Annotated in this window: 106 protein-coding genes and 3 pseudogenes (2 of these 109 cut by a window edge); 35 read left to right on the top strand and 74 right to left on the bottom strand. The window is 54.8% G+C overall.

The window, feature by feature from the left end:
- On the bottom strand, positions 1-2,272 hold the 5' portion of the coding sequence (gene hrpA, locus ABLV78_RS11265) for an ATP-dependent RNA helicase HrpA (protein WP_242436982.1). It extends 1,574 nt beyond the left edge of the window; the window shows 2,272 of its 3,846 coding nt (coding positions 1-2,272); its start codon is at positions 2,270-2,272; the stop codon falls past the left edge of the window.
- Between the two features lie 259 nt (positions 2,273-2,531).
- Here hrpA and azoR point away from each other — a divergent pair, with 259 nt between their 5' ends.
- Complete coding sequence (gene azoR, locus ABLV78_RS11260) at positions 2,532-3,137, top strand: FMN-dependent NADH-azoreductase (RefSeq protein ID WP_045393899.1); 606 nt, start codon at positions 2,532-2,534, stop codon at positions 3,135-3,137.
- Between the two features lie 47 nt (positions 3,138-3,184).
- Here azoR and ABLV78_RS11255 read toward each other — a convergent pair whose 3' ends face one another.
- The 6 genes from ABLV78_RS11255 to ABLV78_RS11230 are packed head-to-tail and all read right to left on the bottom strand — an operon-like array spanning position 3,185 to position 7,714.
- Positions 3,185-3,760 (bottom strand): TerD family protein, encoded by a 576-nt coding sequence (locus ABLV78_RS11255; RefSeq protein WP_047048861.1) that lies wholly within the window; start codon positions 3,758-3,760, stop codon positions 3,185-3,187.
- A 59-nt stretch (positions 3,761-3,819) separates the two neighbouring features.
- Positions 3,820-4,398, bottom strand: coding sequence for a TerD family protein (locus tag ABLV78_RS11250; protein ID WP_045393893.1), 579 nt, complete (start codon positions 4,396-4,398; stop codon positions 3,820-3,822).
- Between the two features lie 46 nt (positions 4,399-4,444).
- Positions 4,445-5,485 carry a TerC/Alx family metal homeostasis membrane protein gene (locus tag ABLV78_RS11245; protein ID WP_088389860.1) on the bottom strand — a complete coding sequence of 347 codons (1,041 nt, stop codon included), beginning with the start codon at positions 5,483-5,485 and terminating at the stop codon, positions 4,445-4,447.
- A 22-nt stretch (positions 5,486-5,507) separates the two neighbouring features.
- Positions 5,508-5,963 carry a tellurite resistance TerB family protein gene (locus tag ABLV78_RS11240; RefSeq protein ID WP_045393888.1) on the bottom strand — a complete coding sequence of 152 codons (456 nt, stop codon included), beginning with the start codon at positions 5,961-5,963 and terminating at the stop codon, positions 5,508-5,510.
- 21 nt (positions 5,964-5,984) lie between these two features.
- Positions 5,985-7,124 carry a TerD family protein gene (locus ABLV78_RS11235; protein ID WP_047048868.1) on the bottom strand — a complete coding sequence of 380 codons (1,140 nt, stop codon included), beginning with the start codon at positions 7,122-7,124 and terminating at the stop codon, positions 5,985-5,987.
- Positions 7,124-7,714 (bottom strand): TerD family protein, encoded by a 591-nt coding sequence (locus tag ABLV78_RS11230; protein ID WP_047048871.1) that lies wholly within the window; start codon positions 7,712-7,714, stop codon positions 7,124-7,126. The genes ABLV78_RS11235 and ABLV78_RS11230 overlap by 1 nt, the downstream gene beginning before the upstream one ends.
- A gap of 283 nt (positions 7,715-7,997) precedes the next feature.
- Between ABLV78_RS11230 and ABLV78_RS11225 the strand changes: the two genes are divergently transcribed.
- The 6 genes from ABLV78_RS11225 to ABLV78_RS11200 are packed head-to-tail and all read left to right on the top strand — an operon-like array spanning position 7,998 to position 13,503.
- Entirely contained in the window at positions 7,998-9,083 is a 1,086-nt protein-coding gene (locus tag ABLV78_RS11225; protein ID WP_165430648.1) for an ATP-grasp domain-containing protein, read from the top strand.
- Complete coding sequence (locus ABLV78_RS11220; protein ID WP_226473728.1) at positions 9,080-10,210, top strand: phosphoribosyltransferase domain-containing protein; 1,131 nt, start codon at positions 9,080-9,082, stop codon at positions 10,208-10,210. Before ABLV78_RS11225 ends, ABLV78_RS11220 begins: the two co-directional genes overlap by 4 nt.
- On the top strand, positions 10,203-10,976 hold the full coding sequence (locus ABLV78_RS11215; RefSeq protein ID WP_045393878.1) for an HAD family hydrolase: 774 nt from the start codon (positions 10,203-10,205) through the stop codon (positions 10,974-10,976). Before ABLV78_RS11220 ends, ABLV78_RS11215 begins: the two co-directional genes overlap by 8 nt.
- Before the next feature lies 1 nt (position 10,977).
- Positions 10,978-12,051 carry a cysteine protease StiP family protein gene (locus ABLV78_RS11210; protein ID WP_348865380.1) on the top strand — a complete coding sequence of 358 codons (1,074 nt, stop codon included), beginning with the start codon at positions 10,978-10,980 and terminating at the stop codon, positions 12,049-12,051.
- Positions 12,051-12,989: an HpcH/HpaI aldolase/citrate lyase family protein gene (locus ABLV78_RS11205; RefSeq protein WP_047048879.1), complete on the top strand. Its 939-nt coding sequence runs from the start codon at positions 12,051-12,053 to the stop codon at positions 12,987-12,989. Before ABLV78_RS11210 ends, ABLV78_RS11205 begins: the two co-directional genes overlap by 1 nt.
- Before the next feature lie 46 nt (positions 12,990-13,035).
- The gene (locus ABLV78_RS11200; protein WP_047048882.1) at positions 13,036-13,503 is read left to right on the top strand and encodes an HTH domain-containing protein; all 468 of its coding nucleotides are present in this window, start codon (positions 13,036-13,038) and stop codon (positions 13,501-13,503) included.
- A gap of 82 nt (positions 13,504-13,585) precedes the next feature.
- Here ABLV78_RS11200 and paaY read toward each other — a convergent pair whose 3' ends face one another.
- The 13 genes from paaY to paaA form a co-directional block, all read right to left on the bottom strand.
- Complete coding sequence (gene paaY / locus ABLV78_RS11195; protein WP_047048885.1) at positions 13,586-14,182, bottom strand: phenylacetic acid degradation protein PaaY; 597 nt, start codon at positions 14,180-14,182, stop codon at positions 13,586-13,588.
- Positions 14,183-14,191: 9 nt separating this feature from the next.
- Positions 14,192-15,118 carry a phenylacetic acid degradation operon negative regulatory protein PaaX gene (gene paaX, locus ABLV78_RS11190; RefSeq protein ID WP_026612287.1) on the bottom strand — a complete coding sequence of 309 codons (927 nt, stop codon included), beginning with the start codon at positions 15,116-15,118 and terminating at the stop codon, positions 14,192-14,194.
- Positions 15,119-15,216: 98 nt separating this feature from the next.
- On the bottom strand, positions 15,217-16,533 hold the full coding sequence (paaK, locus tag ABLV78_RS11185) for a phenylacetate--CoA ligase PaaK (protein WP_004224503.1): 1,317 nt from the start codon (positions 16,531-16,533) through the stop codon (positions 15,217-15,219).
- Positions 16,534-16,559: 26 nt separating this feature from the next.
- A complete protein-coding gene (pcaF, locus tag ABLV78_RS11180; RefSeq protein ID WP_025713681.1) occupies positions 16,560-17,765 on the bottom strand; it encodes a 3-oxoadipyl-CoA thiolase in 1,206 nt (401 codons plus the stop codon).
- Positions 17,765-18,187, bottom strand: a complete 423-nt coding sequence (gene paaI / locus ABLV78_RS11175) for a hydroxyphenylacetyl-CoA thioesterase PaaI (protein WP_023279988.1) — start codon at positions 18,185-18,187, stop codon at positions 17,765-17,767. The genes pcaF and paaI overlap by 1 nt, the downstream gene beginning before the upstream one ends.
- A complete protein-coding gene (paaH, locus tag ABLV78_RS11170) occupies positions 18,177-19,598 on the bottom strand; it encodes a 3-hydroxyacyl-CoA dehydrogenase PaaH (protein ID WP_047048892.1) in 1,422 nt (473 codons plus the stop codon). The genes paaI and paaH overlap by 11 nt, the downstream gene beginning before the upstream one ends.
- A 3-nt stretch (positions 19,599-19,601) precedes the next feature.
- Positions 19,602-20,390, bottom strand: coding sequence for a 2-(1,2-epoxy-1,2-dihydrophenyl)acetyl-CoA isomerase PaaG (gene paaG / locus ABLV78_RS11165; protein WP_047048894.1), 789 nt, complete (start codon positions 20,388-20,390; stop codon positions 19,602-19,604).
- Positions 20,391-20,392: 2 nt separating this feature from the next.
- The gene (paaF, locus tag ABLV78_RS11160) at positions 20,393-21,160 is read right to left on the bottom strand and encodes a 2,3-dehydroadipyl-CoA hydratase PaaF (protein ID WP_038422444.1); all 768 of its coding nucleotides are present in this window, start codon (positions 21,158-21,160) and stop codon (positions 20,393-20,395) included.
- Positions 21,157-22,227 carry a 1,2-phenylacetyl-CoA epoxidase subunit PaaE gene (gene paaE, locus ABLV78_RS11155; RefSeq protein WP_047048900.1) on the bottom strand — a complete coding sequence of 357 codons (1,071 nt, stop codon included), beginning with the start codon at positions 22,225-22,227 and terminating at the stop codon, positions 21,157-21,159. Before paaE ends, paaF begins: the two co-directional genes overlap by 4 nt.
- Before the next feature lie 7 nt (positions 22,228-22,234).
- On the bottom strand, positions 22,235-22,732 hold the full coding sequence (gene paaD, locus ABLV78_RS11150; RefSeq protein WP_047048903.1) for a 1,2-phenylacetyl-CoA epoxidase subunit PaaD: 498 nt from the start codon (positions 22,730-22,732) through the stop codon (positions 22,235-22,237).
- 11 nt (positions 22,733-22,743) lie between these two features.
- A complete protein-coding gene (paaC, locus tag ABLV78_RS11145; protein ID WP_047048906.1) occupies positions 22,744-23,499 on the bottom strand; it encodes a 1,2-phenylacetyl-CoA epoxidase subunit PaaC in 756 nt (251 codons plus the stop codon).
- Positions 23,500-23,506: 7 nt separating this feature from the next.
- Entirely contained in the window at positions 23,507-23,794 is a 288-nt protein-coding gene (paaB, locus tag ABLV78_RS11140; RefSeq protein WP_004224492.1) for a 1,2-phenylacetyl-CoA epoxidase subunit PaaB, read from the bottom strand.
- Positions 23,795-23,805: 11 nt separating this feature from the next.
- Entirely contained in the window at positions 23,806-24,735 is a 930-nt protein-coding gene (gene paaA, locus ABLV78_RS11135) for a 1,2-phenylacetyl-CoA epoxidase subunit PaaA (RefSeq protein WP_025713674.1), read from the bottom strand.
- A gap of 286 nt (positions 24,736-25,021) precedes the next feature.
- On the opposite strand from paaA, the gene paaZ reads away from it, so the two are divergent.
- Both paaZ and tynA read left to right on the top strand, forming a co-directional pair.
- Complete coding sequence (gene paaZ, locus ABLV78_RS11130) at positions 25,022-27,067, top strand: phenylacetic acid degradation bifunctional protein PaaZ (RefSeq protein ID WP_047048913.1); 2,046 nt, start codon at positions 25,022-25,024, stop codon at positions 27,065-27,067.
- A gap of 278 nt (positions 27,068-27,345) precedes the next feature.
- A complete protein-coding gene (gene tynA, locus ABLV78_RS11125) occupies positions 27,346-29,613 on the top strand; it encodes a primary-amine oxidase (protein WP_047038140.1) in 2,268 nt (755 codons plus the stop codon).
- A gap of 2 nt (positions 29,614-29,615) precedes the next feature.
- Here tynA and ABLV78_RS11120 read toward each other — a convergent pair whose 3' ends face one another.
- Complete coding sequence (locus ABLV78_RS11120; protein ID WP_047048915.1) at positions 29,616-30,566, bottom strand: zinc-dependent alcohol dehydrogenase family protein; 951 nt, start codon at positions 30,564-30,566, stop codon at positions 29,616-29,618.
- A 275-nt stretch (positions 30,567-30,841) separates the two neighbouring features.
- Complete coding sequence (locus ABLV78_RS11115; RefSeq protein WP_047048918.1) at positions 30,842-32,341, bottom strand: aldehyde dehydrogenase family protein; 1,500 nt, start codon at positions 32,339-32,341, stop codon at positions 30,842-30,844.
- A gap of 235 nt (positions 32,342-32,576) precedes the next feature.
- On the opposite strand from ABLV78_RS11115, the gene feaR reads away from it, so the two are divergent.
- A complete protein-coding gene (gene feaR, locus ABLV78_RS11110; protein ID WP_047048921.1) occupies positions 32,577-33,485 on the top strand; it encodes a transcriptional regulator FeaR in 909 nt (302 codons plus the stop codon).
- Here the strand turns inward: feaR and ABLV78_RS11105 are convergent, their stop codons facing one another.
- From ABLV78_RS11105 to ABLV78_RS11095, 3 genes are read right to left on the bottom strand one after another with little or no spacing between them, the layout of a single operon-like run.
- Positions 33,486-33,809 carry a YdbL family probable chaperone protein gene (locus ABLV78_RS11105; RefSeq protein ID WP_047048925.1) on the bottom strand — a complete coding sequence of 108 codons (324 nt, stop codon included), beginning with the start codon at positions 33,807-33,809 and terminating at the stop codon, positions 33,486-33,488.
- Between the two features lie 7 nt (positions 33,810-33,816).
- Positions 33,817-34,002, bottom strand: coding sequence for a YnbE family lipoprotein (locus ABLV78_RS11100; protein ID WP_015366326.1), 186 nt, complete (start codon positions 34,000-34,002; stop codon positions 33,817-33,819).
- Positions 33,999-36,632 (bottom strand): YdbH family protein, encoded by a 2,634-nt coding sequence (locus ABLV78_RS11095; RefSeq protein WP_348865381.1) that lies wholly within the window; start codon positions 36,630-36,632, stop codon positions 33,999-34,001. Before ABLV78_RS11095 ends, ABLV78_RS11100 begins: the two co-directional genes overlap by 4 nt.
- Before the next feature lie 186 nt (positions 36,633-36,818).
- Here ABLV78_RS11095 and ABLV78_RS11090 point away from each other — a divergent pair, with 186 nt between their 5' ends.
- From ABLV78_RS11090 to hslJ, 3 genes are all read left to right on the top strand, one after another.
- A complete protein-coding gene (locus ABLV78_RS11090; protein ID WP_032708230.1) occupies positions 36,819-37,319 on the top strand; it encodes a DedA family protein in 501 nt (166 codons plus the stop codon).
- 146 nt (positions 37,320-37,465) lie between these two features.
- Positions 37,466-38,455 (top strand): 2-hydroxyacid dehydrogenase, encoded by a 990-nt coding sequence (locus ABLV78_RS11085; protein WP_032711778.1) that lies wholly within the window; start codon positions 37,466-37,468, stop codon positions 38,453-38,455.
- A 125-nt stretch (positions 38,456-38,580) separates the two neighbouring features.
- The gene (gene hslJ / locus ABLV78_RS11080) at positions 38,581-39,003 is read left to right on the top strand and encodes a heat shock protein HslJ (RefSeq protein ID WP_047048931.1); all 423 of its coding nucleotides are present in this window, start codon (positions 38,581-38,583) and stop codon (positions 39,001-39,003) included.
- A gap of 16 nt (positions 39,004-39,019) precedes the next feature.
- On the opposite strand, the gene ABLV78_RS11075 is transcribed toward hslJ, so the two are convergent.
- A complete protein-coding gene (locus ABLV78_RS11075; protein WP_032711780.1) occupies positions 39,020-39,286 on the bottom strand; it encodes a putative hemolysin in 267 nt (88 codons plus the stop codon).
- A gap of 655 nt (positions 39,287-39,941) precedes the next feature.
- Between ABLV78_RS11075 and nifJ the strand changes: the two genes are divergently transcribed.
- The 4 genes from nifJ to ttcA all read left to right on the top strand — a co-directional run bounded on the left by nifJ (position 39,942) and on the right by ttcA (position 46,714).
- Positions 39,942-43,469, top strand: a complete 3,528-nt coding sequence (gene nifJ, locus ABLV78_RS11070) for a pyruvate:ferredoxin (flavodoxin) oxidoreductase (RefSeq protein ID WP_047048934.1) — start codon at positions 39,942-39,944, stop codon at positions 43,467-43,469.
- A 361-nt stretch (positions 43,470-43,830) separates the two neighbouring features.
- Positions 43,831-44,985, top strand: a complete 1,155-nt coding sequence (gene ompC, locus ABLV78_RS11065) for a porin OmpC (protein ID WP_047048936.1) — start codon at positions 43,831-43,833, stop codon at positions 44,983-44,985.
- A 144-nt stretch (positions 44,986-45,129) separates the two neighbouring features.
- On the top strand, positions 45,130-45,564 hold the full coding sequence (gene uspF, locus ABLV78_RS11060; protein WP_047048939.1) for a universal stress protein UspF: 435 nt from the start codon (positions 45,130-45,132) through the stop codon (positions 45,562-45,564).
- 214 nt (positions 45,565-45,778) lie between these two features.
- Positions 45,779-46,714: a tRNA 2-thiocytidine(32) synthetase TtcA gene (gene ttcA, locus ABLV78_RS11055; protein WP_015366315.1), complete on the top strand. Its 936-nt coding sequence runs from the start codon at positions 45,779-45,781 to the stop codon at positions 46,712-46,714.
- Between the two features lie 48 nt (positions 46,715-46,762).
- Here the strand turns inward: ttcA and dbpA are convergent, their stop codons facing one another.
- From dbpA to zntB, 3 genes are all read right to left on the bottom strand, one after another.
- Positions 46,763-48,136 (bottom strand): ATP-dependent RNA helicase DbpA, encoded by a 1,374-nt coding sequence (gene dbpA / locus ABLV78_RS11050; RefSeq protein ID WP_047049019.1) that lies wholly within the window; start codon positions 48,134-48,136, stop codon positions 46,763-46,765.
- A gap of 14 nt (positions 48,137-48,150) precedes the next feature.
- Positions 48,151-48,333 carry a proline-rich small protein YnaL gene (gene ynaL, locus ABLV78_RS11045; protein WP_071596126.1) on the bottom strand — a complete coding sequence of 61 codons (183 nt, stop codon included), beginning with the start codon at positions 48,331-48,333 and terminating at the stop codon, positions 48,151-48,153.
- A 287-nt stretch (positions 48,334-48,620) separates the two neighbouring features.
- Positions 48,621-49,604, bottom strand: coding sequence for a zinc transporter ZntB (gene zntB, locus ABLV78_RS11040; protein WP_045397470.1), 984 nt, complete (start codon positions 49,602-49,604; stop codon positions 48,621-48,623).
- A gap of 180 nt (positions 49,605-49,784) precedes the next feature.
- Between zntB and ABLV78_RS11035 the strand changes: the two genes are divergently transcribed.
- Positions 49,785-50,228 carry a GNAT family N-acetyltransferase gene (locus tag ABLV78_RS11035; protein ID WP_045397472.1) on the top strand — a complete coding sequence of 148 codons (444 nt, stop codon included), beginning with the start codon at positions 49,785-49,787 and terminating at the stop codon, positions 50,226-50,228.
- Between the two features lie 403 nt (positions 50,229-50,631).
- Here ABLV78_RS11035 and ABLV78_RS11030 read toward each other — a convergent pair whose 3' ends face one another.
- The 4 genes from ABLV78_RS11030 to ABLV78_RS11015 are packed head-to-tail and all read right to left on the bottom strand — an operon-like array spanning position 50,632 to position 54,885.
- Complete coding sequence (locus ABLV78_RS11030; RefSeq protein WP_047048944.1) at positions 50,632-51,549, bottom strand: ROK family protein; 918 nt, start codon at positions 51,547-51,549, stop codon at positions 50,632-50,634.
- Positions 51,546-52,406 (bottom strand): ABC transporter permease, encoded by an 861-nt coding sequence (locus tag ABLV78_RS11025; RefSeq protein WP_047048947.1) that lies wholly within the window; start codon positions 52,404-52,406, stop codon positions 51,546-51,548. The genes ABLV78_RS11030 and ABLV78_RS11025 overlap by 4 nt, the downstream gene beginning before the upstream one ends.
- 1 nt (position 52,407) lies before the next feature.
- The gene (locus tag ABLV78_RS11020) at positions 52,408-53,328 is read right to left on the bottom strand and encodes an ABC transporter permease (protein WP_045397480.1); all 921 of its coding nucleotides are present in this window, start codon (positions 53,326-53,328) and stop codon (positions 52,408-52,410) included.
- 24 nt (positions 53,329-53,352) lie between these two features.
- Entirely contained in the window at positions 53,353-54,885 is a 1,533-nt protein-coding gene (locus tag ABLV78_RS11015; RefSeq protein WP_047048950.1) for an ABC transporter substrate-binding protein, read from the bottom strand.
- Between the two features lie 232 nt (positions 54,886-55,117).
- Between ABLV78_RS11015 and ABLV78_RS11010 the strand changes: the two genes are divergently transcribed.
- From ABLV78_RS11010 to ABLV78_RS10990, 5 genes are all read left to right on the top strand, one after another.
- Positions 55,118-56,251: an ROK family transcriptional regulator gene (locus ABLV78_RS11010; RefSeq protein ID WP_047048953.1), complete on the top strand. Its 1,134-nt coding sequence runs from the start codon at positions 55,118-55,120 to the stop codon at positions 56,249-56,251.
- 13 nt (positions 56,252-56,264) lie between these two features.
- Positions 56,265-57,716: a M81 family metallopeptidase gene (locus tag ABLV78_RS11005; protein WP_348865382.1), complete on the top strand. Its 1,452-nt coding sequence runs from the start codon at positions 56,265-56,267 to the stop codon at positions 57,714-57,716.
- Between the two features lie 3 nt (positions 57,717-57,719).
- Positions 57,720-59,537 (top strand): ABC transporter ATP-binding protein, encoded by a 1,818-nt coding sequence (locus ABLV78_RS11000; RefSeq protein ID WP_047048959.1) that lies wholly within the window; start codon positions 57,720-57,722, stop codon positions 59,535-59,537.
- A gap of 188 nt (positions 59,538-59,725) precedes the next feature.
- A complete protein-coding gene (locus tag ABLV78_RS10995) occupies positions 59,726-60,472 on the top strand; it encodes a DeoR/GlpR family DNA-binding transcription regulator (protein ID WP_045397495.1) in 747 nt (248 codons plus the stop codon).
- Positions 60,473-60,485: 13 nt separating this feature from the next.
- Positions 60,486-61,568: an oxidoreductase gene (locus tag ABLV78_RS10990; protein WP_047048962.1), complete on the top strand. Its 1,083-nt coding sequence runs from the start codon at positions 60,486-60,488 to the stop codon at positions 61,566-61,568.
- Positions 61,569-61,611: 43 nt separating this feature from the next.
- Here ABLV78_RS10990 and ABLV78_RS10985 read toward each other — a convergent pair whose 3' ends face one another.
- Positions 61,612-62,238, bottom strand: a complete 627-nt coding sequence (locus tag ABLV78_RS10985; protein WP_047048965.1) for a helix-turn-helix transcriptional regulator — start codon at positions 62,236-62,238, stop codon at positions 61,612-61,614.
- The gene (locus tag ABLV78_RS10980; RefSeq protein WP_047048967.1) at positions 62,235-63,212 is read right to left on the bottom strand and encodes a threo-3-hydroxy-L-aspartate ammonia-lyase; all 978 of its coding nucleotides are present in this window, start codon (positions 63,210-63,212) and stop codon (positions 62,235-62,237) included. Before ABLV78_RS10980 ends, ABLV78_RS10985 begins: the two co-directional genes overlap by 4 nt.
- 249 nt (positions 63,213-63,461) lie before the next feature.
- Between ABLV78_RS10980 and ABLV78_RS10975 the strand changes: the two genes are divergently transcribed.
- Positions 63,462-63,656, top strand: a complete 195-nt coding sequence (locus ABLV78_RS10975) for a hypothetical protein (protein WP_045397506.1) — start codon at positions 63,462-63,464, stop codon at positions 63,654-63,656.
- A 79-nt stretch (positions 63,657-63,735) separates the two neighbouring features.
- Here ABLV78_RS10975 and ABLV78_RS10970 read toward each other — a convergent pair whose 3' ends face one another.
- Positions 63,736-64,494, bottom strand: a complete 759-nt coding sequence (locus ABLV78_RS10970; protein WP_047048970.1) for a hypothetical protein — start codon at positions 64,492-64,494, stop codon at positions 63,736-63,738.
- Between the two features lie 460 nt (positions 64,495-64,954).
- Here ABLV78_RS10970 and ABLV78_RS10965 point away from each other — a divergent pair, with 460 nt between their 5' ends.
- Positions 64,955-65,521 (top strand): DJ-1/PfpI family protein, encoded by a 567-nt coding sequence (locus ABLV78_RS10965; protein ID WP_047079055.1) that lies wholly within the window; start codon positions 64,955-64,957, stop codon positions 65,519-65,521.
- 67 nt (positions 65,522-65,588) lie between these two features.
- On the opposite strand, the gene ABLV78_RS10960 is transcribed toward ABLV78_RS10965, so the two are convergent.
- From ABLV78_RS10960 to ABLV78_RS10875, 18 genes and pseudogenes are all read right to left on the bottom strand, one after another.
- Complete coding sequence (locus ABLV78_RS10960; protein ID WP_047047466.1) at positions 65,589-66,929, bottom strand: VasL domain-containing protein; 1,341 nt, start codon at positions 66,927-66,929, stop codon at positions 65,589-65,591.
- 20 nt (positions 66,930-66,949) lie between these two features.
- Positions 66,950-67,393: a type VI secretion system baseplate subunit TssE gene (gene tssE, locus ABLV78_RS10955; RefSeq protein ID WP_032708247.1), complete on the bottom strand. Its 444-nt coding sequence runs from the start codon at positions 67,391-67,393 to the stop codon at positions 66,950-66,952.
- 1 nt (position 67,394) lies between these two features.
- The gene (gene tssJ / locus ABLV78_RS10950) at positions 67,395-67,931 is read right to left on the bottom strand and encodes a type VI secretion system lipoprotein TssJ (protein ID WP_072251522.1); all 537 of its coding nucleotides are present in this window, start codon (positions 67,929-67,931) and stop codon (positions 67,395-67,397) included.
- A pseudogene (locus tag ABLV78_RS10945) lies at positions 67,912-68,153 on the bottom strand (type VI secretion system baseplate subunit TssG); the annotation flags it as partial. The gene tssJ and the pseudogene ABLV78_RS10945, both read right to left, overlap by 20 nt.
- A 6-nt stretch (positions 68,154-68,159) precedes the next feature.
- Positions 68,160-68,726, bottom strand: a complete 567-nt coding sequence (tli1a, locus tag ABLV78_RS10940; protein WP_047047469.1) for a Tli1a family immunity protein — start codon at positions 68,724-68,726, stop codon at positions 68,160-68,162.
- A gap of 108 nt (positions 68,727-68,834) precedes the next feature.
- The gene (locus tag ABLV78_RS10935; RefSeq protein WP_088389863.1) at positions 68,835-71,279 is read right to left on the bottom strand and encodes a Tle1 family T6SS lipase effector; all 2,445 of its coding nucleotides are present in this window, start codon (positions 71,277-71,279) and stop codon (positions 68,835-68,837) included.
- Positions 71,252-71,824 carry a Tli1a family immunity protein gene (gene tli1a / locus ABLV78_RS10930; protein WP_047047410.1) on the bottom strand — a complete coding sequence of 191 codons (573 nt, stop codon included), beginning with the start codon at positions 71,822-71,824 and terminating at the stop codon, positions 71,252-71,254. The genes ABLV78_RS10935 and tli1a (ABLV78_RS10930) overlap by 28 nt, the downstream gene beginning before the upstream one ends.
- Before the next feature lie 179 nt (positions 71,825-72,003).
- Entirely contained in the window at positions 72,004-72,345 is a 342-nt protein-coding gene (locus tag ABLV78_RS10925) for a hypothetical protein (protein ID WP_226473829.1), read from the bottom strand.
- Positions 72,318-72,890, bottom strand: coding sequence for a Tli1a family immunity protein (tli1a, locus tag ABLV78_RS10920; RefSeq protein WP_047047413.1), 573 nt, complete (start codon positions 72,888-72,890; stop codon positions 72,318-72,320). Before tli1a (ABLV78_RS10920) ends, ABLV78_RS10925 begins: the two co-directional genes overlap by 28 nt.
- 182 nt (positions 72,891-73,072) lie before the next feature.
- On the bottom strand, positions 73,073-73,258 hold the full coding sequence (locus ABLV78_RS10915) for a hypothetical protein (protein WP_015705642.1): 186 nt from the start codon (positions 73,256-73,258) through the stop codon (positions 73,073-73,075).
- A gap of 19 nt (positions 73,259-73,277) precedes the next feature.
- Positions 73,278-73,574 (bottom strand): annotated as a pseudogene (locus tag ABLV78_RS10910) (type VI secretion system baseplate subunit TssF); the annotation flags it as partial.
- Positions 73,575-73,628: 54 nt separating this feature from the next.
- Complete coding sequence (gene tssA, locus ABLV78_RS10905) at positions 73,629-75,203, bottom strand: type VI secretion system protein TssA (protein ID WP_045398046.1); 1,575 nt, start codon at positions 75,201-75,203, stop codon at positions 73,629-73,631.
- A 32-nt stretch (positions 75,204-75,235) separates the two neighbouring features.
- Positions 75,236-75,520 (bottom strand): annotated as a pseudogene (locus tag ABLV78_RS10900) (contractile injection system protein, VgrG/Pvc8 family); the annotation flags it as partial.
- 145 nt (positions 75,521-75,665) lie between these two features.
- The gene (tssH, locus tag ABLV78_RS10895; RefSeq protein ID WP_047047424.1) at positions 75,666-78,296 is read right to left on the bottom strand and encodes a type VI secretion system ATPase TssH; all 2,631 of its coding nucleotides are present in this window, start codon (positions 78,294-78,296) and stop codon (positions 75,666-75,668) included.
- Positions 78,297-78,461: 165 nt separating this feature from the next.
- Positions 78,462-78,953, bottom strand: coding sequence for a type VI secretion system effector Hcp (gene hcp, locus ABLV78_RS10890; RefSeq protein WP_015366299.1), 492 nt, complete (start codon positions 78,951-78,953; stop codon positions 78,462-78,464).
- A gap of 119 nt (positions 78,954-79,072) precedes the next feature.
- Positions 79,073-80,608, bottom strand: coding sequence for a type VI secretion system contractile sheath large subunit (tssC, locus tag ABLV78_RS10885; protein ID WP_047047433.1), 1,536 nt, complete (start codon positions 80,606-80,608; stop codon positions 79,073-79,075).
- Positions 80,609-80,650: 42 nt separating this feature from the next.
- Complete coding sequence (gene tssB, locus ABLV78_RS10880) at positions 80,651-81,142, bottom strand: type VI secretion system contractile sheath small subunit (RefSeq protein WP_015366297.1); 492 nt, start codon at positions 81,140-81,142, stop codon at positions 80,651-80,653.
- Positions 81,143-81,543: 401 nt separating this feature from the next.
- Positions 81,544-82,926 (bottom strand): carbohydrate porin, encoded by a 1,383-nt coding sequence (locus ABLV78_RS10875; protein ID WP_165430699.1) that lies wholly within the window; start codon positions 82,924-82,926, stop codon positions 81,544-81,546.
- 594 nt (positions 82,927-83,520) lie between these two features.
- Here ABLV78_RS10875 and ABLV78_RS10870 point away from each other — a divergent pair.
- Positions 83,521-84,960 (top strand): MFS transporter, encoded by a 1,440-nt coding sequence (locus tag ABLV78_RS10870; protein ID WP_165430700.1) that lies wholly within the window; start codon positions 83,521-83,523, stop codon positions 84,958-84,960.
- Between the two features lie 43 nt (positions 84,961-85,003).
- Positions 85,004-86,683 carry a glycoside hydrolase family 43 protein gene (locus tag ABLV78_RS10865; RefSeq protein WP_047047283.1) on the top strand — a complete coding sequence of 560 codons (1,680 nt, stop codon included), beginning with the start codon at positions 85,004-85,006 and terminating at the stop codon, positions 86,681-86,683.
- Positions 86,684-86,808: 125 nt separating this feature from the next.
- Here ABLV78_RS10865 and ABLV78_RS10860 read toward each other — a convergent pair whose 3' ends face one another.
- From ABLV78_RS10860 to ABLV78_RS10825, 8 genes are all read right to left on the bottom strand, one after another.
- Positions 86,809-87,675, bottom strand: coding sequence for an aldo/keto reductase (locus tag ABLV78_RS10860; protein ID WP_047047287.1), 867 nt, complete (start codon positions 87,673-87,675; stop codon positions 86,809-86,811).
- Between the two features lie 442 nt (positions 87,676-88,117).
- Positions 88,118-89,224 (bottom strand): PTS fructose transporter subunit IIC, encoded by a 1,107-nt coding sequence (locus tag ABLV78_RS10855; protein ID WP_015366291.1) that lies wholly within the window; start codon positions 89,222-89,224, stop codon positions 88,118-88,120.
- Between the two features lie 43 nt (positions 89,225-89,267).
- Positions 89,268-89,579: a PTS fructose transporter subunit IIB gene (locus tag ABLV78_RS10850; RefSeq protein ID WP_001028229.1), complete on the bottom strand. Its 312-nt coding sequence runs from the start codon at positions 89,577-89,579 to the stop codon at positions 89,268-89,270.
- A gap of 52 nt (positions 89,580-89,631) precedes the next feature.
- On the bottom strand, positions 89,632-90,096 hold the full coding sequence (locus ABLV78_RS10845; RefSeq protein ID WP_047047290.1) for a PTS sugar transporter subunit IIA: 465 nt from the start codon (positions 90,094-90,096) through the stop codon (positions 89,632-89,634).
- Positions 90,097-90,375: 279 nt separating this feature from the next.
- Positions 90,376-91,053: a D-allulose 6-phosphate 3-epimerase gene (gene alsE / locus ABLV78_RS10840; RefSeq protein ID WP_032711805.1), complete on the bottom strand. Its 678-nt coding sequence runs from the start codon at positions 91,051-91,053 to the stop codon at positions 90,376-90,378.
- A gap of 21 nt (positions 91,054-91,074) precedes the next feature.
- On the bottom strand, positions 91,075-92,337 hold the full coding sequence (ulaA, locus tag ABLV78_RS10835) for a PTS ascorbate transporter subunit IIC (protein ID WP_015366288.1): 1,263 nt from the start codon (positions 92,335-92,337) through the stop codon (positions 91,075-91,077).
- Between the two features lie 31 nt (positions 92,338-92,368).
- Positions 92,369-92,635 (bottom strand): PTS sugar transporter subunit IIB, encoded by a 267-nt coding sequence (locus ABLV78_RS10830; protein WP_045393078.1) that lies wholly within the window; start codon positions 92,633-92,635, stop codon positions 92,369-92,371.
- A 10-nt stretch (positions 92,636-92,645) separates the two neighbouring features.
- A complete protein-coding gene (locus tag ABLV78_RS10825; RefSeq protein ID WP_045393081.1) occupies positions 92,646-93,086 on the bottom strand; it encodes a PTS sugar transporter subunit IIA in 441 nt (146 codons plus the stop codon).
- A gap of 222 nt (positions 93,087-93,308) precedes the next feature.
- Here ABLV78_RS10825 and ABLV78_RS10820 point away from each other — a divergent pair, with 222 nt between their 5' ends.
- The gene (locus ABLV78_RS10820) at positions 93,309-94,361 is read left to right on the top strand and encodes a LacI family DNA-binding transcriptional regulator (protein WP_072251429.1); all 1,053 of its coding nucleotides are present in this window, start codon (positions 93,309-93,311) and stop codon (positions 94,359-94,361) included.
- Positions 94,362-94,540: 179 nt separating this feature from the next.
- Here ABLV78_RS10820 and ABLV78_RS10815 read toward each other — a convergent pair whose 3' ends face one another.
- A complete protein-coding gene (locus ABLV78_RS10815) occupies positions 94,541-96,157 on the bottom strand; it encodes a peptide ABC transporter substrate-binding protein (RefSeq protein ID WP_047047294.1) in 1,617 nt (538 codons plus the stop codon).
- Positions 96,158-96,345: 188 nt separating this feature from the next.
- Here ABLV78_RS10815 and mpaA point away from each other — a divergent pair, with 188 nt between their 5' ends.
- Complete coding sequence (gene mpaA, locus ABLV78_RS10810) at positions 96,346-97,059, top strand: murein tripeptide amidase MpaA (protein WP_015366282.1); 714 nt, start codon at positions 96,346-96,348, stop codon at positions 97,057-97,059.
- On the opposite strand, the gene ycjG is transcribed toward mpaA, so the two are convergent.
- Positions 97,050-98,015 (bottom strand): L-Ala-D/L-Glu epimerase, encoded by a 966-nt coding sequence (gene ycjG / locus ABLV78_RS10805; RefSeq protein ID WP_045393093.1) that lies wholly within the window; start codon positions 98,013-98,015, stop codon positions 97,050-97,052. The two genes, mpaA and ycjG, sit on opposite strands and share 10 nt — an antisense overlap.
- Before the next feature lie 102 nt (positions 98,016-98,117).
- Between ycjG and tpx the strand changes: the two genes are divergently transcribed.
- Positions 98,118-98,624, top strand: coding sequence for a thiol peroxidase (tpx, locus tag ABLV78_RS10800; protein WP_015366280.1), 507 nt, complete (start codon positions 98,118-98,120; stop codon positions 98,622-98,624).
- 28 nt (positions 98,625-98,652) lie between these two features.
- Here the strand turns inward: tpx and ABLV78_RS10795 are convergent, their stop codons facing one another.
- The 8 genes from ABLV78_RS10795 to pspA all read right to left on the bottom strand — a co-directional run bounded on the left by ABLV78_RS10795 (position 98,653) and on the right by pspA (position 106,500).
- Entirely contained in the window at positions 98,653-99,690 is a 1,038-nt protein-coding gene (locus tag ABLV78_RS10795) for an AbrB family protein (RefSeq protein ID WP_047047297.1), read from the bottom strand.
- 135 nt (positions 99,691-99,825) lie between these two features.
- Complete coding sequence (tyrR, locus tag ABLV78_RS10790) at positions 99,826-101,367, bottom strand: transcriptional regulator TyrR (protein WP_045393099.1); 1,542 nt, start codon at positions 101,365-101,367, stop codon at positions 99,826-99,828.
- Between the two features lie 1,014 nt (positions 101,368-102,381).
- On the bottom strand, positions 102,382-103,443 hold the full coding sequence (locus ABLV78_RS10785; RefSeq protein ID WP_047047300.1) for a TIGR01620 family protein: 1,062 nt from the start codon (positions 103,441-103,443) through the stop codon (positions 102,382-102,384).
- Positions 103,440-104,837 (bottom strand): YcjX family GTP-binding protein, encoded by a 1,398-nt coding sequence (locus ABLV78_RS10780; protein WP_015705662.1) that lies wholly within the window; start codon positions 104,835-104,837, stop codon positions 103,440-103,442. Before ABLV78_RS10780 ends, ABLV78_RS10785 begins: the two co-directional genes overlap by 4 nt.
- 105 nt (positions 104,838-104,942) lie before the next feature.
- Positions 104,943-105,161: a phage shock protein PspD gene (gene pspD / locus ABLV78_RS10775; RefSeq protein ID WP_015366275.1), complete on the bottom strand. Its 219-nt coding sequence runs from the start codon at positions 105,159-105,161 to the stop codon at positions 104,943-104,945.
- A gap of 31 nt (positions 105,162-105,192) precedes the next feature.
- A complete protein-coding gene (gene pspC / locus ABLV78_RS10770; protein ID WP_015366274.1) occupies positions 105,193-105,552 on the bottom strand; it encodes an envelope stress response membrane protein PspC in 360 nt (119 codons plus the stop codon).
- Positions 105,552-105,776: an envelope stress response membrane protein PspB gene (gene pspB / locus ABLV78_RS10765; RefSeq protein ID WP_045393114.1), complete on the bottom strand. Its 225-nt coding sequence runs from the start codon at positions 105,774-105,776 to the stop codon at positions 105,552-105,554. Before pspB ends, pspC begins: the two co-directional genes overlap by 1 nt.
- A gap of 55 nt (positions 105,777-105,831) precedes the next feature.
- Complete coding sequence (gene pspA, locus ABLV78_RS10760; RefSeq protein WP_015366272.1) at positions 105,832-106,500, bottom strand: phage shock protein PspA; 669 nt, start codon at positions 106,498-106,500, stop codon at positions 105,832-105,834.
- Positions 106,501-106,652: 152 nt separating this feature from the next.
- Between pspA and pspF the strand changes: the two genes are divergently transcribed.
- Complete coding sequence (gene pspF, locus ABLV78_RS10755) at positions 106,653-107,639, top strand: phage shock protein operon transcriptional activator (RefSeq protein WP_165430651.1); 987 nt, start codon at positions 106,653-106,655, stop codon at positions 107,637-107,639.
- On the opposite strand, the gene ABLV78_RS10750 is transcribed toward pspF, so the two are convergent.
- Positions 107,630-109,021, bottom strand: a complete 1,392-nt coding sequence (locus ABLV78_RS10750; RefSeq protein ID WP_047047306.1) for an MFS transporter — start codon at positions 109,019-109,021, stop codon at positions 107,630-107,632. The genes pspF and ABLV78_RS10750 overlap by 10 nt on opposite strands.
- A 25-nt stretch (positions 109,022-109,046) precedes the next feature.
- The gene (locus ABLV78_RS10745) at positions 109,047-110,216 is read right to left on the bottom strand and encodes a M20 aminoacylase family protein (RefSeq protein ID WP_059342103.1); all 1,170 of its coding nucleotides are present in this window, start codon (positions 110,214-110,216) and stop codon (positions 109,047-109,049) included.
- A gap of 171 nt (positions 110,217-110,387) precedes the next feature.
- Here ABLV78_RS10745 and ABLV78_RS10740 point away from each other — a divergent pair, with 171 nt between their 5' ends.
- The 4 genes from ABLV78_RS10740 to sapB form a co-directional block, all read left to right on the top strand.
- Entirely contained in the window at positions 110,388-112,685 is a 2,298-nt protein-coding gene (locus tag ABLV78_RS10740; protein ID WP_047046405.1) for a helix-turn-helix domain-containing protein, read from the top strand.
- Between the two features lie 124 nt (positions 112,686-112,809).
- Entirely contained in the window at positions 112,810-113,094 is a 285-nt protein-coding gene (locus ABLV78_RS10735) for a hypothetical protein (protein ID WP_047046407.1), read from the top strand.
- Between the two features lie 238 nt (positions 113,095-113,332).
- Positions 113,333-114,985 (top strand): ABC transporter substrate-binding protein SapA, encoded by a 1,653-nt coding sequence (gene sapA, locus ABLV78_RS10730; protein WP_045393130.1) that lies wholly within the window; start codon positions 113,333-113,335, stop codon positions 114,983-114,985.
- Positions 114,982-115,343: the start of a putrescine export ABC transporter permease SapB gene (gene sapB, locus ABLV78_RS10725; protein WP_020078599.1), read on the top strand. It continues 604 nt past the right edge of the window; only the first 362 of its 966 coding nucleotides appear in the window; it begins with the start codon at positions 114,982-114,984; its stop codon lies off the right edge, out of view. The genes sapA and sapB overlap by 4 nt, the downstream gene beginning before the upstream one ends.

The following is a 115,343-nucleotide window of genomic DNA, read 5'->3' as shown; positions in this document are numbered from 1 at the left end:
CGATTTCAGCGCGCAGCTTCAGGTTATCGCGGAAGAAAACATGCCGCGTCTGCCAGTCGCCCTCTACCAGCGCGTGGCGGATAAAGAGCTCACGGCACAGCGCCGGGTCAATCTGGCTATAGTTGACCTTACGCGCGGCGACGATCGGCAGGCCGTAAACGGTAACCTTTTCTGTCGCCATGACCGCGCCCTGCGACCGCTCCCAGTGCGGTTCGCTATAGGAGCGTTTGATCAGATGCTGCGCAACCGGCTCAACCCACTCAGGCTCAATGCGGGCGGCAATACGCCCCCACAGGCGGCTGGTCTCGACCAGTTCCGCAACCATCGTCCACTTCGGCGGTTTCTTGAATAGACCGGAACCTGGGAAGATAGAGAACCGGGCATTACGGGCGCCGGTGTACTCCTGTTTATCGGAGTCTTTCATCCCGATATGCGACAATAAACCTGTCAGCAGCGCGGTATGAATCTCCCGGTACTCCGCCGGCTCGCTGTTGATAGGCAGGCCGAGTTCTTTCACGACCTGGCGCAGCTGGGTGTAAATATCCTGCCATTCACGCACGCGTAAATAGTTGAGGAAATCCACCCGGCACTGGCGGCGGAACTGATTCGACGAGAGCGCCTTTTGTTGTTCGCCGAGATAGTTCCACAAATTAACAAACGCAAGGAAATCAGACTCTTTATCGTGGAAACGGCGATGTTTCTCATCAGACGCCTGCTGCTTGTCCATGGGACGCTCGCGCGGATCCTGAATCGACAGCGCGGAAGTGATGATCATCGCTTCACGCACGCAGCCATGTTTCTGCGCTTCCAGCACCATCCGAGCCAGACGCGGATCCACCGGTAGCTGGCTGAGCTGACGGCCCAGTGGGGTTAGCCTATAAGCCGTTGCCTGCGCATCGGTGGTGATGGCGCCGAGCTCTTCCAACAGGCGTACGCCATCCTGGATGTTGCGCTTATCCGGCGCTTCGACAAACGGAAACGCGGCGATATCGCCCAGCCCCAGAGCGGTCATTTGCAGAATGACCGAGGCCAGGTTGGTACGCAGAATTTCCGGGTCGGTAAATTCCGGCCGCGACAGGAAATCGTCTTCCGAATAAAGACGAATACAGATACCTTCCGATACGCGCCCGCAGCGACCTTTACGCTGATTAGCGGAGGCCTGTGATACCGGCTCGATTGGCAGACGCTGCACTTTGGTGCGATAGCTATAGCGACTGATACGCGCGGTACCCGGATCGATAACGTATTTAATGCCCGGTACCGTCAGCGACGTTTCGGCAACGTTGGTCGCCAGGACAATACGCCGCCCGCTATGCGACTGGAAAACCCGGTTTTGCTCGCTGTTAGATAAACGCGCATATAGCGGCAGCACTTCGGTATGACGCAAATTGAGCTTATTCAATGCATCAGCGGTATCGCGGATTTCCCGCTCGCCGCTCATAAAGATCAGGATATCGCCGGGGCCTTCGCGCCCCAGTTCATCGACGGCATCAAAAATCGCCTGCAGCTGATCGCGTTCGGTATCGTCTGCCTCTTCAACAATGGGACGATAACGCACTTCAACCGGATAAGTCCGCCCGGAGACTTCGATAATCGGCGCATGATTAAAATGGCGCGAAAATCGTTCCGGATCGATGGTGGCGGAAGTGATGATAATTTTCAGGTCCGGGCGCCGTGGCAACAGCTCTTTGAGATAGCCCAGCAGAAAATCAATGTTCAGGCTGCGCTCATGCGCTTCATCGATAATGATAGTGTCATACTGCATCAGCAGGCGATCCTGCTGGATTTCCGCCAGCAGGATACCGTCGGTCATCAACTTAACCATGGTGTTTTCGCTGACGTGGTCGCTGAAGCGGACTTTATATCCGATACAACCGCCCGGCTCGCTCTGCAGCTCTTCAGCAATGCGGTTAGCGACGGTTCGCGCCGCCAGTCTACGCGGCTGGGTGTGGCCAATCAGGCCTTTCAGGCCGCGCCCCAGCTCCATGCAGATTTTAGGTAACTGAGTGGTTTTACCTGAACCGGTCTCACCGGCGACGATCACCACCTGGTGATCGCGCACCGCTTCGAGAATCTCTTGTTTTTTCTGGCTAACCGGCAGGTTTTCCGGATAGGTAATCGTCGGACGCGCGGCTTCTCGCAGCAGGACTTTCCCTGCTGCTTGTTCTATCTCCTGCGTCATCTCCTGCAGAATGGCCTGCTGAGCATCAGGATTTTTAACCTTCTTTACGCCATGCAGGCGACGGCTATAGCGCGATTTATCGCGCAGCATCAGGTCATCAAGCCGTGCATAGAGCTGCGAGAAAGTAATTTTTTGTTGTTCTGTCATAGCGTTATCGGGCAGTGCTCTGCCGGAAAAATCTCTTATGAAGTATTGCTGTAGATTACCACATCTGTTGAACTCATGCCTTGTTCAAAAAAACTGAACATAGGATTCGATATATTGCGCTATCTCTACGGCATGATTGTGAATACAGTGTCACCAGGCACCAGGGCATTGTCCCGTCAATCACATTAAAAAGGAAACACCCATGAGCAAAGTATTAGTTCTGAAGTCCAGTATTCTTGCAGGGTACTCACAATCTGGCCAGCTGTCCGACTATTTTGTTGAACAATGGCGCGAAAAACACCCGGGCGACGTGGTCACCGTGCGCGATCTGGCGGCAAATCCGATTCCGGTACTGGATGGTGAACTGGTTGGCGCGCTGCGTCCGAGCGATGCTCAGCTGACTGCGCGTCAGCAGGAAGCGTTGGCGCTCTCCGATGAGCTGATTGCTGAACTGAAAGCTAACGATGTGATTGTTATCGCTGCGCCGATGTACAACTTCAACATCCCGACTCAGCTGAAAAACTATTTTGACCTGGTTGCCCGTGCAGGCGTCACCTTCCGTTACACCGAGAAAGGCCCTGAAGGTCTGGTTACCGGCAAACGTGCAGTGGTTCTGACCAGCCGCGGCGGTATCCATAAAGATACGCCAACCGATCTGGTCACGCCGTATCTCTCTACCTTCCTTGGCTTCATCGGTATCACCGACGTGAACTTCGTGTTTGCAGAAGGCATTGCCTATGGTCCAGAAGTTGCGGCCAAAGCACAGTCCGATGCCAAAGCGGCAATCGACAGCGTGGTTGCAGCCTGATAAAACCAACCTCCCGCACCAGCGGGAGGTTTTATTCTTGCCAATAATTAAACGCTAACGCCATGTGCTGAAGCCAGCGCAGCAAGACCGCCAGCAAATCCCTGACCAACCGCTTTAAATTTCCATTCCGCACCGTGACGATAAAGCTCGCCAAAAATCATCGCCGTTTCCGTTGATGCATCTTCGGATAGATCAAAGCGCGCAATTTCCTGGCCATTATCGTGGTTATACACCCGCATATAGCTGTTCTGCACCATGCCAAAGTTTTGTTTCCGCGTTTCTGCGTCGTAGATGGTGACGGAGAAAACCAGCTTCTTGACCTCAGCGGCCACCTGGGAAAGCGTGATTTTGACCTGCTCATCATCGCCATCACCTTCACCGGTGCGGTTGTCGCCCTGATGTTCTACGCCGCCGCAAGGACTCTTCTTATTATTGAAGAAGATAAAATTCGCATCCGATAGCACCTTGCCATCTTCGCCAACCATAAAGACCGATGCATCGAGATCGAAATCTTGCCCATCCGTTACTCGCGCATCCCAACCCAATCCCACCATCGCAATATTCATCGACGGCGCTTCTTTAGTGAGTGATACGTTACCGCCTTTAACGAGGGAAACAGCCATTTTAAACCTCCTGTTATAAACTACTGTATGGCCCGACGGACGGTCGGGCTGCTCGGTTTTTAAGATGCATTAATGCCATACTGGGCGCAGACGCTGGATAATCCACCAGCGTATCCCTGCCCAACGGCGCGGAATTTCCACTCGCCGTTATGGCGATAAAGTTCACCAAATAGCATTGCCGTCTCGCTGGAAGCGTCTTCCGTCAAATCGTAACGGGCCACTTCAAGTTGTGAATCGTTGTTGACCAGGCGAATAAAAGCGCCTGACACCTGACCAAAACTCTGACGACGCATTTGTGCATCGTGAATGGTGACCACGAAAACGATTTTGGCGACGTTGGCCGGGATCATATCCAGTTTGATGATTAGCGATTCATCATCGCCATCGCCTTCCCCGGTGCGGTTGTCGCCGGTGTGGGTGACCGAACCGTCTGCCGATTTTAAGTTGTTGTAGAAGATGAAATCGCTATCGCTGCGCACCTTTCCCGTCTCTGATAACAGGAAGGCAGATGCATCGAGGTCAAAATCCTGGCCGTCGGTAGTGCGGACATCCCACCCTAATCCAACCAGCACGTTTTTCATTGACGGATCGCTTTTGCTAAGAGAAACGTTACCGCCTTTTGACAGTGATACGCTCATATTAAATCCTTTTTAAAGTGAACATGAATAAGGACAGCGCGAGGAATTAATGCTCCCCTGGCTGTTCCTCGTTTTTATCCTGAAAGACAAAACTGGCGACAATACCAACAATAAGCACCAGTAGAACGACATACAGACTGGCGGTCGCCGAAATACTATAGCCATGGTGCCAAAGATGATCGGTGGCGTTCAGACCAAGCTTAATGGCAATAAAGAAAAGTAATACGATGACCGCTTTTTCAAGATGCACTAAATAATGTTTGAGTGCCTCCAATACAAAATAAAGCGTACGTAGGCCAAGGATGGCAAACATCATCGCGCTATAGACAATCAGCGGCTCCTGGCTTATTGCAATAATGGCCGGCACGGAATCAAAAGCAAACATCACATCAGAGAGTTCTACTACTGCCACGCATAGCATCAGCGGCGTTGCATATAACGCGACGCGCTTTCCGGTGCTGATAATGAGATCTTTATTTTCCGGCTTCGCCCGTTCACGCTCGACCTCTTTCGCGGTCAGTAAAAAAGCATGCCCCACTAATTTTGGCCAGATAGGGAATACACGTTTTACCAGACGGTAAGCGAGATGCTGCGAGTAATCTTCAATTTCATCGCTCTCCTCCCCGCTTTTTAACATCATGACGGCCGTCCAAAGCACAATTAAGGCAAAGACTATTTCAACATACGGGCCCAGCGCTAATAGTCCTGTGCCAATGGCGACAAAAATAGCGCGGAAAATAATCGCGCCGATCACTCCCCAGTAAAGGACGCGATGGCGAGAGCGTTCCGGGATGCCAAACCAGGAGAAGATCGCCATCATCACGAAAAGATTATCGACCGAAAGCACTTTTTCCAAGGCGTAACCAGTAACAAATAAACTAGCCACTTCCGCGCCGTGGTGCACCAGTAGAAACCCGGCAAAAACCATCGCCACCGCAACCCAAAATAGTGACCATAACGCCGCGCTTTTCAGCGATATGACACTATCGTTACGATGCATTACGAGGTCAATAACGATCGCCCCAATGGCGAGAATAATAAAAACGCTCACCGTTTCAACGGGAAAACCTAAATGAGTGGAGACCATGAAATACCTTTAAGTGCTGTGGTTAAAGACCAAACTCTTCAGCGTTAAAACCGAGCGCAGCGATTATTTCTCGGGTTGCCGCCTGTTCATCCGGGTCGAAATTACCATCGCTTTTACCCACCGCAATTCCTACCCGTACAGCCAATTGCGCAGCTTCTGGCTGATCCTTTAAGGCCAGAATATATTTCATGGTTTCACCTTTGCCGATTTCCATATCGAAATCGAAGCTGGATACCAATTTATTAAAAAAGTCGATTACTTCGTTGGTATCAAAAACTTTCATTTCTTCCGACGAGCGCAGAAAACCCATCATTTTCTGTTTTTCTTCGGCGCTAACACCATCACTGGAGACGGCAATACGAGCACATACCGCAACAGTTCCTTGCATGAATTTCTTATTTTTAAATCGCCCAACCTGTTTGACCAGTTCTACGCGGCTGGCGCTCAATGTCGATTTTACTTTATTGAATAATCCCATCGTTCCCTCACTTTGTTTTCTTTATTTTGAACCGGCTCGCCAGCGGAATCCCCAGCCGAATGCGCGATCCATCTCTTTATGGCCGGTGAAATATTGATTGATACGCTCTACTTTTATGGCGCCGTTATCATTGACTAAGCGAGCAATAGCGCACATTGTTCGACGATTATTGCCTTCGGTCAGTCGGGTTTCGATTGGCGGCTGCCCGGGAACATGTAGCGTGACGACACCATCTGTTTTATCCCAACTGGCGACCCCCTCATAAATAAAGGCATAGATTAATATCTGGTTAATTTTTTGCCATTCGCTACCATTGATCCAGATCCATTCTCCATCGTTAACCGCCCCCGTGCGATCGTCACCCTGAAGCTGAATAAAAGGCGGTTGTTGATATCGCCCAAATGCATTACCCAGTGCTTGTACTACGCTTAAATCGCCATTTTTTAATTCGACAAAAGCGCCCAGATCCAGATCAACGCTGCTGGCGCCTGCCCCTAATAATGAACCAAATAAACCTGTAGCCGAGCTTTGGCGATGCCAATTCAGATTTACGCGTATCTCGCCATAATCGTCACGTTTAGCGAGGCTGATTGCCGGTTTCTCTTTAGTCAAAGTGACCTTACTGAGGTTCACTTTCACGGGTTCATCTGCAGGGGGCAAGGCTTCATCGGCAATATCAACGCCATAGTATTCAGCGAGCGGTTTTAGGCCGCCAGTAAATCCCTGTGCGACAAAGCGAAACTTCCACTCGCCATTACGCCGATAAAGTTCGCCCAGTATCAGCGCGGCTTCATTTCGACCGTGAACATCGACCTGACACTCAATCAGCGTAGTACCGTTATGCTCCACCGCGATCGTCAAATGGCCTAATTCACCGATAGTCCTGTTATTATCGCAGGTTGCGGTAAAGGCCACTTTCTGGACATCCGCCTGCAGCAGCCCTAATGCTACCAGAAATACAGTAGCGGTATTATTAGTACTCAGCTCAATGGTATTATCATCATTTCGCGGCTGGCCGTAAAAACACATATCCGCATCGCCTCTTACCTTATTATTGGCATAGAGACGAAATGACGACACATCAATACTACTGCCCGCGCTTATTTTGATACTAAGGTTAGCAACAGGAACCGCGCTATTTCCTCCGGGTAATAGTTTCATTAGCGCACCACAATGCGTAATACGTCACTTTTCATATCGTCGATGGTGCGCCCCTGAGCTGCTTGACCATGGGCGGTAAAATCCCAACTGCCGTTCTGGCGGCTTAATGAAGCAATAATAATGCCGGTATGAGAACCTTGCTCGGTTAGCTGATAGCGGGCCAATTCCTGATTATTTTGATCGAGCACGCGGCAATGGGCATTCTCAACTTCGTTAAACGTTTGGCCGCGAAAACTATTGACGGTAAAGGCCAGATATTCCACGTTAGCGGAAAGTTTCTCCATATTAACGCGAATGACTTCATCATCACCGTCACCTTCTCCCGTTAAGTTATCGCCGCTATGCACGACAGCGCCACAGCGAGATTTCAGCTGGCCAAACCAAATGGTATCCAGCACGTTGCCATTCTTGTTCAATAGAATGCAGCTTGCATCAAGGTCGATAGAACCTGCGCCACCGGAGAACAACCCGCCGAATAGCCCTTTTTTCTTCGCCCGCAGAGGATCCCAGCCCAGACCAAAAGTCAGCTGCGATAATGCCGGAGATACTTTGCTTAATGATATTGTCTGATTTTTAGTAAGTGAGACCATTTATTCTTCCCTATTAAATACATTTAGCAAATCAATATGCGTTAAAGACTCAAAAAAATCATATCATGATAAAGAACTGACACAAGGCAATTTAGAAAATTAAGAAAAAGAAAAACTCGCCGATGATAAATTATTTTAAAAATCATTACGGAGATATGAACACATTCATTTCATAAATAATCATTCCGAAAACAAAAAAGCGCCTCATATTATGATTGACATGCCAACATAGCGCTTTTAGACTCCAGTTAAATTTAACGCTGGACGCGTGGAAATAATATCAATGGAAAGAAAAATATGGATTATGGAGGGACTATCCTCCCAACGCGATATCATTTTCGGCATTAATGGTTTCACAATCAATAATAACGAACATCCTATAACCACCTACGCCTCACACAGTCAACCCCGACATGAAATATTATCAACGGCACATTTTTCATTAAGTGAACCCACCGACATCAATTCACGGATGCCATTTATTTCATCAATAGTAAAAGAGTATGGCATTGCCGCAATTCAGGTTGGCAAAGCGTGCCGCTGGTACGAACAGCACCGACGGCAGATTGAAGCGCTGGGCGTGACTCTCACCACGGGCGCCCGCCAGGTGTCCACATTTGATATTGCCGATGACAAAGTCAACTTTGCAAAAGCCATGCAAGCATGTGGGCTTCCCGTGGTGCCATCCATACGAGCCAATGATGCCAACACGCTGGAATATCTACTCAAAGCTTCGCCTTTCCCCGGCAGCCGCCTATGTGTGAAACCCGTTACCGGCATTTATGGCGCGGGGTTTTGGCTATTTGATGAGCACGCGCTTTCTACAGGTATTATTAATCATCCGGAACAGCGACGTATCCGCCCGGAACAATATATTGAAGCCGTTAAGACCAGTGAGACGTTTACTCCACTGGTACTCATGCCCTGGCTTCCAGGTCCAGAATACTCTGTCGACATGCTGCTTAGTCATGGCAAAGTACTGACAGCCATTGGCAGGCGAAAAGAAGGTGCATTGCAGTATCTGGAAAATAAAGGAGCGGCGCTCGAACTTGCCTGCGCCTGCGCCGAATCACTGCATGCTGATGGTATGGTAAACGTACAGACTCGTCACAATACAGAGGGCAAACCGCTTTTACTGGAGATTAATCTACGCCCCTCCGGTGGTATTGGGTATACCCGCCACAGCGGCGTGAATTTGCCCGGGTTGTTCGCCGCGCAGCGGCTGGGTTTACTGACGGCGGATGACATTGTGCAGCGCGTAGCGCATCAATTCACCCCTGCAACCATCAGAGTCATGACAGAGAGCTGTCTATATCCTCAGCAACTCAATAATGCGCTTGCGCCTTCGCATAATGCGGAGGTGAAATGATGAAAAACGAAAACTGCTACCTCCGTCAGCTCTCAAGTGGCGAATTACGCGTGTTTCACCACGGCGAGGAAAACGAACTTCATGCACTGTTCGACATCGCTGAACGGCGCAACCCTAAAAGGGCGTTTCTCTTTGTCAGCCATGTTTTAGGTCGGCATATTCCTGTTTCGCCCGCAACCATGCGCGCAGTTTACCAGCGGCTTGCCGTAAGTTTCCCCGCCGACCTCGCCGGTCCGGTGTTGTTCGTCGGGATGGCTGAGACTGCCGTTGGTCTCGGCGCTGGCGTGTTTGACGAACTCCGCAAACGCGTTGACCGGGCAATCTATCTCACCTCTACGCGTCATCCGCAAGAGGCGGAACTACTGTGCGAATTTAAAGAAGCGCACAGCCATGCCACGGACCATTTGATTTATCTCCCCCACGATCGAGAGATGCGCCGACGGGTGCTGGAAGCTAAAACTCTGGTGCTCATCGACGATGAAGCCACGACCGGCAATACCTTCATCAATCTCGTGTCCGCGTTACACCCGCACCTGACACATTTGCAAAGTGCTGTCTCCGTGACGCTTACCGACTGGAGCGGCGATGCCTTCGCCAGGCGTTGTAACCTGCCGGTGAGCCAGATCGCGTTAGTTAAAGGACGTTGGGAATGGCATCCGCTGTCCAACGCTACACCTCCCGACATGCCTGCCGTCAATATCACCTCGCGTGGGGAGTATGCTCTTTCCCGGCGCCAGACGTGGGGGCGTCTGGGAATGATACGTCCCGCGGCAGACCTTGGCATCGAGATCAACGCAACCACAGGAGAGACTATCCTGGTACTGGGCAGCGGTGAGTTTGTCTGGGAACCATTTTTGCTGGCCGAACGCCTTGAGCAACAAGGCGCCACTGTTAAGTTCAGCGCGACCAGTCGCTCGCCGATTGCGCCTGGCATGGCGATCCAATCGCTGTTGTCATTTAACGATAATTACGGGCTGGGCATCCCAAACTTTGTCTACAACGTCGCCCACCAGCGTTTCGATCGCATTATTTTATGTATAGAGACCCCTACGAAAAGCGTTGATCCCCACCTGGTCCACGCGCTGGAGTCGCTTTGTTCGCGACTGGAGATTTTATCTTATGAATAAGCCAGTAGTATTTTCCGATCTCGACGATACGCTATTTCAGACCAGACGAAAAATGGTCAATGAACTTTCTGCGGCCCCCTTTCGTTGCGCCGCGCTGGACAGGGAAATGCGTCCGCGCAGCTATATGAACGAAGCTCAGGCCATGTTCGTCGATTGGTTGCTTGAACACGCCGAACTGATCCCCGTCACCGCCAGAGGGAGCGAAGAGTTGACGCGGGTGCAAATCCCATTTCGCTCATGGGCTATAACCACCCACGGCGCAGTCATCATGACGCCTGAAGGGCTACCGGATACCGAGTGGCAACATCATATGGTAGCTATCCTGGCGCCCTATGCTGACAGACTTAAAGCCATGCAACACGACATAACTACCCAGATGGCTATTCAAGGTATCGACGGCTGGGCGCGCATCAACGAAGAGTATGACGACGTGCCCGTTTACCTGGTGATGAAACATCGCGACAGCACCAGAATCGCCGAGCTCTACGCTTTTGCCGACTGGCTGACGCAGCGTTTCACGCTGCAGGGGTTTTATCTTCACCGCAACGGCAATAACGTTGCCTGGATACCGGAGCCTGTCGATAAAGGGCTGGCCGTCGGTTGGCTAATAAATAAATTGCAGGCCCAGCGCGGTACGTTCCCGGTGCTCGGGTTTGGCGACAGTCTTAGCGACCATCGCTTTTTGCAACTTTGCCATTGGTTTGCCGTCCCCCAGCAGAGCCAGTTTGCCACAGCTATCAATCACCACATTTTCGCAGGTTCTTAATATGCACAAGCTCCATTACTTTTCCGGCGCTTTTGCGCAAAATGACGTCCGCTTTTTGCTCAATCCTGTGAATATCGCCATGACGTCGGTTGATGAAAAAGAGGCTTTGATTCAATCGGGTAAAGCGCATTATTCCGACTTGCTAAGCCAGGAGCCCGCGCCAAGTCAGTGGCATCTTAATCTTTTTGCCAAAGCCCTACAGCGCGAAACGCCACGTATGGCTAACGAAGTGCAGCAGCTCAGTCACACGCTCATCGCGCAGTTCAACAATACGCCTATCATCCTGGTGAGTTTGGTGCGTGCGGGTGTCCCGCTGGGGGTGATGCTACAGCGGGCGCTGCGCGACGCGGGTAAAACGTCCTTCCACTACGGTATCAGCATTATTCGCGATCGCGGTATTGATAGCGCCGCACTTGAATGGATTGAAAATCGTCACGGTACGCAAGGTATCGTATTTGTCGACGGATGGACCGGTAAAGGCGCCATTCGCTCGCAGCTGCAACGTTCGCTTCACGGCCGAAAAGGCTACCCTGCCGAACCAAAGCTGGTGGTGTTAGCCGACCCCTGCGGCTGCGCATGGTTGTCCGCGTCTGACGATGACTGGTTAATCCCCTTCGGCATCATGGGGGCGCCGGTATCGGGTCTGATTTCTCGCTCACTATGGTCACCGGTCGGCTTTCACGGTTGTGTGCAATGCGATCATTTAGCTGATTTTGAATGCGGCCAACTACTAGTTGATACCGTTGATAATTATCGACAGACGCTAGTTTCTGCCGCGCAGATTAAACCCGATTTAGCGCAGAAAGCCAGACTTCGACGCAAAAGCGAAGCGGTAGTGCTTCATCTCGCTGAACGATATGCCGTAGACAATCTTAACCGCATCAAACCAGGCATCGCAGAAGCAACGCGCGCGGTGCTTCGCAGGGTACCCGATCATGTTCTGGTGCGCGCCATTAACGATCCGGATGTTGCGCTACTGATGGCGTTAGCCCGCGATAAAGGTATTCATATAAGCGAAGTTGGCGATGAAATTGGCCAATACCGCGCCGTCACTATTATTAAGAAGGTATTTTAATGAAAACACGTCTCTCGGCATGGAATCTGGGAGCGACCCTATACATGCCCGCCACTCGCCACGATATTGCCTCCACTATTATTGACGGCAAAATTAAAGGGCTACGCTCATTAGTGATCTGTCTTGAAGATTCGGTCAACGAAAGCGATATCAAACATGCTCTGGTAAACCTCAAAAACCTCTGTATACAGCTAGCCCGTGCCAAAGCAACGCAAGAGCATCATTACTGGCCGCTGGTATTTATTCGCCCACGACATCTATCCATGGCGAAACTGCTAATTGAGAACTTTGATTTAACGGCCATTGACGGTCTGGTCATTCCCAAATTTACGCATCATTCATTGGCTTGCTGGTGGCGCGCGATCGGCAGCACGCCTTTGAGCATAATGCCAACGCTGGAAACCGAAGAGGTGTTTGATTGCGAGAAAATGCGCCAGCTTGCCGGAGAGCTCAGCGCCCATCCATGTCGGGCCAGGATAATTGCCTTACGTATCGGTGGTAACGATCTCATGAATGTTATCTCGCTGCGTCGTTCGCGTAATCTGACGCTGTATGACGGGCCAATGGGATACGTTATCAAAATGCTGGTATCCGTTTTCTCTCCCTATCATTTTGCCCTGACAGCACCGGTCTGCGAACATATCGACAGCCAGGAGATCATGGAGCGGGAATTGCAACTGGATATGGCCCACGGCCTGGTCGGAAAAACAGCCATCCATCCCAATCAGTTACTGACTATTGAGCGTGCGCTAATGGTCACGCCCGGCGAACACGCTGATGCGCTACGGATCCTTAACTCCAGCCAGGCAGTGTTTAAATCTCAGGGAACAATGTGCGAACCGGCCACCCATCGCAACTGGGCAGCGGCAATTCTGGCCAGAGCAGCCTATTACGGCATTGTTAGTGATTTCGCCCCTGATGCTTTAGCCCAGGGTTAGATAAATTAATCAACACACCCACTATGGATAATGCGATGGTCTCAGGATGAGATTAAATAGTAAACAAGAGCGTATTTTTAAACTGGCGCTAATTCTCGGCAACGGGCAACCGGTATCCTCAGCGGAACTGCTGGAAAAGCTGGATTGTTCGGATCCAACGTTATCAAGAACGTTGAAAACGTTGCGGGACACCTATGAGGCGGAAATAAAATATAGTAAAGCCGCCCATACCTATCAACTTGTCGCCAGTGGCTCCTTGACTAAGGATATGATGGAGCGAATGGCAGAAGCGATCCGTGTCAATAGCGGCCTGAAAATGCCGATGCCATCAGGTAAAGTGGTATTGAATAAGGATCAAAAAAAGGCTATTTCGCTGTCGGTTAAACGCTCAGTGCTACGTAAACTGGACCGCCTGGCCTGCCTGGCGATGCTTACCCGTAGCGGCGCTGTAGAGATGCTGGCGCAGAAGTTTATTGATGAATTAATTGATTCCTTTTACAAGCAGAAGCGCTGATTATGACGTTCGCCGCCCCGTGTCCGGGCGGCAACAAACCTGTACCGGAGCGGTCACGCTATAATAAAAACAATAGTCACATTCAGCTCGCCGATTTTGGCCGCAGGTTTTCATCAAATTCCAGACGCTTACGCCCGGCCTCTATCTCTTTTAATGGCTCCACCTGATGCAGCGACTGCTTACAGCGTTCCACCAGCACCTGGTATTCACGGGTACCGTGTTTTTTCCACTCCAGTTCCTGCTCGCTCAGCGTACGAATCGCTTTCGCCGGACTGCCGATAATTAAATGATTGGCGGGCATTTCCGCTTTCGCTTTTACGAAGGCCGATGCGCCGACAATACTGTTTTCGCCAATTACCGCCCCGTCGATAATTACCGCGCTCATCCCCACCAGCGCGTTGCGACCAATCACGCAGCCGTGCAGAATTGCGCCGTGGCCGATGTGACCGTCCTCTTCCACCACCGTATCCTGGCCGGGGAAGCCGTGCATGACGCAGTTATCCTGAATATTGGCTCCGTCTTTTACTACAATACGGCCAAAATCGCCGCGCAGGCTGGCATTTGGCCCAACATAGACCCCTTTTCCCAGGATCACATCGCCAATCAGCACCGCCGTCGGATGAACATAGCTCTCGTCCGGCACCACTGGCGTCAGCCCATCAATCTGATAAATCGGCATGCAACCTCCTTAGACGCCCGGCAAACCGCCAAAGCGTTGAAAATAAAGCGGCCCCGGCGCGGGAAGCTCGCCAACCGAGCTTTCGCCTTTTTCGCCGACAAAGGCCAGCGCGCCGGGCGTCACGCGCTGATAAATATTGATACACAGCTGCCGCGCGGTTTGCCCGGCCCAGTGCGCAGGCAGGAGCTCTTCCGGCAGCAGCGGGTCTTTTAATACCACCCGGCGATAGAAATGGATAAGCAGCAGTTGGATCTGGAAACAGCGCTCCGGCGTCAGCTCTGACGGTTCGCTGTCGCGCAGCAGCGGCAGTAACGGTCGGAACAATGCGATAAACGCCTCGTACATCTCATTTTGTTCGGTGAGATGCCAGCACTCTTCTACGCGGTCGCGCAGCGCCGCCCTTGAGAGCGCCAGCGGCGAATGGGCTTCAAAACAGATGACGTTTTCAGCGACGCCCGCTTCATGTAGCAGCGATTGGACATCGGCCAGCTTTTGCGACGGCGAGGCCAGCAGGCTCGGCGCCAGCGCGCCAAATCCCTGCCATAGCAGTTGCTTTTTGACTTCCGCCAGAACCGTTTTTTCTAATCCTTCCGACAGTAGCAGCAGCCAGGTTCCGTCCCATTCCGGGGCGTTCGCCCGGTAGATTTTATGTTCCGCGCGCCGGGTCAGACGTAGTCCTTTATCGCTCAGGCGATAAAAGCTGCGCCGGCCGATACGGACGACGTCGAGCCACTCTTCTTTATTGAGGCGAAATAGCGCGGTGCGTACAAAGCGCTCGCCGAAACCTAATCCTTCCAGCAGCGCCGCGACGCTACCCAACCACACTTCCCCACCGCGTTGTAATAAGGCGTCGCCATACAGCGAGGCAATCAAGGAGGTACCGCTAATCGGCATCGCCGTTACAGCTTGTTGAATAAAGGCGTCGAGTTTACTCATCTGATTCATTCTGTTGTTATATTTTTCCTTTATGAATCATAGCACAGGAAATTCCCGGCTTACGGCGTAAAGGCCTCAGCCGGGTTACCGGGAGAGATTTAACCGCTAACCACCGCTTTACGCAGATCGAATACCCGGCAAGCTTTTCCTTCAGAGCGAGGAATGCTGCCGCAGTTGACGATAGTAATATCGGTAGAAATCCCGACCATTGACTTAATACGGTGACGCAACTGATGGCAAATCTGGCAGCGTTGTTCATGACTCAGCGCCAGCCCACTCTCTTTCAGCTCAACGCGTACCGCCAGCGAATCAAGATGACCGCGGCGATTCACCTCTAACTGATAGTGCGGCGCCAGGTGTTCAAACTTGAGGATCTCCTCTTCCAGCTGCGAGGGGAAGACGTTAACTCCGCGGATAATCAACATATCGTCGCTGCGTCCACTGATGCGATCCATGCGGCGCATGGTCCGCGCGGTTCCCGGCAGCAGGCGCGTCAGGTCGCGGGTACGATAGCGGATCACCGGCAGCGCTTCTTTGGTCAAGGTGGTAAACAGCAGTTCGCCATGCTCGCCATCTTCCAGCGGCGTACCGTCGTCCGGGTTGACGATTTCCGGGAAGAAGTGGTCTTCCCAGATGGTCGGGCCGTCAACGGTTTCCAGACACTCCATCGCTACGCCCGGACCCATGACTTCCGACAAACCGTAAATATCCAGCGCGGTGATCCCCAGGCGGCGCTCGATTTCCGCGCGCATCGCCAGCGTCCACGGCTCGGCGCCAAACACGCCGACCCGCAATGAACAACCGCGGGCATCGCCGCCCATCTGGCGTTCCAGCTCTTCAATCAGATTCAGGCAGTAGGACGGCGTCACCATGATCATATCCGGCTGAAAATCGCGGATTAACTGCGCCTGTTTCTCGGTCTGACCGCCGGACATCGGGATCACCGTCGCGCCTAAACGTTCCGCGCCGTAGTGCGCGCCAAGGCCGCCGGTAAACAGGCCGTAGCCGTAGGCGACGTGAATTTTGTCTTTCGCTGAACCACCGGCCGCACGCAGCGAACGGGCGACAATATTGGCCCAGTTATCAATATCGTTTTGCGTATAACCCACCACCGTCGGTTTGCCGGTGGTGCCGGATGAGGCGTGAATGCGCACCACCTGCTCCATCGGCACCGCGAAGGTATCGAACGGATAGTTGTCGCGCAGATCTTGTTTGGTAGTACAGGGGAATTTTTTCAGATCGTTTAATTCCCGGAAGTCGTCAGGGTGCACGCCTGCTGCGTCGAATTTGCGGCGATACATCGGCACATTTTCATACGCATGCTTCAGCGTCCATTTCAGGCGCTGGGTTTGCAGGGCCTGCAGTTCGTCACGCGATGCGGTTTCAATCGGATCTAATTTTGTAGTAGTTATCATTGTAGGGTACTCGCAGGTAAATTAGCTCACACTCGCTCAAGGATCATGGCAATGCCCTGACCCACGCCAATACACATCGTACACAGCGCATAGCGCCCGCCCCGGCGTTGCAGCTCAAGGCTGGCGCTCAGCGCCAGCCGCGCGCCGCTCATGCCCAGCGGATGACCTAACGCGATGGCGCCGCCGTTGGGATTCACGTGCGCCGCATCATCCGGCACGCCGAGTTGTCTGAGCACCCCCAGCGCCTGCGCGGCGAAGGCCTCATTCAGCTCTATCAGATCCATATCGTTAATATTGAGTCCGGCGCGCTCCAGCACTTTACGCACCGCCGGTACCGGCCCCAAACCCATCAGGCGCGGCTCAACACCCGCCGTCGCCATCGCCACGATACGCGCGCGCGGCGTGAGTCCCTGTACGCTGGCCTGCTGTTCACTGGCGATAATCAGCGCCGCTGCGCCATCGTTAACGCCGGAAGCATTCCCGGCCGTAATGACTCCGCCTTTACGGAACGGCGCTTTTAATAGCGCGAGTTGCTCAAGCGTAGTTTCCGGGCGGGGATGCTCATCATCGCGTACCGCGCTGACCGCGCCTTTCTTGCCGATGATCTGCACCGGCACGATTTCCTGCGCCAGAATGCCATCGCGCTGGGCCTGCGCCGTGCGCTGCTGGCTGCGCCAGGCGAAAGCGTCCTGGTCGGCCCGGCTAATATTTAACAATTCTGCTACATTCTCTGCCGTTTCCGGCATGCTGTCAGTTCCGAATTGTTGCGCCATGAGCGGGTTCACAAAACGCCAGCCAATCGTGGTATCGAAGAGTTCCGCCTGACGCTGATAAGGCGCGCTGGCTTTTCCCATCACGAACGGCGCGCGCGACATCGATTCCACGCCGCCGGCAATCAACAGATCGGCATCGCCGGCTTTGATCGCCCTGGCGGCAAAACCGATTGCATCCAGACCCGATCCGCACAAGCGGTTAATCGTGGTGCCCGGCACGGTATGCGGATAACCGGCCAACAACGTCGCCATATGCGCTACGTTGCGGTTATCTTCACCGGCCTGGTTAGCACAGCCGAAAATCACATCATCAATCGCTGCCGGGTCGAGCCCGGGATTGCGGCTCAGCAGCTCACGCAGCGGGATCGCCGCCAGATCGTCGGCGCGGACGCCGGCCAGCGCTCCGCCGTAGCGGCCAATCGGCGTGCGGATCCCGTCACAAATAAAGGCGTCGCGCATTACACTTCTCCCGTGATTGTGCCGCCGATGCGGTGCGATTTGCCGCGAAACAGGGCCACAATCTTTTGCTGTTGATTAACAATTTCGATGTCGTAGACGCCGGTCAGCTTGCCCTGCTGTTTGACCCTGGCGGTAGCGACCAGCCTGTCCCCGGCAAACGCCGGACGAAGAAAATCAATGCTCGCCGCCGAGGCCACCGCCGCCAGCCCCTGGCTGTTACAGGCGTAAGCGAAAGCGGTATCGGCAAGCGTAAATAGCTGACCGCCGTGGCAGGTTTGATGGCCGTTAAGCATGTCCGCCGAGACGGTCATGCTCATCTGCGCAAAGCCGTCGTCCATTTCGATAAGTTCGATCCCCATCTTTCTGGCGCAGGTATCTTTTTCGTACATCACGCGCGCGTTGCGCCACGGATCATTGCTCATGGTGCTTCTCCATCAGCGCCTTCTGGCGCAACAGGGAACAGGGGCGATAGCGCTCCTCGCCATAATGGTGTTGCAGGTTCTCCAGCAGTTGCAGCACCCGTCGCCAGCCAAGGCTTTCTCCCCACGCCAGCGGGCCTTGCGGATAGTTGACGCCAAGGCGCATGGCGGTATCGATATCCTGCGGGCTGGCGACCCCTTTTTGCACCGCATCCAACGCTTCGTTAATCAGCATCGCCACCGTGCGCCACACCAGCAGTCCGGGATAATCGGCGATACGTAGCACTTTCTTGCCCTGCTGTTGGAAATAATGCACGGCCTTATCAGTGGCCGCTGGCGCGTTGGTCGCCGCTGCGGCCAGCACCACCGTATCGTTGGCGCAAAGGTCATACACCACCACCGGGCGGTGGTGCTTCACACTCAGCGCCAGCGCCGTCTCGCCTTCGGTCTCCAGCAACAAGAGATCATCTAATTCAGTGACGTTGTCACTTACATCCGTAATGGATTGAGCGCCAGTAGATACCGACGGCAGCGCCGCGTCCGGCTGCTTCTCAGCGGGCCAGCGATAGACGCCGTGACCGCTCTTTTTTCCCAGCCGCCCGGCCAGCGCCAGCTCTTGCTGGAGGAGCGACGGTAAGTAACGGCGGTCCTGCCAGAAGGCGTTAAACACCGAACAGGTCACGGCGAAATTGACGTCCTGGCCAATCAGGTCAGTCAACGCCAGCGGTCCCATCGGAAAACCGCCGCCGTCACGCAAAGCGGCATCGATAACCTCAGGGGCGGCAACCTGCTCTTCCAGCGCGCGCCAGGCCTCGGCGTAGAACGGACGCGCTACGCGGTTAACGATAAAACCGGGCGTTGAGCGGCAGTGCACCGGCTGTTTCCCCCAGCCGCTTACGCACTGGCACAGCTGCTCTACCACCTCCGCAGAAGTCTCCAGGCCACTCACCACCTCGACCAGCTTCATCACCGGCGCCGGATTAAAAAAGTGCAGCCCGGCCACCCGCTCCGGGTTTTTGACCCCGGCGGCGATGGCGGTAATCGAAATAGACGAGGTATTACTGGTCAACAACGTTGACGGCGCGCAGATCTCCGCCAGCTGCGCGAACAGCGCCTTTTTTACTTCCAGACGTTCAGAGGCCGCTTCGATCACTAAATCTGCATCGGCAAGCGCGGCTAAATCGTGGGCCGGATGCAGGCGCGCCAGCAGCGCGTCGGCCTGCTCAGGGGCCAGTTTGCCCCGCGCAACGCGCGACGCCAGACTCCCGGCGATACCCTCTATCGCCTGGCCTACGGCCTTAGGGTTAATATCAAAAATACGCACCGGATGTCCGGCTGCGGCGGCCACTTCAGCAATACCAGCTCCCATGGTGCCGCTGCCGATCACTGCCACCGTGGATAAGGATGTTGTCATGGCCTATTTCCCGCTGAACTGTGGTGGTCGTTTGGCCAGAAACGCGCTGACCCCTTCGCGGTAATCATCGCTGCGCCCGGCCAGACGCTGATAATCGCGCTCCAGGTCCAGCTGCGCGTCGAGACTGTTGGTTTCAGAAGCCAGCAGCGCCTTTTTAATCAGCCCAAGACCAAACGTCGGTTGCGCCGCCAGATGGCGCGCCAGCTGCAGACTGGTATCCGCCAGTTCTGAATCGTCCACTAGCTGCCAGATCATTCCCCACTGCGCGGCTTGTTCCGCGCTTAGGCTATCGCCCAGCAGCGCCAGCCCCATTGCGCGAGCGCGACCGGCCACCCGCGGCAGGAACCAGCTGCCGCCGCAGTCCGGCACCAGGCCGAGCTTACTGAACGCCATCACAAATTTGGCCGAACGCGCGGCCAGCACGATATCGCAGCCCAGCGCCAGGGTAGCGCCTGCGCCAGCGGCCACGCCGTTGACCGCGCAGATGACCGGCTTCGGCAGCGCCGCCAGACGGCGCACTAACGGGTTGTAAAAGCGTTCTACCGACATGCCGAGATCCGGCGGCGGGCCGCTGGGGTCGACATTGCGGTCGTTCAAATCCTGGCCGGCGCAAAAGCCGCGACCGGCGCCGGTGATCAGCAAGCAACGTATGCCGTCATCGCGCTCGGCCTGCTTCAGACATTCCGCCAGCTGTTGATGCATCAGATCGTTAAAACTGTTGAGGCGGTCCGGGCGATTGAGGGTAATGGTCATGACGCCCTGTTCCACTGCGCTGAGAATGAAAGCTTCCACGATTAGCGTCCTTTAAATTCCGGTGTACGTTTTTGTAAGAAGGCGTCGATGCCTTCGCGGCGGTCCTCGGTGGCGCTCAGCAGGCTAAACAGCTGGCGCTCCTGTTGCAGACCGGCCTGCAGGCTGACTTCCTGCGACAGGCGCAGCGACTGTTTTGCCGCCCGTAGCGCCAGCGGCGAATGGCGGGCGATGGTGGCAGCCAGTTTCAGGGCGTACTCATCGGTTAACGCCGCCGGATGGATATCGCTGACCAACCCGGCCTGCTGGGCCTGGCGGGCGTCAATACTTTCGCCGCTCAGCACCATCCGGCTGGCCAGCGCCTTACCTACGCTGCGGATCAGCCGCTGGGTGCCGCCAGCGCCCGGCATAATGCCGAGGGTAATTTCCGGCAGGCCAAAACGGGCGTTGTCACCGGCGACAATCAGGTCGCACAGCAGGGCCAGCTCGCAGCCGGCGCCGAGCGCGTAGCCGTTGACCGAAGCGATGAGCGGTTTAGTAAAGGCATCGATTCGCCCCCACAACCGTGGGCGAATATCATCAAGGGTGGCAGGCAGATCTTTTTCAGCCATTTCGTTGAGGTCAGCCCCGGCGGCGAAAAAACGCGCGTTACCGCTGATAACGCAGACGCCAACGCTGTCATCAATTGACGCTGCCTCCAGCACCTCGGCAATCTGGGTTAAGAGGGCATTGTTCAGCGCGTTGCGGGCCTGCGGGCGGTTCAGCGTCAGCTGTAGCACCCGGCCATGACGGTGGATCAGCAGGTCACTCATGCCATCCCCCGCGCGTCAAAGTCGACTACCACATCGCCGCTGGTCGGTAACGACTGGCAGCTCAGTACGTAACCCGCCGCCAGCTCATCCGCTTCCAGACTGTAATTGGCGGCCATCGCCACTTCGCCACGCAGCACTTTGCATTTACAGGTGGCACAAACCCCGCCCTTACAGGCAAATGGCAGATCCGCACCCTGACGCAATGCGGCATCCAGGATGCTGTCGTCTTCCGCGCTGAGGGCGATCAGCCGATCGCGCCCGTCCTGGCGGATGGTTACCGTGCGCCCTTCCGCCTGCACGCCGGCGGCGCGCTTCACATTGCCGCCAGGTGTATTAAAGCGTTCGAGATGAATCGATTTCTCCGCTACGCCAAGTTCACGTAACGTTGCTTCCGCGTCGTCCATCATCGCCGCCGGTCCACAGATAAAGGCGTCATCGAAACGGCTGAAATCCAGTAAATGCGCGGAGAGCTGGCGCAGTTTGTCGCCGTCAATGCGCCCCTGTAAAAGATCGCTGTCCATCGACTCCTGGCTAAACAGGTGTATCACCTGCAGGCGCTGCGGATAGCGGTCTTTTAAATCGGCCAGCGCCTGGCGGAACATCATGCTATGGCTGCTGCGGTTGCCGTAGATCAGCGTGAAGCGGCTTTGCGGCTCGGTCGCCAACGTCGCGCTAATGATCGCCATCATCGGCGTGATCCCGGAACCGGCGGCAATCGCCAGATATTCACCCTGCCGTTCAGCCTGCGGTTGATAACCGAAATGCCCCTGCGGCACCATCACTTCCAGCTCCATACCCTGCTGGATATCGTGCTGGGCGTAGCGCGAAAAGCGCCCGCCGTCGATAGCTTTGACCGCGACGCTAATTTCGCCGGGCGTGCGGCTGCGACAAATGGAATAACAGCGGCGCAGTTCTTCGCCGCCCAGACGGGCTTTTAGCGTCAGATGCTGGCCCGGACGAAAGCAGTACTCCGCCTGCAGGGCTTGCGGAATCGCAAAAGTGATGGTCACCGCATCGCGGGTTTCCGGCTCGACTCTCGCCACCTTAAGCGAATGGAACGTCGTCATGGCAACCTCAAATACATTTAAAGTAATCAAAAGGTTCGCGGCAGCTGTCGCAGCGATAGAGCGCTTTACAGGCCGTGGAACCGAATTCGCTAATCAGCGAGGTATGGATGCTGCCGCAGCGCGGGCAGCTCACCTCGGTGGGCATGTCCGCATGGCAGGCGTGCCCCTGGGGCGGGCTGATGCCGTACTGGCGCAGGCGCTCGCGAGCATCCTGGCTCATCCAGTCGGTGGTCCACGGCGGATCCAGCTGCAGGACGATATGTACCGGCACAAAGCCATGCTCGCTCATGACCGCGCGGATCTCGCCCAGCAGATGCTCCGTCGCCGGACAGCCCGAATAGGTCGGGGTAAAGCCAATCACCCAACCGTCGCCGTGGCGCGCGACGCTGCGCACCATACCGAGGTCGGTGATAGTGAGTACCGGCACTTCCGGATCCGGGATCGCGCTTAATAATCCCCAGATGGTACGAACCTCTGCTGGAGCGATGTCGGCAAGACGTTGCATAGTCACCTCACTTACCACTGCAGTCCGGGATGCGAACGCTGCAGATACTGCATCTCCGCCAGCAGCGGGCCGAGATGTTCACTGTGCAGCCCCTGTTTGCCGCCGCTGCGGAAAGCCTCTTCCTGCGGGATCTGTAAGCCGGAGTCGAGCAGCGCCGTGTGTACCGCGCTTTGCCATTCGGCCTGAAGCTCGCGCGGATCAACCGCAATGCCCTGCTCAACCAGGAGGAGATCCACTTCATCGGCAAGGAACAGTTCGCCGGTGAAGCGCCACAGATTGTCGACCGCCTGCTGCATTTTGCGATTTGATACCTCGGTGCCGTTACCGAGACGCTCCAGCCAGCCGCGGCTAAAACGCTGGTGGTAACGCACCTCTTTCAGCCCTTTAGCGGCAATGGCCGCCAGCTGCGCGTCGCGGCTGTTCACCAGGCGGCTGAACAGGGCGACGTGCCAGACGTCGATAAAGAACTGACGGGCGATAGTGTCGGCAAAATTGCCGTTTGGCTGTTCCACCAGCAGCAGGTTGCTGAACTGGCGTTCTTCGCGGCCAAAGGCCAGCGTATCTTCGTCGCCGCAGCCGTTAAGTTCGGCGGCATAGCTTAAAAAGTTGCGCGCCTGGCCGAGCAGGTCGAGGCCGATGTTGGCCAGCGCAAGATCGATCTCGAGCTCGGGAGCATGGCCGCACCAGGCGCCTAAACGCTGGGCCAGAACCAGACCATTGTCGCCAAGACGCAGGGCGTAGGTGGCTACGGGGTTAGGGGTATTCATCGCCGCCTCACATATGTTCCATGCCGTCCGGCACGGTATAGAAAGTCGGATGACGGTAGACTTTGCTTTCCGCCGGGTCGAAGAATTCGCCGCGCTCTTCCGGCTGCGAAGCAACGATTTCGCTGGCCTTCACCACCCAAATCGAGCAGCCTTCGCTGCGGCGGGTATAGGCATCGCGGGCGTTCTCCAGCGCCATTTGATCGTCGGCGGCGTGCAGACTGCCAACGTGGCGATGGGATAATCCCTGTTTGCTACGAACGAACACTTCATATAACGGCCAGTAAACTTTGCTCATGTTCTCTCTCCTCATGCCGCGCTGCGGGCCTGCTGTTTTTGCGCATGGGCCAGCGCGGCCTCGCGCACCCACTCGCCCTCTTCCCAGGCCTTACGCTTGGCGGCCAGTCGTTCGTGATTGCAAATCCCACGGCCGCTAATTACCTCGTTAAATTCCTGCCAGTCGATTTCGCCGAAGCGGTAGTGGCCGCTGGCTTCATCAAAGCGCAAATCCGGGTCCGGTACGGTCATGCCGAGGATCTCTACCTGCGGCACGGTGTTATCGACGAAGCGCTGACGCAACTCGTCGTTGGAGTGCAGTTTGATTTTCCACGCCATGCTGCGGGCGCTGTTCGGCGAGTTGTCATCGTTGGGGCCAAACATCATCAGCGCCGGCCACCAGAAGCGGTTAATAGCGTCCTGCAGCATCTGCCGCTGCGCGTCATTGCCCTGCGCCAGCGCCATGCAGGCTTCAAATCCCTGACGCTGGTGAAAGCTCTCTTCTTTGCAGATTTTGACCATCGCCCTGGCATAGGGGCCGTAAGAGGTCCGGCACAGCGCCACCTGGTTGACGATGGCCGCGCCATCGACCAGCCAGCCGATCACGCCGATATCCGCCCAGCTGAGGGTCGGATAGTTAAAAATGGAGGAGTATTTCATCTGCCCGTCGAGCATTTTCTGATACAGGTCTTCCCGCGCGCAGCCCAGCGTTTCCGCGGCGCTATAGAGATAAAGCCCATGCCCGGCCTCATCCTGTACCTTAGCCAGCAGGATCGCTTTGCGGCGCAGCGTCGGCGCGCGGGTGATCCAGTTGCCTTCCGGTAGCATGCCGACAATTTCCGAGTGCGCGTGCTGGCCTATCTGCCGAATCAAGGTCTTACGATAGGCATCCGGCATCCAGTCCTGCGGTTCGATGGCCGTTTCCTGCGCGATGCGCTGGTCAAAGCGTTGTTCTTCTGTCACGTCATCACCTTTATGATTCCGATATTCACAATAAAAACATTTATGTGAATCACTTTGTTTATTGAAGGTTACATATTAGTTAAATAAAACCACAAATTTTGTTTGTTCTTTTTGTGATGATAACCGCAAAACCTTTTGTAAATGACAGATAAAACAGCGATGTAAGCACAACAACCAATTAACCACCGATCACAATGTTAATAAAATATTAAATACGGGCTTGATTTTTATGATTCATAAAAGAACTATTTATAGATACCACACGTAACATATTTGGAGATTTGCGATGCAGCAGTTAGCCAGTTACTTATCCGGCGCCTGGCAGACCGGCCGGGGCCGCGCCCGTACTATCCATCACGCCATTACCGGCGCGGCGCTTTGGGAGGTGACCAGTGAAGGACTGGATATGGCGCAGGCGCGCCGCTTCGCGATTGAACGCGGTGGCAAAGCCCTGCAGGCGATGACCTTTATTGAACGTAGCGCGATGCTGAAAGCAGTGGCGAAACACCTGCTGGAGCAGAAAGCCGAGTTCTACGCCATCTCGGCGCAAACCGGCGCAACCCGCGCCGACAGTTGGGTGGATATTGAAGGCGGTATCGGTACTTTGTTCACTTATGCCGGGCTGGGTAGTCGCGAACTGCCGGACGATATCCTGTGGCCGGAGGACGAGCTAATTCCGCTCTCCAAACAGGGCGGTTTTGCCGCACGTCACGTGCTGACCTCGAAGTCGGGCGTCGCCGTACATATCAACGCCTTCAACTTCCCCTGCTGGGGAATGCTGGAAAAACTGGCGCCCACGTGGCTTGCCGGTATGCCGGCTATCATTAAACCGGCAACCGCTACCGCCCAGCTCACCCAGGCGATGGTAAAAGCGATTGTCGACAGCGGCCTGGTGCCTGAAGGCGCCATCAGCCTGATTTGCGGCGGCGCGGGCGATCTTCTCGACCATCTCGATAGCCAGGACGTGGTGACCTTTACCGGCTCTGCCGCCACCGGCCAGCAGCTACGGTCGCATACTAACCTGGTGGCCAAATCCATTCCCTTTACCATGGAAGCTGATTCGCTCAACTGCTGCGTATTAGGCGAAGATGTCACCCCGGAGCAACCGGAATTCGCGCTGTTTATTCGGGAAGTGGTCCGCGAGATGACGGCGAAAGCCGGGCAAAAATGTACCGCTATCCGCAGAATCATTGTGCCACTAGCTCAGATTAATGCGGTTAGCGATGCACTGATCTCCCGCCTGCATAAAGTAACCGTCGGTGACCCTGCGCAGGAGGGCGTTAAAATGGGGGCCCTGGTTAATAGCGAACAGCGTCAGGATGTGCAGGATAACGTCAATAAACTGATTGCCGCCGGCTGCGAAGCTCTGCTTGGCGGACAGGCAGATCTTAATGCTGACGGCGCATTCTTCCCGCCGACCCTGTTGTACTGCTCACAGCCGGATGAAACGCCGGCAGTCCACGCCATTGAGGCTTTTGGCCCGGTGGCGACACTGATGCCATATCGTGACCGCCAGCATGCGCTGACGCTGGCGCGCGCCGGCGGCGGTAGTCTGGCCGGGACGTTGGTCACCGCCAGCGGCGAACTGGCGCGCGAGTTTATCCTTGGCGCCGCGCGCGCGCATGGTCGTATTCAGATCCTTAACGAGGAGTCTTCGGCAGAGTCAACCGGCCACGGCTCGCCGCTGCCGCAGCTGGTACACGGCGGCCCCGGCCGCGCTGGCGGCGGAGAAGAGCTTGGCGGGCTGCGTTCGGTCAAACACTATATGCAGCGTACCGCGGTCCAGGGCAGCCCAACGATGCTGGCGACCATCGGCCAGCAGTGGGTGCGTGGCGCGCAGGTTAGCGAAGACCGAATTCATCCCTTCCGTAAATACTTCGAAGAAATCCAGCCTGGCGATAGCTTATTAACCCCGCGGAGAACCCTGACCGAAGCGGATATCGTTAACTTCGCCTGCCTGAGCGGCGACCATTTCTATGCGCATATGGACAAAATCGCCGCCGCCGAGTCGATTTTCGGCGAGCGGGTGGTTCACGGCTATTTCCTGATCTCCGCAGCGGCCGGGCTGTTCGTCGATGCCGGCGTCGGGCCGGTTATCGCTAACTACGGCATGGAAAACCTGCGCTTTATTGAACCCGTCAAACCGGGAGACACCATTCAGGTTCGCCTGACCTGTAAGCGGAAAACGGTTAAACGTCAGCGCAGCGCCGATGAGAAAGCCACCGGCGTCGTTGAATGGGCTGTTGAGATTTTCAATCAGCACCAGCAGGCGGTGGCGCTGTATTCCATTCTTACCCTGGTGGCGCGCCAGCAGGGAGATTTCCCGGCGTAATCTGCAAAAAAATCGCCCGGCGGCGCTGCGCTTGCGCGGGCCTACAGACAGTCAGACCCGGTTGGGTAGGCCGGGTAAGGCGTCAGCCGCCACCCGGCAAAAAAATCGGCGCACGTTCTCAATGCCTCTACGGAGGCATTTTTTACGTCCGTCTGGCAAAACTGACAAACAAGCTGGCAAAAGCAAACAAACGTTCCCGGGCGGCAGACTGCTAGGGTAAGCGTAAAAAGCCGACATTCGCAGCGGCAATAACAACACAACAATAAGATGAGGTCACAATGGCAAACGGCTTAATGTTTTCCCCTCGTAAAACCGCGCTGGCCCTCGCTGTCGCGGTGATTTGCGCCTGGCAATCACCGGTCTTCGCTCACGGTAGCGAAGCGCACATGGTGCCGTTGGATAAAACGCTGCAGGAATTCGGCGCCGATGTGCAGTGGGATGACTACGCGCAAATGTTTACCCTGATAAAAGACGGCGCTTACGTCAAAGTCAAGCCCGGCGCCAAAACGGCGATCGTCAACGGTAAATCCCTTGATCTACAGGTGCCGGTGGTAATGAAGGAAGGTAAAGCCTGGGTCTCCGATACCTTTATCAACGATGTGTTCCAGTCCGGTCTCGATCAGACCTTCCAGGTAGAAAAGCGCCCTCACCCGTTAAACTCCCTCTCGGCGGCGGAAATCGGTGAAGCGGTGACCATTGTTAAAGCCGCGCCGGAGTTCCAGCCGAATACCCGCTTTACTGAGATTTCCTTACACGAGCCGGACAAGGCGGCGGTATGGGCCTTTGCCCTGCAGGGAACGCCCGTTGATGCCCCGCGCACCGCCGATGTAGTGATGCTCGATGGCAAACATGTCATTGAAGCCGTCGTCGATCTGCAAAACAAAAAAATCCTCTCATGGACGCCAATTAAAGGCGCCCACGGGATGGTGCTGCTCGATGATTTTGTCAGCGTGCAGAACATTATCAATGCCAGCAGCGAATTCGCTGAGGTGCTGAAAAAGCACGGTATTACCGATCCCAGCAAAGTGGTCACCACTCCGCTCACCGTTGGCTACTTTGATGGCAAAGATGGCCTGCAGCAGGATGCGCGTCTGCTGAAGGTAGTCAGTTATCTGGATACCGGCGACGGCAACTACTGGGCGCACCCGATTGAAAACCTGGTGGCGGTGGTCGACCTTGAAGCGAAGAAAATTATCAAAATTGAAGAAGGCCCGGTGATCCCGGTCCCAATGGAACCACGACCTTATGATGGCCGGGACCGCAACGCCGCGGCGGTGAAACCGCTGGATATTACCGAACCGGAAGGCAAAAACTATACGATTACCGGCGATACCATCCACTGGCGGAACTGGGATTTCCACCTGCGCCTTAACTCGCGCGTCGGGCCCATTCTCTCGACGGTGACTTACAACGATAACGGCACAAAACGCCAGGTGATGTATGAAGGTTCCCTCGGCGGGATGATCGTGCCCTACGGCGACCCGGACGTCGGCTGGTATTTCAAAGCCTACCTCGACTCCGGCGATTACGGCATGGGCACTCTGACATCGCCGATCGTCCGCGGCAAAGATGCGCCATCGAATGCGGTACTGCTGGATGAAACTATCGCCGATTACACCGGCAAACCGACCACGATTCCAGGCGCGGTCGCCATATTCGAACGCTATGCCGGGCCGGAATATAAGCATCTGGAAATGGGCAAACCTAACGTCAGCACCGAACGCCGGGAACTGGTGGTGCGCTGGATCAGTACCGTCGGGAACTATGATTATATCTTTGATTGGGTGTTCCACGACAACGGCACCATCGGCATCGATGCCGGCGCCACCGGGATTGAAGCCGTTAAAGGCGTGATGGCGAAGACCATGCACGACCCCAGCGCCAAAGAGGATACCCGCTACGGGACGCTGATCGACCATAATATTGTCGGCACCACCCACCAGCATATTTATAATTTCCGCCTCGACCTCGACGTGGACGGCGAAAACAACACCCTGGTGGCGATGGATCCTGAAGTGAAGCCAAACACCGCCGGCGGCCCGCGCACCAGCACCATGCAGGTGAATCAGTACACAATCGATAGCGAGCAGAAAGCGGCGCAGAAATTCGACCCAGGCACCATCCGCCTGCTGAGCAACACCAGCAAAGAGAACCGCATGGGTAACCCGGTCTCTTACCAGATTATCCCTTATGCCGGCGGCACGCACCCGGCGGCGACCGGCGCCAGGTTCGCCCCGGACGAGTGGATATATCATCGTCTGAGCTTTATGGATAAACAGCTGTGGGTGACGCGCTACCATCCAGGCGAACGTTATCCGGAAGGAAAATATCCCAACCGCTCCGCCCAGGATACCGGCTTAGGCCAGTACGCAAAGGATGATGAGTCGCTGACTAACCACGATGACGTCGTATGGATTACTACCGGCACCACGCACGTCGCGCGCGCCGAAGAGTGGCCGATCATGCCGACCGAGTGGGCGCACGCGCTGCTCAAGCCGTGGAACTTCTTTGACGAAACCCCAACGCTTGGCGAGAAGAAAAAATAATCTTAACCCGCGGTAAAATCGAGCAGGATTTTACCGCTTCTTCCCGGCTGGCCTGCGGCGGCAATCGCTTCATGCCAGTCGCGCAGCTTTATCACCTGCGCTGCAGGCTGCGCCGTGGTCGACAGCTGTCGCCAGATCGCCGTAAAAGCAGCCTGCCACGCATCGACGCTGAGTGTTGGTAAGGCCTCCCGCAGATGAAATTTGCGTACCGATGCGCTGCCTCGCGTCTGGGTGAGCGGTTTACCGGATAGCAAGCCGTAAGAGACAAGCGTTGACGACTGCGGCAGTACCGATAGCAGAAAGTCAGCCAGCTCACCGCCCACCGCATCAAACACCAGATCGCTGTACTGACTCACTTGTTCAATCAGCGCCCTGTCACCTTCGAGTAGCGGATAGACGCCATACTGCTGTAAGCGCGGGATGTGCTGCGGCGAGCGAATAATACCGCTTACCGAACGCGCGCCCATGGCGAGCGCCCACTGCCCCAGCAGGCTGGCGCAGGACGATGAAGCCGCGGTCAAAAGCAGATGTTTCCCCGCCACCGGCCAGCGCGTCAGCATCAGCATTGCGGTCAGCGGATTGATATAGCCGCGCGCGGCCAGGATGTCATCTATCTCTTCAGCGACCGGCACCAGCCAGCGCGGGTCAATATCAAGATAACGCTGCCAGGTTCCGGCGCCGCGCAGCGGCAGAACCCGCAGCCCCAGTCGTGGACGCCCACTCGTCGCGTCTTCAATCACCACACCAACACCTTCATAGCCCGCTACCGATGGCAGCGTCGTACGATGGCGGTAAGCGCCGGTAATGGGAATCAGATCGGAAGGGTTGACCGGCGCATAGCGCATTTGTACCCGAACAAGTCCGGGCGCCAGCGGCGGCAACGGCAGGTGATGCAGCGCGAGCACCGTTTCCGGCGCACCGTACTGCTGATAGCAAAGCGCATCATTCCACATAGCGGGGCAACATCAGAAAAAAAGAGCGCCGATCATAGCAAATCAGCGCTCAGGGGGAAGAGGTATGTCGAACCACCGGGGCGTTTCCCGGAGGCGGCGCGTTGCGCCTTATCCGGGCTACCAAATCGCAAAGCGCTGTAGCCCCGGTAAGCGGCAGCGCCACCGGGGGGTTTTGAGATCACCAGCACCAGTAGTGTCAGCCAGCGTGGTGAATAAATTAAAGGCAGGCCGCACGAACCGTAGGTCGGATAAGCGTAGCGCCATCCGACAAAAAATCAGTAGCGCACGCACACCGATTTGGTTTCGCACCAGTCGTCCAGCCAATCCGGACCAAAATCACGCCCGGTACCGGACTGCTTCATCCCGCCGAACGGCAGGTTGGCATCAATCAGCGTATGGCTGTTGACCCATACCGTACCGGCCTGCAGACGATCGGTATAGTTCAGCGCCTGAGTCAGGTCGCGAGTCCAGACGCTGGCAGTGAGGCCAAAATCACTGTCGTTAGCTAAGCGTAGCGCCTCTTCGCCATCGGCGACGCGCACCAGGTTCACCACCGGGCCAAACACCTCTTCGCGATTCAGGCGCAGCCCGGCATCCGGATTAATCACCAGCGTCGGCGCAATATAAAAACCGTTACCATTCGGCCCAACGTTACCGCTGATCAGCTCGGCGTTTTGCTTACGCGCTTCGTCCAGATAAGCGGCCACTTTGGCGCAGTGCGCCTGCGACACCACCGGGTTAATTTGCGTCGTTTCAACCATTCCCGGCCCCACCTGCAGCGACTTGACCGCCTGCTCAAAGCCAGCGACCAGGTTATCAAACAGCGGCGCTTCGATATAGATCCGCGAACTGGCGGCGCATACCTGCCCCTGATTGAGGAAACTTCCGGTCATTAACCCTTCAATCACCCACTGCGGATCGGCATCTTTCAGCACGATGGCCGGGTTTTTGCCGCCGAGTTCAAGGGTTACGCGGGTCAGGCGATCGGCCGCCGCGCGGGCAATCTGTTTGCCGGTGGCGGTCGAACCGGTGAAGCTCACTTTCGCCACCTGCGGATGGGTGGTTAAGGCCGCCCCGCACTCGGCGCCGCTACCGGTGACGACGTTAAAGACGCCGTCCGGGATCCCGGCCTCCGTGGCCAGCTCCGCGACTCGCAGCAGGGTTAACGGCGTGGTCTCAGAGGGTTTAATCACAATGGAACAACCGGAGGCCAGCGCCGGCATCACCTTCCACATGCCGATCATCAGCGGGAAGTTCCAGGGAACAATCCCCGCCACCACCCCAACCGGCTCTTTACGGGTCCACGCCTGATAGCGCGCGCCTTCCGGGAACGGAATGGAGACGTCCAGCGTGCGGCCGCTGATTTTAGTGGTCAGTCCGGCGGTATAGCGCATCCAGTTGAGGGTGCAACCGACTTCAAACGCGCGCGAGATATTGATCGACTTACCCTGTTCAAGGGTTTCGAGCTGCGCCAGCTCTTCACCATGCTGTTCCACCAGATCGGCGAAACGCAGCAGGATCCGCTCGCGCTCGGCCGGCGTGCGCCCGGCCCAGCTACGGGCGACAAAAGCGCGCCAGGCGGACATCACCGCGCGGTCAACGTCGGCGGCATTAGCATCTGCCGTCGTGGCAATCGCCTGGCCGGTGGCCGGGTCCCAGACGGTTAAGCGTTTTTCGCTCTGTGCCGCCTGCTGGTTGCCATCAATATATAAGCCATGCTGTCTGTCGAGAAATTGCTGTACGCTGGCGAGCAGCGCGACCTGTGATGTGGACATGCGACTTCCTTATTGTTCGCGGATAGTGCACACAGTCTAGGACGGGTCAGCCATTTGCGCTTTTTTCTCTGTGACAATCATTTTTGCCGCTGTGACAGGTCCCGCAATTAAACACCCTGGCATGCGGCGAAATGTGCCGCAGGTAATAGTTCTTTCATATACTCCACGCTGCGCTCTTGCCACTCACGGCGTAAATGCAACAATACAGAAACATTATTTTTACAGGGTGCAGACGATGGCGACGGTAGAAAACGGGCAGGACTATCAGCGTTGGTTAGCGAAGATTAACCAGGTATGCGGCCATTTTGCCGCCCGTCCGCTGGAAGGCGCGTTCCATGGCGAAATTGATGCAAGCTATACCGGCAGCCTCAAAGTCAGTACCGTCACCGCCCGCGGCGTCAATCTTTACCGCACCCGTAATGAAATTAAACGCGACAACGACGCCTGGTTCTATACCGTTTTTCAGCTCGAGGGCCAGGCGGCTATCGAGCAGGACGAGCGCCAGGTAGTGCTTGAGGCCGGCGATATCACGCTCATTGATGCCTCACGCCCCTGCTCTATCTTTTGGCAACAAACGTCAAAACAGGCTTCGCTGCTGCTGCCCCGCCAGCTCGTGGAAAGCCAGCTGCACGGCAGCGACATCAGCATCGCCACCCGGCTGAATAAAACGCTGCCGATGGTCCAGCTTAGCCAACGGCTGCTGCAAGAAAGTATGCGCAGCCCGGCGCTCTCAGAAAGCGAAGGCGAAGCGGCGCTGGAGGCTATCGTCTGTCTGCTGCGACCAATGCTACAGCAGCATGACGCACCGCCGACGCGTCGCGAGAAGCAGTTTCAAAAAATCATGGCGTTGATAGATGAGTCGATACAGTCAGAGCAGCTGCGTCCGGAGTGGCTGGCCGGGGAAACCGGCATGTCGGTACGCAGCCTGTACCGCCTGTTTGCCGATAAGGGGCTGGTGGTCGCGCAGTATATTAAGAACCGGCGTCTAGACCTGTGCGCACGGGCGCTACAAAACGCTCATGATGAAGAGAAGCTGGCGGGAATTGGCTACAGTTGGGGCTTTACCGACCATAGCCATTTTTCGACAGCGTTTAAGCAGCGCTTCGGCGTATCGCCCGGCGAATACCGTAAGCGCTATCGGTAACTATTTGCGCAGCCATTTGCCGTTAATACCCTGCACATATTCCCCCGGCTGCGCCCGGGCGACCAGCTTCTGCCCGGCCATTTTCGCCACTTCATCCACCGGCAGGTTATTGTCATCCGCCAGTTGCTGATAGCTTTCGCTGCGCGCGGCATTAATCTGTTTAACTAACGCCAACGTCTGCGCATCCTGTTTCAGCGGCGCCAGATAGCCGTTCAGCGTTTCCCCCACCCGCCCCTGCGCCCGCGCCTCATTCAAGGTCAGCGCCAGCGCCGGGCTACTCAACAGCATTAACGCCAGGGTGGCTGTCAGCAGTCGTTTTTTCATTATCGCCTCAGAACAGATCGCTACGCGACTTCAGCAGATTTTCGACGTCCTTATCCACCTTAATATGAATCTCATGCTCAATTTTGACATTCATATTGATGGTGATCGGCTCCTTGGACGCGGCGATTTCAATACGCGGCGTACAGCCTGCCAGCAGCAGGGTCGCCAGCGCCGCGGCGAACAGTTTTATCATTTTGGTTCCTTACATGTATCCGTACAGCGCGGGGCGGGCAGTTTCGCATTCTGCTCAAGCCATGCCTGCAAATTATCGCCGAAGCGCAAGCTGCGCCACAGATCGAAAATATTCTCTTCATGGGTATAGTTTAAATGCACGGTGCTGCTTTTTCCGTCCACCCGGCTGGTGCCGCTAATCGCCGCGCTCATCGTCAGCTTGCCGAGATTATCAAGGTTGATACGCGTCCAGGATTTCGAGACTTCCATATAGCGCAGCCAGTTGATCGCCGCGCCGGCGGAAACGTTTTCGGCCACCAGCGCATCGGCGGTATCTTTATCCAGACGCATGGTCATCGGGCCGGGGTTGCTAAACCAGCCGTCTTTAATGATCCACTTATCGTTGTTCAGCCATAACGGTAACGCGCCGTTAAACGCGCCAGACACCGCAAACTGTTTTACTTTGATGGCGCTGATTAATTCACTACTGGAGATATTCTGCAGACGCAGTAGCGCCGGCTGATGCTGCGGCATCCTTAGCTGCTGCATGGTCAGCTTACCGCCAAGGATATCAACATTGACGTTGCTCAATTCCAGCGGATCCTGCTCGCTCCAGGGCCATGTTCCCTGGAGATCGGCGCTGAGATTTTTGGCGGTAAACTGGTTGACGATTTCGCCAATACGCAGCGAAACCGGACGGCGGGTACCGAGCTGCCAGCTTCCGCCGCTGAAGCGGAATGGCAGAACAAAGTCGACGCCGTTGATTTGGTTGTCCGGCATCCAGGCGCTACCGCCTTTTAAGACGCCGTGGCCCCCGGCCTCAAAACCCTGCCCGGCTGCCGCGGAAAATGCTACCTGCGCATACATATCACCTTCACGCAGGGTCATTTTCCAGTCCGGCGGGATCAGCGGCTGGAATACGCTTAGCGACTGTTTCGGCCACCAGGCCTGGCCACGCAGGCGTTCGCCGTCCCAACGGCCGGTCAGACGAATCGGGCCGATTTTCTCCGCGTGTAATGAGCCGTTAAACAGGAACCAGGTCGGATCGCGGCCATCAATATTGAACTTGAGCGTTGACGGCGGCAGAACGCTGCCGCCGCTGAAAGTGGTTTTACCGGCATCAAGCGACAACGCGCCGCTGAATTTTGGATGCTGTTCATTGCGTAACCAGTGAATGGGTTTATCGAGGGTCAGGCGCGGCGTGCTGACCAGCATGGTGCCGTACTGTAGCTTATCGAACCCGGTCGACAGGCTGTTAAGAATAATGGCGCTGTCCCGCCACTCGCCGGCGCCCTTCACATCCCAGCGCGCCTGCATCGGCGTAAAGTGACCATCTCCCCAGTATCGCCACGACCAGCGACCGCGGTCGGGCATAAAGTTGTCGGCTTGCCCATCCAGGTGCAGGATGAAATCGCCCATTTCCTGTTCGTGGGCGCGCAGTATCGCCTGCAGGCGGCCATCCACCCCCTGCTGAGTCACTTTCACTCCCGCCAACGGCAGGCGGATCTCATCGATATTCAGCGAGTCAATCACCCGCCCGCGCGAGCGCAGCAGCGCCCCGGGATGAAAAGCCAGCTCAGGCGTCGTTAGCGGCCCGCTGAGTTTGGCGGGCAGCACGGCGTAAAAAATCATATCGTCGAGCTTGGCTTCGCCGGTCAGGCTGAGCGGCATGTCGCTGTGATCCATGCTTAGCTTACCTGGGCCAATGTTCAGCACGGCGTTCCCCTTACCCGCTTCACCGTGCGTTAACACATTGAGCCGGCCGCTGATTTCCATCTCTTCGGTGCCTTTTTGCCAGTCGCCAACCGATAGCGCCACCCGCCCGCTAAGCGGATAGCCGGCATAAACCGCGTTCCAGCGCCCGTCGCTGATGGTGATACGTTCCGGGGTTATCTCCCAAGGCAAATCCAGCATCGGCTCAACCTCACCGCGCGGCGTGACCAGCAGCTGGCCGCGATTTTTCTGCCATTCCAGTTCCGCATCCACCAGACCCGGCGTTTGCGGGAATTCGAAAGTGCTGACCAGATGACCATCGACCGGTAGGCCATCCGGCACCAGCGGCATTTCGAATTCACCGACCAGCTTAACCGGCGCCTGATCTTCCACCAGCCGCGCGCTGAAATTGCTGACCGTTAAGGTCTGGCCGCGCAGTTTCGCCTGTAGCGTGACCTCTTTGCCTGAATAACCGATATCCTGCTGCCCAGGCGTCAACGACATCACCAGTTTTCCCTGCCATTTTTCCCACGGCGACAGGCGCAGATTGTCGATAGTTAACCAGCTATACGGCAGCATCGATTGCCACTCGGCGAGGGTTCGCGGCGCGCCGGAGAGCGGCTCGCTGGAGGGGACCTTAGCCAGGCAGGCGCTATTGATATCCAGTTCACTCAGGTGTAACCGCCAGCGGCTGGGACGGGTAAGACGCGCGTTGCTGACGCGAGCAATTTCACAATCGCCCACCAGGTAGCGTAAATCGGGGATAACCAACGAGGAGCGCGTCAGGCGCGGACTTTCGCCAAGCGAGATCCGCGTGCCGACCGGCAGCCAGATACCCGCCAGCGTCGGAACCCAATGCGTTAATGTGGCCAGCAGGGCCAACGGCAGCAAAATTAGAGCTAATAACAGCGCAAGAGCGGCTTTATATTTACCCTTCATGGGCAGTCAAATCCTGATTCTAAGTAAAAGCCGATAAGCGCCTATTGTGGCACGTTCGACCCGCGAGTGAAAGTTAACGTCCAGATTAAGGATAGCCGCACTCATTTCTGCTGAAAAAATATTTAGTCTTCGTTTAAATTATGCCTGCGACACTTGGAAAAACAGGTAATAAGGAGCCGTTATTCCGTGGAGCTCATTATCTCGCTGATCGAACGCGCGCAGAGCCACTATTCATTGGTATTACTGATTGTTTTCCTGCTGACCTTCAGTAAATCCTGCGCCCTCATCTCTTTTGTGATCCCCGGGACCTCCGGTTTGCTGGTGCTCGGGGCGTTGGCGTCAACCAGTATCGGTCATTTCTTGCTAATGTGGCTAAGCGCCAGCCTCGGCGCAATCGGCGGATTCTGGCTCTCATGGCAAATTGGCCGTCGCTATCAGCATCATCTGCAGCGTCTGCGCTGGCTCAGCGCCGAACGAGTGCTGCGCAGCCAGCTATTCCTGCGCCGTCACGGCGGTTGGGCGGTATTCTTTGGCCGCTTTCTGTCGCCGCTGCGAGCAACGTTACCGCTGGTTACCGGCGCCAGCGGTACGCCGCTATGGCGTTTTCAGGTGGCCAACGTTGCATCGGGTTTACTCTGGCCATTTATCCTGCTGGCGCCGGGAGCATTTAGCCTTAGTTTTTGGTGAAACGTATTGTCTTTTAAAGAGATTTCTTAAGACTGCGATATGCTCTAGAATTAATATCATAACCTGATGATTAAACTAATTTTTAATATTTGTAAGATTATTTTAATTATGCTACCGTGACGGTATTATCACTAGAGGAAAGCCTTATGAAAATCGCTGTTTATAGTACCAAGCAGTACGATAAAAAGTATCTGCAGCATGTTAACGACGCATACGGCTTTGAACTGGAATTTTTCGACTTCCTGCTGACCGAAAAGACCGCAAAAACGGCCAACGGTTGTGAAGCGGTATGTATCTTCGTTAACGACGACGGTAGCCGTCCGGTGCTGGAAGAGCTGAAAGCCCACGGCGTGAAATACATCGCGCTGCGCTGCGCCGGGTTTAACAACGTCGATCTTGACGCTGCTAAAGAGCTGGGTCTGCGCGTCGTGCGCGTTCCTGCCTACTCGCCGGAAGCCGTAGCAGAACACGCCATCGGTATGATGATGTCCCTGAACCGCCGTATCCACCGTGCTTACCAACGTACCCGCGATGCCAACTTCTCGCTGGAAGGGCTGACCGGCTTCACCATGTACGGTAAAACCGCGGGAGTGATCGGCACCGGTAAAATCGGCGTCGCGACGCTGCGGATCCTTAAAGGTTTCGGTATGCGCCTGCTGGCGTTTGATCCCTATCCGAGCGCGGCGGCGCTGGATCTCGGCGTTGAATATGTCGACCTGCCGACGCTGTACGCGCAGTCCGACGTTATCTCGCTGCACTGCCCGCTTACCGACGAAAACTATCACCTGCTCAATCAGGCAGCCTTCGATCAGATGAAAGACGGCGTGATGGTCATTAATACCAGCCGCGGCGCGCTAATCGATTCTCAAGCGGCTATCGACGCGCTGAAGCATCAGAAAATCGGCGCGCTGGGAATGGACGTGTATGAAAATGAACGCGATCTGTTCTTTGAAGATAAATCGAACGATGTCATTCAGGATGACGTGTTCCGCCGGCTCTCCGCCTGCCACAACGTGTTGTTTACCGGCCACCAGGCGTTCCTGACGGCTGAAGCGCTGATCGGTATTTCCGAAACAACGTTGAGTAATCTTCAGCAGGTTGCTAAGGGCGAAACCTGCCCGAACGCGCTGGTCTAAGCTTCTTTCCCCTTTTGTGCTCCCCGTTAGCGGGGGGCACATTCAGACAATCCCCACAGATCCTGCCTGCATTACAGTTACACTGTTTTTCGTTTTATTGATATGACAAATGTTTTGGAGTACGAATGAATAAGTTTGCTGCACTGCTGGCGGCGGGAATGCTGCTATCGGGCTGCGTATACAACAGCAAAGTTTCTACCAACGCCGAACAACTGCAACATCACCGTTTTGTGCTGACCAGCGTTAACGGCCAGGCGCTACCGACAGGCCAGACGCCGCCGCCGGAAATTAGCTTCGGCGAAAAAATGTATGTGTCAGGCACGATGTGCAACGGCTTCAGCGGCCAGGGCAAGCTGTCTGACGGCGAGCTAAAAGTTGAACAGCTGGCGATGACGCGTAAGCTGTGCGCGGATCCGCAACGGAACGCGCTGGATAATACCCTCAGCAAAATGCTGCGCGAGGGCGCGCAGGTCGATCTGACGGAGAATCAGCTCACGCTGGCGACCGCCGACCAATCACTGGTGTATAAACTCGCCGATTTAATGTAGCGAGGCGCGTTGCGTATTAGTAGTTTCCGCAGCTTCCGCCCGCTAATGCCTGCTCGCTGCAGCGTTTACCATTCGGTAGCGCGCACATGCCAATAGCGCTGCCATCAAGCTGGCGGGCAACGGATAATGAACCGCCAACCATCGCGCAATTCGCCTGGCCGCTGTCGCTCATCGCCGCGCGCATGCCGGGCGGTACGTGTGCCGCGGTGGCTTGTTGCACCGGCTCGTTGCTACAAGCCGACAGTAATAACGCAGCGCACCCCACTAAAAACGCAGCTCGCATCCTCTCCCCCTTTCAGAAACATCTTAGAATAAACAAACTCAAGAATAATAGGCAGCGCAGCGCCTGCCGTCGAGAGGCGAAATACGTATTTATGCGCCTCATTAACATTTTCTAGCAAATTTTCCGCTTAAAGCTTGATCTCGGCAGGCAAAGCGCCTTACCAGCGCGCTTTTCATCCCAGCCCGAAATATTTTCCCGACGAAAAAATCACGGTTGCAGCGACCGGGCGGCATAGTTTGCACATGATGATTGCGGTGCCGGGTGCCTCCCGGTGAATTAGCCAGTTCGAGCTAATTCGCGTGCTAATTTTCGCCAACAGGGAACTGAACTGAACGCTCCGCCGCAGAGGGGAATTCACCGCAGCAAATAAATAGCACGCGATTGCCGGTTGGCTAAAAGCTATTAAATTTAAAAATATATTTTGCTTTGTTTAAGCGATGCATCGCCGGTATCCGTCACTACCTTTTGAGCTCTCTGGTCAGCCACTTTTCTGTTTTTCCGCCAAAAAATTGATCCAAACATAGGTAAGGACATTCCCAAGGACACAAATGCGAAAATGGTCGCGGCGGGCGTTTGCTAAAATATGGAAATAACAACAGGACTCGTCGCCGTTTCACGAGTCCCTTCTTTTTGCGCAATGTAAGGGTGTCTTCTTATGATTACGATTGACGGTAATGGCGCGGTCGCTTCAGTCGCGTTTCGCACGAGTGAAGTTATCGCCATCTACCCGATTACGCCCAGTTCAACGATGGCGGAGCAGGCCGACGCCTGGTCTGGCGATGGGCTGAAAAACGTCTGGGGGGACGTCCCCCGCGTGGTCGAAATGCAGTCGGAAGCCGGGGCTATCGGCGCCGTGCACGGCGCGCTGCAGACCGGCGCCCTTTCCACTTCCTTTACGTCATCGCAGGGCCTGCTGCTGATGATCCCGACGCTGTACAAGCTGGCCGGCCAGTTGATGCCTTTTGTCCTGCATGTCGCCGCCCGTACCGTCGCCACTCATGCGCTGTCAATTTTCGGCGATCATTCCGACGTGATGGCCGTGCGTCAGACCGGCTGCGCGATGCTCTGCGCCAGCAGCGTCCAGGAAGCGCAGGACTTCGCGCTGATTTCCCATATCGCCACGCTGCAAAGCCGCGTGCCGTTTATTCATTTCTTTGATGGGTTCCGCACCTCGCACGAAATCAACAAAATCGCTCCGCTGGCGGATGACACTATTCGTTCCCTGCTGCCGCAGGATAAAATCGCCGAGCATCGCCAACGCGCCCTTAACCCGGAGCATCCGGTCATTCGCGGCACCTCCGCCAATCCGGACACCTACTTCCAGTCCCGTGAAGCAACCAACCCTTGGTACGACGCGGTGTACGAGCACGTTGAAACGGCGATGAATGATTTCGCCGCCACCACCGGTCGCCAGTACAAACCGTTCGAATTTTACGGTCATCCGCAGGCGGAACGAGTTATTGTCATCATGGGGTCCGCTATCGGTACCTGTGAAGAGGTCGTTGATGAACTGCTGAGCCGTGGGGAAAAAGTCGGTGTGCTGAAAGTTCGCCTCTATCGCCCGTTCTCCGCCGCGCATCTGCTGCAGGCCTTACCGGAAAGCGCCCGCGCGGTTGCCGTACTGGATCGCACCAAAGAACCCGGCGCGCTGGCCGAACCGCTATACCTCGATGTTATGACCGCACTGGCGGAAGCCTTCAACCGCGGCGAGCGCGAAACGCTACCGCGTACTATTGGCGGCCGTTATGGTCTCTCGTCCAAAGAGTTTGGCCCGGAATGCGTGCTGGCTATCTTCAATGAATTACAAGCCGCACAGCCCAAGCCTCGTTTTACCGTAGGCATATACGATGATGTGACGAACCTTTCGCTGCCGCTGGGGGAAAACACGTTACCTGCGGAAGCGAAGCTGGAAGCGCTGTTTTACGGCCTCGGCAGCGACGGTAGCGTCTCGGCGACCAAAAACAATATCAAGATTATCGGCAACTCCACGCCGTGGTTCTCGCAGGGCTATTTTGTCTATGATTCGAAGAAGGCCGGCGGCCTGACCGTCTCGCACCTGCGCGTTAGCGAAAAACCGATCCGCTCGTCGTATCTGATCTCGCAGGCCGATTTCGTTGGCTGCCACCAGCTGCAATTTATCGATAAATATCAGATGGTAGAGCGGTTGAAGCCCGGCGGCATTTTCCTGCTCAATACGCCCTACAGCGCTGATGAGGTTTGGTCCCGCCTGCCGCAGGAAGTACAGGCCGCGCTGAATCAAAAGCAAGCGCGCTTTTATGTGGTTAACGCGGCGAAAATCGCCCGCGAGTGCAGCCTTGGCGCGCGCATCAACACCGTTATGCAGATGGCTTTTTTCCATTTAACCCAAATCCTGCCGGGCGACAGCGCGCTGGCCGAACTGCAGGGTGCGATTGCCAAAAGTTATAGCAGTAAAGGTCAGGAGCTGGTGGAACGCAACTGGCAGGCGCTGGCGCTGGCCCGCGAATCGCTGGCGGAAGTGCCGCTGCAGCCGGTTAACGCCAGCAGCCCTAATCGTCCGCCAGTGGTCTCCGATGCCGCGCCGGACTTTGTCAAAACCGTCACCGCGGCGATGCTTGCCGGTCTTGGCGATGCGCTGCCGGTCTCCGCGCTGCCGCCAGATGGTACCTGGCCCATGGGCACAACCCGTTGGGAAAAACGCAACATTGCCGAAGAAATCCCTATCTGGAAGGAGGAGCTGTGTACCCAGTGCAACCACTGCGTCGCCGCCTGTCCGCATTCGGCAATCCGCGCCAAAGTGGTCTCACCGCAAGAGATGGAAAACGCCCCTGCCAGCCTGCACTCGCTGGATGTGAAATCACGCGATATGCGCGGGCAGAAGTACGTTCTGCAGGTCGCGCCGGAAGATTGCACCGGCTGCAACCTATGCGTCGAAGTGTGTCCGGCGAAAGATCGCCAGAATCCTGACATCAAGGCCATCAATATGATGTCGCGCCTTGAGCACGTTGAAGAAGAGAAAGTCAATTATGATTACTTCCTCAATCTGCCGGAAATCGATCGCACGAAACTTGAGCGCATTGATATTCGTACCTCGCAGCTGATTAGTCCGCTGTTTGAATACTCCGGCGCCTGCTCCGGCTGCGGCGAAACGCCGTACATCAAACTGTTGACCCAGCTGTATGGCGATCGGATGTTGATTGCCAACGCCACCGGCTGTTCCTCTATTTACGGCGGCAACCTCCCCTCAACGCCTTATACCACTGACGCTAACGGCCGCGGTCCGGCGTGGGCCAACTCGTTGTTTGAAGACAACGCCGAATTCGGCCTGGGCTTCCGCTTAACCGTCGATCAACACCGCCAGCGCGTAATGCGGCTGTTGAGCGAATTTGCCGATAAGCTGCCGACTGAACTGAATGCCGCGCTACATGCGCAAGCGTCGCCGGAAGCGCGCCGCGAACAGGTCGCCGAGCTGCGTCAGGCGCTGACGGGCGTAGCCGGAGCCGAAGAGCTGCTCACCGATGCGGATGCTTTAGTTGAGAAATCGGTCTGGCTTATCGGCGGTGATGGCTGGGCCTATGATATTGGCTTTGGCGGCCTTGACCACGTGTTGAGCCTGACGGAAAACGTCAATATCCTGGTACTCGATACCCAGTGTTATTCTAACACCGGCGGGCAGGCATCGAAGGCGACGCCGCTCGGCGCGGTCACCAAGTTTGGCGAGCACGGCAAACGTAAGGCACGCAAAGATCTCGGCGTGAGCATGATGATGTACGGTCATGTCTATGTGGCGCAGATTTCGCTCGGTGCGCAGCTTAACCAGACGGTGAAAGCCATTCAGGAAGCGGAAGCCTATCCGGGTCCTTCGTTGATTATCGCCTATAGCCCGTGCGAGGAGCACGGCTACGACCTGGCGCTAAGCCATGACCAGATGCGCCAGCTGACGGCAACCGGTTTCTGGCCGCTGTACCGCTTCGACCCGCGTCGCGCCGATGAAGGTAAGCTGCCGCTGGCGCTGGACTCACGCCCGCCGTCAGACGCGCTGGCTGAGACGCTGCTCAACGAGCAACGCTTCCGCCGCCTGAACGCCCAGCAGCCGGAAGTTGCCGAGCAGTTGTGGAAAGACGCGGCCGCCGACCTACAAAAACGCTATGACTTCCTGGCCCAGCTGGCAGGTAAAGCGGAGAAACCGACAACCGAAAGCTAAACCGGCTGACGCAAATCTGGTGCTATAAAAAAAGCCCGAATAGTAAATCTATTCGGGCTTGTCATTTTCCGACAAATTAATCATTCAATATGAATGAGACGGCAACAATATAAGAATTCAATGACAATAAAGGCATATAACGCAGTCAGAATACGATATTCAATCTGTATTGTATAATTTTTATTTTATATATTTACCCGCAAACCATTCATACGGAAAATTATCATTACTGTATATTTATTTACTTTAGAATTTACTTATATTGTAACAATTGATACTTATCATATCAGAATGCGCTCCTTTAGCATAGCCGTACTTCCACCCAGGAAGTTAAAACAAAAATAGTTAAAGGAATATCCAAATCAAAAGAAAAGCACTGGCATTGGTTATCCCGGCATTATTGGCTGCCGGCGCTGCTCACGCGGCAGAAATTTATAATAAAGATGGCAACAAATTAGATCTCTACGGCAAGGTAGACGGTTTACATTATTTCTCCAGCGACTCCAGCAAAGACGGCGACCAGACCTACCTGCGTTTCGGCTTTAAAGGTGAAACGCAAATTAACAATATGCTCACCGGCTATGGTCAGTGGGAATACAACGTTCAGGCCAACAACACCGAAAGCTCCGGCGATCAGGCATGGACCCGTCTTGCATTCGCCGGGATCAAAGCGGGCGACTACGGTTCATTCGACTATGGCCGTAACTACGGCGTCCTGTACGACGTGGAAGCCTGGACCGATATGCTGCCAGAGTTCGGCGGCGACTCTTATACCCAGTCCGACAACTTTATGACCGGCCGCGCCAACGGTGTCGCGACCTATCGTAACAGCGATTTCTTCGGCCTGGTTAACGGCCTGAACTTCGCGCTTCAGTATCAGGGTAAAAACGAAAACCAGAATACTGAAGATATGAATGTGGGTACCAATAACCGCAGCACCGATGGCGATATTCGCTATGACAATGGCGACGGCTATGGCCTGTCCGCTACCTATGACTTAGGCATGGGTATCAGCGCTGGGGCAGCATATACTTCATCCGATCGTACAAACGCCCAGCAAAACTATACTGTTGGCGATCGCTACGCCAAGGGCGACAAAGCGGATGCCTGGACTGCAGGTCTAAAATATGACGCCAACAATGTATATCTGGCGACTATGTATTCTGAAACCCGTAATATGACGCCATATGGTTCTACCAACAGCGATCATGGCGGTGGTATCGCCAATAAGACGCAGAACTTTGAAGTCACCGCACAATATCAGTTCGACTTTGGCCTGCGTCCGGCGATCTCTTACCTGCAATCCAAAGGCAAAGACCTGAGTTATATGGGCCAGTACTCTGATAAAGACCTGGTTAAATATATGGATGTCGGCGCGACCTATTACTTCAACCGTAATATGTCCACCTACGTTGATTACAAAATCAACCTGCTCGACGGCAATGACGACTTCTATAAAGACAACGGTATTTCTACCGACAATATCGTAGCACTGGGTCTGGTATATCAGTTCTAATGCTTGCGCCCGCCGTTCACGGCGGGCGTTTCACTTAAACCAACAATAAATTGCCGGTTGTCGTACCAATTTGTGATTCACGCAGTAGCAGAACCTCAATCCTGATGGCATACTGTTTTGGTGGTTATTAAAACAGGAGGTTTTATGAGTAGAATGATTCTGGTACCCATCGATATTTCTGATAAAGAATTTACTCAACGTGTGATCCGCCACGTTGAATCCGAAGCACGCGTCGATGACGCGCAGGTGCATTTCCTCACCGTTATCCCTTCGCTACCCTACTACGCCTCTCTGGGTATGGCCTATACCACTGAACTGCCGGCAATGGATGAACTGCGCGCCGAATCGGAAGCGCAGTTGCGTGAACTGGCCAAAGGCTTCGCCATTCCGGAAGACAGAATGCATTTCCACGTTGCCGAAGGCTCGCCAAAAGATAAGATCCTGGCGCTGGCTAAATCGCTGCCCGCCGACCTGGTCATTATCGCCTCGCATCGCCCGGACATCACCACTTATCTGCTCGGCTCTAACGCCGCGGCGGTAGTGCGCCATGCCGAGTGCTCGGTACTGGTCGTCAGATAATCGCAAAGCCCGCCGCCCGGCGGGCTTTATTATCTTTACTCCTCGCGGATTAAAGTGCCGGAAAGATGCTGACATTGCCCCCCCGAATCCGTACCATACACGCCACGGTTTTCTATCAGACCTCACTCATTGCTACGCGCCAGCGGGAATTGCTCCAGCGACTGGCACAACGCGTGCTCTTCTGATGCCACACTATGAATTGAGCCACTATTAAATGCTGCAAAATCAAGAAATTAGTAAAAAAGAAAAATACAACATCGACAAGCTGCAGAAACGTCTGCGCCGTAATGTCGGTGAGGCGATCGCCGACTTCAACATGATTGAAGATGGCGACCGTATTATGGTCTGTCTTTCGGGCGGCAAAGACAGCTATACCATGCTGGAAATTCTGCGCAGCCTGCAAAAAAGCGCGCCTATTTCTTTTTCGCTGGTAGCCGTTAACCTCGATCAGAAACAGCCGGGCTTCCCGGAGCACATTCTGCCGGCGTATCTGGAACAGCTGGGCGTTGAGTATAAGATTGTCGAAGAGAACACTTACGGCATCGTTAAAGAGAAAATCCCGGAAGGCAAAACCACTTGCTCACTGTGCTCTCGTCTGCGCCGCGGCATTCTCTACCGTACGGCGACCGAACTGGGCGCGACCAAAATCGCGCTCGGCCATCACCGCGACGATATCCTGCAGACGCTGTTCCTCAACATGTTCTACGGCGGCAAAATGAAAGGTATGCCGCCGAAGCTAATGAGCGATGACGGCAAGCATATCGTTATCCGCCCGCTGGCCTACTGCCGCGAAAAAGATATCGAACGCTTCTCGCAGGCCAAAGGCTTCCCGATCATTCCTTGCAACCTGTGCGGATCCCAACCTAACCTGCAGCGTCAGGTGATCGCCGATATGCTGCGCGATTGGGATAAACGCTATCCTGGCCGTATCGAAACCATGTTTAGCGCAATGCAGAACGTGGTGCCGTCGCACCTGAGCGACGTCAATCTGTTTGATTTTAAATCCATCACTCACGGATCTGCGGTGGTTGACGGCGGCGATCTGGCTTTTGACCGCGAAGAGATCCCGCTGCAGCCTGCGGGCTGGCAGCCGGAAGAAGAAGACGCTCAGTTAGATGAACTGCGTCTGAATGTGGTTGAAGTAAAATAACAGGCAACACGTCTCCGGCAACCGCCGGAGACCATCACTTGTCGCCCCTTACTTCAGCAGACGTACGCGGCAGGACTTGCCTTTAATCTTGCCGTTTTGCAACTGCTTATACGCCTTCTGCGCCACGCCCTGGCGGATAGCGACATAAACATGCGCGGGATGAACGTTGATCTTACCGATATCGGCGCCTTCAAACCCCATATCGCCAGTTAACGCCCCCAGCACATCGCCCGGACGCATCTTCGCCTTCTTACCGCCATCGATACACAGGGTCGCCATCTCCGCCTGCAGCGGCGCAATATGATTACCCGCCGGCGCGTTAACCCAGTTGAGTTTGATCTGCAGCATTTCGGCAAGAATGTTAGCGCGCTGCGCCTCTTCCGGCGCGCAGAAACTAATCGCCAGGCCGCTTTCGCCTGCGCGGGCGGTTCGCCCGATACGGTGGACGTGCACTTCAGGATCCCACGCCAGTTCAAAGTTAACCACCAGCTCCAGCGATTTGATATCCAGACCGCGCGCCGCGACGTCGGTCGCCACCAGTACGCGGGCGCTACCGTTGGCAAAACGTACCAACGTCTGATCGCGGTCACGCTGTTCCAGGTCGCCATGAAGCGACAGCGCGCTCTGGCCGGCAGCGTTCAATGCATCGCACACCGCCTGACAATCGCGCTTAGTATTACAAAATACCACGCAGGAAGCCGGCTGATGCTGGCTGAGCAATTTTTGCAGCAGCTTGATTTTACCGCTTTGCGAAACGTCGAAGAACTGCTGTTCAATAGACGGCAGCGCATCAACGCTATCGATTTCGATCGTCTGCGGATCCCGCTGCACCCGGCCGCTGATCGCAGCGATGGCTTCCGGCCAGGTCGCGGAGAATAGTAAAGTCTGGCGCGAAGCCGGGGCATAACGAATCACTTCATCGATAGCATCGCTGAAGCCCATATCAAGCATGCGATCGGCTTCATCCATAACCAGCGTCTGCAGCGCATCCAGCGACACGGTCCCCTTCTGCAGGTGGTCAAGCAGGCGACCCGGCGTGGCGACAATAATATGCGGCGCATGCTGTAAGGAATCGCGCTGGGCGCCGAAAGGCTGGCCGCCGCAGAGGGTTAATATTTTAATATTTGACAAAAAGCGCGCCAGGCGACGCAGTTCGCCAGCAACCTGATCCGCCAGTTCGCGGGTCGGGCACAGAACCAGTGACTGGGTCTGGAACAGACCGGCGTCAACGTGCTGCAGCAATCCCAGACCAAAGGCCGCCGTTTTACCGCTGCCGGTTTTCGCCTGTACGCGCACATCCTTCCCTGCCAGGATTGCCGGCAACGCGGCGGCCTGCACCGGCGTCATCGCGTGGTATCCCAGTTCGTTAAGGTTGTTCAGTTGAGCTTCGGGCAAAAGGTTCAGTGTTGAAAAAGCGGTCACAATGTTTTCTCGCATTAAAGGGCGGACAATCTGCAGGCGCGTATCCTCGCAGATCTCCGCTCTTGATGCGACAATTTAATCGGGTCATCGTCCGGCGGCGGGTCGGGAAGCGGGTGTGGACGAGGCCGCGGATCGGGAACGGGCACCGGATCGTTAGGCTCAGGGCCGATGGGTATCGACTGCAATGATAGCGCCATTTTACGCATAGTTTATCCCCTCTCTTTACAGGACTATTCTTTAAGCGTAGAAGTTAGCTGGCAGAGGGCAAAAAAAAAGCCGACTCAATAAAGTCGGCGTCGTACGAATCAATTGTGCTATGCAGTAATTCAAAAAAGGAAGTAAGACAATATGGAGCGCAACGCCCATCGCTTGACGTTGCATTCACCTGCGAGAGAGATATTGCCCTGAATGGGTAGAAGGTTTATTGATTTCGCTCAAATATTGCCGGGGTTTCAACGGCAAAATCGCCTGTAAAGACAATTTCTTACAACCATTTACTACGATGTAACCACCAAGTAACACCACCAATTAGAACAACTAACATTACGCAAAAAATCGAAAAACCAAGATGCCAGCTGTTCCCCGGGATACCGCCAAGGTTGACGCCAAACAGCCCGGTCAGGAAGGTGCTGGGCAAAAAGACCATCGCCATCAACGACATCGTGTAAGTCCGCCGCGACAGCGACTCCTGCATAATCTGTGCGATTTCATCGCTCATGATCGCCGTGCGGGCAATACAGCTGTCAATCTCATCAAGCCCCCGTCCAAGACGGTCGGCAATATCCTGCATCCGGCGACGATGATCGTCACTCATCCACGGCAGGCGTTCACTGGCGAGGCGGGCGTAGACATCGCGCTGCGGGGCCATATAGCGGCGCATCACGATAAGCTGCTTACGCAGCAACGCCAGAAAACCGCGCGGCGGCACCTGCTGGTCGAGCAGGTCATCTTCAAGGTCGATAATCCGGTCGTGCAGCTGTTCAATAAACTCGCTGGCGTGATCGGTCAACGCATCGCAGATTTCCACCAGCCAGCTACCGCAATCCGTCGGCCCGTTGCCCTCCTGCAGATCGCCCAGCACATCATCCAGCGCCAGTACTTTACGCTGACGGGTGGAGACGATCAGCCGCTCGTCCATATACAGACGCATCGCCACCAGTTGATCGGGGCGTTCATCGGTGCTGCCGTTAATACAGCGCAAGGTGATTAGCGCGCCGTCGCCGATGCGCGTCACCCGCGGGCGCGTACTTTCCCCGGCCAGCGCGTCGCGAACGTTATTCGGCAACAGCGGCGTGGCGGCTAACCAGTCGGCGCTGTCGGTATGGGTATAATTGAGATGTAGCCAGCAGGGATTGCTCTTATCGATATTATCGTTATCAGCCAGCGGCTTTACGCCGCCCTGCCCGTCGAGCACCCATGCAAAGATGGCGTCCGGCACTTTCAGCTCCGAGCCCTTAATCGCGTCCACTGAACCTCCATTAATGCATGCCTGTAAAAAGCGTGAATAATCCATAAGGTACGCTATTCGGCTGAATTTCGCCTCCCGCAATCGTCGCAATCGCCTAACAAATAGGCAGCATACCGCTTTTGGCGACAGCTGATCATATTTGTATTACAATTACATCCGTAATTTTAATGAGGTTTTAGTATGAATATTTATCAAGCCCAGCCCCAGGATGTCGATACCGTCCTGCCGCTGTATCTCGCCTATCGTCGTTTCTATCAGGTCGAAGAAAATCTCGTTCAGGCGCGGGAGTTCATCCTTAAGCGCCTGCAACTGAATGAGTCGGTCATTTTCTTCGCAGAAGTGGACGGCAAAGCGGTGGGCTTTACCCAGCTCTATCCCCTGTTCTGCTCGCTGGAAATGAAGCGCATCTGGCTGCTTTACGATCTGTACGTTGATGAATCTGCCCGCCAGCACGGCGTAGCGCAGCAGTTGATTGCCCGTGCCGAACAGCTGGCAAAAGAGAGTGATTCAGCATTTATTATGCTTAGCACGGCAACCGATAATACTAAAGCGCAGGCGTTATACGAGCGTAGCGGCTTCGTACGTGATACGGATTTTTACGTCTATAACAAAATGCTCAAGTAAGTTGTTCAGGCCGCCAGAAAGGGAGAACCCGCCATTGGCGGGTTCTTATTAGTTCGTATCAGTCGTCGGCTAATCCACAGTAGTAACCCTTGCCATCGTCTGGGCGGGCACAGGACGGGATTAGCAGCAAGCGTTCATTTTTTCTCTTCCGCATAGCGGCGGGCGTTATCGTGTAAATTGGTGCACATGGTTATTACTCCATTTTTATAAGCAGACTAAGAGCCTATCCCATTAGGGCTATTTTACTTGCCATTTTGAACCAGGGCAGTGCTCGAAATCCTCACGTACTACGTGTACGCTCCGGTTTCTGCGCGCTGTCCGTGTTCAAACTGGCTGCGCCAATTACGCCTACTGGGATAGGCTCTAATCCTAGAAGCTTCCGTCAGATTTGCCACATTCCTGGCTAAAATTTTTCCCAGCCCAGCACCGATGCCCCCAGTAATCCCCCTTCGCGACTAAATTGCCCGGCGACCAGTAGTGGCTCAGCGCTCTTCAGCAGAATCTTTGCCCGCAACGCGGTATCAAGGCGCGCCAGCAGAGACGTTTCGCTCGCCAGCCCGCCGCCTGCGACGATTTTATGCGGCCCGAGGATATTTACCGCATGTGCCAACGGTTCGCTCACCAGATCAAGCCATACTTCAAGGGTGAACGCCGCTGTCTCTTCTCCGGCCATGCCCTGCGTCACGATCTCGACACTGCTTAGCGCCTGACCGCTGAGCAGTTGATGCAGCCGCTGCATCCCTTTTGCCCCGCCAAGGGTGTCAAGACACCCCTGCTGTCCGCAGCCGCAGGGCAGCCGCGGCAACTCAACTCCCCGCAGATGAGTGCGCGTAATGGGTCCGTGCCCCCACTCGGCGCCGATCCCCTGATTGCCGTAGAGGATTTTGCCGTTGATGGCAATCCCGCCGCCGATCCCGCTGCCGAGGATCACCCCTAACACCACCGGCAGATCTTTTGCCGCGCCGAAACGCGCTTCGGCCAGGGTAAAACAGTCAGCATCGTTAGCCATCGCCACCGGGCGCCCGAGCTCAGCCTGCAGGGATTGGATAATATCGATACCGGCAAACGGCGGAATGTTGCTCGACAGAATACGATCGTTGGCAACATCCACCACTCCGGCGCAGGAGAGCGCCAACGGACTCCGTCCGCTAATCGCATCGCCATATTGCGCGATAATCTCCTGTACGGCGTCGATGAATGCCGGCCAGGAAGTCAGCGGCATCGCCCGCTGACGCGGCATTACTACCTGGCCAGGCGCCGGAGAGATAGCGCTTTTAATAAAGGTTCCGCCAATATCCAGGCACAGCACGCTATTACTCATAGGCGAGAGTCCATGATGTCACGCAGGCCATCGCCCAGCAGGTTGAAGCCTAATACCGAAAAGACAATAGCCAGCCCCGGCCACAGCGAAATCCCCAGGCTGATGCCAAGGAAGTTACGCCCGTCGCTCATCATCGTTCCCCACTCCGGCATCGGCGGTTGCACGCCCATGCCGAGGAAGGAGAGCGAAGCGGCGGCCAGGATCACCGAGCCGCCGGTCAATGTCGCCTGCACGGTAATCGGCCCCAGGGTATTACGCAGAATGTAGTGAATTATCTGTCGGCGATAGCCAATTCCCAGCGCCCGCGCCGCTTCCATGTACTCCATATTCTTGATACCCAAGGTCAGGTTACGGCTGAGGCGCGCGTAAACCGGCACGGAGAAGATAGCGATCGCCAACAGCATATTCAGCAACCCTGCGCCGAGGACGCTGACCAGCAGGATAGCCAGCACGATGCCGGGAAAAGCGAAAATGACATCCATCACCCACATAATCAGGTGATCGACACTTTTCCCGCACAACGCGGCGATGATGCCCAGAGGCAGCCCCATCAGTAGCGACAGCGCCACGCTGACCACCACTTCAATCAGTGAGATCCTGGCGCCGTAAATAGTGCGGGAAAAGATATCGCGGCCATAGTCATCGGTGCCCAACCAGTGGTCGGCCGACGGCGCGGAGAGAATATTCAGCAGGTCCTGCGCGTAGGGATCGTAGTGGCTTAACCATGGCGCGAAGATGGCGCATATCAGGATTAAAGCGACGATGATGCCGCCGAGGGTCAGCGAGGGATGCTCCATCCCCCAGCGCAGGCCGCTGAGTACGCCGCTGCGCGATTTGGCGAGTGAAATTTCCGACATATCAGTCAAACCTTATTTTCGGGTTGATTCTGGCGATAATCATCTCGCCAACCAGGTTCATCACCACCACGCTTGCCACCGTAATCATCGTCACGCCCTGGATAACGGGATAATCGCGATAGCGCACCGAATCCACCAGATAGCGGCCTATCCCCGGCCAGTTAAACACCGACTCGGTCACCACCGCGCCGCCGATCAGGCTGCCGAAGTTGAGTGCGATAATGGTCACGATGGGGATCAGCGCATTACGCAGCGCATGCTTGAAATAGACCTGAAACGGCGCCAGCCCTTTGGCCCGCGCGGTGCGGATATAATCTTCGCCTAACACGTCAACCATACTGGAGCGGGTCATCCGCGACATTACCGCCATTGGGAAAATCCCCAGGCAGACCGACGGCAGGATATAGCTTTTCCAGCCATCCGCGCCCAGCAAAGGCAGCCAGCCCAGCTTCACCGAAAAAGTATCCATGGCGATCAGCGCCAGCCAGAAGTTGGCTATCGACGCGCCGGCTATCGCCACCAGCATCAGCACATGGTCGGCAACATGATTGCGGTAAATGGCCGCGCACATCCCCATGGGAATACCGAGGATCACCGCCATCATCCACGCCAGCAGCGCCAGGCCTAAGGTATAAGGAACCCGCTCGCTCATTTCGGTGGAGACCGGCTGGCCGGACTTCAGCGAGGTGCCAAAATCCCCCTTCAGCATTCCGCTGACGAAATGGCCATACTGCACCGCCAGCGGATCGTCCAGGCCGAGGCGCGTATGCATACGGCTGACATCATCCTGGGTGGCCTGCGGCCCTGCCATCAGGCGGGCCGGGTCACCGGGGAGCATCCTGATCGCCAGAAAGACAATCAGCGATGCGCCCAGTAGGATCAGCGGCAAAGAAAGCAGTTTTTTAATCACATAAGCTTTCATAACAACTCCACCCTGACCCCAGCGTTACGGTTTTTGCGCTTCGGTGACGATAATTTCGCCGCCCGGCTCCATCCGCACGCCTTTAATGGTGGCGCGGGTGGCGTACAGATCGTCCTGGAAATAGAGCATCACATGCGGCGCGTCCTGCATAATGGCCTTTTGCGCCGCCACATATTCGGCGATACGCGCGTTGTTATCCATGGTGGTCGCGGCTTTATCTAACAGCTCATCTACCTGCGGGTTGCGGTAGAAACCAAGGTTAGCCCCGGCCGGCGCGGCGCTCTGTGAGTAGTACAGCGGGCGCAGTTGCAAATCAGAACCATTAAGGCCGGAAGACCAGGAGGCCAGCACCGCATCGGTACGGTTGGCCAACTTTTCCGCCGCCGGGGCAAACGCCGCTTTGCTCCAGACGCCGCTCTCCATCTGCTGGATGTTAAGTTTCACGCCAACTTTGCCCCACATCGCCTGCAGGATTTGCGCGGTACGCGCATCCGGTCCCTGCACGGCGATGTTCATCTCAAAGCCCTGCGGGTACCCGGCCTCTTTTAATAGCGCTTTCGCTTTATCGAGATCCCACGGATAGTCGTTGAGGGTTTTATCATATCCTTCGTTCACCGGCGCCAGCGGCGAGTTGGCGGCAGAAGCAAAACCAAACATCACCGCCTTCAGCAGCGCTTCTTTGTCGGTCGCCAGGTTCAGCGCCTGACGCACGCGGACATCATTCAGCGGCTTTTGCTCAACGTTGAGCGCTACCCAGAATACCGACGCTCCCTGCCCCTGCTCCAGCTTCACCTGCGGGTTGCTTTTCAACTGCATACCAAACTGCGGCGGTACCGGGTTAATCACATCGACCTGGCCGGAAAGCAGCGCCATGTTCATCACCGACGGCTCCGCGCTCCAGGTCCACTTAATCTCATCCGGGCCGTGATTCTCGCCCCAGTATTTCGGGTTTTTCTTCTCCAGCACATATTCACCGGTTTTATACTCCTGCAGCATATATGGGCCGGTACCGTCCGCTTTACGGCCAATGGTGCCGGCTTTCGCCGCCGTGGGGCTCACCATCTTCGCTGAGCCGCCGGTCAACAGATTGAGGAAAGAGGGATAGACCTTTTTCAGCGTAATCTCGACGTTGTCATCATCGAGCTTCTTCACGGAAGCGATCACGTTGCGCATCCGCGAACTGGCTGCCAGTCCGCCTTTCGGGTCGATATGTCGTTCAATATTGGCGACGACCGCATCGGCATTGAACGGCGAGCCGTCATGGAAAGTGACGTTTTTACGCAGGGTAAAAGTCCAGACTTTACCGTCATCGCTGACCTTCCAGGCGGTGGCCAGCGCCGGGGCGATTTTGAAATCCGGCGACAAATCCACCAGACCTTCATACATCGGTTTTAAAACGGTATCGGTAAAGGTCGCGGTTTGGTCGCCCGGATCCATGCTACGCGGAGGTTCGTTTTGCATCACGTTCAGCGTCGCTGCCTGCAGCGCCGTCGCCCCGCCGGTTGCCAGTAAGCCTGCCAGAATGGCAAGTCGATATTTATTCATAATTGCCTTCATCCGTTAACCCCTACCTGTCTGTTATGTCGCCAGTTGTGGCTGTTATGTTGCGATTAGGTTTTCTTTTTACCCAAAACAGAGTCCCATAAATGTGATATTAGCCATGATTAACGCTTAATTAGGTAATAAATTTAACTTATATGTGATTGTTTAGTTATTTTTGAAAATAAACTGGTTGCTAAAGCGCCAGCCCGCGATTATGTTCAGAAAAAAGCGTTATGGCTGAGTAACTATGCTGAACAAACTCCACCAACAATTGATTCATTTGGTCTGTAGCGAGGAAGGCGCCAGCCGCGCAGACCTCGCCCGCCTGACGGGTATGAGTAAAGCGGCCATTGGCGCACTGGTAAAAGAGATGCTGGCCGATGGGCTGCTAGAGGAGAGCGATATGGCCGCTTCCGGCGGCCAGGGGCGCCCCTCCGTCACCCTTTCGCTGGCGCCGGACGCCGCTTACGCTATCGGCATCTCGCTGATTGATAATCAGCTGGTGTTGGTACTGATGAATGCCAGCGGTGAGAAAATCGCCGAGCGGCTGCTCACGCCGCTGCTTGAAATCCCCGCCTTAATCCAGCAACTGGCGGATGAAATCCGCAGTTTGTTAAACGATACGCTTATCGAGCGCCAACGGCTGGTCGGCATCGGTTTTGCCCTGTCTGCCTTTGTCGACGCCGCGCAATCGGTCTGCATACAGTCGGCGCTGCTGGGCTGGCATCAGGTACCGCTAGCTGAACTGTTAAGCCGCGCGACCGGCGGGATCCCGGTATTGATTGAAAACGACACCCGGGCGCTGGCGAACTGGGAGAAAACTTTTGGCCATCTACGCAAGCTGGAGAGCGCAGTGGTGATTTCTCACGGCAGCGGCATCGGCAGCGCGGCGGTCATCTGTAACCGAATCTGGCGCGGCGCCCACGGCGGCGCGGGAGAAATAGCCCACTGCACCATCGTGCCGGCGGGCACGCCTTGTCGCTGCGGGAAGCGTGGCTGTCTCGACACCATTGCGTCTCTCACCGCCATCTTTGAACAGGCGCGTATGGCCGGTATCGACACTAACCAACTGGATGAACTGGAAGCCATGGCGCGTAAGGGCCACAGCGCCGCCATCCAGATCCTGCATCGGGCCGGCGATGCGTTAGGGTTAGCCATTTCACATCAGATCCAGACTCACGATCCGGCGGCGATCATGCTTGCCCACCAGCCGGAAAGCTTTAACGGTTTACTGAATACCGTGATGCAACAAGCCATTGAAACCAACCTGTTGCCGGGGATGGCGGGAAAAACGCCGCTTATCTATCGTCCGCTGGCTCAGGACAGCTGGGCGCTCGCCGCGGCGAGCGTCGCGCTGACTCACGTTCTCTTTCCAGGATAATTTCGAGGTCCTTATGCGCATTGCCGTTGGCGGAATACATATTGAATGCAGCACGTTTAATCCGGTCCTGACTCATGAAGCGGAGTTTCGCACCGTCAAGGCCGAAGCCCTGCTGGAAGCGCCTCACTTTCAGTTTTTACGCGATTATCCGGCGACATTTCTGCCGACGCTGCACACCCGGGCGATTCCCGGAGGCCCGGTGGCGCGAGAGACCTATGAACAGTTCAAGGCCGAATTCTTAAGCCGGCTGCAGGCGCAACTGCCAATCGACGGCCTGTACCTTGCGATGCACGGCGCAATGTACGTTGAAGGTATGGAAGACGCTGAAGGCGACTGGATCACCGCCGCCCGCGCCTGCGTCGGCGATGACTGCCCGATTGCCGTCAGCTACGATCTTCACGGTAACGTGACCCAGCGCATCATCGACGCCATCGATATCTACTCAACCTATCGCACCGCGCCGCATATCGATATCGAAGAGACCATGCGCCGTTCGGTCAGTATGCTGGTGAATAGTCTGCAAAGCGGCGTGCGCCCGGGCATAGTGTGGGCCCCTATCCCGGTATTACTGCCTGGCGAGCGAACCAGTACGGAAGATGAACCGGCAAAAAGCCTGTACGCCATGTTGCCGCACAGCGACCAGATCGACGGCGTACTCGATAGCTCATTAATGGTCGGCTACGTGTGGGCCGATGAACCGCGCGCCACCGCCGCGGCCATTTTTACCGGCACCGATCGCGCGGTACTGGAGCAACAGGCCGCCAAACTGGCGCAGGCCTATTGGGATGCGCGGGAAGATTTTGTTTTCGGCTGTCGGACGGGCAGCGTCGCCGAATGCGTCGCTCAGGCCATCGCCAGCGCCACGGGCCCGGTGATCCTGGCGGATTCTGGCGATAATCCAACCGGCGGCGGCGTCGGCGATCGCGGCGATGTGCTCGCCGAACTGCTACGCCAGCAGGCGCAAAATACCCTGGTGGCCGGCATTACCGACGCGCCGGCGACGCGTGCGGCCTTTGAGGCCGGCATTGGCGCAGAACTGCAGTTGACTATCGGCGCCAGCCTCGATCCGGAGGGTATCAGCGCGAGCGCGCGTTTTACCGTCACCGGTCTGCTGGCGGCGGATCCGCAGCGCCCGGCCAATCAGGCGGTGCTACAGACAGGTGGTGTTACCGTGGTGGTAGCCGACCGCCGACGCCCGTATCACGATATCGCTGACTTTAGCGCGTTGGGGCTCAACCCGCGGCAGGTGAAAATCCTGGTGGTCAAATCCGGCTATTTATCGCCGGAGCTGGCGCCGTTGGCCAATCCGAACCTGATGGCGCTCTCGGAAGGGGTGGTCGATCAGGATATTGAACGGGTGGCGCGTCTGCGGATGCTGACACCGACCTGGCCATTTAAGCGTGATCTCGAATTCACCCCACTGGTGCGGGTTTCCGCTCGCGCGCCCTTTGCCGGGGAGTGCTGACTCATGAACCGTGAAACGCCTGCGCCAGTGCTGGCCGTCGACAATCTGAGCGTCGCATTCCGCCACGGCGATAGCTGGCAGAAAGTGGTGCGTAATATCTGTTTTAGCCTCTATCCAGGTAAGACGCTGGCGATCGTCGGCGAATCCGGCTCGGGTAAAAGCGTGACGGCGATGGCCATTATGCGTCTGCTTTCTGCCCGGCATAGCCGTACCGAGGGACAGGTGCTGCTCGGCGGCAAATCCCTGCTCGACCTTCCTGAAGAGGAGATGCGTCGCGTGCGCGGCGCCGAGGTGGCGATGATTTTTCAGGAGCCGATGACCAGTCTTAACCCGGCATTTACTATCGGCAATCAGATAGCGGAAGTTTTTATCCGCCATCAGGGCTTATCGGCGCGCCAGGCGAAGCAGGAGGCCATCGCCCTGCTGGAAAAAGTCCGCATTCCGCATGCCGCGCAACGTTTCGATGAATATCCGCATCAGTTTTCCGGCGGTATGCGCCAGCGTGCGATGATCGCGATGGCGCTGGCCCTGAAGCCGAAACTGCTGATCGCCGATGAACCCACGACCGCGCTGGACGTCACTATCCAGGGGCAAATCCTCGATCTGATTAAAACCCTACAGGCAGAAAACAATACCGCGGTGCTGTTTATTACCCATGATATGGGCGTAGTCGCGGAAACCGCCGACGATACGCTGGTGATGTTTCGCGGCGATGCCATCGAATGCGAGCGTACGCCGACGCTATTCGCCACCCCGCAGCAGCCCTATACCCGTACGCTGCTGGCCTCGGTACCCGCGGCAGGTGAAATGGATATATGCTCGACCCCCTGTAAGTTCCCATCGGTGAACCTGCAAACCGGGGAAATCCGTCGTTACCCGCCAGAGCCTGACCTCAGCCTGACCAGCAACGAGCCGGTATTATCGGTCAAAAATCTGGTCACCCGTTTTCCAGTTAAAAAAGGCTTTTTTAATCAGTTAGCCGGGCATATCCACGCCGTAGAAAACGTTAGCTTTGATCTATGGCCCGGTGAAACGCTATCGCTGGTGGGCGAATCCGGCTGCGGTAAATCGACCACCGGTCGCAGTCTCATTCGCCTGGTCCAGGCGCAATCCGGCCATGTTCGCCTTAATGGCTATGACGTCCTGCAAGCCGGGCGCCAACAGCAAAAGCGGATGCGTCAGGATATCCAGATGATTTTTCAGGATCCGTTCGCCAGCCTGAATCCACGGCTGAAAATCCAGGAAACGTTGATTGAACCACTGCTGGAAAATGGCCTCGCCACCCGCCAGCAGGCGCTGGCGCGCGCCCATGAATTGATTGAGAAAGTGGGACTCAGCGTCGCGGTGCTTAACCGCTATCCGCATGAATTTTCCGGTGGTCAGCGCCAGCGCATCTGCATTGCCCGCGCGCTGGCGATGAATCCCAAGGTGATTATCGCCGACGAGTCGGTGTCGGCGCTGGATGTGTCGGTCAAAGCGCAGGTGGTCAACCTGATTATCGAACTGCAACGAACGATGAAAATCGCCTTTCTGTTCATCTCTCATGATATGGCGGTGATTGAACGCATCAGTCACCGGGTAGCGGTCATGTATCTCGGCGAAATCGTCGAAATTGGCCCGCGGCAGGCAATTTTCGCCAATCCGCAACACCCCTATACGCAGAAGTTAATTGCGGCGATCCCGAAAACCGATCCGTCTCGCCGACATCTTCTGCGCGAAGCCAATAACGATGAACTACCCTCGCCGTTTCGCGATAAAGACTGGCAACCGCCGACCCGCCGCTACGAGCAAGTCGGTAATCAGCACTGGGTAATGCGCTGAGCGGAGTACCTTTAAATAGACCGGCTCAACGCTCTGTAGTCTGCGCTGAGCCGGTCCCCCTTCCCAAAAAGCGATGCACAATCTCCTCTTTTAGCTGACAACGCATTTTTTGCTGCTTTTTGCGATTCACATTCTCACTTCATGCTGTATTATGCGGTTTATTGCAGCCTTTTGCAGGAACAGCGATTATGCATAAAACCGCCCGACAACAGTTTTTACTCGAACTACTGAGCGAAAACGGTCAAATTAGCATCAGCGAACTGGTCGAACGATTGCAGGTCTCGCCCGATACCGTTCGCCGCGATCTTAGTGACCTGGAAAAACGCGGACTGGTACAGAAAAACCATGGCGGCGCTATCGCTCTCGATCTTCCAGCTATGAATCGTCAGGCGCGCAATGCGCTGCTGCCCGAGACTAAGCAACGCCTCGGCGCGCTGGTCGCCCGTGAGATTCCTCCAGGATCAACGCTATTTTTAGACGCCGGCAGCACGGTACTGGCCGTCGCCGCTCATCTAAAAGGACCGCTGACGGTCATCACCCCTTCGCTGGATATTGCCCAACTATTTAGCGAACGGCCCGATATCGAGTTGGTTTTACTTGGCGGAAAATGGGATATGCGGCAGCGGCTGTTTGCCGGTAGCGCCACGCTGGCGCTGCTTTCTCGTTACCGCGCGGATATCGCCATTCTCGGCGCCTGCGCGATCCATGCGCAACAAGGGCTTAGCGCCAGCCAGGAAGCGGATGCGGAGGTAAAGCGCGCGATGCTGGCAGCCAGCGTCGAGCACTGGCTGGTGGCTGACCATCTGAAACTTAATCGCTGCGAGCCATACCTGGTCGCCGAACTGAAACACATCGATCGTCTGTTCCTCGACAAGCCATGGCACGCGCTTGGCGAAGACAATTCAATGCAGGTCAGCATTGCTGACGCTGAATAACGTGGAGAAAGTCATGCATAAAGTTATCACCGGCGCAGGTAAACCTATTAACATTGCGCTGATCGGCTATGGATTTGTCGGCAAAACGTTTCACGCGCCGCTCATCAACGCGGTCGAGGGGTTAAAGCTTGCCGTCGTCGCCTCCCGCGATGAAGCCAAAGTGAAGCAGGACCTGCCAGATGTCACGGTAATCGCTTCTCCGGAAGAGGCCATTCAGCATCCGGATGTCGATCTGGTGGTACTCGCTTCGCCGAACGCCACCCACGCCCCGCTGGCTCGACTGGCGTTGAACGCCGGTAAGCACGTGGTGGTGGATAAGCCCTTCACTCTCGATATGCAGGAAGCGCGCGAGCTGATCGCGCTGGCGGACGAAAAGCAACGACTGCTTTCAGTCTTCCACAATCGCCGTTGGGATAGCGATTATCTCGGCGTTAAGCAGGCCATCGAGCAGGGGCTGATCGGCAAGGTTAAGCATTTCGAGTCGCATATCGACCGTTTCCGCCCGGAAGTACGCGTTCGCTGGCGCGAGCAGAACGTGCCGGGCAGCGGCCTGTGGTTTGACATCGGCCCGCACCTGATCGACCAGACGCTACAACTTTTCGGCCTGCCGCAATCGGTACAAGGCAATATCGCTACCCTCCGACAGGGCGCGGAGATCAACGATTGGGCGCACGTGGTGCTGAATTATCCGCAGCACAAAGTGGTTTTGCACTGTAGCATGCTGGTGGCCGGCGGCGTCTCGCGCTTCACGGTCCACGGCGATAGCGGCAGCCTCGTGAAACTGAAAGCAGACCAGCAAGAGAGCCAGCTGCTGGCTGGGGTCGTCCCAGGGAGCGAAAGCTGGGGCCAGGATGACGACAGCATGACGCTGTTCGACGCCAGCCTGCAGGCGCACACGCTCGCCACGCCGAAAGGCGATCAGCGTCAGTACTATATTCAGGTTCGCGATGCCCTGCAGGGCAAAATCGCCAACCCGGTGCCGCCGCTACAGGCGCTGGCGGTGATGGCGGTGCTGGAAGCCGCCGTTGCTTCAGCAGAAAGCGGCAGCGTGCAAAAGCTGGCGTTAACCACCGACGAACTGACCGGGCTTCAGTAACCCCTTGAGGAATAGCGGCTGCAGCTCCGCGCGGCCGCTACGCTTATCTCTCCTGTCGGGCGTATAAATAGGCGGTCGCCCGCGAAATGCCAAGATGCTGCGCGACCATTTCCATTGATTTGCGCAGATCTAATAGCCCCTCTTTACGCAATTGTTGAATCACCGTTTTACGATCCGTCGCACTCAGCGCCCTGGCTGTCGTCGCCCGCTCGGCGGCGAATGCATCAATTCGTTGGCGAATGGCCGCTGCGCCGCCCGGTTCAAGATGTTCAACCACCGTGGCGCTTTCCGTGGCGGTAAAGCGCGCCAACGCGCTCTGCATACCGCGAAACAACGTCATATCGACGTTAAGACAGAGGGCGGCAACATATTCACCGTTATCGCCCTTAATACCGATGGAGGTACTTTTCACCGCACGGCCATCGGCAAATTGATTGGCATAGTTGGCAACGACGGCCGGAAACTCGGCGCTGGCAATCCGCGCTAACCCCATCTCGGTCGCCGGCTGACCAACCTCTCTGCCGGAGAGATTATTGTGGATTGATAAAATGGCCTGTTGAGGATGCGTCAGGTCATGGACGACCACTTCACAAAACGGCGCGAAGGTTTCGCTTAACCCCTGGGCGATGAGATCAAGCTGTGCCAGCAAGGGCGACATCTCGCTACTCATAATTCGTTCCCGGTGGCCAATAAAGCGCTGTAACGACTCATATCCACATTACCGCCGCTGATAATAATGCCGACTTTTTTACCCCGCAGATGCGCCATGGCGCCCCGTGCGGCAGCGAAGCCCAGACAGCCGGTCGGTTCGACCACCATTTTCATCCGCCCGGCGAGAAATTTCATCGCTGCGACCAATTCATCGTCACTCACGGTCAGGATATCGTCGACGTGTTGCTGTATTAGCGGAAAAGTATATTGCCCCAGATGCTGGGTCTGCGCGCCATCGGCGATGGTTTTCGGCGTCTCAATATGCACAATGCTGCCGCAACGAAAAGATTGCTGGCCGTCATTGCCAGCTTCGGGCTCTACGCCATAGATTTTACACCCCGGAGACAGATGACGCGTCGCCAGCGCCGAGCCTGACAACAGCCCACCGCCGCCGAGGCAGACAAATAGCGCATCCAGCGGACCGACCTCTTCTATTAGCTCTTTCGCCGCCGTCCCCTGCCCGGCAATCACGTGCGGATGATCGTAAGGAGGGATAAGGGTTAACCCATTCTGTTGCGCCAGATCGCGACCGATCTGCTCGCGATCCTCCGTGTAGCGGTCATAAAAAACGACTTTACCACCGTAGCCCCGGGTGGCGGCGACTTTAGCCGCAGGCGCATCGTGTGGCATGACGATAGTCGCCGGAATGTCCAGCAGTTTAGCCGCTAGTGCAATGGCCTGCGCGTGATTACCAGAAGAAAACGCCACTACCCCGGCCCGTTTTTGCGTTGGGCTAAACTGTTGCAACGCGTTCATCGCGCCGCGGAATTTAAATGCCCCCATGCGCTGATAATTTTCACACTTTAAAAACAGCTGCGCTGAGTATTGCTCATCCAGGGTACGGGAGGTCATCACAGGAGTAGAGTTGGCGTAACCGGCAATCCGCCGGGCGGCGGCTGCCACGTCGCGATAATCGGGAAGTTGTAGAGTCATTGTTTCGCCTTGTTGTTCAATGAGTAATCAGGACCTAATACATTTCGTCTAATTAAATACATTATGCATGATCAATATTCAACCGCAAATGGCATAGATCGCAACCAGAAGAAAATGTGCTCCGCTTGCCTATTGCCTGCTGGAAATTTCCCACATTTGGGAGCAGGATATAATCAAATACCTGATTATTGTGGTAACGCCCCATCAGCTTCTGCGGACGCAACCCGACACACTGGACAGGAGAATGTCATGTATTACACGTTAGGAGAAAAGACCCTCCACTTTTATCGCTATCAGTGCCGTTACTACGTTGCTCATTGGGACGGCGGTCACGTGATGGCCGAGCAGTTCAAGCCGTTTATCGCCGGGATCAGCGAAAAGACCGGTCTGGAAGCAAAGCGTGTGGAAGCAGTCGCTCGCGATTACTTTACTAACGTGGATTAACACAACCCTTTGATATCGCCAGAAAAGACTAAACGGCACCTCAAAGGTGCCGTTTTATATTCACTTTGGTGAGTACCAATCAGGCGGTGGGGATTTTTGAAATAATATATTCGAGTGATTCATCAATATTCTCACCTGCCAGCATTTTCTTCCGCACGCTAAACGCCCGGCCTGTACGTAAGAATTTTAGGGATACCGTGTCATTAGTAACGCCTTTGCCTGTTAATACGATTTCATTCAGCGGTACGATAAAAGTATCTGAGTACAATTTTGGTTTAACTATCAATTTATCACCAGAAAGACCAATCATAACGCGCTCCTTGAGGCGTACCCCATTCCAGATATTGAGAATGCCTACTGCGACCAATAAATAGCCAATTCCCACGCCCATCACCAGCACAATAACTCCCATACACAAAGCAATAGCACCAGTAGGAGTAAATCGGGATGTATCGCATGTTAATTTATAGTTTTTATCTTCAGGCTTAGATATTTCAACCGCAGCTTCAGGGTTATAAACATCAAGGTTTGCATTGCAGTATCTTTCGTAGCTAAAAAGATAACCGATTAAAAACAACAAACCAATCGGCACCATAGCAATCCCACCGATATAAGCAAACACAATACCAACACGCGGGACTTTCGGTAATAAAAAAACGCTTACCACCTGAACAACTATAGCAAAAGGAAGTACAATTGTGACCAAATCTTTAATCAAACGCAGCGTTCGATCATAGCCATAATAATCTGAAAGCGAGTTGACCTCATTGAGCGCCAAAAGAAACATGGCTAAGTTAATAATAATACCAATCAATGTCAGACGGTGAATTTTATTCATTCATACTCCATTATGCTTACTCATCGTAACATATTAATTTAATTAATAGGTTTACACTATGCCGCTAATAAAAAAGGCATTTTTAACACCTGACGCCGTTCAACAACTCGAAATATCCGAATATATTCTCGCATGTAAAAAAGACAAGACATACATAAGACAAACAATATACCCCAAAGATTCGCACGCCAATAAAAAGAGCCAGCCGATATTAACAAATACACCCTCCCCGTCAACAAAAAAAGCAAAACACAATATTCAGGCGTCATTTCTTTTTAATGTAAACTTCCCTGGTGCGGAATTTAATTCATGCGTTAAATTTATTACTCTTGATCCGATACATCAGGTCTATATTTTATCGACATTGCTGCTTTCATTCTTATTCATGCATTAACCATTGGCATTGTTCATTTTACCAGGCTATACCTTAGGCATCATTATTCATCAAGGATCTGTTGCAATGGGCAAGAAAATTTTAATGCTGGTGGGTGATTACGCTGAAGATTACGAAACCATGGTCCCGTTTCAGGCATTACAGATGATTGGCCATCAGGTCGATGCTGTCTGCCCGGATAAAAGCAAAGGCGACTATATTATGACGGCGATTCATGATTTTGACGGCGCACAAACCTATAGCGAAAAACCCGGTCATCGCTTCGTACTGAACGCAGACTTCGATAGCGCCAATGAGCAAGACTACGACGCACTGCTCATCCCCGGCGGCCGTGCGCCAGAATATCTGCGCCTGAATGAGCAGGTGATTAAGCTGGTACAGGCTTTTGACGCTGCGCGTAAACCGATTGCCGCCGTCTGCCACGGCCCACAGCTTCTCGCGGCCGCCGGCATTCTTAAAGGCCGTACCTGCAGCGCTTATCCAGCTTGCGCTCCCGAAGTTCGCCTCAGTGGCGGACATTACGCCGATATCGGTATCGACCAGGCGCACGTTGATGGCAATCTGGTTACTGCCCCCGCCTGGCCCGCCCACCCGCAGTGGCTTGCTAAATTTGCCGAGGTGTTGCAGCGGTAAGCGCCTTTTCCAGGGCTGGAGTCGCTACGGTACGATATGCCCCCCAGCCCTTACTCCTTGCGCGAAGCTATTCCACGGTTTTATTTTTTACTAGTGCATAAGAGACTATCAGCTGCTGCAGGTGCTGTTCCGCTTGTTGCTGCTGCGCGGCGCGGCTGATTTGCCCTTCTGTCATCGCCGATAGTTGGCGTAACTGTTCTTCAGCCGGAACGGTTCGATTAAGAGACTGAGTAATGGCGAACACCGCGGATTTCAGTTCACTGACCGTCAGGTATTTTCCCTTCTGCTCATCCAGGGCATTCAGACGCTGAGTTAATTGCTGCAGTTGCTGCATTCCCTGATACCACCCGGTGAGGTTTTCCGCCGGCAGCGCGGCGGCTATGATCTGCTGCCGCCACTGCGAGGACAATGTTTTCGCCTGCTCCGGCCATAGCGCCAGTGCCTGTTGTACCAGTTGATCGCTATAGTCGATGGCCCAATTAGGTTTGAGTTGAGCCAGATGTGTAAGCTGCTGCCGGGTCTGCTTTATCCCACTGTCTGCTGACGGTGCGTGCAGAGAAAAGGAGCGTAACTGATCTGGCGAAAGTACCGTCGGCAATGGCGCCAGACTGAGAGCGAATTGCTGCTGTTCCGGATCTGGTTGATTCATCGCCTGCCACCCCCACCCTGCCGCTGCGGTCAGCGCCAGCATCGTCAGCATACCGGCCATAAAAGGTCGCCATCGTTTTTCAGAGTTCTGACGCTCATTGCCGACTTGCACGTTTGGCAGCGTTTCCGGCGGCGCAATATAAACCCACTTTGTTCGCTCAACCCGCTCATCCAAATGGGTGGACGCGTTCTCCATCGTGACTACGTGCGGTAGGGTATCAGCGCTGGTCACGCCATCGCTATTCTCCAGCCGTACAGCCGCGTTATGCATCAAATTGAGCAACGCATCAAACTGACTGGCGTGCTTTAATTCCAGACGCTGCAGCGCAGCATCCAGCGCTTTCAGATGCGCTTCCGCCTCATAAATCAAACTAAGATCGGCATAGGTCAGCGTCAGCGTACGCAGCGCTTGCTGTAGCCGTTTACCCAAACCGCTGAGGATTTCCATCCGCGCGTGTACCGGCTGTGGCCAAAGGCTCCCCCACTGACGGGTAATCAGCGTTTCCAGGATAGCCAGGCCTTCATTCAGCCCGGATAAACCGGTTAACTGCGTACGGGCAAGCGTATACCAGGCCGCAGTCTGCAGCTCTACGCCGTTACGGTCAAACAGCGACAGACAAAGCCGTTCTGCGTACAGCCAGTCAACGTCGGGGCGCGCCGGGTGGCTGAGTTTATGCATTTCTTCACGCAGCTTTGCGTAGTCTGCCAGCGTGCGCGGATCGCCGCCGGTAGTCAGGTGACGCTTAGGATATGTTGTCATAGGGGTAACCAGAGTGAGGGCTAAATAGCGGTGCGGGCATTCAGATACTGTTGCTGTTTCAGATGGCGAAGGAGAACCCTGCCTTCAGGCATAAATTCCGTGCCATAGCGTACCAGACCAATTTCCTTCAGTTCCGCGTCGATGGCATAACGCAGTTCGCCTGGCTGTGTCTGTTCGAGCATCTCCACACGGAGGCTGTTCAGCCGCGGTTCGTATTTGAGCAGTACCGCGGACAGCGTGGTCATTAACTGGTGCGCGCTACCCGGCATCCCCTGGAGAATTTTTGTCATATCCGGCAGACCGTAATCCGGAAGATGCGCCAGCGTGCCCGCCCGGCAGTTGAGGATACGCTGCATATTATCAAGCACCGATAAAATGACCTGATTTTCTTCACCGATCTGATGCAGCTCGAGACCGCCGGAGAAATTACCAAACAGGGTGTCGTAAAGTGAAGGGCGCGGCATTTTAGTTACCTTTTAACGGTTGCAGCGTCAGCCGGTTGTGACCGGCTTCGATAATACGCGGCTTGTCGGGGTCGAGGTCGTCGCGGGTCAACACTAACCGCCAGCTGTCCTTGACCCGATCCGGCGCGATAAACATCCCCGCCACCGCGACGTATTGCGCCGCCGTCTCCAGCGGCATATCCAGCGCCACGGATTCCCCCGGGCGTAGACGGATATATTTTTGGGCCAGCCAATCGCTTGGTATTGCCCGGCTATCGTCAGCAAATAGCGAGGGATAATCGCTGGCGTCAAACGCTTTGCGCTCTTTGAGTTGGTAAATTCGCACTACGGTTGCCAATGACGCCCCTTGCGCATTGTGGTTCACCCCTTCCCGGGCCCGAATATCCAAATGCAGCGTTTTGATCTGTTTATAAAAAATAGCGTAGGTCACTGAGACGGCTCCATCTTTTACGCTCTGCGTCAGGCCGCAGCCGGTTAAGGCTGCAGTGAGAGTGATGGGCAGCAATGTGGCGCAATTTTTACCAGCGATAGTTGCCATCTTCATCGTTCTCCCTTCGGTGAATATTTTTCGGATGCGCTGATAACGCCCCAGATGAATGGTGATAATGTCAGTAGCAGGGTATTGCGCGTTAAGCGGGCGCAGTACCGCGGTCCGCCCTAACCGCGCCGCGTTTTTGGGTTGGCAAGAGCGTTGCGCAGCCGGTAATAAATGGCGGGCCACATACAGCTGTAGCCGTACATCCAAATGGGCGCCCAGCCAGGGCATTCAGCGTGGAGTCTGCGGTGTCGGACATACGATGTTCTCCTTAACATGGTCAAATAATATTTTTTTCGCTTTTTCATCCTCATCGGGCGCACGATGTATCGGATATTCCGGAGATGAGCGATCGTGACAAGAACGAACAATTCTTACCTTATCGCAGGGAAAAATATGCACTTCAAAGCCACAGGCCTGTCCCTTCTCCCAGCGCTCAATGGGAACGGTGATCGGTCCATGGCGCTGATAGTATTGTGAATAGTTGTCAGGCATATCGCTTATTTTCATCCAGGAGTTAGGGTCGGAAGTCCAGGTGATTTTTGCCGTCAGCCCCGGCCGCCAGTCGTTGGGCACCATCACACAGCAGAAGCCGCCGCCGCCGTAGGAATTGGCTCCAGGCCCGCCGTAGCCGTTCACCTGCACCGAAACAATGGCATCCGGACCGTGGTTTAAGACGTTTATATCAGCGCCGCTCATGCCGTCGCGACTGTGATCGCGGCAGGCCGTCAGCAGGCAGAGAAAAACGGCGACCAGTACCGCCAGCCCTGTGGGCAAAATACGGGTATGCTTTATCATTGATGTATCCTTACAAAAATAAAATAAAGTAATGAATTATTAAGAGATGACGTAATTACAGATTTTTATTTTTACGACGCCGTCCATAGTAATATGGTAATTAAAGTGTCAGGGAAGCAGTATTTTAAAAGCCTCGCTTTTTATATCCCGATATATTTTCCCCAGCACGCCCGATACCGTATTCAGATCTTTCATATCCGTTCGCGCCTGCACTAATATATCGCCAACATTAATATCAATAATCGCTTTTACCCGCTGGCCAAATTGTTTCACCGAATCCCACGTATCGTCATCGTTATCGTAAATCGTCCGCGACGCAAAATAACCGTGGGAAAACGAGGAGTGCAGCGGGTCGTGATTATATTTGGCCAGCGTGTCATGCACGTAGTTATCGTAAAAATCCAGCATCGTCGGCGAGCCCATCAGCGCCGCCCGCCGGGCATCGCCGCTTTTCTTGATCTGGATATATTCCGACTCCTGCGCCGCCACCAGCGGACCGCCAAGCTGGTCGGTTTGCGTGGTGGGGATCACATCCAGCAGCACCTGGCCCAGCAGCGCCACGATACCGGTATGGGCAAAGTCATAACCCCATGCCGCGCGATCCAGACGATCCTTATCGATAAACGGCACTTCTCGCGGCCCTTTGCTTTCCGCGGGCGCCGCCGCCGACGGCAGCGCGCCGGTCTGCTCATTCAGCGCCTGCTGATAAAAAGGCTTACGCTGATAATACTTATCGGCGTATTGCGGGCTGGCAAAGCGCTCGGTGCGCCACGCGGTGATCCAGCTCAGCTGGTCCGCCAGCATCACCTCCAGCGCTTTGCCCTTCAGCGGCACATACACCGGATCCGGCAGTTTACCCAGCGGGCCGTTCTCCGGAGACTTCGCGGCGGTGGCAGCGGCTTTCGCCTTATCGCTATCCGCCTTGTCGTGAGCCGCCTTCAGCGCGGCGACCGGATCCCGGCCCTGAGCCACGGCGATGGCCACCACCTCCGCCTCGTTGACGGCCGGCGTTTCGGTCTTCGCCCCCGCCTGCTGCGCCCCGGCCTGCTGCCAGGCGTTAAACAGGGCGATGGCCTGGGCGGAGATTTTGAATTGATCCAATACATAAACAGACATCATTCGATAGGTTTTATCTTTGGCGCCGCCGGGCAATACCTCAGGAGGCACGCTCAGCGGCGCCCCGGCATCAAAGGCAGCGGCATACATATCGTGCAGCACAATCTTTGACAGCAGGCTGCGGGCGTCGGTCTGCACTTTGCCGAGTTCTGACGGTTTACAGTCGCCGCCGACATCGACATGCATCCCGGGATAGACCACCTCTACCGCTCCCGCCGGGTATTTACCGTCCGGACCGCGGATGGAGTCCAGCGGCAGGTCGCCATGCTGCTCGTGGCCGGCGACAAAGTGGTAGCAGCTTTTTAAGAAGCCTTTGGTGGTCGGCAGCCGCAGGCTGTTGGCCGCCCAGCCCAGATGCCCGGTGGCCGACGGCAGGATATGCGGCACGCCAACCGCGGAGACCGTATCCAGCAGCCCCATAAACTCGATACTGATGGGGATACCCAGCAGGGTCGGGCCGCCTGGCACCCCGGTCCCCGCCGGCAGCATATTTGTCGCATCGAGCGGCATTTTAGCGTCATCGAGCAGCGACTCCAGCCCGCGGGCGAAGGCGCGGGCGGTGGCGGCCCCCCGGCAGTAGCCGTAGACAAAGAGCTTGATTTTGGCGATGCGCCGCTGCGAGCGCTGGATATGCAGCCGCGTGGGCTGCCGCGGCCACTGGTTCACCACGCAGCCCAGATGATCGTCGCAGAAATCATCAAGCGCGCTTTTACGGTTGAACTTCTGGGTCAGCCGCGAGAAGGGCCAGACGGTGGCCATACTTTGCCGATATCTGGTCAGCTCACTGTCTTCTATCCTTTCCTTTTTCACCGCATAACAAATGCTGCTGTAGGTTTTAAGCAGCGCCTGGTTGATACGATCCTCACCGCCGTTGGCAAACAACTCGCCGTCCAGCGAGTAGTGCTCTTCGCCAATCTCCGGAAAGCGCGCGCCACAGCCGGGAAAGTAATAGCTGAAGTAGCCGTCGTTTTCCGCAGTTTCATCCTGCTCTTTCCAGTTTGCCGCATGGTAGAGCCTGCCGATATTGGTCAACGGCGGGTTACGCGAGCCGTATATCTCATCAGCCCCCTCTTTAGTACAGCAGGTACCGTCGAAGAACAGGCTGATATGCAGGCTGGCCGGGCAGCCCGGTTCCGTTTTTTTACCCGATTGATGATCGGACTCCCCGATATACCCTTCCAGGTACTGCCTGGCGTAGTTGCCTTCGGTCTGCGTTCTGTTCGCCGGCAGTCGACCGCGCTCGTTGTATTCGGCTTTCTGCTGTGTAGATTTATCGGCAGGCTTTTCTCCCTTTTTATCATCCGGCCCGGGAAACTTTGGTGGTAAACTGGCGGCTTCCGCGGTGGAGGTTTTAACCGTAACCGGGGTGGCGCCGGTCTGGAAGGCCGCAATAAGCGCCTTCAGAGCACTTAACGTGGAGTCTGCGGTATCGGACATATAATTTCCTCCCTGATATGTTTGATAAGTATTTTCTGAGCTCTTTGCTTCCAATCTGTCGGCGACTGGGGAACCGGATACCCCGGCTGTCCCGGTGGTATGCAGGAACGGACTATCCGCACCTTATCGCAGGGGAAAATATGTACATCAAAGCCACATCCCTGACCTTTTTCCCAGCGTTCAATGGGCACGGTAATCGGCCCATGGCGCTGGTAATGACTCGCATGATCATCAGGGATGTGCTTCGGGTCTATCCATGCGTTAGGATCGGAGGTCCAGGTGATTTTTGCCGTCAGTCCCGGGCGCCAGACATCAGGCACCATCACGCAACAGAAGCCGCCTCCGCCGCCGTAGGAGTTAGCACCTGGCCCGCCGTAGCCATTCACCTGCACCGAAACGATGGCGTCCGGACCGTGATTGTAGAGGTTTAAATCGGCGCCGCTCATGCCGTCGCGACTGTGGTCGCGGCAGGCCGTCAGCAGGCAGAGAAAAACGGCGGCCAGCACCGCCAGCCCGCCGGGCAAAATACGGATATGCTTTATCATTGATGTGTCCTTACAAATACAAAGTGATGACTTATTAATAAATGGCGTAATTAAATGCTTGTATTTATGCTAATAGATGAACCTCCATATATAACTGATGATGATATTTGTAGCGGTCAAATAAAATGGGCCGCTACAAATATCAATACCGGTTTCTCATAGACCAGAGCCGGGCAATATTAGTCAGCAGCGAATTGTGTATGCAGGCTGGCGGGACAGCCCGGCTCCGTTTTTTTGTCCGATTGATGTTCAGACTCCCCGACATATCCTTCCAGATACTGCCTGGCGTAGTTGCCTTCGGCCTGCGTTCTGCTCGCCGGCAGGCGGCCGCGCTCGTTGTATTCGGTTTTCTGCTGCGTGGAGTTATCCGCTGACGTTTTCCCCTTTTTGTCGGGAAACTTCGGCGGTAAACTGGCCGCTTCCGCGGTGGAGGTTTTAACCGTGACCGGGGTGGCACCGGTCTGAAAGGCGGCAATAAGCGCCTTCAGGGCATTCAGCGTGGAGTCTGCGGTGTCGGACATACAACTTCCTCCTTAATATGTTTGAAAATGATCTTATCCGCTCGTTGCTCCCAGTCAGGGGGAGACTGGGGTACCGGGTAGCCCGGCTGTCCCGGTGGAATGCAGGAACGGACTATCCGCACCTTATCGCAGGGGAAAATATGCACATGAAAGCCGCAAGCCTGATCCTCTTCCCAGCGTTCAATGGGCACGGTGATCGGGCCATGGCGCTGATAGTATTGCGAATAGTTGTCAGGCATATCGCTTATTTTCATCCAGGAGTTAGGGTCGGAAGTCCAGGTAATTTTTGCCGTCAGCCCCGGGCGCCAGACATCTGGCACCATCACACAGCAGAAGCCGCCGCCGCCGCCGTAGGAATTGGCCCTTGGTCCCCCGTAGCCGTTCACCTGCACCGAAACGATGGCGTCCGGACCATGGTTTAAAAGGGTGATGTCAGCGCCGCTCATGCCGTCGCGACTGTGGTCACGACAGGCCGTCAGCAGGCAGAGAAAAACGGCGGCCAGCACCGCCAGCCCGCCGGGCAAAATACGGATATGCTTTATCATTGATGTGTCCTTACAAATACAAAGTGATGACTTATTAATAAATGGCGTAATTAAATGCTTGTATTTATGCTAATAGATGAACCTCTATATATAACTGATGATGATATTTGTAGCGGTCAATGAATATTGGCCACGATAAATATTCTCAGCAGTTATTTCATATCCGTTCGTGCGTGTATTAATTATTTCGCCGATATTAAGTTCAATAATTGTTTTACTCGCAGGCCCGGCAGGACGCTATTATCGTAAAAATCCAGCATCTGCGGCGAACCCAGCTGCGCCACGATGCCGGTGTGGGCAAAGTCATAGCCCCACGCCGCGTGGTCCAGCCGATCCTTGTCGATAAACGGTACCTCACGCGGCCCCACGCTCTGCGCAGGCGGCGCAGCAGACGGTATTTTTCGGCCCCAGCGGGCGGGAATATATCTGCAGCCCGGCAGGCACCGTTTCCGCCATCTTCATCGTCGGTAGTTCCGGCGTCAGCGCCACCACCGATAGCCACGGAATGGTGCGCAGATAGTGCGGCCACAGCATGCTAACCAGCCCTTCGGTAAGCTCAGGCAGGTCGTCATCAATCTTTTCCCGCAAGCGCTCCATGGAAAAAGCAACCCCTTCAAACAGACGCTCTACGTAGGGATCCGGCGTACCGGCTTTGTCGAGATCCAGCATCGAAATAGCGCAAGGTTAAATCATCGATCGTATGCTATCCGTTACTCGTCCATGACGATCATCAGGCGTTTAAACGCACAGCACCGCCGCGCGGGCGGGGTCAATAGCAATCAGGTCCGCCAGCAAACGGTCCATCTGCGACTGCAGACGAGCTCTTTCCGTTTCGCTGCGTCCGGCCTTACCGCGCAACAGCCGCAGATGACGCGCTCGGACTTCAAACAGTAGTTCCGGTTCCCATTGCGCCAGTGACAGCGTGGCTGCCAGCACGTCCAGTTCCGCCAGCAGATGTTGCGCCAGTTCGTTTTTCCCGCTCTGCTCGGCAATCCGCGCCATCAATAATCGCAGTAACCAGCGGCTTCTGGGGGTGGTGATACCCGGACGATGTTGCAGCCAGGTCAGCGCCGCCTCAGCGCCATCGCTGTCGACCAGAGCCAGCGCCTCCGGCTCTAACTGAAGGATGTTGTCGTCGCCGGAAGCGGTGACGGCGCGGGAAGCGGTGTCGTCCAGCCAGATGGTTGCATTATCCAGCACCTGTTGCTGTATCCAGTTCAGCGTCACCTCATCGGCAAACGGCGTACCATCGTTAAACGCCAACCCTTCCAGGCCGATCAAACGTGCCAGCAGTCCTTGCAGATCATGCTGAATAATAGCGGCCTGCGCGTCGCGCCCGGATTTCAACAGCGCCTGGTGAACATACCACTGCAGATCCAGCCACAGATGGTTTGCGCCGCGGGAAAACATCTCGCTGGCCTGCTCGAGTAATTCCATCCAGCTCTGTTGGAGATACAGCCTTTTCAGCAGCGCCCGCTGGTCCGGTTTTGGCGGATCAATACGAGTTCTGCCGTCCGCCAGTAACGGCGGCAACTGATGCAGCGTATCATGGCGAATGCTCTTTATCAGGTGGTGGGCAGAGAGCCAGCCATCCGGCTGGTCGCTGAGATACTTTGCCAGCACCCGCGCCTGCGTCAGCAGCTCCTGACCAGAGGTGATACCGCTGAGCACTGGCGCGCTGCCCCCCACCGCCGCTAGCGGCGCATCGCTGATATTCTGCGGGACCACAGCTTCTGGCCCGCCGGATTTCATTAACCGGGTTTCGAGGGCGGCGCACAACGCGCCGGGGACCGCCCCTTCTTGCGTCTGCTCCATGATCAGCAACGCGCCGGTGATACGTAGCGCATCGCTGTTGCATACCTCCGGGTATAACGACAGGCTGTCGAGCATGCGCTGGCTCGCCAGCCAGTCAAGGGCAGCTCTCCTGCTGCGATCCCGCTGCGGGTGTAGACTCACGCCAAAACGCTGCATTAATCCAGCCAGTAATTCCAGCCCATCAGCCAGACCCGCTTCGCCATCGCGGTGCAGGCGGGCCCAGGCGTAGTATGAGGCGACGCGGATATCCTGGGTGACGGTGGTCAGCAGCTTTTCCGCAAGCTGACAAATCAGATCGGTATTGGCGCCGGATAGCTTATTCACTTCTTCGCGCATCAACTGGAAATCATCGTCATAGCCGGGATCATCGCCCGTTGGTTGCTCGGTCGTGACCGGCTGCAGCCAGTTTTCCCACAGCAGCAAACGCTGCTGGGTCTGTGCGGCCAGCGCTTCCGGCGCTACCTGGCTCGCACTAATCAATGTAAGAACTGATGCCATTAATAAAGATCCTCCCTGCGCTGTTCACTCTCCACCTCGCAGCCCCATACGGACTCCGCCCCGCTGTCGCTCATTCCCGACGGGCTGTTGACGGGGAGTGTCTTACCAAATATCAACGTGCGCTGCGCATCGGCGAAATTCACCACTTCGCTCTGCGCCTCTTCCTGCAGGGTGAAATAATAGAATATGCCGACTTCAGCCAGCAGGCGCTGAATAAACGCCAGGTCGCTCTCGCGATACTGGTTTATCTGTTCGCGTTTTGGGTAGCTTTGCTTGAGATTAAATTCATATTCCCAACCATGCAGGTTATGCTCCTGCGGTTGTGTTGCGCTCACGGCCCAACGAACTCATCCAGGTCATATTTTTTCTCCATAAGACCGCAATGCCCTGCAGATAGTGTTCTGCTTGCCCATCGCCCGCGCCATCCTGTACCGGGATGGGGTTGACGCTAAGAAATTCTCATCAGGAGTGGCTAAATTCCATGACCACGTCGCCTTCTTCATCGACATCCAGAGAAAGGCTCTGCGGCTTCAACCCTGCCGCCAGATGGCTCAACAGTTGCTGACTCAGCACCGGTAGAATTTGTTGATTAAGCAGGCTGTCAATGTTACGCGCGCCGGTATCCGGCAGCAGGCAGGCGTCCGTCAACGCGTCGTACAAGCTTTCGGCAATATCGGTTGTCATACCGTAGTGACGATACAAACGCTGGCTGACCTGGTTGAGTTTCATGTTGACAATTTTGCGCATCGCCAGTTGGCTGAGCGGACGGTAAATAATGGTCTGGAAACGCGCGAGCAGCGCTGGTTGAAAATGTTCTCGCAGCACAGGGCGCAACAGGTCATGTAAATCGGATTCTGTCGCTTCCGGCCGCTCCTCCAGCCTCTGCATCAGCCGATCGCTGCCGAGGTTTGAGGTCATCAGGATCACCGTATTGCGAAAGTCGATTTCGCGTCCCTCGCCATCGCGCATAAAGCCACGGTCGAACACCTGGTAGAACACATTCATCACATCACGATGCGCTTTTTCCACTTCATCAAGCAGTACCACGCTGTACGGGCGTTTGCGTACCGCTTCGGTGAGAATCCCCCCCTGACCGTAGCCGACATAACCGGGAGGCGAACCTTTCAGTTGGGACACCGTATGCGGCTCCTGATATTCGGAAAGGTTGATGGTAATCAGCGATCTCTCACCACCGAACAGCTCATCAGCCAGCGCCAGCGCGGTTTCCGTTTTTCCAGTGCCGCTCGGACCGACAAGCAGAAATACGCCCTGCGGGCCGTTATCCGGTGCAAGCCCGGTTTTGGTCGCCCGCAGTCTCTTGGCAATGGCGTTTAGCGCCATATCCTGCCCCACCACTCTTTTATCCAAATGAGATTCGAGACTCAGCAGTTCCGTCTGCTCGTCCTTCAGCAATGAAGAGAGCGGTACCCCGGTCCAGTCGGCAATCACCGTTGCTACGGTACGTAAATCGACATCTAGCCCCAGCAACGGATGGTTATTCTGGACGCTGGCAAGTTGGCTCTGTAATGCGCCGATCTCCTTGCGGCGGGAAGGATCGGCTCGGCAGCTCAGCAGTTGCTCGGTCAGCTTCAGTTCCAGGCCGTACTGCGTTTCCAGATCACCAAGCTGTAAAATAATACGCGATTCTTCCAGCTCAATTGCCGCCAGCCGCGCTTCGTCGCTACCGCTACCGACCATGGCATCTTCCAGCAACGCCTGTTTTTCCATTTCCAGCGCCGTGATTTGCGCTTTCATACGCGTCAACAATTCCGGCACCGTATCGATTCCCATGCGAATGCGGGCCGATGCGGTATCCAGTAGGTCCACCGCTTTATCTGGCAACTGGCGGCCGGTGAGATAGCGTCGGGAAAGTGTCACGGCAGCGCGAATGGCTTCATCGGTGATATGTACCCCGTGATGCTGAGCATAGCGAGATTTTAGCCCGCGTAGCATCAGACAGGCGGTGTCATCGTCCGGTTCGTCGACTTTGACCATCTGGAAGCGGCGCTCCAGCGCGGCATCACGCTCGAAGTACTGCTTATACTCACTCCAGGTCGTGGCGGCGATAGTTCGCAGTTCGCCGCGCGCCAGGGCCGGTTTGAGCAAATTAGCGGCATCCGCGCCACCGGCCTGGTTGCCTGCGCCGATGATAGTATGAGCTTCATCGATAAACAGCAGCACCGGAACAGGAGACTGCTGTACCGCTTCGATAATGTTCTTAAGCCGCTGTTCGAATTCCCCTTTAACGCCTGCGCCGGCCTGCAGTAAGCCGAGATCCAACGTACGCAATGAAACCGGCTTCAGACTGTCCGGCACGTTGCCCTCCGCGATACGCAACGCCAGCCCTTCGACCAGCGCAGTTTTGCCGACTCCGGGTTCGCCAACCAGGATTGGGTTGTTTTTTCGCCTGCGCGACAGGATATCCACCATTTGACGAATTTCGTTATCGCGACCAAAGACCGGGTCGATTTTGCCTTCGCGGGCACGAGCAGTGATATCAAGGGTAAATTTGTCCAGCGCGTTCTGTAACGCAGGGGTCATCTCAGCGGACTTCACGGCCGATTCCACGGGGCGGCCGACAAACTCCACATCGCCAACGTGGCCTGGTTCATCTGGCTGTAATTCCGGGCGCTCATCAGACTGCATATCTAATAGTGGTCGCAGGTGTTCAAGCTGCGCTTGTCCCAACGTTAACAGCGGCCACAGACTGTCACAGCGCACCCGCGTTGGGTTGCTGACTAACGCCATCAGTAGATGAACACTGCGTAGAGAGGTCTCGCCCGCCAGTGAGGCCCTTAACCACGCCTCCTGCATCAGGCTCTGGATGCTGCCGGACAGCTGCGGCCGGCTGTGTACCGAGCGCGGAAGCGTTTCCAGAAAAGAGAGCAGATCCTGCCAGATAGCGTCCATATCCCACTCATAACGCCGCGCTAATACGGTCAGGTCTCCCTCGCCCTGCTCCAATAGTTTTAGCAGCCAGTGTTCGGGAAGGATTTGCGCATGCGCGCGGGCCTGGCACAACGAAGCGGCGCCTTCCAGGGCGCGGGCGCAATAAGGGTTTAAACGGCGTAACAGAATGGCTGGGTTTTCCATGAGGCTCTCTCTTTGTCGATTCCGGACACGCTACCGCCCATCGCCGTTTCCCGTGATGCAGGAGACCAAAGCGCACAAGGTCGGGCAGGCTGATTATTTTTGCTAAAAGCCAACGGTCACTGGCGCTTAGCAAAAAAGCAGACGGCGAACCGCCTGCTTCGGGCGTCAGGCTGTCGTTCGTTCATTCCATGAATCGGAATGAATGATGTTGCCGTCTTTATAGGTCCAGGTGATTTTTTCGTAGCGCAGTTCAATCTGCTCAAGATGGCTGTGTTTCTCGTAGGCTGGGTTCTTGATGTCGTGCATCAGCGGATTGACCTTCACCACTTTCACGTTTTCCAGTTTGGTGTTGAAGTATTCCACTTCCTGACCAGCATCATTGATTTTGTACCACTTGAATTCGGCAGACTTCAGCGTCTGGCCGGTAGTCACCGCCTTGTAGAGATAGGGGCTTGAGGAGTCGATTTCCTTGGTAAACAGAAACGGCGTGTGGATACGCGTGCCGGTTAGCTTTCCGGTGTTGTTGTCGGTCGGGATGTACAGGTTATGCTCCTGCGCCACTACTTCGATGCTGCCTTCACGATCTTTCACATCTACGGAACCTTTAATGTCCGCCCCGCCGTCGTCTTTCAACCATAAATAGACTGGTATTGCCATGTTAATTACTCCATTTCATTTTTTAACACGCCATCATCCTGAGATGGCGCAGGTGTGTTGTCTCTCGCCAGACAGGCTGTAGCCTGTCGAGCCAGACGACTTGGATAGTGACAGGCGTGTTACCCTTTCGCCTTCGGCATCTGGCTAACCAGAGACAAATTGACGTCCATGCCTTCCACCTGGAAGTGCGGCACCGCGAACAGCTTGACGCGGAAGAAGCCAGGGTTATCCTCGATATCTTCCACTACCACTTTCGCATCACGCAGCGGATGTGAGGCCTGCAGCTCGTCGCCCGGATCGGTCATTTCCGTAACCAGGCCACGAACCCAGGTATTGAGCTCCAGCTCAAGCAGGCGGCGATCTTTGGTGGTGCCGATGTTCTCGCGTTGGATCAGTTTCAGGTAGTGGGCGATGCGCGATAGCAGGAAGATGTACGGCAGGCGGGCGTTGATACGGCTATTGGCTGTCGCATCCGCGGTGTCGTACTGCGCGGGTTTCTGAGTTGAGTTAGCCGAGAAGAAGCAGGCATAGTCACGGTTCTTATAATAAGACAGCGGAATAAAGCCCAGATTGGCGAATTCGAACTCACGGGTTTCCGGGATCATCACCTCGGAAGGGATTTTCACCTGATTTCCTGTGCCGAGATCATAGAGGTGGATGGGAAGATCTTTCACCGCGCCGCCCGCCTGCGGGCCACGGATTTGCACGCACCAACCGTTTTGAATAAAGCTGCGTACCATGTTCGAGGCGAAGGCGAATGACGCGCTGGTCCACAGATACTTTTCGTGATCCGGCCCCTTTACCTGCTCAATGTAGTTAAAGCTGCGCACCGGAACCGTGTCCGGCCCATACGGCAGACGGCCCAATACCCGCGGCATGACCAGGCCGATATAGCGCGAGTCATCGGTATCGCGGAACGATTTCCATTTAATGTACTCAGCGCGATCGAAATAGTTGCCGATATCTTTAATTGCCGCGACTTCTTCCATTGAATCCTTGAGGAAAAATTTCGGCCCTACGGCGCCGATAAATGGCATATGCGCCGCAGCGGAGACTTTCGAAATATTACGCAACAGCGCCATGTCCTGCGGGCTGGCGTCAAACTCGTACGCCGATATTACCGATCCTATCGGCTCGCCGCCGGGGGTGTCGTATTCGGCGGTGTAAGTATGCCAGTACAGGCCGCTCTGTATCAGCTCTGGCGCATCTTCAAAATCCTGACGTAAATCGTCTTTGGACACATCGAGGATTTCGGTTTTCACGTTCTGGCGATAGTCGGTGTTATCTACCAGTTGCTTCAGGCCGCGCCACAGAGATTCCACCTTCTGGAACTCCGGGTGATGCATAACAGCATCAAGTTGACGGCTTATACGAAAATCCAGGTCCGCGATGTGGTGGTCAATAAGCGTTTTATCGAGTTTCTCCACCTGCTGGCCGGATTGACGAATGCAGTCCATAAAAACCTGCATCGCCGCGGTCAGGCGTTCCCCCGCCGTGGCCTCTGATAGCGCCGTGTCGTCCAGAAAGACATTAATATCGCCAAGGCTTGATGCCGGGCTCAGATTGATTTTTTCAAAAAGAGAAGCGTAAACGCTTTCTTTGTTCATTACGGCAGTTTGCCCCTGTGCGGGGTTCGTTTCAGTATTTACAGACATCAGCATATTCCCGGTTAATCCATTAAAAGAGATGACCGCCGTTTACTTCCCGGCAAGGGCACTCATTTCGGCGCGTAATTCGCTGGACAGAGCTGGATCTTTAAGGATTCTCTCAAGCTCTTTTCTGAAAGTAGCGTTATCAAGCAGGTTCGATTTGAGATCGCGTAATAAATTACGCATCGCCAGCATGGCGCGGAGTTGAGGGATTTGCCGGGCAACCTGTTCGGGCTCAAAGTCTTTTATATCGGAAAAACGCAGTTTAACATTGTCTTCTGAGTTATCCCCAGCCAGCGTATTCTCAACGGTGAGATTGATCTCTGGGTTAAATTCAGAAAGCACACTATTAAAATTATTCTTATTGATATCTATTTTCTGGCGCTCGGCCAATGGTCGATGCTCTTTTCCATTACTGAAATCACCAACGGTGAGCAGTTTAAGCGGTAGTTCAACCTTCTTCTGCGCCCCCCCGGTATGTAAGGATAATTTTAAATTAATACGTGCCTTCGGCACCTCATTCTGGAATGAATCAGCCATAGCGGTCCCTTTTCCTTAAGGAATGATTGTGGAGTAAATTTCGTTTTATTCACAACGTTATGTTTAAAGAAATCAGGGCAATATATCAACCAGCAGATACGAAGATCCAGAGATAACAAGTCATTTAATTGGCATAGATCAATATCGCCGGCAAGCAATCATTTCAACCAATAACTTATGCAATCTCAACACGATAACCAATATATAATTCACTCAATCACAGATGAAAACTATTTAAATGTGATAAATTCAACTTTCAGCGTCGAAATAAAATCATTCCTTTTAATAAATGAATTATTAAAAGGAACTATTAATAGAGACGTTAATAAAATAGCATTCTGGGTGTCAAAAACTACCAGACTGGCGTAGGCCAGTCTGGTATTCTCGTAAAAAACATTCTCTCAGAACCAGGCCTCAAACATACCGCCGATGTTCAGCGAATCCAGCCGCTCGTCGCTGGTGCCGTCTACTTTCGCGGTGTGCTCGTTATCCACCTGGCCGCCGGTAACATAGAAGCGCAGCATCGGGCGGAACTCCGGCCCCATGCCGATGGCGATGTTCTGCGACAGCGTCAGCTTCCAGCCGTGGTTATCCCCGCCCTGGTCGTAGTCAACGCGCTGGTAGCCCGCTTCCAGCCAGGTCGAGTGCACGTCGTTCCAGAAGTACATCGGCCGGACGATCGCACCGTAGTTTTTACGGTTATCGGTATTGTCCTTGCCGTTGTCGTAATCGTGGAAGGCCAGCAGATACTCGATCTGCGCCTGCTGAGTGAATTTATGGCTGCCCTCGAAGCTGGCATAAACCGTGGTCAGGTCGTCGGTCTTGTTATAGACGCTGTTATCCGAGTTGTCGGAGTAACGCAGAATAACTTTGTTCACCCCGCTGTCGTTGCTATGGCTCAGCACCAGCCCGCCCTGCCAGGCATCGAGGCGCGCGTCGCTGTCCACCGCTTTTGAGTCAAAGCCGTAGTTGGCATATACTTCGACGTCGATCGGCCCGGCCTTGATGTTGTGGGTTTTGGTGGTCAGCGCGTAGTGGCCGTTGTCGCCGGTATCGGAGCTGCCGGTACAGGTGATGCGCGACGGGTTGGTCTCGTCGGCCATCACTTCCGGACTACAGGATTTCACCTGCGACACCGTCGCCACGTCGAACTGCACGCCGCCGATATCGAAATTCTTCACCCCGGCGCCCTGGCCGTCGTGGTTCATCCAGAAGTAGTCGTTGATCCCCTGTTGTGGGCGCTGGTGGAAGTCGCGACCGGCCCAGATATAGGCGTTGGGGTTAGATTCGAGGACGTTGGTGACGCCGACGTAGGCTTTTTTCAGGTTAACCTCGTCGCTCCAGTGGTCAAACATGACGTTGAGATCCCAGATGGCCCCCTGCGCGCTTTTGAACGCTTTGCTGATCTGGAATTCGCCGCCGTTGCTTTCATTACCGAGACGGCCGATCGCCGAGGCGCCGTTATAGGAGCCGTCGACGCCGACATATTTCTGGTCGCCGGTCTGGAAGTGGGCGCCATAGCGGGCGTAACCGCTAAATTTCAGGCCGAAAGGGATCGCCAGATCCGGCGAAGCCGCGGTGGTTTGCGGGTTGGTTATAACATCGACCTTCTTATTAGCCGCGGCGTCGATTTTGGCCTGGCGGTCGGCCAGCGCTTTATCGACGGCTTTCGCGACGATGGCGTCGATCTGCTCCTGGGTAAATTCTTGGGCTGTTACAGAGGTAAGCGGAGAAAACACGGCGATGACCGCCATAGTTAATGGAAGCTTTCTTATCATTGTCATCATTATCTCAATAGAGGTTAATTTTATTCAGGCAATAACAATCTCACTCTGGCCACGCAGAATATGTTGCTACTGTGAGAACAATTTAATTTTTATTTTGTTCGACTACAGAGGTTTTATACGAATAACGTTCTCCTTTCCCACAATTAAATTAATGATTAGCGCTAAAACAAGCAACGCCGCAGAGACTTGCCAGTTGAATTTCATTGTATGGTGAACAAAACCATTAATCGCGCTGCACTTGACCTAAGATTGCATGAACACTCCAATATTGGTGGATGTAAGAAATGTAACAACTATGACACATCCTGTATTCTATAAACCGGCTGCTCAATTACGTTATTTCACTCAGCGATTGAGAAAACACTCAAATGTGAGCCATCTCGCAAATATCACTTTCATATATTCAACATCATAAAATCCATATAGAGTACAGAGATAATGCCAAACGGCCTTTGCTTTGAGGATCACAGAAGTAAAAAAACATAATTAATTAATTTAAAAACGTAATAGATTCTTCGCGATCTTTTGTGTCAGAAAGTGTTTCACATTCACACAACAAACCGGAGTCTGCTCAGAATGAGTAAAAACATAATGCAAAATCGCAATGATGAATATCATAAATTAACTCGCGGGGAACGTATTGGCTACGGTATGGGCGATTTTGCGCAAAACCTGGTTTTCGGCACGATCGGCGGCTTTCTTGCTCTACATATGTTGACGGTAAATACGATCAGTACAGCCACTGCGGGGTTCATTTTTCTTTTTGTCCGAATCATCAATGTTTTTTGGGATCCGATGGTTGGAACCTATGTGGACAAAAGGACCTCCGCGGCAGGGAAATATCGTCCCTGGCTATTAAGAGCCGGAGTGCCGCTAGTGATTCTTTCCGCTTTGCTTTTTGCCCCCATTCCGGGCGTCAGAGGCTCCGTACCGTTTGCTTTTATCATCTATTTAGCGCTGGATTTAGTCTATTCCCTGGTCAATATACCTTACGGTTCTCTTAATGCCTCGCTAACCAGAGATCCCGAATCAATTGATAAATTAACCAGTACGCGAATGATGCTGGCTAATAGCGCCAACCTTTTAGTCTATACCCTGTTTCCGATGTTCGTACAAATGGCTTCACCAAAAGATCGTAGCCTCAAGGATACTGGTTTTTTTGGCATTGAACTCAACCTTGGTAACTATACCGATCCATCAGCGAATTACGCCTGGTTCGGCGTCTACTCCGTTTATATGTTATTAGGCGCGGTGGCACTTTTTATTTGTTATAAATTCACCAAAGAACGCGTTGTTGCAACCGCAGAACAGACGGCGAATGTCAAAACAACCGATCTGTTCCTTGAGCTCAAAAATAACCGTCCTCTTGTCATTCTTGGACTATTTTTCATGCTGGCCTTTACCTTCATGTTCTTTATGAACACGGTAAATGGCTTTTTCAATCAGTATGTGGTTGGTCACTCTGAGTGGATGGGCGCCGTCGGTCTGGTCGCCTCAATACCGGGTATTGCGTTCCCTATTTTTTGGCCAAAACTTAAGAAAATTTTTGGTAAGAAAGGCTTCTTCCATATTTTCCTGGGGATGTTTATTGTCGGTGAGTTATTAACCTATGTCTGGTCACGCGAAGGGATGCACGATGCGCTGTGGCTTGCTTATATCGCCACATTTATTAAACAGTGGGGCTTAACCTCAGCCACCGGATTTATGTGGGCACTGGTACCTGAAGTGATTGCCTATGGCGAATTAAAGTCCGGTAAGCGAAATGCGGCAATTATCAACGCAATTATGGGACTCTTTTTCAAAATTGGCTTTACCATCGGCGGCGCCATTCCTCTGTGGTTGTTGGCCGTCTATGGTTTTAATGAAACCGGCGCGCAACAAAGCGCGAGCGCTATCGACGGGATCATGATGACAGCGGTCTGGATCCCCATCGCCTTAGCGGTTGTCTCGATGATCATCATGCAAATTTATCCTATCTCAGACAAACACGTCAGCGACATTAACCGCCAGCTTGATGAGATTCGGGTGTAAAACCAATACGAATTAAATTGTAAATTTATAAAGGTGTAATGATATGTCTCTTATCCAAAACCCTATTTTGCGTGGCTTTAATGCCGACCCCAGCATTATCCGTGTTGAGGACACCTACTATATCGCCAACTCAACGTTTGAGTGGTTTCCCGGCGTCCGTTTGCATGAGTCAAAGGATTTGCAGCACTGGAATCTGCTGCCGTCACCATTGTCGACCACTACTCTTTTAGATATGAAAGGCAATCCGTCTTCAGGCGGCATCTGGGCTCCGGCGCTCTCTTATGCGGATGGCAAATTCTGGTTAGTGTATACCGATGTGAAAGTCACCGAGGGTGCCTTTAAAGACATGACAAACTACCTGACCACCGCAACTGATATTCGCGGCCCGTGGAGTTCGCCGGTCAAACTTAATGGCGTAGGTTTTGATGCTTCACTTTTTCATGATGATGATGGCCGTAAATATATCGTGCAGCAAACGTGGGACCATCGAGAGTACCATCATCCTTTTGACGGCATTACCTTAACTGAACTCGATACTAAAACGCTAAAACTGATGCCCGAAACAGCAAGAACCATTTATCGCGGTACCGCAGTGGCGCTCGTTGAGGGGCCGCATCTCTATAAACTGCACGGCTATTACTATCTCTTTGCCGCTCAGGGGGGAACGGTATTTACTCATCAGGAGGTGGTGGCGCGTTCCACGACATTAAACGCCGATAGCTTTGAAACTGAGCCTGGGGAGGTATTTTTAACTAACGTTGATACCCCTGACAGCTATATCCAGAAACAAGGACACGGGGCTTTGGTTTCGACGCCCGAAGGCGAGTGGTATTATGCTTCGCTGTGCGCTCGTCCATGGAATCGCCCTGGTGAGTCAATTTATGATCCACGCGGTTGGTCCACGCTTGGCCGGGAAACGGCTATCCAAAAGGTGTACTGGGATGACGATGGCTGGCCACGAGTGGAAGGCGGTCACGGCGGTAGAACGTTTGTCGAGGGACCAAAAGACGCCATTTATACCGAAAGCACGAAAGACAACAGCCAACATGATGAATTTACAACGCCAGCGCTCAATCTCAACTGGAATACCCTTCGGGTACCTTTTAGCGAAAAAATGGGTAGCACAGGCAACGGAAAGCTAACCTTAATCGGCCAGGGGTCATTAGCGAACACCCATGACCTGTCGTTGATTGCCCGCCGCTGGCAAGCCTTTTACTTTAATGCTGAAGTTAAAGTAGTCTTTAATCCCTTTAGTTACCAACAAATGGCCGGGTTAACAAATTACTACAACGATCGCCACTGGAGTTTTGCTTTTATCACCTGGAATGAAATTAACGGTAGAGTCATTGAGGTCGCCGAAAACAACCGTGGAAAATATACTTCATATTTGAAAGATAATGCGATTAAGGTTCCTGAAAACGTCGAATACGTATGGTTACGGACGAAAGTCAGGAAGCAGACCTATAGCTATGAGTATAGTTTTGACGGCATCGCGTTTATTGAAATCCCGGTGATATTAGATGCCGCTGTTCTTTCTGATGACTATGTCCTGCAGAGCTATGGCGGTTTCTTTACTGGGGCATTTGTAGGTCTTGCTGCAGTAGACTACTCCGGTTATGACGTCAGCGCCGAGTTTTACCATTTCGATTATCAGGAACTGGGCGACTCATTAATTGGCGATGATGTTTATAGCTGGGAGGCTGGCGAGCTACGTGCTGGTTAGTTTGATGAACATCTTTTATAGTCAACCTGGCGCAGATTAACCCGGTAAGATGAAAGCGAAGATCTGTGGATTGGCAATGTTTATATCAGGACGGTGGGTTCCCCCACCGTCTCATTATGACTTTTCTACTGCTTTTTAACCCCCAGACAACCGCGAACAAATTCAGGATTAAAGTGTTTCACCGCTTCACCCACATAGCCTAAATCCAGTGCGCTGATTTGCGCCATTTCGCTGTCAGTCAGTGAGAAATCCCAGATTGCAAAGTTCTCTGCAATCCGTTCCTGCCGAGTGGATTTAGGAATCACCGTGACACCGCGCTGCACGTTCCAGCGCAGGACAACCTGAGCAATGGTTTTTTGATGAGCAGCGGCAATCCCCTGAAGCATTGCATCTTCATAAGGTTTATATCTGCCACCGCCTAACGGCGCCCAGGCTTCAGGCTGAACGTTATAATGCTTCATGGTTTCCAGCGCTGCGGGTTGCGCAAAGTAAGGATGCAGTTCGACTTGATTGACCATAGGTTTAATTCTGACGGTTTCGCAAAAGTTGGCCAAGACATGCGCATAGAAGTTGGACACGCCAATGGCTTTCAATTTACCGGCTTCATAAGCCTGTTCCAACGCGCGCCAGGCGCTGAAATAATCGCCCATGGCCTGATGCAATAAATAGAGATCGAAGTAATCCAGGCCCGATTTTTTCAGTGACGCCTCGATACCGGCTTTGGCCATATCGCCATTGGCCATGTCCTGAACCCACAGTTTTGAGGTAATAAATAATTCCTCACGGGTACACAGCCCTTCGGCGATAGCTTCACGAACTGCCTCGCCCACGGCGTCTTCATTGTCATAGACGGCAGCGGTATCAATCAGGCGATAACCGGTACGAATAGCGCTTAATACCGACTGCTTACACTCTTCTTTATCGGTAACCTTAAACACGCCAAAACCGACCATCGGCATGTTGAGGTTGTTACTTAAAACTGCGTATTCCATGAAAAGGCTCCCGTCATGTGAAAACATCATTTTAGGACCGGAATGCCAACATGATTAGTCTGTCATTTCTGATTTGACCTATGCATTGAATTCATAAATACAGGTAGGTTGATTGGCGCAACGCTACAGAGCGGAGAACGTATTGAATTAATGCCGGATATGAAACGATGATTAAGACTGAACCACAAAATATTGCTGCTATTTACCCTCATGCTCTTCACCCAACGTTAATCGTCAGGGCCGCAATTGATTATTAGATAGTCTTTTTAAGTAACTCTGATAACATGCCTGTAAAAAATGGGCCACCCTGGCGACCCATTTTTTACTCGTGGCGATTAGAACAGAATGCAGAAATAATATATGTCGCAAAAACAATAACATTCTATTATCACATTATATTGTGAACGCGACATCAAGTTACGGCATGCCATTATGCATATATCTAACTAATCTTAATATCATCGAAGTTGATATCTTCCTCTTCTTGATCGTTATTAATAACAACATCGCGAGGAACATCTTTTTTGATGACAGCATAGATGGTTGCTGTTACTAAAATATTAACTATTAATGCCATAATACCTGCCATAGGATTTGACATTGTTGGGAGCATTAATACCCCGCCAAAAGGTACAGTTGCATCCGCACCATAAACCATGGTGATTGCACCACCACAAGCACCGCCGATTGCCGCTGCTGCAATACCGCGAACGATATCATTCATCACTATAGGGATAGATCCTTCAACAATATTCACTACCCCCATAGGAACCGCCGACTTCAACATTTCGATTTCTTCGTTATTATAGATATTTTTGCGAAGCAGCTTAGCGATAAAAAATGCAAGCCCAAAACCGATAGGTGTTGCCGTGTTGACTAACTGAAGGGCCGTAACTGGCTCATTTATACCCTGTGCCTGGAGGGTTAAGACGAATGCAAAGCACGTTTTATTGATCGGCCCACCAAAGTCAACGATACACAACGCCCCAATAACAGCACCTAACACTAAATTAGATGAAGTTCCCATACTTCTCAGGAACGATGTGAGTGCATCGGTAAAAATACCAATAGGCGTGCCGATGATATAGACCATGAGCAGAGCACTGAAAATGGATGCAAAAAATGGCACAATCAATGTCGGCATTAAACCCCGAGCCCAGCCAGGAACCTTCACATTTTTAATGATAGCAAGAGCAATATACCCGGAAATGTAGCCACCGATCATGCCCCCGATAAAACCCGCACCAATAGCATTAGCGGCCAGACCGACAACAAAACCAGGGGCAATACCGGGCTTACCTGCGATCGAACCGGAAATTCCGATAGCAATAACGACGGGTAATAGTCCGAGTGCCTTAGCTCCCATGGTAGCGAAAGCCTGCCACAGATCAAATTGACCCGATACTAAAGTGTCCTGAACCGTCCCGCCAAAACCCATACCGATGGCAATAATAAACCCAGCGCCACAGACAATCGGAATCAAGAATGAGATGGCAGTCAGCAGATGACCTTTAGGGTTTGCTGCTTTCCATATTTCTTTTATATTCATAAATTACGCCCTTTATTTTATATAGGATACGCATAGGTAGGGGTTATGAATTGACTAATTCACCAAGCTTTTCAATAAGCTTATTTGGTGATTTAACTGCCATTTCCGTTGGTACTTTGACGACTTTCTTTCCGGCAAACCTTTCTTCACCGGAAACTTTAACATCGGCGGCTAACAGAACAATGTCGGCTTGTGCAATTTCTTCAGCGGTCAAGGCATTCTCAATACCTATAGTGCCTTGCGTTTCGATTTTGACATTGTGACCGGCCTTTTTTGCAGCTATTTCAATTTTCTTTTGCGCAATATAGGTGTGTGCAATACCTACAGTGCAGGCTGTAATTCCAACAATATTCATAACTATTCTCCAGAATGGTTTTTTAGATACTATGGCAGATCTGACAATTAATTTAAGCGCTGGCACCTTCAGCATTTAAAAGATCAATAATTTTTTGAGGGGAATCTTCCATCAGCAATTTTTCTACTATCTCTTCATCGGCAAGTGAACCTGAAACCTGGGATAATAATCGGATGTGGGTAGTATTTTGATCCACCAGGCATACAGCAAATAAAATAATACAACGAACGTCACTACCATCCATCGTTTCCCAGGGGATATGATGTTGGGTTCGTCCAATGGCCAATGCCGTACGGGCTACGCCTGAGGATTTACCATGCGGGATCGCTATATGATTTTCGAATCCAGTGGAGCCCTGTTCTTCACGTAACCAAACATCTTTCAGAAAAATATCTTCATTAATAACTGCTCCATCACGTACTAATAAGTCAGCTAATTCTTCAATTGCTTCTTCTTTACTCTTAGCCATCATGTTCAATTTGATATTTTTTACGTTCAGTACACTCGAAATGTCCATAAGTTACCTTCGTTAATATAAATAATCATTATTAATCAGCGATACCAGCTTCTGCCACCATGCAGTCTGCCAAACCTGTCGGGGCGCCTCGGTGGCCGGACAGCATCAATAGATAGCATCCGCAAGCGTGCGACGAGGCGCCGCACGCGAACTCCAGATATAAAAATGGTTACAGCGCTCTCAACCATATAAATCTAACGCGAAGGCAAAAAGACAGACCGGTTAAATAGACTCTTTGCACCGCACAATGGCTCAATACGGCTGAGCGCGCTGCAATTTTCAGGCAGCGATTTCGCGTTGATAGATATCGACCATTTTATCCCATGCATCGCTGACATTATCCGCCAGGGAGAACAGGCCAGAGGTTCCCACAATAAAGACGTCAACGCCCGATTGGGAGATAACATTAAAAGTTTTCTCGTTACAGGAGCCGTCAATTTCGGTCAGATAGTGGTACCCATGCGCTTCGCGCATGGCGATCAGCTGTTTAATTTTATTGAGCGACTCCGGGATAAACTTCTGACCTGCGTAGCCTGGGTCAACCGACATGACGGTCACTTTATCCAGCAGGTGCGCGTACTCTTTAATAGCATCCGCCGGTGTAGCAGGGTTCAACACCACGCCGCAGCGACGACCAGCGTCTTTAATCTGGTTCAACAGACGGAATATTTTGTTATTCGCCGTCTCAGGGTGGAAGCTGATAATATCGGCCCCGGCATCAATACACATTGGAATTATATCTTCCGGGTGATTCACCATTAGATGTACGTCGATCGGCACATCGGTAATTTTTTTCAGGTTTTCGATAAAAAACGGTGATAGCGTAATATTCTTCACATAGTTACCGTCCATAATATCGACGTGATAAAAATCAGCCCGACCGTTCATTGCCGTAATTTGCTCTCTGAATTGCGTTAAATCCATACACATTAACGAGGGCGAAAATTTAGCTGCCATACCTCACCTCTATAAAATTAGTTAGTTAAACAGTGACACGACATGCCCAAGAATGATGCCAACAACGCCAAAGTCCGCATCGCCAAAGGTGGTGGATGCAAAGCCAAGGTCGCCCATCAGGGGCAGCAAAATCGCGGGCAAAAAAGAAATCAACAGACCGTGAGCGAATGCCCCCACCACCGCGCCGCGACGACCGCCGCAGATGTTGCCGTAAACGCCCGCCGTCGCGCCGCAGAAGAAGTGCGGCACCAGGCCGGGAACAATGACGCTCAGGCCAAGCAGCGGACACAGGAACATACTCACCAGACCAGCGGCAAAACTTGACAGGAAGCCGACGATCACCGCGTTCGGGGCGAACGGAAAGACGGTTGGACAGTCGAGCGCCGGTTTCGCGTCTTTCACCAGCTTGTCGGCGATGCCTTTAAAGGCCGGAACAATTTCGGCAATAATCATGCGAACACCCGCAAGGATGATCCACACGCCTGCCGCGAAGGTCAGCGACTGGATAATGGCGAAGATGATAAAGTTCTGACCACCACTGATGCTGGTCTCAACAAACTCTTTACCTGCGACCAGTACCAGAATCAGGAACAGAATCATCATCGTCAGCGAGATAGCTACCGAGGAGTCACGCAGGAAGTTCAGCGTTTTCGGCACCTTCAGCTCTTCAATCGACGGGCTGCCTTTACCGATCGCTTTTCCCACCAGCGCCGACAGCAGATACCCGGTTGAACCAAAGTGGCCCAGCGCCAGGTCATCAGTGCCTGTAATTTTGCGGGTAAATGGCTGCAGAATAGCCGGAGAGACCACCATCATGATGCCGAGGATTACCGCCCCCACCAGTACCACCCAGAACGGCGACAGACCGCCGACAGAGAGAATGACAGCCAGCATCGCCGACATATACAGCGTGTGGTGGCCGGTCAGGAAGATGTATTTCAGCGGCGTAATACGGGCAAGGACGATGTTAAACAACATCCCCAGCACCATGATCATGGCTGTCGCAGTACCGTAGTTTTTCTGCGCCAGCGCCGCCATGGCGTCAGTATTGGGGACAACACCCTGAATATGGAAGGAGTGCTCAAACAGCTGGCTAAACGTCGTTAACGTCGTGGCGACAATCGCCGCCCCGGATGTTAATATCACAAACCCCATAATGGTTTTGAGGGTTCCGGAAATAACGTCGGAAACTGCTTTTTTCTGCAATAATAAGCCGATCAGGGAAAACAGACCGACCAGTATTGCTGGTGTGCCCAACACATCATGAATAATAAACTGCAGCATAGAATGACTCCGTAAGGCCGCAAATAATTAATCAGAGATTCTCGGAAAGAATTTCTTTGATTTTATTGTTATCCAGCAGGTTAGATAAACCAAAAACCTGTGCAGAATGGCTGGACAGATGTTCAGCTATATCCCTGGCGCTAAGAATAATATCGGCAGTTTCGCTTTTTGCTGAAGTCAGATCGGTATGGGAAACCTCTGCTTCTTTATTCAACTCTGTAATGATTTTTTTTACGTTCATTTCAACGATAAAGCTACTACCTAAACCGTTACCACAAACAATCAGAATCTTTTTCATCTCTACCTCATTATCCATTGATAACGGCTTGAATTGTTTTCATTGATGATGCTTTCAGCAGTGCTGAGAGTCGTTCATCATCGCTAAAAATGTCCGCCAGTGCTGTAATCATATTGATGTGTTCATCTCCCGAAAGCGCACACAGCATAATCACGACGTAAATAGGGTCATTATCTTCCGAATCAAAAGAAACGCCTTTTTTAATATGTAATAGCGATAGCCCGTTTTTAATAGCCCCTTGCTCCGGGCGAGCATGTGGCATCGCCAGACCAGGCGCTAAAACATAATAAGGACCAAGTTTTTGGTGGCTGTTAAAAATGGCCTGAATATAATTTTCAGTAATCGCCTCTTTCGCCAATAAGGGTTGGGCCGATAATGTAATTGCCTGTTTCCAGTCACTAATTGAATCTACAATCTGGATATTTTCCGTGGGTAGCCAGGTCGTAATCATAAATACCCCGATGGCGTTGAAGGTGCGCCTACTATAGTGGAATGCCTTTACGGCTTACCGTGATCTCCCTCGCAAAGTTAGCGCTAACATGGTAGCTATGTTAAAATTATTGTTACCGCTAACTTGATAAACCATACTTATCATTACTTTGCTGTTGGGCAATGCGCAAAGCGCTAAATATCATTTACAATGGCTGCCCAGTCAGGCGAAAGGAGGAAATCAGTGCAGACGTTAGAAGCGGACGATGGCGCGAGAGAAAAACGCAGAAAAAATACCGGTAAAATTACGCTCGCTGAAGTAGCAAAACTGGTTGGCGTTAGCACAATGACCGTGTCTCGCGCGTTACGGATGCCTGAAAAAGTGAACCCTGAACTGCGCACACGCATAGAAGCAGCGGTAAGCGAACTGGGTTATGTGCCAAATCTGCAGGCCCGCAACCTTGCCTCCGCTGACTCTAGCCTGGTGATGGGCGTGGTTCCCTCTTTTTCCTCCCCGGGCTTTCTTGCCGTCTCCGAAACACTGCAGACCGTGCTCGCGACCCAGGGCTATAGCATGATGTTTATCGAATCCGGCCAGGGTGGACAGAGTGAAGAAAAAGCTTTTGCGCAAATGCTCGCTTACAACCCGGCTGCGATTGTTCAATTCAATATTGATAACATCAGCAGTTGTTCGCAAATGATAAGTAATACCGGCGTGCCGGTGGTTGAGATTGGCGCCATCAATCGCGATGCGAGCTGGGTTAGCATTGGTGTTGACTATGCTGCAGCCATCAAAAAGTTGGTCACCTCGCTTGTACAGGCCGGATATAAAAATATCGGCCTGCTTTGCACGGCTTCCAATAACATTATGTTTCGCCAGGTACTGAGCGGCTGGAACAGCGCGATGCTCTCCGTTAACCACTCTCCGCATCGCGTGGTGACCTCTCACCTGGCGGCAGGTATTACGACCGGCCTGAACCTGCTCGGCGATATTCGTATCACCTGGCCCGAACTGGATGCGCTGATTTGCACATCCGATGAAATCGCCTGCGGTTGCATTATGGCCTGCCATGGCGCGGGGCAAAAAGTGCCCGACTCTCTGGCACTGGCAAGCCTGAGCGGGGGGACTCTTGCCGCCGTTTGTTCACCGGCGCTGACTGCCGTCGAATTTCCCTGGAGTGAAACGGGAACCCTCGCAGGACAGACATTGCTGGAGCTCCTGGCGGGTAATTCGACGGATAAATTCATTGAATTACCTTCAGCGTTACAAGTTCGCGCCAGCACCAGAAAGCCGTAGTTTTAGTGATATATTTATTGATTTGTTATCCCGCCAAATACGGCAGGATAACTATGAGTCAGAAAAGTGATGTTTTCATCTGCGGCGGAAAATGGTCAGAAAGAGAGACTGGCGCTGCAAGCCGCGCCAGTTCTGGGGTTAGCGATGGTTGCCTGACGCCATCAGGCAACCGGTACTGATTAATGCTTCACAATATACATCGTGCGGCTGTAGGCCACGTCTTCCGGATTGGTGATCGGGTATCCTTTTAACCACGGCTTGATCAGGCGGCCATTGGTATACTGATAAATCGGCGCAATAGGCGCTTTGGCCATGATGATTTTCTCTGCCGCATTGTAATCATCGTTACGCGCTTTTTCCGAGGTTTCCTGCGCCGCCTGAGCGAGGATCTTATCGTATGCCGGATCGTTAAACCGCGAGATATTACCGCTATGAGTAGAAGTGAGTAGCGACAGGAAGGTCGACGGCTCGTTGTAGTCCCCTACCCACGACGCGCGGATAACGTCGAAATTACCGGTATTACGACTATCGATGTAGGTCTTCCACTCCTGGTTTTGCAGTTTCACGTCGACACCGAGGTTTTTCTTCCACATTGACGCCACGGCGATAGCGATCTTTTGGTGATTTTCCGACGTGTTGTACAGCAGCGTCAGCTTCAGCGGACGGTCCGGGCCATATCCTGCCGCCGATAGCAGCGCTTTAGCCTGGGCATTAAGCTCGGCCTGGCTCATACTTTCAAACTGCGAAGGCTGCGGGGTAAAGCCTGCGGTGACATCAGGGGTGAATCGCCAGGCCGGTTTCTCACCGGTGCCGAGGATCTTCTCCGCCATAATCCGCCGGTCGATAGTCATGCTTAACGCCAGGCGCACGCGCTCATCGGCGGTTGGCCCTTTCTGCGTATTGAAGGCGTAATAATAGGTACCTAACTGCGGCGGCGTGTAGACCTGTCCGGGAATATCCTTCAGCAGCTTCTGATACATATTTTTCGGGAAGGATTCGGTGATATCAATATCCCCCGCCAGATAGCGTTTGGTCGCCGAGGATTCCTGGTTAATCGGCACGAAAGTCACCTGCTTAATCACCGTTTTGGTGTTATCCCAGTACTGTGTATTCGGCACGACAACCAGTTTCTCATTCACCACCCGGTCTTTCAGCACATAGGCGCCGTTGCCGATAAGGCTGCCCGGGCGCGTCCAGTTAGCGCCGCTTTCAACGTTAGCTTTCTGCACCGGGTAGAACGCAAAGCTGGCGGTCAGGTTGCTGAACCACGGCAGCGGTTTATCCAACTGCACGCGCAGCGTGTGGGCATCTACCGCCGTCACCCCGAGGGTGTCTGGCGCCGCTTTACCATCAATAATATTTTGCGCATTACTGATACCCGCTAAGGCGGCAAACCAGGCAAATGGCGAGGTGGTTTTCGGATCGACCAGCCGCTGCCAGCTATAGACGAAATCCTGCGCCGTCACCGGAGTGCCGTCGGACCAGCGCGCATTATCGCGCAGGGTAAAGGTCCAGACGCGGTTATCGTTGCTCTGCCAGCGGGTCGCCACACCAGGGATGATATTGCCCTTCGCATCCTGGTTCACCAGCCCTTCGAACAGATCGCGGATAACCTGAATTTCCGGCAGGCCGACGGCTTTAGCGGGATCTAATGAAGCGGGCTCGTCTTTGATATGGCGTACCAGCTGCTGTTTTTCAGCTAATACGGTTCCCGGAGGCACGTCAGCCGCCCAGGCAAGAGAAGAAACGCTGGCTAACCACAGCGCGCCGCATGTCAATGTGACAGGATACTTCATGAGATCCCCTTTTAAATGAACAAACCAGTGCTGGCAGAGCGATAATTATTTGTTTCCCCAGCTGAAATTGCAAACGGCTTATGATAGAAAATTGACATGACGAGTTTTTTCGCCAGCCATGGAAACTATTTGATTCCGGGGCGCTTTTCTACAACACTGCTAACAATAACCTGATGACAGGATACCCTATGCCCGTTTCACGCCCTCGCCCCTTGCGCGGCGCTTTCCCGCCAGGCACGCAACGCTACGGCCAGTCGCATCTCGGCGCGCCGCTGCTGTGGTTCCCCGCTCCGCTGGCCGATAGCCGCAGCGGTCTGATTATCGCCGGCACGCACGGCGACGAAAACTCGTCGATCGTCACCCTCTCCTGCGCGTTGCGCACGCTGAAACCGGAGCTACGTCGCCATCACGTCGTTCTCACAGTCAACCCCGATGGCTGTCAGTTAGGGCTACGCGCCAACGCCCGCGGCATCGATCTCAACCGTAACTTTCCGGCCGCTAACTGGAAGGCGGGAGAAACGGTGTATCGCTGGAATAGCGCCGCGGAAGAGCGCGATGTAGTGCTGCTGACCGGTGAAAAGCCAGGTTCGGAACCCGAAACCCAGGCGCTGTGCCAGCTGATCCACCAGATCCACCCGGCGTGGGTGGTCTCCTTCCACGATCCGCTAGCCTGCATTGAAGACCCCGGCCACAGCGAGCTTGGACAATGGCTTGCCGGGGCCTTTAATTTACCGCTGGTGGGCAGCGTCGGTTACGAAACGCCAGGCTCTTTCGGCAGCTGGTGCGCCGATATCGGCCTACCGTGCATTACCGCCGAATTCCCGCCGGTCTCCGCCGACGAAGCCACAGAAAAGTACCTCGCGGCGATGACCGATTTACTGCACTGGCACACTCACAGATGAAGCAGGCCGGTGCTGAACTGCAGCGCCGGCTCGACATCCACCGCCAGCCAGGTCGGTCCATCAAGGTCCGCGAAACGGGCCAACGGCGCCAGCGGCAGCGCGGCGGAAATGGCCCGTGAAGTACAAAGCATACAGCCCAGCATCCGCGTATAGCCCAGCCGTTCAGCCTCCTGCGCCAATAGCAATGCCTCGGTCAAACCACCGGTTTTATCCAACTTAATGTTGACCATTTCGTAGCGGCCCGCCAGCGCCGGCAGGCTTTCCCGCGTATGACAGCTCTCATCGGCGCAGATCGGCAGCGGATGAATAAAGTTTTCCAACGCCTCATCCGCGCCGGCCGGCAACGGCTGTTCCAGCATCGCCACGCCAAGATCGGCCAGCAGCTGGCAGCGAGCCGCCAGACCCTCGCCACGCCACGCTTCGTTAGCATCCACGATCAAGGTCGCCTGCGGCACCGCGTCGCGAATAGCAACCAGCCGCTCGCTAATCAAATGATCGTCGAGCTTGACCTTCAGCAGCCGCGCGCCTTTCTCCCACAGCGCGGCGGCGCTGGCCGCCATCTGTTCCGGCGTGCCGATTACCACGGTTTGCGCCGTCACCACTTCGCGCGGCAGATTGACGCCAAGCAGCTGCGGCAACGTTTTCCCCGCGCGGCGCGCCTCCAGATCCCACAGCGCACAGTCGACGGCGTTGCGCGCGGCTCCTGCCGGCAGTAGCTGTTGCACCTGCTCGCGGGTAGCGCCGCGCTCAAGCTGCTCACCGATTGCCATAATCTGCGCCATCACCGAGGCGATGCTCTCACCGTAGCGCGGATAAGGCGTACATTCTCCGGCCCCTTTTACCCCATCCTCTTCTATTTCCACCACGACAACTTTGGCCTCGCTGCGGCTGCCGCGAGAAATAACAAACGGCGTGTGTAGCGGCCATGATTCTTCAAAAACTCGAAGGTTGCGCATTCCCTGGGCCTCTTAGGTAAATGTTAAATAGAGTTTGCCGTGTTGCTGGCTGATGTCATACACTAACTACGACGTTAACTATATGTAAACAGGAAGATAACCATGTCGCAAACCGTACATTTCCAGGGTAACCCAGTGTCCGTTCAGGGCTCCATTCCGCAGGCTGGCGCGAAGGCGCAGCCGTTTACGCTGGTCGCCAAAGATCTCTCTGACGTCACGCTGAGCCAATACGCTGGTAAACGTAAAGTACTGAATATTTTCCCAAGCATCGATACCGGCGTCTGCGCGGCATCGGTTCGCAAATTCAACCAACTGGCTTCTGAGCTGAACAACACCGTGGTGCTGTGCATCTCCGCTGACCTGCCGTTCGCGCAGTCCCGTTTCTGCGGCGCAGAAGGCCTGAGCAATGTGGTCACCCTGTCCACCCTGCGCGCGCCGCAGTTCCTGGCAGATTATGGCGTTGCTATCTCCGCAGGCCCGCTGGCTGGTCTGGCAGCACGTGCAGTCGTCGTTATCGATGAAAACGACCAGGTGGTTTACAGCCAACTGGTTAACGAAATCACCGAAGAGCCGGATTACGATGCGGCGCTGGCTGCGCTGAAAGCGTAATCGCCCTCCTTCTGTTATCAAGCCTCCTTCAACGGAGGCTTTTTTCTTTGCGCGGCGCATAGCGCGAAATCAACCGCGCGGTGGCCGGGCCGGTGAGCAATATGGTAAACAGGCGCAGCGTTTGCATCGCCATGATAAAAGACATATCCGCCCGGGTCCCGACGGCGATTATCGCTACCGTATCCAGGCCGCCGGGGCTGGTCGCCAGATAGGCGGTGAGAAAATCCAGCGGCAGCAGGTGCGTTAACGCTAAAGCCATCAGCGCGCACAGCGCGATCAAGCCAACGATGGCGGCGATGATTTGCGGTAGCGTCTTCAACGCCAGCAGAAAAATCTCGCGATTAAACTGCAGGCCAACCGTCCAGCCGAGCGCGGTATACGCCAGCACCAGTAACCATTCCGGTAGCTCCAGCAACAGCATGCCCTCGCCCTGCGCCAACGCGCCGGCCAGCATCGGTAATAACATTGCCCCGGACGGGATGCGTAAACGTAACCCCAACCAACCGGCGACCGCGGTCAATAGCAGCGTTAACGGTAGATTAAAAGTCAGCGGCGGGAACCAGACGATATGCTGGGTCATCTCCTGCGCCTCGCCGCCAAGCGCCAAACGCACCACCATCACCGCCGCGCCGACCACAAAGAGCACCCGCAGATACTGCATCAGAGCCACCAGCCGAACATCGGCTCCATACTCCTGCGCCATCACCACCATCGCCGATGCGCCACCCGGCGAGCTTCCCCACGCGCCGGTTGCTCCGGGTAGCGAACTGTAGCGCACCAGCAGCCAGCCGGTCAGCGCGCTGATGGCTAGCGTGGAAAAGAGGATAATCAACACCAGCGCCCAGTTGGCGGCCAGAACGCCGAAAATAGACGGCGTGAGCGCACGGGCGATCATGCAGCCGATGATAGCCTGAGCGGCGATAAAGAAGGGACGAGGGAGACGAATCGTGGCGCCGCGCAGGCTGAGGATTATTCCGGCGATCAGTGGGCCAAGCAGCGGCGCGGCAGGGAGATGAAAGCGGAACAGCACAAAGGAGAGCACGGCGGAGAGTACCAGTAATATCATCCACTGAGGCCAATCCCGTTGCAGCACCAACCGTCACCTTCCCGGAAAAAAGAATAATAAAATAAGTATATACAGAAATATCGCTAAAAAAACGCAGTTAATTGCGGCCGCGCCGAGCCGGCCGCAACCTGTGACTTACTCGTCGCCCTTCTTCTGGCTCAGACCATACTCGCGCAGCTTGTTAGCAATCGCGGTATGCGAAACGCCGAGACGTTTGGCTAATTTACGCGTGCTGGGGAAACTGCGATACAACTGCGTCAATACCGAACGCTCAAAGCGGCGGGTAATATCGTCGAGCGATCCTTCCATCGCCTCTTCGCCAACCGGCAGCGACGACACATCGTGATCTGGCAACAGGATATCCTGCGGGCGCAGTTCGAAGCCATCAAGCTGGGTTAACGCCCGGTACACTGCGTTTTTCAACTGACGCACGTTGCCCGGCCAGCTATAGCGGGTCAACACGGTATTAAGGTCGGCAGAGAGTTTGGGCCGCGGGATGCCCTGCTCATCGGCAAAGCGCGCGACGAACAGTTCGGTGAGCGGCATGATGTCCTGCGGACAATCACGCAGCGGCGGCAGGTTCAGCGTCAACACATTCAGACGATAATAAAGATCTTCGCGGAACAGCCCTTTCTGCACCAGTTCGACGAGATTTTTTTGCGTCGCGCAGATAACGCGGACATCGACATGCACTTCGTGATCTTCACCGACGCGACGGAAAGTGCCATCGTTGAGAAAGCGCAACAGCTTCGTTTGCATGCCCGGCGACATTTCGCCGATCTCATCCAGCAGCACAGAGCCGCCGTTGGCCTGCTCAAAGAAACCTTTTTTCCCCTGCGACGCATCGCCGAACAGCTCGCTCTCCACCGCGTTTTCCGGAATCGAACCGCAGTTCAGCGCCAGATACGGTTTGCTGGCGCGCGGGCTGGCCAGATGGCAGGCATGGGCAAGCAAATCTTTACCGGTACCGGTATCGCCGACAATCAGCAACGGGGCGCTAAGCATCGCCAGCTTGCGGGCCTGTTCAACGACGTGGCGCATTTTCGGCCCAACGGCGAGGATCTGGCTAAAGGCGCTGGTATCCTGGGTCGTTAGCGTTTGCAGTTGACGCCCCATACGTACGGTGGAGCGCAACATCACCACGGCGCCGGTCAGCACGCGTTCGGCGTGTTCGCCTTCCAGATACACCGGCGTTACTTCCAGCATAAAGTTTTGGCCATTAACGACCACATGCTCGGTATGCGACTCCAGCGGATTGCCTTCCAGCCAGCGCTGCAGGTTGAAATCAGTAATGAGTTGCGCCACCGGATGGCTGCGTAAGCGGGCCTGGGTTTGACCAAACAGCTGGCAGCTGGCCGGGTTGGCAAGCTCTACTTTGCCTTTGGCATCCAGCGACAGCACCGGTTCCGGCATTGCCACCAGCAGCGCGCTCAGCGCCAGATGTTCCCGTTCTGACGGCATCCACGCCACGGTACGTACATCGGTTACGCCGGAGATACGGCGGATTTCCGCCATTAAACTGCTGAAACTGGCGAACTCCAGCTCGGCGAAATTAAGGTAGATTCGGCCAATCGGGTCGATATCGATACCGCGCAGGTCAATACCGCGCAGCACCAGCAAATCGAGTAATTCACGGGTCAGACCAAGACGGTCCTGACAAAAGACTTCCAGACGCATAGGAGTTTTCACCCTAAAAAGGCCAATGACGGATGAATGATAGGACAGATATGGGCTTACGTGAAGATAGCTGTCAACAATTATTGACAGTATGGCGGAAAAATGGGCTTTATGCCGTAAAGTTATGCGGGCAACAGTAAACTGTTTAAAGGATTTCATCAATTACAGCAGACGCAGCGTATCGTTTGGTCCAGGAAAGCATATGCGTTGTGTTAATTCAGAGCACATTGCGCTCCCGATATTTCTTCTGCGTTATGGCTCTCATGGCACAGAGGGCGCTGGTCGCTAGGTTTTTTCCCGGAGGCGGCGCGTTGCGCCTTCTCCGGGCTACCAAATCGCAAAGCGCTGTAGCCCCGGTAAGCGGCAGCGCCACCGGGGGATCCAGCGTGGTGAATAAATTAACGGCAGGTCGCACGAACCGTAGATACTGTTATCGGTTTGCAACCTTTTAGCTTGAGAAAAGCGTTTATCTCGTTTCGCTCCAGAGTATCTTGCGCTCCTGGTTAATTTTTCTGCGACATGTTTTCCGTGGCGCAGGGAGCGCACAGAGGGCGGCCAGTCGCCGCCGCCCTCTGTACTCCCGGGCTCTGGCCGCCAAAATCGCCACTTCGTGGTACCTTCGACTTATCCCGGCAGGCTTCGGGTCGGGCCGAGGCAGCGTCCTTGCAAATCACGGCCCTCAGCCCGCATCCATGCGGGCTGCCCCGGCCTGCCGGGAACGTCTCAGCGATTTTGAGGCCACCAACACCGGCAGTTTCAGTCAGCATGGTGAATAAAATAAAGGCAGGCCGCACGGACCGTAGATACTGTTATCGGTTTACCACTTTTTTAAGGGGTTTTCCCGGAGGCGGCGCGTTGCGCCTTCTCCGGGCTACCAAATCGCAAAGCGCTGTAGCCCCCGGTAAGCGGCAGCGCCACCGGGGGATCCAGCGTGGTGAATAAATTAACGGCAGGCCGCACGAACCGTAGGCCGGGTAAGGCGCAGCCGCCACCCGGCATTTACGCTTGCCGAGGTTATTTCTCCGCGCCGGTTTTGCTTTTCTGCAGCGTCTCTTTCAACTGGCCGATCAGCTCGCGGCGGAAATCGCCGAGCCGCGGTTTATCATCCGCGATCCACGGCAGCGGACGGCACAGCTCCATCGCCTTAATCCCCAGACGGGCGGTCAACAAGCCGGCACCGATACCCTGGGCGGCGCGCGCCGACAAGCGGGCCGCCAGATCCTGCGACATCCAGTCCATTCCGACTTCACGCACCAGTTCGCTGGCGCCGGCAAAGGCGATATTCAACAACACCAGGCGGAATAAACGCAGGCGGCTATAATAGCCGAGTTCAATACCGTAGAGGGTGGCGATACGGTTAATCAGCCGCAGGTTACGCCAGGCGATAAACGCCATATCGACCAGCGCCAGCGGGCTGACGGCGATCATCAGCGTCGATTCCGCCGCCGAGCGGCTGATTTCCCGCCGCGCCTGCGCGTCCAGCACCGGCTGTACCAGTTGCGCGTACAGGCTCACCACTTCGCGATCGTTTTGCGTTTCATGGATGGCCGCATACCAGCGCTGCAGCGCCGGATGCGATTGATCGAGCCCGGCCTGCTGCGCCAGCTTCTCACAGAATGCGCGCCCTTTGCCCACCGCGTGGCTATGCATCAGATCCCGCGCTTCATCGCGTTCGTGCGCGCGCTGGCGCAAACGCCACAGGCGACGCCATTCGGTCGCCACCGAGCCCACGCCCGCGCCGACAATCAACGCCCCGGCCGCACAGCCGCCGAGCGCAATCCAGTCCTGGGTCTGCCAGGCCGTCGCCGTCCACTGTACGCCCTGCGCCACCACGCTAATGCCAAAAATCGCCAGACCGGCGCTAACCATCCGCCGCCACAGGCTGCGTTTCGGGCGCAGTACCGATTCCGCCACCGCTTCGGCGGCCCCCTCCTCTTCAGCCACCCTTTCAGGCAGCATCGGAGAGAAGGTTTGCGCATCGGCCGCGTCAAAGGCGCGGGCCGATTTTAAGGTCTGGCTCTTTTCCGTTTCCAAAGGGCCATCGAAATCGATCCGCGGTTTTATCGGCTCGCTCATCGCAATTTATCTCCAATCAAAAATTCCAGCGCCGCGTCGAGGCGAATATGCGGCAGCGGTTTATCGACATCCATCGCTCTCGGGCGGAAGTTCTCAAACTGGAAGCCCTGCTGTTCCCAGAAGGCCTGACCCGGCAGCCGCGCCGGCACCTCGCCCGGGAAAATGGTGAGCGGCTGCCCATCGCTCAGACGATCGCCGCGCAGCGCCGGGATCTTCTCGCCGTTAACCTCGATAAGCCCGCCCTGGGTGGCCTGAATTGACGCCAGCCCCAGACAATCCATGCTGATGCCCTCAAAGGCGGCATTCTGCCAGGCGTCCTGAATCAGTTGCTGAAGTAGCGACACCATGTTGCCATGCTGATCGACGGTCACGTGATCGGCTTTGGTGGCGGCAAACAGTAGCTTGTCGATAACCGGTGAAAACAGGCGGCGGAACAGCGTTCGCTGGCCGTAATGGAAGCTTTGCATCAACTGGGTCAGCGCCAGGCGCATATCGTTAAACGCCTGCGGCCCGCTGTTTAATGGCTGCAGACAGTCCACCAGTACAATCTGGCGGTCAAAGCGCAGGAAGTGATCTTTATAAAAGCCTTTCACCACTTTCTCGCAGTAGTATTTGAAACGCTCGCGCAGCATCCCGGCATTGGTGTGTTTATCAGCCTGCGCCAGTCTGGCTTCGCCAATCGCATCGACATCCGGCCAGGGGAAGAACTGCAGCGCCGGCGCGCCCGCCATGTCGCCGGGAAGCACAAACCGCCCCGGCTGAATAAAGTGCAACCCCTCGCGCTTGCAGGCGTGCAGATAATCGGTCCAGGCGGCGGCGATCTCCGCCAGACGGGTTTCGTCGGCGGGCGCCAGCGGATCGAGCCCATCACACAGCTGCCGCCAGCGGGCAGACCACTCTCCGCGCTGCCCCTGTAAAAGCCCGGTCATCTGCCGCGACCAGCTTAAATAATCCTGCGCCAGCATCGGCAGGTCGAGCAGCCATTCTCCCGGATAATCCACGATTTCCAGATACAGCGTTGAAGTGTCTTTGAAATGACGTAGCAGAGAGTCGTTGGAGCGATAGCGCAGCGCAAGACGAATTTCGCTCACCCCACGGGTCGGCGTCGGCCAGGCCGGGGGCTGGCCATAAAGCTGTGCCAGGCCTTCATCATAGGTAAAACGCGGAATACCGAAATCACGCTGCGGAACCCGTTTCACGCCCAACAGACGTTCTTCACGCGCCGCGCTCAGCAGCGGCAACCGCGCCCCGGCGTGGATATTCAGCAGTTGATTGACCATCGCGGTGATAAAAGCCGTTTTGCCGCTGCGGCTTAGCCCGGTCACGGCAAGACGTAAATGCCGGTCAACCCCGCGGTTGACCAGCGCATTGAATTCAGTTTTGAGTCGCTTCATCGCCAGTCCGTTATGCCCAGAAGGAATGTCGTTTAATGATAAGCTAAATAGATGGGGATAATCAGGGCCAATATAAAGCGCGCCGGTATTCCTCCCCCTGAGGAATTATTTCATTCCGCGGGCAAAACGATTGGCCAGCCGACTGAGCAGCGGCTCAAGCGCTACCGCCAGCAACATTTTCAGCGGCCGACGCGCCACCGATTTCACCGCCCAACCGGCAACGCCCGCCGGGCCGTATCGCAGCGCGGTCAGTAGCACCAGCTTACCGGCGATCTTAAGACCCGGTTTCACTTTTTGCCCTGCCTGTTGCCATTTCATATTCATGCGTTGCCTCATGGGTTATATGGAAAAAGTTTTACAGTTGACGAAAACGGCTGCGCAGCGTGAAGGTATCGGAGGTGATGTAACGCTCCATATCACGCAGGCGCTGTTCGCCGGAAGCCAGTTCGGCATCCACTGCGGCCAGTAAATCGCCATTGCTCGGCCCTTTCTCGCCGTACAGTTCGCTATCCGGTATCGGATCCAGCGCGAAAGTGAGAATGATGTAGGCCACCAGCACGAAAAAGAAGAGGCCAAAAATCATCGCCAGTACGGTTATCAAACGCACCAGCTTCACCGGCACATCCAGGTGCTGCGCGATACCGGCGCAGACCCCTTTCACCATTCCGCGCTGCGGAATGCGCCACAGTTTTTTATTAAAATCCAATCCGGCCATTATTTGTCTCTCCAGTTCGGATGTTCCGCATCAAGGATCGCTTCCAGCGCCTGAATACGCTCGCGCATCCGTTTCGCCTCATCGGTCAGCTGCAGCAGTCGCTGCTGTTCATTCTGGGTTAATGCCCCGTCCGCCGAGCGATTGTTGTAGTGCAGCCATAACCAGACCGGCAACACGAACAGCACAAATAGCGTGAGCGGGATGGCAAGAAAAAGCATGCTCATGTGTACTCCTTACAGGTGGTGAGCCGCGGCGCAACACCGCGCCGCGCAATATGCATTACTGGTTATTCTGATTCATTTTGGCTTTCAGCGCCGCCAGTTGCTCGCTGATTTCATCATCCGCTTTCAGTTCGGCAAACTGCTGATCCAGCGATTGTTGTTTGCCAAAACGATGGCTCTCCGCCTCGGCTTCCATTTGGTCAATACGGCGTTCGAAAGACTCAAAACGCGCCATCGCTTCATCCATTTTACCGCTATCCAGCTGGCGGCGGACATCGCGCGAAGAGCTGGCAGCCTGATGACGCAGCATCAGCGCCTGCTGACGAGCGCGGGTTTCGCTGAGCTTATTCTCCAGCTCGCCAATCTCTTTTTTCATCCGCGCCAGGGTTTCATCCACCAGTTGCGCTTCGTGTTCCAGGCTGCCGATAAGGTCGGTCAGCTTCTGTTTTTCGATCAGCGCCGCACGCGCCAGATCTTCTTTCTCTTTACGCAGGGCCAGCTCGGCCTTTTCTTGCCATTCCACCTGCTGCGCCTGCGCCTGTTCGATACGGCGGGTCAGCTGTTTCTTTTCCGCCAGCGCGCGGGCGGAGGTCGAACGCACTTCAACCAGCGTGTCTTCCATCTCCTGAATCATCAGACGGACCAGCTTCTGCGGATCCTCCGCTTTCTCCAGCAGGGAGTTGATATTGGCGTTCACGATGTCGGCAAAGCGAGAAAAAATACCCATAATTTCAATCCTCATAGTTCTGATAGCAGGCAGCGGCCTGTGCAGTAGTTAATACAAATGGCGTGCCAACTTTTTATCTTGTTGATTTTAAACAAGGTGGTTGAGGAATGGCCGCCTGCTTGCTACAGTGAGTTGGCGAATCACACTATTTAATGGCGAAATTCATCATGGCGGAATACAAGGATAACCTGCTTGGCGAGGCCAACAGCTTTCTGGAGGTGCTCGAGCAGGTCTCGCAGCTGGCGCCGCTGGATAAACCGGTGCTGGTGATCGGCGAGCGCGGCACCGGGAAAGAACTTATTGCCAACCGACTGCACTTTCTCTCTTCGCGCTGGCAGGGGCCGTTTATTTCGCTCAACTGCGCGGCGCTGAATGAAAACCTTCTCGATTCCGAATTGTTTGGTCATGAAGCCGGCGCCTTTACCGGCGCCAGCAAACGGCATCCGGGGCGCTTTGAACGTGCCGACGGCGGCACGCTGTTTCTCGATGAGCTGGCCACCGCTCCGATGCTGGTGCAGGAAAAATTGCTGCGGGTAATTGAATACGGCGAACTGGAACGCGTCGGCGGCAGTCAACCGCTGCAGGTTAACGTACGGCTGGTGTGCGCCACCAACGCGGATTTACCTAAAATGGTGGAAGAAGGCCATTTTCGCGCCGACCTGCTCGACCGGCTGGCGTTTGACGTCGTGCAACTACCGCCATTGCGCGAGCGCCAGAGCGACATCATGCTGCTTGCCAACCAGTTTGCCATTCAGATGTGCCGCGAACTGGGGCTTCCTCTGTTTCCCGGCTTTAGCGAGCGAGCCGTCGACACGCTGCTCGCATACCGCTGGCCGGGCAATATTCGTGAGCTGAAAAACGTGGTTGAACGTTCGGTTTACCGCCACAGCAGCAGTGATAGCGAGCTGGATAATATCATTATCAACCCATTTCGCCGCGCGGCCCCAGCGCCTGCTCCAGGCGATGAATCTGCGCTTCCCAAACTACCACTGGACCTGCGCGCCTTTCAGCTGGAGCAAGAAAAAAGCCTGCTGCAGTCAAGCCTGCAGCAGGCGAAGTACAATCAAAAGCAGGCGGCGGCGCTGCTGGGGCTTACCTACCACCAGCTACGCGCATTACTGAAGAAGCATCAGCTATGAGCGACGCGCGGCAGCATCGCCGCGCTGACCAGCATTGAGCCTAAACACAGCGCGGCGTTAAACCACAGCGCGTACTGCGCGGCGCTGGCCATCCCCAACGGCAGGAATAGCGCAAAAAGTGACGCCGTCACGGCAATACCCATCGCGCCGCCAAGCGAGCTTCCCATCTTATACACCCCTGACGCGACGCCAATTTTATTCTCCGGCGCATTGGCGACGGCGGTGTCGGTCGATGGCGTGGCGTAACAACCGAGCCCGAGGCCAAACAGGATATTGCTGAAGAAGACGGTCCCGATATAGAGCGACTTATCGAGGAAGGTACAGGAGATCAGCAAAATGCCGATGGCGGTAAAGACCGGCCCGGTCATCATCGGCAGCCGTGCGCCGTAGCGCTGGAGCAGCTTTTCCCCGACGCGGATCATCGCCAGTACCGTCACCAGATAGCCCAGCGTCATCATGCCGGTTTCCAGCGGGGTAAGATGATGCCCCTGCTGCAGCCAGATGCTGGTGATCATCATGGTGCCGATAGCGCCATTAAGCATAAAGTTCGATAGCACCGCCGCGCCGTAGGCTCGGTTACGAAATAAAGCGAAGTCGATCAGCGCCGCTTCACCTTTACGCAGGCCGCTGCGGATAAATACTGCTGCCGCCAGCACCGCGCCACACAGCATCGACAGCGATAAACCACTACTCCAGCCCCATTGATGACCCTTGCTGATAAACAGATTAAGCAGCACCAGCGACGCGATCAGGCTTAATAATCCGCCCACATCCAGCTTATGCCGATCGGCGCTGGCGCTGCGGCTCTCCGGGGTGCCGCGCAGCAGCAGCAACGCCAGCAGCGCCACCGCAATCGAGAACACGAAGATCCACCGCCAGCCAAGACCGGTGGCAATCGCACCGCCGACAAACGAGCAAAGCCCGCTGCCGCCCCAGGAACCAATCACCCAGAAACTCACCGCCCGCTGCCGCGCTTTGCCTTCATACCAGGTTTTAATCAGCGCCAGCGTCGCCGGCATAATGCAGGCCGCCGAGAGCCCTTGCAGGATACGGCCGGTGATAAATAGCCCCGGCCCCTGCGACGCCGCCAGAAATGCGCTACCGATAATACTCAGCGCCAGGCCTAGATAGGTCATCCGCACCCTGCCGAATTTATCCGCCAGCCCGCCGCTGGCCACCACAAAACAGCCGCTGAATAAGGCGCTAAGACTCACCGCCAGGGTTAGCGTCTCCAGTGAAATATCGAGGCTGCTTTTCATCGCCGGAACAACATTGATAACCGATTGCGCAAACAGCCAGAACGTCAGCACGCTGAGCACAATACCCGCCAGCAGGCGATCGCTACCGACGAACTGAGATTCGCTTAACGATACAGAACTCATAATCGGGTCCCCCCGTCGCGATAGGTTAACGCAGATAGCGTTCCGTCAGGCCGCACCACAGCGCCGCGCCGGTAAGCAGGATTTGATCGTTAAAATCGTACCCTGGGTTATGCACCATGCAACGGTCGGCTTCATCACCCGCGCCGATAGTGAAATAGCAGCCGTTGGGATTGCTCTCCAGCATGAAGGCGAAATCTTCGCTGCCCATAAATGGATTCACGGTACCAACCTGTTCTTTGCCAAACAGCGTGGTCGCCACTTCACGGACCAGCTCATTAGCCGCCGGATCGTTACGCAATACCGGGCTGCCGTTGACGTGGGTTAAGGTAGCGCTGGCGTTAAAACTTTCCGCCTGAGCGACCGCGATGTCGTGAATACGCTGCAGCACCGTCTCGCGCACCTGCTGGTTAAGGGTACGTACGGTTAGCTTCATCAATACCTTATCGTTGATGATGTTCGGCGCATGGCCCGCCTGAATGCTGCCGACGGTGACTACCGCGGGTTCAAATGGCGTGATGTTGCGTGAAACGATCGATTGCAGCGCGAGGGTAATGTGGCAGGCCACCAGCGTCGCATCGACGGTATGTTCCGGCACCGCGCCGTGGCCGCCAATGCCCTTCACCTCGATATGCAGCGTATCGGAAGAGGCCATCATCGCGCCGTCGCGCAGGCCGATTTTGCCCAGTTTCTGGCCCGGCATGTTATGCAGGCCAAAGATGGCGTCACAGGGGAATTTCGTGAACAGGCCATCTTTGACCATCACCCGTCCGCCGTACAGCAGCTCTTCCGCCGGTTGAAAAATTAAATGCAGCGTACCGTTAAACTGACGCGTGCGCGCCAGATATTCCGCGGCATACAGTAGCGTGGTGGTGTGACCGTCATGGCCGCAGCCGTGAAAACGCCCGTCGACCTGGCTTGTCCATGCTTTGCCGCTCATTTCCTGCATCGGCAGCGCATCCATATCCGCGCGCAATCCCAGACGTTTATCGCCGCTGCCGACTTTCAGCGTCCCGACCACGCCGGTACCGGCGAGGCCGCGATGCACTTCATACCCCCACTCAGTAAGCAGCCGGGCGACTTCATCGCTGGTTTTATGTTCTTCAAAGCCAATCTCGGGCTGTTGGTGGAAGCGGCGACGTAACGCCACAAACTGCGCTTCATTAACTTGTAAGGATTCAATCAATGGATGTGTCATTTTTATTATTCCTGTGTTGTGTTTGCACGACACTTTCGAGTTTATGCGCCCCACCCGGCTTTAAAATGCTTTTTTTTGTTTTATATTGACGAAATATCAATGACTATTTTCTATACAATTCTGTTATGACAAAAAACAGCCTGCTATTTTTTGTCTTTTAAGGAGCGGCGCATGGAATATCATCTCGGCGATTTCAGCCTCACGGTTCGCGATATTCGCCATTTCAGCCCGCCGGAAAACGACGGATTAACGCTGCTATGGCTGCTGGAAGGTAGTGCAACGTTGCAACTCGGCGAATCGTCGCAACCGATGCGGGTTGATGAACTGGCGATTATTAACCGCCGCCAGCGCTGGCAGATTGCCGGCGAAGAGGCCAATGCGGTCATGATCCTCAACCTTGCCGCCGGTTGGCTCACCCGCCTTGATAGCGATTTTTTTGCCAGTGATTATCGGGTTAGCAGCGAAACCAGGGATGCCACAGATAATCTACGCCAGCTGATGCGCCAGTTGCTGGTAGCCGGGCTGGTCAATCATCAGTCGCGCTATCGGCTGGAAGCGAACCGTTGGCTGAGTGAAATTGCCCTACTGCTGGCAACCCGTTTTACCCAACCTATCGTGCCCAGCCTGCGCCGCGGCGCCGAGAACTGGAGCCGACGAATTACCAACGTGATAGCGCGCATCGAAGCCAACTATCAGCGGCGGATCTCGCTGCAGGAACTGGCTGCCGCCGAATTTGTCTCTGAGGCCTGGCTTTCGCGCCTGTTCCATAAAGAGGTCGGCATTAGCTTCGTGCAGTACATTACCGCCCTGCGTCTCGGCAAAGCCGCCGAGCAACTGCTGACTACCCGCCGCTCGGTTCAGCAGGTGGCGCAGGATAACGGCTTCGCCAGTACCCGCATCATGAGCGATCTGTTTAAGCGCCAGCACGGCGTCACGCCGCGACAATTTCGCCAGCAGCAGCCGCAGTCCAGCGCTCGTCCACGAGCGAACGCCAGCGAAATCTGGCGCCCGGTCGCGGTCGAGAGGCTTTACGCCCGTCTTAACGAGGCGGAAAAAAGCAGCGATGATACACCGCCGCTGCTGCTCAACCCGCGTCAGACACGGCTGGTGGATATCCGCCAGCTGCCAGCGCGCGCGCCGGTATTGCGCCATACCCGAACCATCGTTACCGTCCGTGAACTCGATGATTTACTCCGCGAAGATGTGCGACGCGAGCTGGAGCAACTGCAGCAGACGCTACCCGTTTACGGCATCGATATTCACGATCCGTTTCTCAGCAGTCGCTTGTTTGGCGAGGGCTGGGACGACCCGACGCTCGCAGGCTATGCCTGTTGGTACAATCTTCAGCAGCTGTTTAGCTGGCTGGCGCAGAAAGGCTGGACGGTGCTGCTACATACCGGCTTAACCACCCGCTGCGACTTATTACAACGTTTTCTGCAACTCGCAGTGAATCACTTTCCACCCGCGACGCTCGCGAGCTGGCGCTTTGTCTGGCACTGGTCGCCGCAGGCCGGTGAAGCGGCGCGACAGCTGGCCTGGCGACAACAGCGAGAAGTGCTCGCGTCCACCTTGCAACAACCGCAAATGGGTATCTGGCATCGTTTCCCGCAAAGCGGTATTGGCGACGATCCGCTCCTGTCTTCCCCGCTGCTCAGCGAGGCCGACTTTCTCGCCTGCCAGGCGGATGCCAACGAACTGCTTGACCTGGCGCAGGCCGATAGCAGCAAACTATCCGCCAGCGAAGACTATCCACGACAAAAATTACGCCAAATCCATCATGCCCTACGGCAACGGCAGCTCTCGTTACCGCTGTGGCTGCTATCGTGGAATACCCTAACCGGCGATACCCGCGATACCAACGGGCGTTTTTTCCGCGGCGCGCTGTTGATGGATAACCTGTTGGGCATTGCCGATCGGGTGTGGCTGGCCGGCTTCTGGCTTAATTCAGGTCTTCAGGGGGAAGCGCGGGACAACGGTAAACTCGACACCTCCAGCCTGGCGCTGCACTACCTGCATGGTCTGCCGCGCCCGGTGTACTGGGTATTATGGCTGTGGCGGCGTCTACGCGGCGAAGTCTTAATCAATGACAAAAACCTGTTGTTATTGCGCCATAACGGACACTACCAGTTGCTACTGCGCAATACGGTGATTTTCAACCCCTGGCTGTCGAGCGAAGAGGCCTTTACTCAGCGTTTTCGCCAGCCCTATACCCTGCGGCTTGCAGGGCTGAAGGGACGCTGGCGCATCAAACAGCATCTGTTCGATCAGCACCATGGCGCGCTATTCCCGCTATTTGAGGCATTTCGTAGCCGCAGCGGCCCTGACGAAGAAGATTATCGCTGGCTCCAGCACCACGCCCGTCCGGCGCTGAGCGTGCATGAGGAACAACTGGATGATGGCTGGCTACGGGTGGATTCACTGCAGAGCAATGCGCTGGCGTTATATGAATTCACACCGCTGGAGGATTGAAAAGTGACAACGTCACTATTAATTCACATATGAAAACGCGGAGAGTTAATAATATGTAACTGGTAAGATGTCTTAATGTGAATTATCATCGACGGCAATATCATTCAATGGATTGAAAATTCACGTGATTCCGGTTAATTCTCATACGCTCACCCGCTATGCCGCCCATGCCAGTTTGATCCACACCATGAAAAATCATCATGCGCCAGCCCTCTCATTAATGATGATTTTCTCGGATCTCTGCGTGCGTTCCACCCGTGATGCCTACAATGAACAAGGCTGGGAAATATCAGAGCGTAAAAGCGGACTGGTGCTGCGTACTTTCGTCGCCATCCATCGCGATGGCGGAGAACTGGAGATCACGCCAAAAGATTATATTGCCCGCTATAATCAGCTCCTTCCGATCTGATCCCCACAGCCCACCCGCGCCGATACCAGAACGCCTGCAGATGGCTAACTGGAGAAATTGGCAATAAAAAGATACCATGTTTGATAATACTGGTTTAGTTCCGACACTATTTTGACCAACTGGCTGGACAACATGCGCTGCCGGTGACCGCATTATCCCCCTCGATGTCGTAAAGGTGGTGGTAAATGTCATTTAATATTAATAAGATAGAGCTCTGCTCTATGATCAAAAAGAAAATATGCGCCTGAAATTGTCCTCTCTTTTAGCGGCAGCCTCGATGCTGTGCGGGCAGGCTTTTGCCGCACCGGCCCCGACACCGGCGCTGCCAGCTAATGCCGATATCCGCGATAGCGGATTTGTCTATTGCGTCAGCGGGCAGGTAAATACCTTTAACCCGCAAAAAGTCAGCAGCGGCCTGATTGTCGACACCCTCGCCGCCCAGATCTACGATCGCCTGCTCGACGTCGACCCTTATACCTACCGTCTGGTGCCTGAACTGGCGGAAAGCTGGGAAGTGCTTGATAACGGCGCCACCTACCGCTTCCATCTGCGCGATAAGGTCCAGTTCCAGACCACCGACTGGTTTAAACCGACCCGCGCTTTTAACGCTGATGATGTCATATTCACCTTCGGGCGCATCTTTAACCGTGACGACCCGTGGCACAGCGTCAACGGCAGTAGCTTCCCCTATTTCGATAGTCTGCAGTTCGCCGACACCGTAGAAAGCGTTCGGAAACTGGATAACCATACCGTCGAGTTTCGCCTGAAACGTCCCGATGCCTCTTTCCTGTGGCACCTGGCGACGCACTATGCTTCGGTCATGTCCGCAGAGTACGCCGCGCAGCTGACCAAAAGCGACCGCGAAGAACAACTCGACCGCCAGCCCGTCGGTACCGGTCCGTTCAAGCTAGAAGAGTATCGTACCGGGCAGTACATCCGCCTGCAGCGCCACGCGGCCTACTGGCGCGGCAAGCCATTGATGCCGCAGGTGGTGGTGGATCTCGGTTCCGGCGGCACCGGCCGGCTGTCAAAACTGCTGACCGGCGAATGCGATGTGCTCGCCTGGCCGGCCGCCAGCCAGCTCACCATCCTGCGCGACGATCCGCGCCTGCGTCTGACGCTGCGCCCGGGTATGAATATCGCCTGGCTGGCTTTCAACACCGCCAAACCGCCGCTGGATAACCCGGAAGTTCGCCACGCGCTGGCGCTGGCGATCAACAACCAGCGGCTGATGCAATCGATCTACTACGGCACCGCGGAAACCGCGGCTTCAATGCTGCCGCGCGCCTCGTGGGCCTACGACAACGACGCTAAAATCACCGAATACAACCCCGCGGAGGCGCGTCGTCGCCTGCAGGCGCTGGGCTTGAGTAATTTGACCTTAAAACTGTGGGTGCCGACCAGTTCTCAGGCGTGGAACCCTAGCCCATTGAAAACCGCCGAGTTGATACAGGCGGATATGGCGCAGGTGGGTGTAAAAGTGATTATTATTCCTGTTGAAGGCCGCTTCCAGGAGGCGCGTTTGATGGACATGAGCCACGATTTGACGCTTTCCGGCTGGGCCACCGACAGTAATGATCCGGACAGTTTCTTCCGCCCGCTGTTGAGCTGCGCGGCGATTGGTTCGCAGACCAACCTCGCCCACTGGTGCAACCGCGAGTTTGATGAGGTGTTACAAAAAGCGCTGATTTCTCAGCAGCTGGCCTCGCGCATCGAAGCCTATAAAGAGGCACAGCATATTCTCGCCCGCGAACTGCCGGTGCTGCCGCTGGCCTCTTCGCTGCGGCTGCAGGCTTATCGTTATGATATGAAAGGACTGGTGCTGAGTCCGTTTGGCAACGCCTCCTTCGCAGGCGTGTCGCGCGAAAAAGAAGAGGTGAAAAAACCATGATTATTTTTACCCTGCGCCGCCTGCTGCTGTTACTTGTGACGCTGTTTTTCCTCACCTTTATCGGCTTTAGCCTCAGCTATTTCACGCCGCACGCGCCGCTGCAGGGTGCATCGCTGTGGAATGCCTGGCTGTTTTGGTTCAAAGGGGTGCTGCACTGGGACTTTGGCGTCTCCAGCATCAATGGCCAACTGATTTCCGAACAGCTGAAAGTGGTCTTCCCGGCCACAATGGAGCTGTGCATTCTGGCATTTGGTTTTGCGTTATTGGTTGGCATTCCCGTGGGGATGATTGCCGGGATCATGCGTAATAAGTGGCCGGACACGCTCATTAGCGCCCTGGCGCTGGTGGGGTTCTCTAT

Source organism: Klebsiella sp. CN_Kp075, assembly GCF_040065055.2.
In the GTDB taxonomy this organism is placed as follows: Bacteria; Pseudomonadota; Gammaproteobacteria; order Enterobacterales; family Enterobacteriaceae; genus Klebsiella; species Klebsiella aerogenes.
Note: the sequence above shows the minus strand (reverse complement) of the source record. Positions and strands in the feature narration are given on the sequence as shown.

Excerpts from the sequence above, each read along its gene's own strand:
- ABLV78_RS11230 (WP_047048871.1), bottom strand. The coding sequence starts at position 7,714 with ATGGTCTCACTTACTAAAAATCAGACAATATCATTAAGCAAAGTATCT.
- tpx (WP_015366280.1), top strand. The coding sequence starts at position 98,118 with ATGTCGCAAACCGTACATTTCCAGGGTAACCCAGTGTCCGTTCAGGGC.
- ABLV78_RS10980 (WP_047048967.1), bottom strand. The coding sequence starts at position 63,212 with ATGACTCTACAACTTCCCGATTATCGCGACGTGGCAGCCGCCGCCCGG.
- nifJ (WP_047048934.1), top strand. The coding sequence starts at position 39,942 with ATGATTACGATTGACGGTAATGGCGCGGTCGCTTCAGTCGCGTTTCGC.
- ABLV78_RS11020 (WP_045397480.1), bottom strand. The coding sequence starts at position 53,328 with ATGAAAGCTTATGTGATTAAAAAACTGCTTTCTTTGCCGCTGATCCTA.
- ABLV78_RS11085 (WP_032711778.1), top strand. The coding sequence starts at position 37,466 with ATGAAAATCGCTGTTTATAGTACCAAGCAGTACGATAAAAAGTATCTG.
- hcp (WP_015366299.1), bottom strand. The coding sequence starts at position 78,953 with ATGGCAATACCAGTCTATTTATGGTTGAAAGACGACGGCGGGGCGGAC.
- ABLV78_RS11250 (WP_045393893.1), bottom strand. The coding sequence starts at position 4,398 with ATGAGCGTATCACTGTCAAAAGGCGGTAACGTTTCTCTTAGCAAAAGC.
- uspF (WP_047048939.1), top strand. The coding sequence starts at position 45,130 with ATGAGTAGAATGATTCTGGTACCCATCGATATTTCTGATAAAGAATTT.
- ABLV78_RS11025 (WP_047048947.1), bottom strand. The coding sequence starts at position 52,406 with ATGTCGGAAATTTCACTCGCCAAATCGCGCAGCGGCGTACTCAGCGGC.
- ABLV78_RS11010 (WP_047048953.1), top strand. The coding sequence starts at position 55,118 with ATGCTGAACAAACTCCACCAACAATTGATTCATTTGGTCTGTAGCGAG.
- paaK (WP_004224503.1), bottom strand. The coding sequence starts at position 16,533 with ATGATAACTACTACAAAATTAGATCCGATTGAAACCGCATCGCGTGAC.
- tssC (WP_047047433.1), bottom strand. The coding sequence starts at position 80,608 with ATGTCTGTAAATACTGAAACGAACCCCGCACAGGGGCAAACTGCCGTA.
- ABLV78_RS10855 (WP_015366291.1), bottom strand. The coding sequence starts at position 89,224 with ATGAATATAAAAGAAATATGGAAAGCAGCAAACCCTAAAGGTCATCTG.
- ABLV78_RS11200 (WP_047048882.1), top strand. The coding sequence starts at position 13,036 with ATGAGATTAAATAGTAAACAAGAGCGTATTTTTAAACTGGCGCTAATT.
- ABLV78_RS10970 (WP_047048970.1), bottom strand. The coding sequence starts at position 64,494 with ATGAATAAAATTCACCGTCTGACATTGATTGGTATTATTATTAACTTA.
- ulaA (WP_015366288.1), bottom strand. The coding sequence starts at position 92,337 with ATGCTGCAGTTTATTATTCATGATGTGTTGGGCACACCAGCAATACTG.
- ABLV78_RS10960 (WP_047047466.1), bottom strand. The coding sequence starts at position 66,929 with ATGACAACATATCCTAAGCGTCACCTGACTACCGGCGGCGATCCGCGC.
- ABLV78_RS11225 (WP_165430648.1), top strand. The coding sequence starts at position 7,998 with ATGGAAAGAAAAATATGGATTATGGAGGGACTATCCTCCCAACGCGAT.
- ABLV78_RS11035 (WP_045397472.1), top strand. The coding sequence starts at position 49,785 with ATGAATATTTATCAAGCCCAGCCCCAGGATGTCGATACCGTCCTGCCG.
- ABLV78_RS10995 (WP_045397495.1), top strand. The coding sequence starts at position 59,726 with ATGCATAAAACCGCCCGACAACAGTTTTTACTCGAACTACTGAGCGAA.
- tli1a (WP_047047410.1), bottom strand. The coding sequence starts at position 71,824 with ATGATAAAGCATATCCGTATTTTGCCCGGCGGGCTGGCGGTGCTGGCC.
- paaF (WP_038422444.1), bottom strand. The coding sequence starts at position 21,160 with ATGAGTGACCTGCTGATCCACCGTCATGGCCGGGTGCTACAGCTGACG.
- paaB (WP_004224492.1), bottom strand. The coding sequence starts at position 23,794 with ATGAGCAAAGTTTACTGGCCGTTATATGAAGTGTTCGTTCGTAGCAAA.
- ttcA (WP_015366315.1), top strand. The coding sequence starts at position 45,779 with ATGCTGCAAAATCAAGAAATTAGTAAAAAAGAAAAATACAACATCGAC.
- paaZ (WP_047048913.1), top strand. The coding sequence starts at position 25,022 with ATGCAGCAGTTAGCCAGTTACTTATCCGGCGCCTGGCAGACCGGCCGG.
- azoR (WP_045393899.1), top strand. The coding sequence starts at position 2,532 with ATGAGCAAAGTATTAGTTCTGAAGTCCAGTATTCTTGCAGGGTACTCA.
- ABLV78_RS10830 (WP_045393078.1), bottom strand. The coding sequence starts at position 92,635 with ATGAAAAAGATTCTGATTGTTTGTGGTAACGGTTTAGGTAGTAGCTTT.
- pspD (WP_015366275.1), bottom strand. The coding sequence starts at position 105,161 with ATGAATATGAAATGGCAACAGGCAGGGCAAAAAGTGAAACCGGGTCTT.
- sapA (WP_045393130.1), top strand. The coding sequence starts at position 113,333 with ATGCGCCTGAAATTGTCCTCTCTTTTAGCGGCAGCCTCGATGCTGTGC.
- ABLV78_RS11205 (WP_047048879.1), top strand. The coding sequence starts at position 12,051 with ATGAAAACACGTCTCTCGGCATGGAATCTGGGAGCGACCCTATACATG.
- paaY (WP_047048885.1), bottom strand. The coding sequence starts at position 14,182 with ATGCCGATTTATCAGATTGATGGGCTGACGCCAGTGGTGCCGGACGAG.
- tssA (WP_045398046.1), bottom strand. The coding sequence starts at position 75,203 with ATGGCATCAGTTCTTACATTGATTAGTGCGAGCCAGGTAGCGCCGGAA.
- ABLV78_RS10825 (WP_045393081.1), bottom strand. The coding sequence starts at position 93,086 with ATGATTACGACCTGGCTACCCACGGAAAATATCCAGATTGTAGATTCA.
- ABLV78_RS11210 (WP_348865380.1), top strand. The coding sequence starts at position 10,978 with ATGCACAAGCTCCATTACTTTTCCGGCGCTTTTGCGCAAAATGACGTC.
- feaR (WP_047048921.1), top strand. The coding sequence starts at position 32,577 with ATGGCGACGGTAGAAAACGGGCAGGACTATCAGCGTTGGTTAGCGAAG.
- ynaL (WP_071596126.1), bottom strand. The coding sequence starts at position 48,333 with ATGGCGCTATCATTGCAGTCGATACCCATCGGCCCTGAGCCTAACGAT.
- ABLV78_RS10875 (WP_165430699.1), bottom strand. The coding sequence starts at position 82,926 with ATGACAATGATAAGAAAGCTTCCATTAACTATGGCGGTCATCGCCGTG.
- ABLV78_RS11240 (WP_045393888.1), bottom strand. The coding sequence starts at position 5,963 with ATGGGATTATTCAATAAAGTAAAATCGACATTGAGCGCCAGCCGCGTA.
- ABLV78_RS10745 (WP_059342103.1), bottom strand. The coding sequence starts at position 110,216 with ATGACACATCCATTGATTGAATCCTTACAAGTTAATGAAGCGCAGTTT.
- ABLV78_RS10740 (WP_047046405.1), top strand. The coding sequence starts at position 110,388 with ATGGAATATCATCTCGGCGATTTCAGCCTCACGGTTCGCGATATTCGC.
- ABLV78_RS11120 (WP_047048915.1), bottom strand. The coding sequence starts at position 30,566 with ATGTGGAATGATGCGCTTTGCTATCAGCAGTACGGTGCGCCGGAAACG.
- paaD (WP_047048903.1), bottom strand. The coding sequence starts at position 22,732 with ATGCAACGTCTTGCCGACATCGCTCCAGCAGAGGTTCGTACCATCTGG.
- ABLV78_RS11105 (WP_047048925.1), bottom strand. The coding sequence starts at position 33,809 with ATGAAAAAACGACTGCTGACAGCCACCCTGGCGTTAATGCTGTTGAGT.
- pspF (WP_165430651.1), top strand. The coding sequence starts at position 106,653 with ATGGCGAAATTCATCATGGCGGAATACAAGGATAACCTGCTTGGCGAG.
- tssJ (WP_072251522.1), bottom strand. The coding sequence starts at position 67,931 with ATGGCAACTATCGCTGGTAAAAATTGCGCCACATTGCTGCCCATCACT.
- ABLV78_RS11220 (WP_226473728.1), top strand. The coding sequence starts at position 9,080 with ATGATGAAAAACGAAAACTGCTACCTCCGTCAGCTCTCAAGTGGCGAA.
- ABLV78_RS10925 (WP_226473829.1), bottom strand. The coding sequence starts at position 72,345 with ATGTCCGACACCGCAGACTCCACGCTGAATGCCCTGAAGGCGCTTATT.
- pspC (WP_015366274.1), bottom strand. The coding sequence starts at position 105,552 with ATGGCCGGATTGGATTTTAATAAAAAACTGTGGCGCATTCCGCAGCGC.
- pspB (WP_045393114.1), bottom strand. The coding sequence starts at position 105,776 with ATGAGCATGCTTTTTCTTGCCATCCCGCTCACGCTATTTGTGCTGTTC.
- ABLV78_RS11015 (WP_047048950.1), bottom strand. The coding sequence starts at position 54,885 with ATGAAGGCAATTATGAATAAATATCGACTTGCCATTCTGGCAGGCTTA.
- ABLV78_RS11235 (WP_047048868.1), bottom strand. The coding sequence starts at position 7,124 with ATGAAACTATTACCCGGAGGAAATAGCGCGGTTCCTGTTGCTAACCTT.
- ABLV78_RS11095 (WP_348865381.1), bottom strand. The coding sequence starts at position 36,632 with ATGAAGGGTAAATATAAAGCCGCTCTTGCGCTGTTATTAGCTCTAATT.
- ABLV78_RS11245 (WP_088389860.1), bottom strand. The coding sequence starts at position 5,485 with ATGGTCTCCACTCATTTAGGTTTTCCCGTTGAAACGGTGAGCGTTTTT.
- ABLV78_RS10975 (WP_045397506.1), top strand. The coding sequence starts at position 63,462 with ATGTATTACACGTTAGGAGAAAAGACCCTCCACTTTTATCGCTATCAG.
- ABLV78_RS11075 (WP_032711780.1), bottom strand. The coding sequence starts at position 39,286 with ATGCGAGCTGCGTTTTTAGTGGGGTGCGCTGCGTTATTACTGTCGGCT.
- ABLV78_RS11255 (WP_047048861.1), bottom strand. The coding sequence starts at position 3,760 with ATGGCTGTTTCCCTCGTTAAAGGCGGTAACGTATCACTCACTAAAGAA.
- ABLV78_RS11115 (WP_047048918.1), bottom strand. The coding sequence starts at position 32,341 with ATGTCCACATCACAGGTCGCGCTGCTCGCCAGCGTACAGCAATTTCTC.
- ABLV78_RS10935 (WP_088389863.1), bottom strand. The coding sequence starts at position 71,279 with ATGTCCGATACCGCAGACTCCACGTTAAGTGCTCTGAAGGCGCTTATT.
- tyrR (WP_045393099.1), bottom strand. The coding sequence starts at position 101,367 with ATGCGTCTGGAAGTCTTTTGTCAGGACCGTCTTGGTCTGACCCGTGAA.
- tssB (WP_015366297.1), bottom strand. The coding sequence starts at position 81,142 with ATGGCTGATTCATTCCAGAATGAGGTGCCGAAGGCACGTATTAATTTA.
- ABLV78_RS10870 (WP_165430700.1), top strand. The coding sequence starts at position 83,521 with ATGCAAAATCGCAATGATGAATATCATAAATTAACTCGCGGGGAACGT.
- paaI (WP_023279988.1), bottom strand. The coding sequence starts at position 18,187 with ATGAGCAATGATCCGTGGCGCAACGCGCGCGTGATGTACGAAAAAGAT.
- ABLV78_RS10750 (WP_047047306.1), bottom strand. The coding sequence starts at position 109,021 with ATGAGTTCTGTATCGTTAAGCGAATCTCAGTTCGTCGGTAGCGATCGC.
- ABLV78_RS10795 (WP_047047297.1), bottom strand. The coding sequence starts at position 99,690 with ATGATATTACTGGTACTCTCCGCCGTGCTCTCCTTTGTGCTGTTCCGC.
- ABLV78_RS11100 (WP_015366326.1), bottom strand. The coding sequence starts at position 34,002 with ATGATAAAACTGTTCGCCGCGGCGCTGGCGACCCTGCTGCTGGCAGGC.
- paaC (WP_047048906.1), bottom strand. The coding sequence starts at position 23,499 with ATGAATACCCCTAACCCCGTAGCCACCTACGCCCTGCGTCTTGGCGAC.
- ABLV78_RS10815 (WP_047047294.1), bottom strand. The coding sequence starts at position 96,157 with ATGAAGTATCCTGTCACATTGACATGCGGCGCGCTGTGGTTAGCCAGC.
- ABLV78_RS10965 (WP_047079055.1), top strand. The coding sequence starts at position 64,955 with ATGGGCAAGAAAATTTTAATGCTGGTGGGTGATTACGCTGAAGATTAC.
- ycjG (WP_045393093.1), bottom strand. The coding sequence starts at position 98,015 with ATGCGCAACCTTCGAGTTTTTGAAGAATCATGGCCGCTACACACGCCG.
- tli1a (WP_047047469.1), bottom strand. The coding sequence starts at position 68,726 with ATGATAAAGCATACCCGTATTTTGCCCACAGGGCTGGCGGTACTGGTC.
- ABLV78_RS10865 (WP_047047283.1), top strand. The coding sequence starts at position 85,004 with ATGTCTCTTATCCAAAACCCTATTTTGCGTGGCTTTAATGCCGACCCC.
- pcaF (WP_025713681.1), bottom strand. The coding sequence starts at position 17,765 with ATGCGCGACGCCTTTATTTGTGACGGGATCCGCACGCCGATTGGCCGC.
- ABLV78_RS11030 (WP_047048944.1), bottom strand. The coding sequence starts at position 51,549 with ATGAGTAATAGCGTGCTGTGCCTGGATATTGGCGGAACCTTTATTAAA.
- ABLV78_RS11005 (WP_348865382.1), top strand. The coding sequence starts at position 56,265 with ATGCGCATTGCCGTTGGCGGAATACATATTGAATGCAGCACGTTTAAT.
- ABLV78_RS11215 (WP_045393878.1), top strand. The coding sequence starts at position 10,203 with ATGAATAAGCCAGTAGTATTTTCCGATCTCGACGATACGCTATTTCAG.
- ABLV78_RS10850 (WP_001028229.1), bottom strand. The coding sequence starts at position 89,579 with ATGAATATTGTTGGAATTACAGCCTGCACTGTAGGTATTGCACACACC.
- paaH (WP_047048892.1), bottom strand. The coding sequence starts at position 19,598 with ATGACAACATCCTTATCCACGGTGGCAGTGATCGGCAGCGGCACCATG.
- tynA (WP_047038140.1), top strand. The coding sequence starts at position 27,346 with ATGGCAAACGGCTTAATGTTTTCCCCTCGTAAAACCGCGCTGGCCCTC.
- tssH (WP_047047424.1), bottom strand. The coding sequence starts at position 78,296 with ATGGAAAACCCAGCCATTCTGTTACGCCGTTTAAACCCTTATTGCGCC.
- ABLV78_RS10985 (WP_047048965.1), bottom strand. The coding sequence starts at position 62,238 with ATGAGTAGCGAGATGTCGCCCTTGCTGGCACAGCTTGATCTCATCGCC.
- tssE (WP_032708247.1), bottom strand. The coding sequence starts at position 67,393 with ATGCCGCGCCCTTCACTTTACGACACCCTGTTTGGTAATTTCTCCGGC.
- mpaA (WP_015366282.1), top strand. The coding sequence starts at position 96,346 with ATGCCCGTTTCACGCCCTCGCCCCTTGCGCGGCGCTTTCCCGCCAGGC.
- paaX (WP_026612287.1), bottom strand. The coding sequence starts at position 15,118 with ATGAGTAAACTCGACGCCTTTATTCAACAAGCTGTAACGGCGATGCCG.
- pspA (WP_015366272.1), bottom strand. The coding sequence starts at position 106,500 with ATGGGTATTTTTTCTCGCTTTGCCGACATCGTGAACGCCAATATCAAC.
- ABLV78_RS10780 (WP_015705662.1), bottom strand. The coding sequence starts at position 104,837 with ATGAAGCGACTCAAAACTGAATTCAATGCGCTGGTCAACCGCGGGGTT.
- ABLV78_RS10845 (WP_047047290.1), bottom strand. The coding sequence starts at position 90,096 with ATGGACATTTCGAGTGTACTGAACGTAAAAAATATCAAATTGAACATG.
- tli1a (WP_047047413.1), bottom strand. The coding sequence starts at position 72,890 with ATGATAAAGCATATCCGTATTTTGCCCGGCGGGCTGGCGGTGCTGGCC.
- ABLV78_RS11000 (WP_047048959.1), top strand. The coding sequence starts at position 57,720 with ATGAACCGTGAAACGCCTGCGCCAGTGCTGGCCGTCGACAATCTGAGC.
- alsE (WP_032711805.1), bottom strand. The coding sequence starts at position 91,053 with ATGGCAGCTAAATTTTCGCCCTCGTTAATGTGTATGGATTTAACGCAA.
- ABLV78_RS10990 (WP_047048962.1), top strand. The coding sequence starts at position 60,486 with ATGCATAAAGTTATCACCGGCGCAGGTAAACCTATTAACATTGCGCTG.
- paaE (WP_047048900.1), bottom strand. The coding sequence starts at position 22,227 with ATGACGACGTTCCATTCGCTTAAGGTGGCGAGAGTCGAGCCGGAAACC.
- hslJ (WP_047048931.1), top strand. The coding sequence starts at position 38,581 with ATGAATAAGTTTGCTGCACTGCTGGCGGCGGGAATGCTGCTATCGGGC.
- ABLV78_RS10860 (WP_047047287.1), bottom strand. The coding sequence starts at position 87,675 with ATGGAATACGCAGTTTTAAGTAACAACCTCAACATGCCGATGGTCGGT.
- ABLV78_RS10785 (WP_047047300.1), bottom strand. The coding sequence starts at position 103,443 with ATGAGCGAGCCGATAAAACCGCGGATCGATTTCGATGGCCCTTTGGAA.